We start from the raw sequence: 115,343 nt of genomic DNA on the forward strand, positions 1-115,343 counted from the left end.
AAGAAACTTAGCCCTACCCAAAGTACTAACCTCATGCTTAAAATGACCACGGTTGGTACTCTCCCGTTCCAACTTCAGAATGAGATTTCAACACGTCTCTTTGATAAGGCTATGGATCTTATTGAAGAAGAAAAAGAACAAAAGCTTGGAGCTGAGAATATTCTTCCTGTATTGGAAAAACTCCCTCTTAATGAACAACAGAAATATATTGACCAGCTTAAGGCTTCCAATGCTGCAGTTGGAGATATTATCGAAGGACAGTTTATCACTATTGACCAGGTAATCAATATTACTGATAACATTATCAAAGAAGCTCTGAAAGATTTAAACACTGCTACCTTATTAGACGCTATCGTTGATCTTGATCCAAAGCTGATTGATAAAATACTTTCTGTTCGAGCAAGAAGAGAACAACGACTTATAAGACTTGAACTAGACGAAATTAAAGGGAGACCATATAAAGATACCGAGGTTGTTAAAAAGCAGATGATGGAGCTTATTAGAAAGGAAGTGAGAAAAAGCCGTGAAGATTAGGCCGCTCTTCATATCACAAATAGCACGTCTATGTTTGATAGGCGGAATAGCATTCTCTTTAGTAGCCTGCTCAGGAAGCCGTCAAACTGTAAATACTGATCAACCAGTTGATACACCAAATGAACAACAAGCTGGGTTAATTTCTGAATCCCAGCCAACACCTCAACCGGATACCTTATCAACTGAAGAGCAACTCGCCCTGGATTTAAAAGAACTTTACAGAGAAGAACTTTTCGAAAAACATAACTCAGAAGCGAACCAACTCGTTAATTTCTATATCCTGGCTCAGCAAAAGCTTTTTACGGGAGAATATCCCGAGGCGCTTAGCTTAATTCAAAGAGCAGCTCAAATCAAAGAGAATGCAGATGTACTTGCCCTTAGAGGCAGTATCTACCTGGGATTAGGACAACCAGATGAGTTTGTATCTAATTGGAGAAGAGCTTTGGAATTAGATCCTGAGGTTCCCATTCTACCTTCTCCCTATGTAATTCAGCAACTCCAGCTTTATGGATTGATTGATGAAAATCTTCAAAAAAATTTTTAAGTGAGAACCTCCATACTTAACATATTAAGCTTTCTGGTTTCTTTAACCATTATGGTTTGGGGTTCTTTACTGGTAATGGGGTTTACTGAGTTTAATCTACTGCCCCCAGCCTATGAAATACTAAATATCCCGAGTCTTGCTATAGTTTTTGGAGGAATTTCGGCTAGCGTTTTTATCAGTTATCCTTTTAGAAAGGTTCTTCAAGCTCTTAAGGATAGTACTAAGCTTTTCTCTCACAGCACCATTACGGATGAGGTGCTCCAAAAGGACATCGATAATGTACTTGAATGGCAAAAAGTAATTAATGCGGACAAAGTTGCTGCCGTTTCTGAATTAAGCCGAACTTACAGCGACCAGTTTGAAGGCTACCTCTTTTCGGTGCTGGATACCAACTATAGCACTGAAGAACTCAGAGAACTTGGAGAAACAAATATCATTGAAAATTATACACGCCAACAACAAATCAATCAGATAATTGGAAGTATGGGTAGAACTTCTCCAGTATTTGGTATGTTAGGCACCCTATTTGGTTTAATCGTGATTCTTTCAGGTTTTAGTGAAGTTGAATCTTTGCTCTCTGGTTTGGGAGCTGCCCTTATGACAACACTTTATGGGATTATTGTTGGTAATTTCATATTTACCCCAATGGCAAAAAAGCTCAATAATATTGCTTCATTGCAATATTTTCGTGAAAAATTAATACTTGAGGGTATCATTTTAATTGAAGAACAAAAGACTTCCCTTCAAATTTATGATCGCCTACAGGCGCATATGAAACGCGGAAAAAGTTCGCTTTAACTCGGGGTGATTTTTCTTGAATCCGGATTCCTTAAATATGACTGGAAACTCGCTCTTCCCTCAAGAACCATTCGACCCGGAGGAAGAAAATAGCTGGCAGGTAAGTTACCTGGACATTATTACCATCGTACTTGGCTTTTTAATTATTCTCCTTTCCGTTTCCCAGATTGCTAAAGAAGAGTTCTCTTCACTTTCTACTTTATTTAGAGAACTAGCTGATCAAACCGAGTTTATAACTACTCCGATTGAGGATATCCAGGAAGAACTCGAAGAATTACTACAGCCACAAATAGAACAAGGAAGACTTGAACTTCTTCGGGATTTAAATGATTTGGTTATCCGTTTTCGGGGAGACGATTTCTACCAATCCGGAAACGCAACCATACAATTGGACGGAATGGACTTATTAAATCACGTGATAAGGGCATTCCAACAAACTTCTCATGATGATTTTAATATTGATGTAGAAGGCCATACGGATAATGTTCCTATATCATCAGATATATACCCATCCAATTGGGAGCTATCGACTGCCAGAGCATCAAATGTGGTGAAGTATTTTGATTACATGGGAATAGAAACTTCCCGGCTAAAGGCTTCAGGTTATGCTGATTCAAGACCTTTAATCCAATTCGACTCTTTTGGAAACCCATTTCTTGCAAGTAATGAACTCAATCGAAGAATCGTGTTGAGGTTATATTATACCACCGAAGCTTTAGAGCGAAAAGCAAATCAGGAACAGTTCGCTTCATCTGAAGAAGAAACTATAGAAACTTCGGAGATAGAGAATCAAGAAGAAGAGCCCAGTGTTACTGAGTTAATACAATCTCTGACAGCGAATCAATCTGAGGAGCCTGAACAAGAACAAGAAACCACTGAATCTCCTACTTCTTCTTCTACTGCTGAAGCTGTACCTGAACAGCAAGAAGAAACCCCAACAACACCGCTAAGAGTTCAGGAACCAGGACCAGAAACCGTACAAGAGACACCTGGAAATCATACAGTTAATTTAGCGGCCATTCCGGTTTTTACCGATAGAACAATTTCATGTTCTTTTTCTGTAAATGCCGGGAGCTTCCAATCTCTATCATCTGGTTTTCAGGTAGCATCTAATGCTCAATCCAAAACCAATTACAGCTTTGAAGTTTCTTACAATAACCGATCCTACTCAATTCGGTCTAATGAATTTGCTTCGCTAGGTCAGGCAATGTTAGCGCAGCGTGAAATTTCAGAGGCATTAAATGATGAATCCCTAGGTATAATCCATCAGTGTTACACTCCTGGGGTTACTTCACCATCACCTTTGCAGTACCAGATTCAATTTGGAGCGTTCCAAAACCAGCAAAATGCACTCGATTATTCCGTGAATGTACTGGATGAGTTTGGAATACAAACTTTTATGACCCGAAGAGCCTCTACTTATAATGTAGTAGCGGGGCCGTTCCTTACCAGGGAAAATGTACTTTCACAATTAAGCTCATTTCGGGAAAAAGGTGTTCGAGAAAACATCTTTATCAAACCTATGACAGAAGATGTAGCTGAATATGACTATGCTTACCAAATTCATTTAGAGTCTTTTGAGACAAGGGATGCTGCTGATATCCTGGCTAGCCGTCTTCAGTCTGCTCTTGGCGTGAGTACTATTATTGAGCGTTCTACGGATGGAAACTACTATCTCATGACAGAACGATTCGAAAACTATAATGACGCGTCTTCACTTTTCAACCGGATTCAAAATAGAATCCCTGCAATGAATCCGGTAATATTCTTCCTGGAGTACTTATAAAGAAGGGCTTTTTATTTCTTTGATAGTCATCCCGGACTTGATCCGGGATCTGTAGTGACTGATTCGTTGATAAACAAAGTTTTTCTATCAACGGCTTATTAACCCCAATAGATCCTGAAACAAGTTCAGGATGACACAGGGGTATATTTTAGCAAAGAGATTTTATCACGAACTAATTTGAGTCCAAAGAAAAGTACGGTTAAAGAAGCATGGAAAGAGGATTTTCAATCAATTGCTTCACAGTATTTAAGAACTGGGCAGCTTTAGCTCCATCAACAACTCTGTGATCGCTTGACAGGGTAACTTTCATTCTTTTTCCGGGAACAATTTCGCCATCCTCAACCACAGGCACATCACGAATCGCACCTACTGCTAAAATACAGGCGTCCGGAGGATTAATAATAGCGGTGAATTCTTCAATACCGAACATACCAAGGTTACTAATGGTAAATGTACTTCCCTCCATTTGATCAGGCTGAAGCTTTCGATCTCTTGCTAAACCAGCCAGCTCACGAGTTTCTGCAGAAATCTGAGCTAATCCCTTTTTATCTGCATGATTGATGACTGGTGTCATTAACCCTTCATCAATAGCTACAGCAACCGCTACATTTACATCGCCATGTTCCATAATGATATCGCCATGCCATGAGCTATTAATTGCCTGATGTCTCGTTAATGCAATTGCACAGGCTTTAACAACAATATCATTGAAGCTTATTTTAACATCATTAGCTGCGTTCATTGATGCTCGTGCAGCTACTGCAGCCTTCATATCGATATCAATAGTCTCGTAAAAATGAGGATTGGTAAACTTGCTTTCCGATAACCTTCGAGCAATTGTTTTCCGCATCTGAGAAACCTTTACTTCCTTGCTTTCCAGACTGTCAAATACTGGAGCAGGAGCAGCAGAAGGAGCAGGTTTTGTAAGCCCACCACTTTCTTTAAATCCTTCTACATCTTTTTTGATAATCCTTCCTTCAGGACCCGAACCACTTACCCCTGAAAGGTCGATACCCTTATCTGCAGCAATCTTTTTTGCTAATGGAGATGCTTTAACCCTTCCATTGTCCGATCCGGAAGCTTGTGGAGCAGAAGTGGTAGCTTCTGCTTTTTCCTCTACAACAGCTTCTTGCTTTTCTTCCTTTTTGGGTGTTTCAGAAGCTCCACCTTCAAGTAGATCGCTAATATCCTCACCAGCTTCTCCAATTACTGCAATTATACCACCCAATGGTACCGCATCTCCCTCTCCGGGAACAATTTTCAGAATAGTACCGGCATCGAATACTTCTACATCCATTGTTGCCTTATCGGTCTCAACCTCAGCAATAATGTCGCCTGCTTCTACAGTATCCCCTTCCTTTACATTCCATTTTGCGATTACCCCTTCTTCCATGGTATCGCTGAGTTTGGGCATTTCGATCTTAATGGCCATAGCTTCTTTTATTGAGTGATTTTAAGTTCTGTATGTAACCTGATTTACTGCATCAATTACCTGTTTCGGACTTGGGAACCAGGCATCAAATAGCTTTTTAGAGAATGGTGCATTCACATCTGGTAATGTAACTCTTTGAACAGGAGCATCCAGGTAGTCAAATGCTTCTCTTTGAAGAGAAAATCCTATTTCAGCAGCAAGACCTGCAAATGGATGTGCTTCATCAACCACCACACATCTGTTTGTCTTTTTGATAGATTCAATGATTAAAGGAAGATCTAAAGGTTTTACCGTTCTTGGATCAATGATCTCACACTCTACACCATCTTTTGCAAGTTGAGCCGCAGCCTGTACAGCTACATGGTACATCTTACCGTGAGCTACTATGGTAACATCGCTTCCTTTACGTTTGATCTTTCCTTTACCAATTGGAATGATATAGTCTTCGACATCAGAAACCTCTCCTTTCATTCCGTACATTTGTTCGGATTCCATGAATAATACAGGATTATCATCTCTAACAGCCGATTTCATCAATCCTTTTGCATCATCAGGTTCTGAAACATAAATCACTTTCAATCCTGGGAAATGAGCATACATGGAATCGAATGCTACCGAATGAGTTGCTCCTAACTGTCCAGCCGATGCATTAGGCCCTCTGAATACGATAGGACAATCTGCCTGACCGCCGGTCATGTACTTCACCTTGGTTGCATGGTTAATAATCTGGTCAGCGGCTAATACGGCGAAGTTGAAGGTCATAAACTCAACGATTGGACGAAGACCATGCATTGCAGCACCAACGCCAATCCCTGCAAAGCCAAGCTCCGAAATGGGGGTATCGATAACCCTTCTGAACCCATATTTATCAAGTAAGCCCTCGGTAACTTTATAAGCTCCGTTATATTCTGCTACTTCCTCGCCCATGATGAATACTCTTTCATCGCGATCCATTTCTTCATCAATAGCGTGCTTTATTGCTTCTCTGAATTGTAATTCTGCCATTATCTAATTCAACTAAATTTTAAACGTGGAAGTAAGGTTCGTCTTCAACAAACATGTCATCATACATTTCCTCTATTTCAGGGAAAGGAGACTCATCAGCGAAGGTTACTGCATCAAGCACTACCTGCTCTATTCTATCTTCTATTTCTTTCAATACCGCTTCTTCGGCAAGCTTATTCGATAATATGTAATCTTTCAATCGAAGAATCGGATCGATTTTTTGATACTGTTCAAGCTCTTCTTTGGTACGGTACTTTTGAGGATCTGACATGGAATGACCTCGATATCGATAGGTGCGAATCTCCACAAAATAAGGTTCAGAGTTTTCGCGCACATCATCCGCTATTTCTTTCATTTTCTCATAAACGGAGAATACATCCATACCATTAATAACTGCGCTTTTCATGCCATATCCTTTAGCGCGGTCAACGATTTCTGCAACAGTATGACGTTTTGCAGCTGTACCCATGGAATACCCATTGTTTTCAACTACAAAAAGAACTGGTAGCTTCCAGAGTTGAGCCATATTCATGGATTCATGTAGTGCACCTTGGTCTACTGCTCCATCTCCAAAGAAAGTTGCCGATATATTTCCTGTACCTTTGTATTTGTTTGCAAATGCAAAGCCTGCACCGATGGGGATGTGCCCCCCTACAATACCATAACCACCCCAAAAGTGCTCTTTTGAGTTAGCAAAGTGCATTGAGCCCCCTTTACCCTTGGAACAGCCTGTAGCCTTACCAAAAAGTTCTGCCATTCCCTCGTTAGCAGAAATTCCACGGCATAAGCCCCATCCATGATCCCTATAACCGGTAATAATATCATCTTTATCATCAAACGCGAATACCGTACCAGTAGAAATAGCTTCCTGACCAATATAAAGATGCAAGAAACCACCAAACTTACCTTTTTGATACTGTTGCATTGCTCGTTCCTCAAATCGTCGCTGCAAGTACATCTGTTCGTACATTGCTAACAAATCAGCTTCTGAAAGGCCAAGCTCTTTATGCTTTTTCTTTGTTGCAGGAGGAAGGTCTACACCTTTTTGAACAACTCCATCATTTGAATCGCCTATGCCCCGAGGTGCAAAAACGATGTCGTCTTTTTTCTTTTTTGCCATAGTAAGTTTTTTATCGGTCTCCCTAGAAAAGGGGTCGAAATATATCCAATTTTTTGAAAGTTTTCGCCGTCTGCTTTGCCTGCCTATCCAATGGATTCTGAAAGGATTTCATTCACTTTTTCAAGGGCTTCGTCTAGTTTTTCGGGATTACGTCCGCCAGCAGTTGCAAGATTTGGCTGTCCACCACCTCCGCCTCCTACAAGTCGGCCTAATTGCCCTACAAGAGCACCGGCTTTAAGCCCTTTTTCTTTTATGAGATCTTCGGTAACAGCTACCATTAAAAATACTTTTCCCTCATCATTTCTTGATGCCAGAACCGTAACCGTATTTTTGGGAGCTTTTTGAAGCGCATCGTAGCCAAGTTGCTTTAACACTCCCATATCAGCGCCAGTTACTTCTCCTTTAACCAATGAAATGCCATTTAAGCTATCAGCAGAATCAAGCAATTCATCAAGTTTGGCACCAGTATTTTGCAGGTTTATTTTTTCAAGTGCTTTTTCAAGTGCTTTTTTCTCTTCCTGTAGCTTAATCACATTAAGAACAGGGTCTTCGTGATGCCCGACCGCTTTCCTAAACTTTATGATCAGCTTCTTCTCTTCTCTGAGAAGTCGATCTGATGCCTTTCCGACGAATGCCTCAATCCTTCTGATCCCCGCAGCAACAGAACTTTCGGTAAATATTCTAAAATGTCCAAGTTCTCCGGTAGCACCTGCATGAGTTCCCCCGCATAATTCCACTGAATAGTCTTCTCCAAACGTAATTACCCGAACATTATCTCCATACTTTTCTCCAAAGAGCATGGTAGCTCCTCTTTGTTTGGCCTCATCAATAGGAACATTTCTTTCTTCCATTAGAGGAATATTCTCCTGGATTTTTGCATTTACTTCTGCTTCAATCTCATCAATTTGCTCGTCGGTAACCGCTTCATAGTGGGAAAAATCGAAACGCAAATGATAATCATTAACCAATGACCCTTTCTGAGCTACATGATCTCCAAGAATATTCCTTAAAGCAGCATGAGCAAGATGAGTTGCGGAATGGTGCTTCTGAATTTCAACACGTCGTTCGAGATCAATGCTGGCTGTCCAGTTTCCGGTTAGATCTTCTGGTAAAGATTCAGTGTAATGAATGAAGTTACCTTGCGATTTCTGAACATCAATAATGTGTATGAACTCTTCTCCATTAGACAGCATCCCAGTATCCGCAACCTGCCCACCACTTTCAGCATAAAATGGAGTCTTATTTAACTGAATTGCATAACGATCTTTTTCTTTTCTGTAAGCAGTGATAGTAACCTCAGCTTCAAAATCATCATATCCAATAAATTCAAAGCTTGAAGCTTTGGTAACAGGTACCCATTCACCCGTTTGGCTTTGGTCGATCGTGAATTTCCCTGCAGCACGAGCTCTTTCCTTCTGCGCCTGCATATTCTTATTAAAACCTTCCTCATCTACCTCAATCCCTTTCTCACGAGCCATCAACTGTGTTAAGTCGATTGGGAAACCATAGGTATCATGTAGTTTAAAAGCATCAGCACCTGAGAGTAGTTCTTTCCCTTCTATCATTTCATTGAAGATATCGATACCCTGACCGAGGGTTTTCAAAAAACTCTTTTCTTCTGCTCTTACTACATTAGTGATGTATTCTTGTTGAGCAACAATTTCGGGAAATACTTCTTCGAATTGGTCAGCAAGTGTTTGAACCAACTTGTACATGAAAGGCTCTTTAAAACCAAGCTTATCCCAACCGTATCGTATTGCTCTTCGCTGTATACGCCGGATTACATACCCTCTCCCATCATTTCCTGGCGATGCTCCGTCTGCGATTGAGAATACCACCGCCCGAATGTGATCAGCGATAACCCTCATAGCAATATCTTTTTCTTCATTCTGACCATATTTCGACCCGGCTAGTCCGGAAATTTGATCCAGAAGCGGAGTGAATACATCAGAGTCATAGTTTGAGAATTTATCCTGGAGTACCGCACATACTCTTTCAAAACCCATTCCTGTATCAACGTGTTTTGCTGGAAGCGTTTTAAGGGTATCATCTGGTAACCGATTGAACTGAATGAAAACGAGATTCCAAATTTCCATCACCCTTGGATCATCCATGTTCACCAATTCGGCACCATTTTGCTGTTGCCTTTCTTCCTCAGATCTTAGATCAATATGGATTTCAGAACAGGGACCACAAGGGCCAGTGTCCCCCATCTCCCAAAAATTATCTTTCTTCCCAAACTTTAAGATATGATCGTGAGCGATGTTGGTTTGGCTTTTCCATAATTCAATAGCTTCTTCATCAACTGGGAGGCCATCTTCTTCATCTCCCCCAAACACAGTTGCATACAATCTCCCGGGATCCATTCCCCATCGATCTACAAGTAGCTCCCAAGCCCATAAAATTGCATCTTTCTTAAAATAATCTCCGAACGACCAGTTCCCCAACATCTCAAAGAGAGTATGGTGATAGGTATCGTGCCCTACTTCTTCCAGGTCATTATGCTTTCCACTTACCCGAATACATTTTTGGGTATCAGCTGCGCGGCTCCAGTTTTTTCCATCATGTGTAAGAAACTCCTCTTCACCCAAAAAAATAGGTTTAAACTGATTCATTCCTGCATTTGTAAATAACAACGTGGGATCTTCTTTAGGAACAACAGGAGCACTTGAAACAATTGCGTGCTCTTTCTCTGCAAAGAATTCCAAAAATTCGTTTCTGATTTGGGATGAAGTCTTCCTGGACATTAACTTTCTACTAGGATATTTCGATTTACGAAGGCTGGGAAGATAGAAAAAATCCAGTTCTTACTCATTGAATACCTTCTATAAAAACCATGAGAATCCAATAAAGCTGATACTATGAAACTGATATTGAATTACTTTTTAAGAGGAATGCTTATTGTTTTCCCGGTTGGCGCTACCATATATCTGGTTAGCATCACTATAAACTGGGTAAATGCTACTTTTAATAATCTTTTCTTTGGCTGGTTTGAATGGAACATCCCAGGCCTTGGAATCTTAACTGGCTTCGTACTTATCTCGCTGGTAGGGTTTATTTTTTCCAGGGCTTTTATAAAACCAATCATACAATGGTTTGAGAATATCCTTACCCGTACCCCATTGGTAAGTATCATTTATACTTCTTTAAAGGATTTAACTGAAGCATTTGTAGGAGAGAAAAAGAAATTCACTAAACCTGTAAAAATCCAATTTGGAGAAATGGATCTTGCTCGTTTTGGTTTTATTACCCAGGAATCCCTTTCCAACCTTGGTCTTGAGCAAGAAGTAGCTGTCTACTGCCCTCATTCTTACAACTTTTCCGGTAACCTGTATATCGTACCAAAGGAAAGCATTACACCGATTGAAGCCGATTCAACCGACTTTATGCGATTTATTGTCTCAGGAGGCGTAACCGGGTTCGGTAAATGATATTAGCAAGAAGCAGAGACATTATATCTCCTTCCAAATCTACAATTACGCCAGTACCAATTTTCGTCGACCTGAGTGAGTTCAAGTCGTTTTATTTTTCTTTCCCAGTCGTGATCAGGTTCTTGTATTAGATAGAAATACCGGTAGTTCCTGGGGAAACCGGTCATATAAAACACTATAGAACTTGTATCTGGAGATACATGAGCACCATAAGCCCCGAGTTCTTTCAATTCTTGCCAGATATCAGAATTAGTCGAATCCCTCCTAAGAACAAAACCTGGCTCAACTTTAGCCTCAATTTTCCTGGCTAAAATCTCTAAATCTTTAGGATTTTTTGGAGGTTTAGGCTTATTAGTACAATTCATAAACCCTAAGAAAAGTACCAAAATAGCTGGTAGCATTTTCTTTTGGACATTAGACATTTTCTAGTAAACCTCTTCAAATGTTCTTGGACTTGGCTTAATTTGGGTTTTCACTTCTTCCCATGACCAGTCTTTAGGATCTCTCTCTGCTAAATCTCCCTTTAAAACCAGGTAATCTAAATATCCTCTCTTAGCGAGGTTATGATAGATACCTGATTCCATCCCTTTCATCCCACAGAGATAAATCAAAGTATTCTCTTTCGAAAGGATAGGGTCAAGAGTCTCAGTTTCACCATCAATTGCTGTCTGAACATAATATTTACTCCCATCTTCTCTGCGGTCCTCACGAGAAATCATCTTTATGTAATGAAAATTCTCATTCTCTTGAGCCATTTCACTAAAGAATTTAGGATAAAGCACATCTGTCCTATAAGGACATCCAAATACAAGGGCAACCTCACCTTTAAAACCCGCTTCAAATAATTCAATAATCATACCTCGAAAAGGAGCAATGCCTGTTCCTGTTGCAAAAAACACGTAGTTGAAATCATGGATATTTTCCGGAAGCAGATACCTTTTTCCGCTTGGGCCTGTTACTTTTACTTTATCACCAATCTTAAGATTGCAGAGGTAGTTAGAACATATGCCCATATAAAAAGTCCCATCAACCTCATCCATCGCGCGTTTAACTGTTGTTGAAACTAAATGCCTTTCACCGCCTTCTCCTTTTGATGGCGAAGATACCGAATACAGTCTAAGTTTATGAGGTCTTCCTTTTTCGTTTTCACCTGGTGGTAGAACCCCTATAGATTGACCTACTCTGAATTTCCCTTCTAAATCGGTTCCTGAAATATCGAAAGTCATGTGACGAACTATGTTCGGGCTACTTTCCGCTGTACATACGTAGTTCTCAACAACCATTGCCTCAGTAGGATTTTTCGGAGTATGAATATTGAGTTCAACTTCAGGTAAAACAATTTCTGGCATGTCTAAGTGTTTGGTGCATAAAAAATCCCGATCTAAGAGATCAGGATTCTAAAGTAATTAGTATGAACCTTGTTTAGAAATAAAAAATGATGCAGCTACTTATTGGTTACTGATTTTATACCGTATAAGTTCGTCCACTGTTGGCCGTTCCCCTCGTTCTGCAATGAGTTGTGCAGCAAGATTATCCGTGACATCTAAGTTTCTCATTCGGATCAAATTTTCCTTGGTCAATTCCTCAAAGGTATACCCTAAATCCATCATCCTACTTGTAAAGTTAGCGGTAACTCCGTTTCGTCTTGTTGTAGTTAAGTCATCTACAGTAAAAGAATATCCCAATTCTTTCATCATAGAAGCATAGGTTGCGCTAACGTTTGCATTTTCTAAATCGATAAGTTGGTCAACGGTTAGATTATTATATCCTACATCGAAGAATTCCTGAGTTTCAGAAGCAGAAACTCCAGCGTTCCTAAGTTCCACCACTTCTTCAAGGGTGAGATCAGTATAGCCTAAATCGTGAAATCTTTTAGTTTCGGTAGCAGTTACCCCTTCATCTCTTAATGCAGAAAGTTCCGCGTCAGAGAGCACTCCGTATCCCATGTCTTCCATCATTTCCCCCATTCCTGCTAATAATTCAGGGTCGTATTCATTAAATGATTCAATAGCCTCAGAGATGGGATTACCTATATCGGTAAAAAAATTAGTCACTCTGCTACCAGCGTAGAATAAAAGAGTAACAACAAAAGCAATTACAAGGATATAATTCGCCGTTTTAGATCCCCCGCCTCCTGTTTTTGGAGAGATTCCTATACCTGATTCTGAGGAATCATTCTCCAGGTCTTGAAGATCGTTCTTTAAATTCCTGAATTTTGTACTCATAATGCGCCCATAATTTGCGAGATGACTACGCAATTATAAGTCCAAAGATGCACAAATGGAATTTTTTTTCTAAATCAGGGCAAGTGATTTTGTAAGATCTGCAAGCGTAAACGGTTTGGTAATTAAATCTGCAAATTCTGTAGCCTTAGCACGATCATAATTTACACGATCGGAATTACCAGTAAGATAAATGACCGAAGTAGTAATTTTTTCTTTGATCGCAATTACTGCTTCAATCCCATCCATATCACCTTTTAGTCGAATATCCATCAAAATGATGTCCGGTTTATTCTCTGTTGCCAAGTTAATTGCTTCTTCACCTGAAATAGCTTTTCCAACTACTTCATGGCCGAGCTCTTTTACCATATTTTCTATCACAAGCGAGATGATCATATCATCTTCAACAATTAATATTCGCTTTTTTTTTCCTAATAATTCAGACAATTTCCTGCTTATTTTTTTACTAATTATCGGGCTTGTCCTTTTCAGGGCAAAGGAGAAATGAAAGGTAAAAATGTTACCATCTTCTCTTTTTACATTAAAAATGAACTATTCCCAACCGTTTAAAATTCAGATTCTGCATTAACGGGTTCAATCGCTAAAAACAGACCATCTATTACATCTATATTCGCATACCATCCCTCAAAAGTATCGTCATTAAACTGAATAAAAACTTTCCAGGTTTTTCTTAGCTCAAGCACTCCTTCATTGTTATATGGATAGAATTCGAATTCCGGAAGTGTTTGCACGTGCTCCTCTTGCACAGTAAAAACTGTGTCGCCCCCAGTAAAGGGTTCCATATCAATATCCCAACCAAGAAGCATATCTTGAGCCTCTTCATAGCCAATATTTATGAAATCAGGGTTTACAAATTCAGGAAACCAATTCCCCCAAATTCTATTCACCCCTATTGAATCGACAAATACAGTAATCCTGGAGTCGTTAACTTTTACCCCTTCAAATATCTGAGGCTTAAACGATATTTTATATTCAATGGGTACACTATTTATATCAGGTCCTTCACAAATTGTACAACCATAAAGCGGAATTACCTCATCTAGAATCAATGCCGTAGTATCAGTTACAAGGGTATATTCCGAATTCATGAGCAGTGACTTTTTAGCCAATGGGATAAGTGTATCAGCTCTTGTCAACTCGACACGTACTTGTGTGCGATCCAGGCATGGATTTACGTCATCAATAAATAAAACTCTACTAAAACCACTAAACCCAAATTCATTTAGCGTAGAACAAATGTGCCCCTCATTTTCTTGTTGATATCTTGTATTTAGTGTTACAAGATCTGCTATGAGGTAGGGTTCGATGCTGGTAGGGTAATCTGTAAAATCGGCAACCTCAATACTATCACATTGTGATAATATTACTATAAGTAGAAGTGAGAGAATAGAGAGATGTCTCAATATCAATATCCTATTTAAGTTTGATGAAGATAGAAATTTAATTTTAGAGACTCTGTTAATAAGAATTCATATATGTTAATTTATTCTCATATAAATGCGTATATCTAAGTCGATTTATATATGAAAATAGCTCATTCCCTTACTCCTCGTGTACCAACGAAATAAAAAAATCTCGATAATAGGCCGTGGTGTTTCAGGGTTAAGTTGCGCGCTCCTGTTACAGAGTTTGGGGTTCGATGTTACAGTGTACTATAAGATTCCTGATTCAAAAAAAGACCCAACAGAAGTAAGTGCTTTCCCCTCTGCTTCTGTAATTCCACATTCAATTGTACACCCGAAAGTGAAGAGTATTTTCCGGGATAGCCTTTTTTCATTTAAGTACTTGCATGGACTTAACTTCCCTGGACTAACTACACATCGCCATTTTGAGATTTTCGGTGATGAAACCGATATACCTGATTATGTTCACATAATGCCGGAGAATAAGGTGCTAAATCCAGGTGATATCATTCCGATAAAGTCTCAATATGAGTTGAAAACAGGCTGGGAGTATCGGTGCTTCTTTGCAGATTGGCCAATTTACTTTCCTGAATTATATCGTTTATTTCTAAAACAAGGAGGTACATTTGTTGAGAAGGAGATTACCAAGGAAACCATATCAGATCTTGATTCGGAGATTATTATAAACTGTTCTGAATTTGGGAGTCTTTGGCTCTTTGAAGATTCATTTGAACCTGTGATATATAGAGGTCATTTGCTCTTTATTAAAGACGCACCCCTTCTAAAAGATCAAAAAGGAAATACCATATCATATAATTTTTCTCCGGGTATCGAATATTACAGTACCAATAATGGAACCCTGCAAGATGTATATGTTTACCCAAGAAAAGACGGGTGGATTTTAGGGGGAAGCCGACAAAAAGGGTCTATTGACGAGAAGGGAAAATGGGTTGGTGAAGAGACTTCTTCTCCTTTAGCCGAACTAGATAACAAAACCTTTCCTCAACAAATCATCTCAATCAACCAGGAGTTAATAAGGAATAGTTTTGGAATAGACCTGAATAATTATTCCAATAGAGAGCTTCGTGTTGGCTATCGATTTATGGGTAATAGAAATGAAGAAATGAGACTGGAAGTAAAAACCAGTCAAGATCGATTAATTGTTCATAATTATGGTCACGGAGGAGCAGGTGTAACGATAAGCTGGGGTTGTGCACTCCATGTGGCATCGTTAACTTTAAAGGAACTTGGTGAGCCTATCCCAAATACTGATCAAATCCTTAATGGACTGATTACTTACTGAACCGAACTTCCTTTTTTGAGACGATAATTCAACCAATGTCCCCTTATTAGTAAAATGCTCCCTATGAGAGTCACTCCTGCTTCTCCTAGTTCTCCTAATGTTTCATTAAAGAGCCAGGCCAAAAAAATTATCAACACCCCTGAGATCAGATAAAATGTAATTGATAACGATTCATGTCTATTTCGCAATGAAAGTATAACTACTGGAGCTATTGCCAGGAAAAAAAAGAGATGTGTATATCCATGCAACTCCTCAAAAGCGGGCCACAAAGGAATCAAAGAAATGATAAAAGGAACGAGCAAACAATGAATAGCACATACTCCTGAAATGCCTATTCCTACTCTATCCCAAAAACCCGGTTTTGTTGATTTATTCTCTTCCATGAAAATTTTATGATACCGATAATTGACTTGAGTTCAATGGATTGAATTAAAATTTTGCCTAGTCTATGAGAGTATTTAATTCGACTTCAAATTCTTTCCACTCTGGCATGTAAATGTCCATAAGTTTATAAAATCTTTTGTTATGGAGTCGCTCTAATAAATGGGTCATTTCGTGTACAATAACCATTTCAAGGCATTCAACTCTCTTTTTTGCTAGCTCAAGGCTTAACCAGATTCTTTTATCTCTAATATTACAAGAGCCCCATCTGGTTCTCATCTTCCTTACTCGATACTCATTCACCTTTACGTTCATTTTTGATTCATAGTGTTGAACCAGTTGAGGTATCCTCTCTTTCAACTCACTTCTATACCAGGCCTCGAGTATTCTTTTCCTTTGCTCGATCGAGGAGGCCTCAGAAATTTCGATCACAAGCTCATTTCCTGATATATATACTCTCTTTCTCGATCCGGGAGTTCTATCAATTTGTTTTAGTTGAAATTGCTTCCCAAAAAAATAATGTACTTCCCCATTTTCGTAAGTTAAAAAAGGGTTAGCAGAAACATTATTAACCGAGTGTAACTGATGTCTTTTAATCCATGAGAATTTAGAATCAAGAAAACCTTCGATCGCTTTTTCAGAGATGTGAATAGGAGCAGAAACACGAACCAGTCCTGTTCTTCTATTTACCCGGACGTATAGATTTTTAATCCTTTTCCGAGTTATTTCGACCGAAATCCCTCTCCAGGTTTTTTGATACTTTTTTTCTGATCTAAAAAAATTCACGCGCTAAAGTACCATTAAATACACTCCGAAAAGTATTGTAATTGAATTTATTTAACGATTTAATGATGCTTTTTTGACTTCTTAATAGTAGAATCTCATAAAAACTTTTGAAGATTTTAAAACGAGTTCTAATTGGAGTAGCTATTCTGGCAGTAACTGGAATTGTCATATTCCTTAATACCATGGATTTTACAGTTTCCCAAGAACAAATTGATTCTGCTTTTTCCGGGTTAAACTATCAACCAGAATTTAAGGAGCTTGATAATCGTGGTAGAAATTTACACTACATCACTATCGGGGATACAAGTAAACCATCTTTTCTTTTTGTACATGGATCTCCAGGAACATGGGATAATTTTCTGGGATTCTTATCGGATGAAAAACTATTGGAGAAATACCACCTTATAGCAGTAGACCGACCTGGATTTGGAAAAAGCGATTATGGCAAACCTGAGCGATCTCTTAAAAAACAATCCGAAGATATCCTTGCTGTGTTGATCGAGGAACAAACGACAGCCACACTTATTGGTCATTCCTATGGAGGACCAGTAATTATGCGCATGGCTATTGATGCCCCAGAGTTGGTTGATGGATTAATCAGTGTGGCAGGATCGGTTGATCCAGAACTCGAAAAAACCAAGTGGTATCAAATTCCGGTACACTATAAAGTTTTGTCATGGATACTTCCTGGATTTTTATACTCAACTAATGAAGAGATCTTAGCCTTAAAAAAAGAGCTTGAAGAAATGATTCCATGTTGGAAAAATATTACTCAGCCTGTCTCAGTAATTCAGGGGGGTAAAGACAATTTAGTCCCCGAGGGTAATGCATATTTCATTGAGAATATGCTCCCACACAATAATCCCAACATGGTCATTATCCCAGAAATGAATCACTTTGTCCCATGGACTAATCCTGATTTAATTAGGGATGAAATGGAATACATAACCAGGAAAATCGGAAACTAGAATTACGATTAGTATCATTTTCATTTCCTGATGTAACATTTTCCTTCTTGATTGTTCTTTGAATTGATACGTTAGCTTTTCAGTTCATGGACGATAAAAAATTTCTATTTAATAATGACGATGCCTATAAACTGCTTGTCAAAGCAAGGGTTCATTTGCTCCTTATACCCTACTTGATATTTATTGGGATGTGTATCCTATCCATTATCCTCGCACTTCATTTTCACGATTATAAATTCATTCTTTCTATCAATTTTGCTGGAATTATGCTCAGTCAAATTTACTGGTCAAGAATGATTGTAGTATGGAAGGTAAAAGTTTTTCAGCATCAATTATTTCGTGAGGTATACAGAGAAGCTATTCGAGAAGGGTTAATTTATCACGATTCTAACTGGTTCAGTAACCTCATCATAGCTACAAAAAAGGAACGAATACTCATTAAGTCGAGAAGCATACCTACTCTGTGAGATTTTTTATCTGAGATTCTATTAATTCAATTTGATTAACTTTACCTGTTGAACGATGATTTGAATCTTTTTGAATGGCAGTAAAAGCTAATCCTGAAAAAACTGAAGAACACATAGATATTGCTTCGGCTGTTAATGATCTCCTATCTAAGATGACCTTAGAAGAGAAAATTGGCCAAATGAACCAATATTCAAGTACCTGGGACATTACTGGTCCTATGCCAGAGGGAGTAGACGAACAGGAGCGCTACCAAAAAATTACCGAGGGTAAAGTAGGTTCAATGCTCAATGTTGTTGGTGTTGATGCTACACGAAAAGCTCAAAGACTGGCTATAGAACACTCCAGATTAGGTATCCCTTTGATTTTTGGGTATGATGTGATCCATGGGTACAAAACGATGTTCCCTATTCCACTGGCAGAATCTTGTAGTTGGGATCTAGAATTGATTGAAAAATCTGCCCGAATCGCTGCTACAGAATCTGCAGCCTCAGGAGTGCACTGGACTTTTGCTCCCATGATGGATATAGGCAGGGATGCCCGCTGGGGAAGAGTCATAGAAGGAGGCGGTGAGGATACACACCTAGGGACAAAAATTGCAGTTGCCCGAGTAAAAGGATTTCAGGGAAATGATCTTTCAAGAAAGGATACGATAGCTGCTACCGCCAAACATTTTGCTGGGTACGGATTTATAGTTGGTGGCAGAGATTATAATACCACTGAATTAAACACCAATACTCTTTATAACCACGTATTACCTCCTTTTAAAGCTTCAGTAGAGGCCGGAGTAGCTACCGTAATGAATTCTTTTAATGATATTGATGGGATTCCTGTGACAGGTAATACCCATCTACAGCGAAGAATTTTGAAGGAAGACTGGGGTTTTGAAGGTTTCATCATTACCGATTGGAATACCATTGGGGAAATGAAAAAACATCAGTACGCAAAAGATCTGCGGGAAGCCTCTAAAAGAGCGATCCTGGCTGGTGCTGATATGGACATGGAATCTCAGGGCTTTGAGTTTTTCCTTAAAGAAATTGTTGAATCGGGCGAAGTAGATGAGTCCTTTGTTGATGAAGCTGTGCGAAGAATACTCACTTTAAAGTTCAAACTAGGTTTGTTTGATGATCCATATAAGTATTGCGATGAGCACCTGGAAAAAACTAAAGTATTCTGTAAAGAGCACCGGGACGCGTCAAAAGAAGCTGCTTTAAAATCTATTGTTCTACTTAAGAATGAAAAGAATCAACTCCCTCTTTCGAAAGAAGCTAAATCGATTGCAGTAATAGGATCACTTGCTGATGATAAGGATACTCCAATAGGTACCTGGAGAGCTCAAGCGATTCCATTTAGCGCTGTATCCTTACTAGAAGGAATTCAAAATAAAGTTTCTGATGATGTAGAAGTCCGTTTTTCTAAGGGGTATACCCTTTCAACTGGGATTCCTGAATTCACTCAAACCCTCGATTTATCTAATGCTGATGACAGGTCTGGCTTTGATGATGCCATTGAACTTGCTGCTGCTTCTGATATGGTAATCTTGGCCCTTGGAGAAGAATGTTTTCAATCTGGTGAAGGTAGAAGCCAAACTGAAATCGGTTTAAAAGGTTCACAGCTTGATTTATTGAAAGAGATCAACAAAGTGAACAAGAATGTGATTGTAGTTCTGATTAACGGCCGACCGATTGCTGAACCCTGGTTATATGAGAACATGTCAACAATCCTTGAATGTTGGCAACTAGGTTCGGAATCAGGAAATGCAATAGCCGATGTATTATTTGGAGACTTCAACCCTTCAGGTAAACTCGCGATCTCGATTCCAAGAAATGTTGGGCAAGTACCTATTTATTATAACAGAAATAATACGGGGCGACCAATAAATGACGACATCGATCCTTTATATGTGTTTTGGTCACACTATATCGACTCCGAAAAAACACCTCAGTATTCTTTTGGGCATGGTTTGAGCTATACCACTTTTGAGTATTCGAATTTGGAACTTAGTTCTCAGACAATGAAGATGGATGAACGTATTTTTGTTTCTGTGGAAGTGAAGAATATTGGTAATATGAAAGGAACCGAAACAGTTCAGTTCTATATCAATGACCTTTATTCTTCCACTATTCGACCTATCAAAGAGCTTAAAGGTTTTACTAAAATTGAACTCGAACCCGGAAAATCAAACCGGGTAGTATTTGAAATCACCTGGGAAACACTAGCTTTTTATGGTCCGGATCGTACACTTGCTGCTGAGCCTGGTGAATTCGAAATCATGATAGGAGGTAACTCGGAAGAGTTATTGACTCAAAAAATCGAATTGATATAAAAAAAGCAGCACACTTGTGCTGCTTTAAACTTCTGTAATATCAGATCTTATCTTCTATCCCCAAATATTCTGAGGAGTAAGATGAACAGGTTAATAAAGTCGAGATAAAGAGTAAGTGCGCCCATAATGGCCCCTTTCCTTCCAGCTTCACTTTCTATGTCCACTTCAAGACTCATTCGTTTAAGTTTCTGAGTGTCGTAGGCAGTTAGACCTACAAATACTAACACTCCGATGTAAGTAATGATCCAATAGAGCCCTGTACTTTGTAAGAAGAAATTGACCACACTTGCAATGATAACTCCGATTAGCCCCATAACTAGGATATTACCCCAAGAAGAAAGATCTGATTTTGTAAAGAATCCATAGATGCTCATCACACCAAATGTACCTGCCGTAATAAAGAATGTAGAAGCAACAGAAGCCTGAGTATAGGCCAAAAGTATGACAGATAGCGTGAGCCCATTCAAGGCGGAATACAACAAGAATAATCCAATAGCCATATTTGAAGATATCTTATTAATAATGGCTACCATCCCGAATACAATGCCTAATTCTACAATAATCAGTCCAATAAGTACGAAAGGAGTATTAATGATGAAGCTCATCAATGCATCTGATGAGACGGTTCTAAGTGCAATAAATCCAGTTAAAGCGAGTGCCAAACACATCCAGGCGTATACTTTATTCATAAAAGTAACCTGAATGCTCCTGACTTGTTCAGCTGTAAGTTGTTGTGTATACATGATAAATAGGTCTTTAAGTTGTCTTTTGCCGGAAGATAATGAACCGACGTATTAGTATCGCAATTCGTGTGCCAAATTACGAACCAAACCAATAACTAAATTTTAGAAGGAACACATTGGTAGGTTCATTGTCAAAAATATCACGTGTTCCTCCGAATAGGTCAAACATGTCATTATTAAGCACTCCCTCTCTCTCCTGCTGCCACACAAAAAAGAAAGTTGAACCCGGTCGATATTCCCACCTTAGTACCGCATTCCCCTGAAGTGCTTTGTAGTTGAAGTCTAAGTCTTCATTAAAAGAGTCAACAACATCAGGTGTTGTAATAGTGCTTATCGGTATAAAATCGTAGGTCTTACGTTCTTCGAAATATTTGAAATTCTGAAAATCCGCAGTATATAAAAGAGGTCTCAGATAAGTTTGAAGACTTAATTTTGAAGTAAAAGTCCAGTCTACTCTGATTTCTGTATAAAATATATCCAGAAATGAATCAGAGAATAGGTATTCATCAGCTATATCAGCATCATAATTCCCAAAATCATGATATTGATCTGTGTTTTTTTCTTTTATATATGTTGGTGAAAATTGTATTTGAATAAAACTTGTGGGTCTGTAGTTAAGAGAAGCATAAAGTGTTGTAGTGTATTCTCCTGAAGCATCTTTTCTATACCTATTCCCAATTGTTGCATAGAAATTTTCTGTTTGATCTGATCTAAGCTCCAAGCTTGTATTCCAGTCCTTTGGACGCCTCATTACGGGGCCACCCCTTGTAATTCTATCGTTATAGAATTTACCAGTAAAGCCTGCTGTTCCTATTATACTCCACAAGTTATTTAGCTGGAAATATGCCCCGGAAGAATAAAAGTTCATGATCATATCACCGTCAAAATTCCATGCATAACCTCCGAATCCCCAAAGCAAATAGAAGCGGAATAGCTCAGAATCAAGGTTCAAATATTCTGCATAAAAGTGTGGAGCTCGATAATCGGCTCTTTCTAGGAAACCAATATCATTCACTTCGTAGCCAGGACTCATTTCTGAATAAGTGAAGGAATATAAAAGGCCAGCTCCCCCATATTTACCTACGCTAAATTCCCCATAGTACCCATCCAAACTTGTTTTTGAAGGATCAACGGACAATTTCTTAGAGTCTGTTCTATTATAATATCTTGCAGAAGTAGTTTGAGTGAATAGCAAGGCATTTTGTGTCCCATTCACCTGACTCGCAGCTAATACTCCACTTGCTCCCCAACTTCGGTTAGCCCAAAAATACTGTCCATCCAGACCAACTTGATAAGCTGATTTATGTAAATAGTCTTGGAGGTATGACCCGCCTAAAGATCGGTTCACAGCACTTGCAAAACCACCTATTTGGAGATCACCTCCTTTTAAATCCTGCTCAATTCGTGCCACCATAAAATTAGTAGCAGGTTCAACCTGGAAATTTCCTCTGGTTGAATCTCCTGAAAAGAAAAAACTGGCATTCTCTTCCAATGTATATGCATCTAAAAAGCCAATGGAAAGTCCTTTATCCGTTTTACCACTTACCTTTACTGCACCAGCAATTGTTGTCTCTTGCGGTCGATCTTCAAAATCTGCTGTAATTCCGGCTAGAAAAACATCACCGGTAGGACTTTTACCAATTCTGCGACTATAGAAATTAGAATGGGTACTGAATGTATTTTGGGAAGCAGTATTTCCATACGAAAAGATATCCCCTCCTTCCAGGAAGAAAGGACGCTGTTCATCAAAAAAGATTTCAAAATTGGTTAGGTTAATTGTTGCCGGATCAGCTTCTACCTGACCAAAATCCGGGTTTATCGTACCTGTTAGTGTAAAATCAGAAGTAATTCCATACTTAAAATCTCCACCGATTTTGTACCCTAGGTCATTTTCTTCAAAAAAAGGATCGCTATTATCTAAATCCGGCTCCCGGGTTAATTCTGCTGATATGTAAGGAAGAGCTTCAAGACGTATTGGGCGGGATAAATCCATAACTCCTTCCAAAGTACCATACCAGGAAACTTCGCCATATTCTTCTCTCGGAACACGAGACCAATAATTATACTCTTCGTGTCGTGCTATTTGTCGTTCGAAGTTTATTCCCCAGTTTTGAACATTTTTTGATGAAGTAAAACGAAGTTGAGAAAGTGGAATTCGGAACTCCGCAATCCAACCATCAGAATTAATGCTGGTTTCTGCTTCCCAAACAGCATCCCATAATACATCTTCTTCAATATCATTGAATTGCATGATGTCTTTCTGAACTCCAACAGGATTAACTCCAAAAGTAAATGCAGTTAAGTTGTCATCATAGCTATCTATACTTACAAATATCCAATCGCTTAACTCATCGCCGTCTCTTCTGAATAATGTGGCAGCAATTGAATCCGGAGCAGAGTCATAATTATATGCTCCTACATATAGATATTGATTTGAATAAAGTACTTTGACTTCAGTTCTCTGACTCGGTTTACCACCATCACTCGGAAAATTCTGCACAAAATCAGTTGCGGTAGATGCAGCAGCCCAGATCAACTCATCTAATAAGCCATCAATCCTAATTTCAGAATCTGAAACAACTCTTTCGGCCTTAAGACTTGGTTTATCAGACGCAACGTTTTGAGCATAACTAAAAGATGAACCAAAAAGTAGCACCCATACTATTGCACAAAGCCAAACACATAACGTGCTTTTCATAAAAAACCTATCGCTGATTATCACTGATATTTTGAGAGCCCCAACGTACCAAGAGGGAATAATGCCCTATCGAACCTAAGAGAATATAAATCAGAGGATGTTACAAATAAAAAAAAGGGATGCTTTTGCATCCCTTTTTCTAATCAGCGTTTTGCTTTAGCTACCAAACCAATAGCTAAACTTGACCAGAAATACATTTACAGGCTCCGGATCAAAAATGTCAATGAAGTCTCTACTAAAATTGAACTCTCCATCACTAATGGAACCGTCGCGTTGTTGCTGCCATACCAGGAAGAAAGTCGAACCTGGCTTGTATTCCCATCGGAAAACTGCATTACCCTGAATTGAGCGGAAGGTAAAATCAGAACGATGAAACGTGAAGTCATCATCTCCATTTCTGTCGATATCTACCGAATAAGAACCATCACCATTATCGGTCAGATCTCCTTCATCGGTTCCATACCGGTCAAATCCAAAGCCTCCGGGATCATTGAATTCGCCAAAATTGGAGAATCGAGACGATGCAATAAACGGACGCACAAATGTTTGAAGACTCATTTTAGGATTGAAAGTCCAGTTTAACCGAATCTCCGTAGATATTCGTGTACTTCTGGCATCCGAAAAGATATATCTGTTACCAAAAGTTTGATCCTCATCAAACACACCTGCTTCTCTGGCAATAGTAGCTACGTATTGGTCTTCATCCAGCTCAAATCCTATCTCTGGTTCAACCGATACTTGTATAAAAGTAGTTGGACGATAAGTTACACCAAACCAATAGTAATCATCATACTCATTCTCTACATCTCTTCGGTGGAATTGACCGGTGTATACAAATACTTGTTTAGCCCTGTCGGTTCCCATATTGAAGTTGAAATTATAATCACTATTGTAATTCATGATTGGTCCACCTCTTGTCAAGCGATCAGATACTCTGCCAAAAGAGGTATTAATGTTGGCGTTTAGATACCATTGATTTTTGAATCTTGTGAAACCACCGATATTATAGTTTTGCCAGATTCTATCTCCATCATAATTCCAACCGTGGAGATGATAACTCCAAAGCTCCCAGTACTGTACTTTTTTAGGTGAAGTTTCCTGGTATTGGAAAGCAAAAGCCAAAGCTCTGTAGTCTGCCCGGTTTTGAAATCCCAGGTCATTGGTTTCATATCCTGGGCTTACCTCCGAATAAGTAACTGAGCCCGTGAAATGATCCCCTGATGACTTTCTTAAACTTAATTCTGTAGCGAACCCTTCAAGACTTGTTTTAGAGCTATCAATACTTAGCTCATCAGAATCCACGCGTTGATAGTAGCGTTGAGGTGCCAACTGAGCAACCCTAATAGTTTCAGTATTACCATTTATTTGGCTCCGAGAGATGGTTCCACTTACAACATATTCTCTGTCATTCCAGTTATGCTCAAAATCTGCCCCAGTAACATAGGCCGACTCTCTAAGGAGGTCTTCGAAATATGTACCTCCAATATTCCTGTTTACAGCACTTAAAAATCCTCCTGCTACTGTATTCCCTTCATTAATATCTTTTTTAACTCGAGCTACTAGGTAATTTGTAGCAGGTTCAACAGCATAAGAGCCAGTACTTTGGCCAAGGACGTTACCTTGATTAACCGTGAAATTCGCCGTCTCCTCCAGCGTATATGCATTAAGCAAGCCAATAGACCAACCGGATTTAGTTTTACCGCTTATCTTAGCTGCTGCTGCGATATTCGTTTGATCGGGTACATCTTCATATAAAGATTGTAGGCTATCTGAAATAAAGGCAGATTCATTATTAAACATGTTGAAATCATCAATATTACCCTGAGGAGACCTACCAATTCTTCTTGAATAGAAAGTATTTGGATTACCTGCTGTATTGTAGGTTCTGGTACGACCAAATCTGAAAATCTCGTTTCCTTCAAGAAAAAATGGCCTTCTTTCTGAGAAGAAAATTTCAAACTGAGAAAGGTTAATCGTAGAGGGGTCTGCCTCTACCTGACCAAAGTCTGGATTAATAGTAGCAGTTAATGTTAGATCAGAAGTTAAACCGTATTTAACGTCTCCACCTAATCCAAAATTAAACGCATTTTCATCATAATAAGGATCATCAGGATCTTGTTCTGGCTCTCTGGTTAACCTCGAGGATACATAGGGAGCTATCTCAAGTCTACGAGGTTCCTTCAAATCTGAAATACCGTTCAGTCTTCCAAAAAGGGATACCATTCCAGCCTCTGTTTGAGATGTAGGAGCCCAATAATTGAACTCGTTATGTCTGGCTATACGTCGTTGAAAGTTTACACCCCAACTCTGATTCACATCTTTTGAACTAAACCGCAATTGAGATAGTGGGATCTTCATTTCTACCGACCAACCATTTGCATGAGTAACTGCCTCGGCTTCCCAAACGGCATCCCACAGAACATCTTCTCCATTATCATCAAAATATAAAATGTCTTTTTGTACCCCTCTTGGATTTACAGCAAATGTAAATGCTGTTCTTTTATCATTGTAGCTATCAAAACTTACATAAACCCAGTCACTTGTTTCACTTCCATCCCTACGAAAAAGCGGGCTTGTCGTAGAATCAATTGCTGTTTCATAAGCCATTACACCAACATAGATATACTTGTCAGTATATAAGATTTGAGCCTCTGTTTGTTGAGAAGGAGTTCCACCGTCAACAGGGAAACGTTGGGTAAAACCTGTTGCAACTGGGGCATTTCTCCAGGCGTTTTCATCAAGTAGTCCATCCAGAATTATAAGACCACTTGTGATTCGAACAGCATCCATTGTTGGTGCGTCTTCTGATCCTACTCGGTAATCAGTTTTATCAGATGGGTTCGCCAAATTGGCTACATTTTGTCCTTTAGGAACAGAGTTTTGGGCTACTGTAGTACCTCCGAAACATAAACACAGTAATAGCAGGGTAGTGATTTTTTTCATGGTATAGAGCTGGCTATGCTAGCTTCAGTGGTTCGACTTTTCCGCCAAGTCGAATCACTAAATTAGCGAAGTTAATTATCTCGTAAGTGTTACGTGCAGAAACAGTTAGCGTTTCTGTGATTTACTAATTTTTACTTATTTCTATATCGCCGTGGAGTGTTTTGAAGAGGAATTCCGGACCACCGCCATTTACTTCACCGGTGATCCATTTATTTATGGTAACAGTGTATTTACCATCTCCACTACTTATTTCTGATGCGCTTGACGATCGGTCTAACTCGATATCAAAATTTGTGTAGACATCTCCGTAATCGGTCTTCATTTTGCCTGTAAATTTTGTGTTTGAAGGAAATGAAACTTCGATATCTCCATTTAATCCTGTAAAAGACATTGGAGTATTCGGAGTAACCGAAGACATGGTAACTTCGATATCTCCATTCACACTATTTACAACAACGGAACCACCAATATCATACATCTCAATATCACCATTGGTTGCTCTCACTTCATGTTCACCATCTACTCCCTCTACCATTACATCACCATGAGTTACCTGAAGATTGAGTGAAAAATTCTTAGGAACCCATATCTCTAAATCGAGATCATGACTGTTGGGAGCAGTTTTGATGCGAACATTATTATTGTCTTCGGTCACTTCTAAACCGACACCACTATTGGATATTTTTTTGAGGCCGTTACGACTATAATTGTTGTATCGATCATCATCTTCGCCATCAAACTTGACGATTATTTCATCTCCACTGTGTGCCTTAACTACAACTTCATCTGCATAAACTGCATTGATACTGAGTTTTCCAGGTTTACCTGGATTGGTTAATGGAACTTTTAGATCATTCTGCCCTAATACAGAACCTGAGCTAAGCATAATAAAGCCAATCAGGTAGATAATAGTTCTTGATGTTTTCATGGTTTTCTTCTTTGTATTATGATTTTCTTACTCGGATGTAGGCATCACCGTTTACCATCTCAAAAGCCATTTCTATTTCACCATCTCCAATCTGGATAGGTGAACTTTGGCTAATCTTGTATCGATACCCACTTCCCTTTTTTTCCTTGTTCAATCTGTTTGGGAGTCTTTTCACATCCTCAAAATCTGTATAGAGTTCTCCATGAAGACTTTCGAATGTAATAACTGCTGATAAATCTTCCGGTGAATACACTTCAATTTTTCCATTTACTGTATGGAAATCTAAATCTTCGGTTGGGCTTTCAGAGAACCATACTTCAATATCTCCATTTACGGTATTTGCATCCGCGGCCCCTAATGCATCTTTAATTACAACATTTCCATTTACATTGCTGGCTCGAACTCGTCCCGTCATTTCTTCTACTACAACATCTCCACTGTTTACTGTGGAAGCTTTTAGGTCCAAATTATTTGGAACTTTGATAACCAGATCAAAATGTGCATTTATATCATCCCAGTCTCTGTCATCCCAATGCCAATGATAATCTATTTTTCCTCTTCTGAATTCGACATGAGCATTTGGGGCTTCTACATATACATAAAATTTACCCTCATACATCCTGGTTTCAAGATAATATTCATCCGCTTCTTCCTGGGAAATATCACCGCGCTTCTTCCAAAGTTCTTTCCGCCCTTCAATTACGATTTCATCACCATCATATCCGGTAACAAGTACTTCTCCATTTATATTTTTAATCACAACCTCTTCAGCGGCAGAAAAATCACTGCTTTTAATGTTGAGGTCAAAATTTTCAACCCTGTCCTGTGCAGCAACATCAGCTATTGATACTAATAGTCCTAGAAGTGAAACAAGTAATAATTTTAGTATGAAGTTTAGTAGAGATTCCATAGATATAGCTCCTGTTAAGGTCATAGTAGTACCGCAATGGTATTTTCGACTTTTCTTTTAGTGGCACCTGCCAGTTCTTTCTCATCAATCAGGCGCTGAAATTCGTTCGCAGAATTTTTCACGCCTAGTTCAACCATCGCATCTGCCATCTCAATGATCACGATATCAGATTCCTGGTTAGCAATAGATCGGACTAAGCCTTCTCTAACAAGTTCATTATCTCCCCATCTGCCTAACGCTTCGATAGTCTGAACTCGAACATTTATGCTTTCATCGTTATTAAGGGTAAATAGCAACGCACTTATCGCTTTCTCATCAACCGTAGGTAATTGGGTACTTATGTTTACAGCCCTAAGTCTATCCGTCGTTGATGGTCCTTCAAGCATACTTACCATCATTATTTCACGCATGGTTTGCATTTCAGAAGTAAGTTGCTCGATCTGAGAGTCATTATTTCCTACTAGATTCCCAACAAAGCCTCCCATAATCAATAGAACGAATGCATAAGCAAGTTTTGGCATAGTTAACTGACTCAGAAAGTTTGAAAATTTCTCTTTCAGAGATGTCATTACTGAAGAACCTTCACCCTTTTCATTTTCCAGCATGGTATAGAACCGTGAACTCATTTCTGAAGAAGGTTCGGGAACCTGAACCATCTCCAATTCATCATGAAGCTGTTCCATTGCCCGGAAATCAATAAAATCTATGGTGCCTTTTGTCAGTAGTTCCTGAAGTTCAGCTTTGGCTGCGTCATCAAGATTACCGGACAGATAATCGGCAATTAATTGTTCGTACTTCTCATTCATTGCTAAATGCCTCACTAAGTGTGGTTACAATCTGTTTTAATTCTTTCATAGCCCTAAACATTCTTACTTTAACGGCACTTTCCGATACTCCCTGTATCTCAGCAATTTCGTGGTATCTCAATCCTTCATATCGGCTCAAAATCACCACTTCTTTTTTTTCATCATCCAATTGCTCAAGTGCTTTTTCCAGTAACAGTTTTCGTCTGTTTCTCTCGTCCAATTCATGGTACCCGTCGGGCGCTTCACCTTCGATTCGTTCTTCGTCAAGTATCTCATCTTCCTGCCGCCTTTTTTCCTTACGGAAATGGTCGATGTGCGCATTTCGCGCTATGCTGAACATCCAGGTGGTGAAGGCACCCGAACCGGAGTACGTTGTCCGATATTTAAGCATACGCTCAAATACCGATTGAACAAGATCCTCGCTTAACTGGGGCTCAAAAGTCTTGCGATAAAAAAAGCTATATAAAGGGCGATTATATCGCTCAAACAGTAGACCTAGTTTATCCAGATCACCATTCTTTACCTTCATCATTAAAGCTTTATCCGTCGTCGAATCCAATTAATCCTCAGGCCCCGAGTTAATGTTCAACCAAGTACACTTTTCTTCCATTGAAAGGTTACATGTTTTTTTCTGCCCTTTATCCTGCTAATTGCCCTTCTTCAAAATGGGCTCTTAGTACTCCTTCAAGAAACGTTCTAATTGATTTATTTCCTGCTATAATCCTTTTTCCAAATAGCTGGTTCTGCTCGCCCAACCAGTCGCACGTTCCTCCCCCCGCTTCTTTAATAATCAACATTCCCGCTGCGATGTCCCATGGATTAAGTCCATATTCATAAAATCCCTCAAACCTGCCTGAAGCCACGCAACATAAATCATAGGAAGCCGAGCCTGCCCTTCTTATGCCGTGTGTTTTCTGCATCAAATCTTTCAAAACCTCCAGATATGGATCTACAAGATCAAATTGACTATATGGAAAACCAGTCCCAATCAAGGCTTTTGATGGATCAGTAATTTTTGAGATAGAAAGCTTCTCTCCATTTAAATATGCTCCATTGCCTTCTACTGCATAGAAACATTCGGAATTAGCAATCTCCAAAACCAATCCCACTTTTGGCACCCCATCTTCCCATAGTGCAATTGAAACACAATAGGGTGCAAATCCATGCGAGAAGTTTGTGGTACCGTCGATCGGGTCAATAATCCATACTCTTCCATTTGGAAGTTCTAAATGCGTATTAGACTCTTCGGCTAAAAATTCATCTCCAGGAAATGACGATTTTATTACTTCAATGATTTTCTTTTCAGAGGCAAGATCTGCATCAGTGACCAAGTCATTCTTTCTTTTCAACTCAATATTGAAGGATCTTTCACTGGCAAATTTCTTTATAATAATTGATGCTTCTCTTGCTGCATTTTTTGTAGTTTCCAGTTCTTGATCATACATAATTACTTACAATTAATGAGTGAAGGTTGAATAAATGAATCTTTAAACTAAGCTAAAATTTAGTGATATTTGACCACCAATCATTCACCTCAACTTTTGATTAATGATCATCCCAATTTCGAGCGATCACGCAGGGTATAAAGCCAAGCAAATCACAAAAAAAATCCTTGAAAACCTTGGACATACCCCGGTAGATTTCGGTACTCATAATGATGAATCTGTCGATTATCCGGATTTTGCTGTTCAAGTATCGGAACGAGTTGATTCAGGGGAATATTCACAAGGCATCATTTTATGCGGCAGTGGCCAGGGAGTTTGTATGACCGCAAACAAATATCCTGAAATAAGAGCTGCATTAGTTTATAACCATAAAGTTGCTGAGATGACCCGCTTCCATAACAATGCTAATATCCTGTGCCTCCCGGGACGTGAATTGGAAGAAGATGAAGCCGAATTAGAAGCTATACTAAAGGCCTGGTTTAGCACCGAATTTGAAGGAGGCAGGCATTCTCGAAGAATTGAAAAAATTAAATCTTTAACACAAAAGGACGCTGATTAATGAAATCGATCCAGGAACAAGATCCTACCGTTTTTGAACTGATAGAAAAAGAAACGGTACGACAGAACAATAACCTTGAGCTCATTGCATCTGAAAATTTTGTTTCAAGAGCTGTGCTCCAGGCTAATGGAAGCAACCTTACCAATAAGTATGCGGAAGGCTATCCTGGAAAACGATACTATGGCGGATGCGAATACGCAGATATGATTGAAGATATTGCACGTGATCGTGCAAAGCAGTTGTTTGGAGCTGATTGGGTTAATGTTCAACCTCATTCGGGAGCTACCGCTAATGCAGCTGTTTACCTTGCTCTGATTAAGCCGGGTGACACCTTACTAGGATTTGATCTCTCCCATGGAGGTCACCTAACTCATGGTTCGCCTGTTAACTTTTCAGGTATTTACTTCAAACCTGAATTCTACGGAGTTGAAAAGGAAACTGGCCGTCTCGATATGGACAAAATTAGAGACAAGGCCAAAGCAGTAAATCCAAAAATGATTTCTATTGGCGCCTCTGCTTATTCCAGAGATTATGATTATGAGGCGTTTAGAAGTATTGCTGATGAAGTAGGCGCATTATTATGGATGGATATGGCACATACTGCAGGCTTAATTGCTACCAAGCTGCTAAATGATCCCTTACCTCATTCTCATGTTGTAACTACAACAACGCATAAAACGCTTCGAGGCCCAAGAGGTGGAATGATCCTGGTTGGTAAAGATGGAGAAAACACACTTGGAGTTGTCGCTCCTAAATCGGGTAGAACCAAAAACTGGAGTGAAGTATTAGACTCTGCTGTTTTCCCAGGCACACAAGGTGGCCCGCTCATGCATGTGGTTGCAGCTAAAGCTGTAGCGTACGGTGAAGCTTTAGATCCATCATTTAAGGATTATCAAATTCAGGTACAAAAAAATGCTAAAGCCTTGGCAGCAAAGTTCATTGATTTAGGATATGATATTGTTAGTAACGGAACTGATAATCATCTCATCCTAATCGATCTACGAAATAAAGGTGTAACCGGAAAAGTTGCTGAAGAAGCCCTTGGTAAAGCTGCAATTACGGTGAATAAGAATATGGTTCCTTTCGATACTGAAAGCCCATTTGTAACTTCTGGTATTCGTATTGGAGCGCCGGCTATGACCACTCGAGGTCTGGGAGAATCTGAATTCGAGTACATTGCTGCACTAATCGACAAAGTGATCCAGAAACCCGGAGATGAAGATGTTCACAAACATGTTACTAACGAAGTAGAAGCCCTCTGTGAACGATTCCCTCTTTACGATTTCGTAACCGCCTAAACAATTAGCTTGAGCAGTACCGAACGACAGATTATGGGAGACCCCCCCCCAAAGGTAGTTCCTCCTCCTGATAGAACTGATCAAATGTCTTTTCTTGAACATCTCGAAGAATTGAGATGGAGAATCATTAAGGGCTGTATCGGTGTTATAGTTGGTGTTGTTGTGGCCTTCATCTTTTCTGATTTCGTAATTGATGAGGTATTGCTTGGCCCTTCAAAAGCAGATTTCTTCATGTACAAATTCATTGGAGTTGATGCTATCGATCTTACATTACAAAGCAGGAAATTACCGGGGCAGTTCTTCACGTACTGGGGAATGCTATTCGTGACCGGCTTTTTAATTGGTTCTCCCGTGTTCTTTTACCAAATGTGGGCTTTTATTGAGCCTGCCCTTGAATCAAAGGAGAAATGGAAAACTATAATTAGTGCTCTTTTCATCACTATTTTCTTCTTAATTGGAGTGGCGTTCGGATACTTAATCCTTGTCCCGTTTGCACTTCAATTCTTCGGTACATTTAATATTTCTGACTCAGGCATCGTTAGGAATGATTTCGATATCAATGAGTATTTTGGCTCCCTGGCAATGTGGGTAGTAACCTGTGGGCTTATCTTTCAGATCCCAATAATAAGTTACGCTCTTTCCAAAATTGGAATTCTTACCCCTGCTTTTTTGCGAAAGTACCGAAGACATGCATTTATAGTTTGTCTGGTCATGGCAGCATTCCTTACCCCTCCTGAACCTATATCCCAGGTATTAATTGCAATGCCACTAGCAGTGCTTTATGAGTTTGCCATTTGGGTGAGCCATTTTGCTAATAAGATGAGAGATAGGGAGCTAAAAGAAGCGCTTGGAGAAGACTTTAATCAGCCTGCTTCTACTGAGTAAGTTTTTAATAGGTTGATGCCTTATCTTTAAAATAAAATTCTGTTTTACCTGTTTGTAAAGCGTTAAATCATAAAATCATTAATGCAGTTTATCAAAAACTTTCAATCACTTTTTGTTGTAGCCGGCCTCTCACTTATCCTTATTGCTTGCGGAGGTAATAATAACAGCTTCGAAAATGATTATTCTGACGCTCCTGCTCTAGCAGATACCAGCAATGCCCTTTCCAAAGTAATTACCGATTCAGGCGTTATTTACTATGTAATAAGCACCGGAGACTCAACCTCTTTTGAAGTAACAATCAGAGACAATATTTTTATTTATTACACTACCCGAACCCTTGATGGTGAAATTATTGCCAGTTCTTATGTAAATGGAAGTACCTCAGCAGTTTCAATTCTAAATATAGGTTCTCAAACTAGAATTAGTTTTGTGGGAGAAGGTTTAGCTCCGGGAGTTTTAGGAATGTTTGAAGGCGAACGAAGAGTGATATTCATCCCAGAAGACGTTAGCACGATTGATGAAGCAATTACTATTGATGTAGAGCTTGAACTTGTAGACGAATAGCTCCTCAAACGTATATTCGGGGAATCCTTTCCTTTAACCCCGTGGTTATTTCGTATGGAATAGTTAATGCATGTTTTGCCCATGCTTTTACAGATAACTCTTTTTGCCTCAGCAAATACACGGTTGTTCCAGAAGAGAACTTTCGATCCCTCAGAAAAACAATTGAGTAATCCATACTAATTATCCCTACCTGAGAGAAACGCTCTCCTTCAATTTCAAACTCAATTTTATTGGTAAGTATTCTGGGTATTCCATCGCTATAGCCAGTCGGAACTATACCGATATACCCATTTTCTGAAGAATGCCACTTGCTCCCGTAGCTTGCAGAATCTCCCTTTTTTATCTTCTTAACCTGCATCAAAAAAGAAGTGAAATCTAAAATGGGCTCTAAATCAGGTACATCTATCTCTCCTGCTCCATAACCATATAAACAAACACCGGGTCTTACTGCATCAAACTGTAGATCTAGATCCCTGTAGTGGAAAATTCCTCCGGTGTTCGCAGTGTGGGTCATCCACTCAGATGGAAACTCGGATCGTATTGACCTGAACAAAGCCAATTGGCGGCTTACCTCAGGGTTACCAGGATCATCAGCCTTATAATAATGTGTATATATGCCTGTACATTTTTTTCCGGGATACTTCTTCAATTCCATTTTAAGTTGCTGAATATCATCAGGTAGTATTCCAAGTCGATGCATTCCGGTATCAATATTGATATGAAACTTGGTATCGTTTTTAAGCAAACCAAGAACACTTATATCAGATAATGTCGCTGTTAAGTTGAAATCAACATACATCTGTGCAGTTTCTTCAGTGGGAGCTTCAAAAACTAAAATTGGATTCGTAATTCCCTGGTCTCTCAACAATTTACCTTCAGATGCCCTTGCAACGCAAAACCATTCGACCTTAGGAGCAATATGCATTGCAACTTCGACCATACCATGCCCATAAGCATTGTCCTTAATCACCGCCATCTTCTTTACTCCCGGCTTAAGCCGACGATTTATTGCTTCTAGATTTGAGTCTAGTTTAGATAAATGAATTACTATCCTTGAATTCAATTAAACCACTTTTTTCTTTTCTGTTTCTTCAGGATGACCTGAGCTGCATTATATCCGGCCGCACCAAAAACGCCACCACCTGGATGACAGGAAGCACTAGAGAGAAACAAGTTTTCAATCGGAGTTTCGTATCGGCTCATCTCTGGGATGGGGCGAAACATAAACATTTGATCGAAGCTCATCTCTACATGCATCACATTCCCTTTCAACAAACCATGTTTGCGTTCTATATCTAACGGGGACTGTATATACCAGTCGATGAGTTTTCCTTTCATGTTTGGAGCGTAATCTACAACAACATCATAAATTTTCTGCGCTTCTTCTTCTCTTATCGAGTCCCAGCTAAGCCCATTAGCAAGCTCATAAGGATGCCATTGTGCCCAAACAAACATAGTGTGTTTACCATCTTTTGCTACTTCAGGATCGATCTTAGAAAATGTCATTGCAAGAACGGCTGGCTTTTTCGGAGGTTCCTTTCTCATATAGTCGCCAATAGCATTATTCATATACTGCACCGAAGGTGCCATCAATTGAATTCCGTTATGTATATAAGGATCGTCCGGTGCAGCGGTGTATTGAGGAAGTTCCTCTACTGCACATCGAATTACCATACCAAAACCGTTTCCTACATGGATATTTTCCACTTTCTTAAACATCGATTCGGATAAATGTTCCCGTCCCACCATGTTTATCATTGTGGTTTGAACATGCGCATTTGAAACAATGATGGGAGCTCTGAATTCCTCTCCTTCTTCTGTTTCAACCCCGATTGCCTTACCATTCTCTATTAGTATTTTTAGGATTGGTTTATTGGCTTTGACCTCCCCCCCATGTGCCTCAATAAGATTTTTCATGGCTTGTGTAAGCATACCACTCCCTCCTTTCGGATGCTTGGCTCCACTCTCGTGTAGCATCGATTGCCAACCAGCAAAATCTCCTGTAGCTGAATGATCAGGAAGTGGCCCCGATTGTGCGGCAAACCAAAGGAGAGCAGCTCTCATATATGGATTATCAAATGCATCATTAACCACTTTCCCATAGCTTGAAAGCACTTTTTGAAGGCCGGCAGCTTGTTCCCCTTTTTTGAACATTGCCCCATCTTTTATCTGAGCCTTTGCCATTTCTGCCATAATCCCACCTGTAGTAGGCGGAGTCATAAAAGCCTTCAATACCCCTTTGTTAATCTTCCCCCAAAAATTAATGAACTCCTTGTAATTCTTAACATCCTCCGGTGCTACTTTAGAGATGGATTCCAGGGTTCTTTCAACATCTTTCCAGAAGTGAATAACCCCTTTCCCGGTCGGAACCGGATAAGACATGATAGGATCCATATCTATATACTCAAGCCCATAGTTTGTGAGTTCAAGCTCTTCTATAATCCCGGTTTGATGGATCATAATGTGAACTGAAGAACCTACATCCATCAAAAATCCATTTGGATTTTCCTCTGATTGAAACATACGCTCGGTACACACTGCTCCGCCTATGGTATCCCTCCTTTCAAGAACTAATACCTTAAATCCATTTTTTGAGAGATAGCATCCGGTTGTTAATCCATTATGCCCGGAGCCTATTATGATAGCATCGAAATTATTCATTCAGGTAAAGATAAAACGAATTGATTGAAAGAGAAGATTTATTAAGTTGTTGATCACCACTCGTTAACTAAATTTGATGAGGTAGCATTCTGAATATTGGGCAATTTGAAGTTGAACAATTAAGCGAAGGTATTTTTGAGGTTTATAATGATGGAACCTTCATTAAAGTGAACGCCGAGGATATCACTTCAAAAAAGAATCCCCATGAAATACCTACTTCTTCCACTACTATTGGTATTGATCCTATACTCATTAAATCCGGAAAACAGGTTATTCTACTTGATACCGGTCTTGGGTGGGGTCTTGATTCCAAAAGTAACTATGGAGACACCTCCAACCTAAAAACCAATCTTGATATTTTTGGGTTAACTCCTGAAGATGTAACTCATGTGGTACTCACTCACCTACATTTTGATCATGCGGCTGGTTCTACCTATGTTGATCATGAAGCCACTACCCGTCTTACCATGCCTAATGCTAATTACTTTGTACAGAAGCTAGAATGGCATTATGCGATACAACGCGTGGGAGAAGAAAATCCAGTAAAAGGTGGGGATTATATGATGGATGAACTCTACAAACTCCACGCCGAGGAAAAGCTTGTGTTAATTACAGACACCTATTTTGAACTGATTCCAGGAGTTACTTTGATTAAAACTGGCGGCCATACTCCCGGCCATCAAATTGTAAAGATTCAGAGTGAGGGAGATACCGCCTATTATTTAGGGGATTTGGTTCCTTCTGAATACCATCTGAATCATTATGCAATGAAGCAGATGGATATTGACCCTATTCAGTCAAAAAAGGCAAAAACCTTGATTCTTAGACAAGCGCTGAAAGAAAAAGCCACACTACTCTTCTATCACTCCATTCACACAAAATCAGGGAAATTGGTACAGGACGAAGATAAGAAGTATGCACTAATTGAGGCAACCTGATGAATACCAGATTCTTGATCCTTTCATGTATTATTATCGTTTCATGTGCTCCACCTTCTACAAAGGAATTTGCTCCTACTGATCCCTCTCTAGAATATCTCCCATACAAACCCACTGGAGCTGAATTCGTTGTTTCCAGAGCAGAGTATGAGGACAAACTTTATGGGTTTTGGCTTGGGCAATGCATTGCCAACTGGACCGGCCTTGTTACCGAAATGGACAAAATTGGAAGTATCGGTGATATAAGAACCGGTGATTTTTATACCCGCGAGGATTGGGGTAAACCCGATCAACCTAATATATGGTCAGAAGGAGAATCCAGTCCCCTATCTCCAACCATTGATTTTGTATTTGAAGACTCTTCAGGAGTATGGGGAGCAGATGACGATACTGATATTGAGTATATGTACCAGCATCTTCTGTTTGAAAACCAGACCAGCCTTTTAACAGGAGAACAGATACGAGATGGGTGGCTTAATCATATACATGAGGAAGAGGAAAATTATCTGTGGGTTTCAAATCAAACTGCTTTCGACTTAATGGGAGAAGGAACAACACCACCTGAAACGAGTAATCCGGATTTAAATCCTCACTATGAAATGATTGATGCCCAACTTACTACTGAGATCTTTGGGCTCTTCTCACCTGCAAGACCGGATTTTGCGAGAGAAATGGCAACACTTCCTATTCAAACGACAGCCAGAGAAGAAGCAGAATGGATTTCAATGTTTTATGTGAATATGTATGCTCAAGCGATTCATATTGATTCCATCAATCAAATTAAGCAGAAACTTTTCCGAAATGCTGAATATGCGAAAAGTGCTTTCCCTGAAGACTCTTACCCTGCAAAGATGTATGATTTCGTTAAATCCCGATATGAAGCGGGAATTCCATGGGAACAAACGCGTGATGAAATCTACCAGCGCTATCAGGTTGAAGAACAGGATGGATATGATATCACTTCTCAAAATCTATATTGTAATGGTTGCTTTGCTGCAGGTATAAACTTTGCCGCCAGTTTAGTGAGTCTCTTTTATGGAGAAGGAGATTTGATAGAAACTATTAAAATCGGTGCACTCGCCGGTTGGGATTCGGATAATCCTACTGCCACCTGGGGTGGAATGCTGGGTTTTATCTATGGAAAGGAAGAAATCGAAAGGGCATTCAACCGCGAATTTTCGCAAACCTTTTATATACATCGAACCCGGAAAGGATTTCCAAATGATGGCTATGATTCTTTTTCTAATATGGCTAGAAAAGGACTATTTATTACTGATCGGGTTATCCAAGAGGATCTTGGTGGTGGTGTAGATTTAGAAAAGAATGTTTGGTATATCCCGGTCTCTAACTAGCCAAGTTCCAAGTATGAAGAAACTCATTCTAATAATCTTATTTGTCGCGATTATAACACCAGCTCTTGCAGCTCAAGAAAGTGACAAACCACTAAGAGTAGGTGTAGTTGGCCTCACCCACACTCATGTGCACTGGATTTTGGGTAGACCCAACCTTGGAGATATCGAAATTGTGGGAATTGTAGAGCCTAACAGGGATCTGGCTCAACGATATTCGGATCAACATGGCTACTCCATGGAGATAGTTTTTGACACCATGGAAGAAATGTTTGAGACTACTGCCCCTGAAGCAGTAACCGCATTTGGTACTATTTACGAACATCTGGAAGTAGTACAAGAGGCGGCTCCTCGAGGTATTCATGTTATGGTTGAAAAGCCCCTGGCAGTAAGCCTTGATCATGCTAAGCAAATGAAGGCTCTGGCAGATGAACATGACATCCATTTACTAACCAATTATGAGACTACCTGGTATCCTACCAATCATAAAGTCTTTGAAATGACGCAAAAAGGAGAGTTAGGAGATTTAAGGAAGGTAATTGTAAATGATGGGCATCAAGGTCCCGTTGAAATTGGCGTTAATGAGGAATTCCTCGAATGGCTCACCGATCCTATACAAAACGGAGCCGGAGCTTTGACTGATTTTGGATGCTACGGAGCTAATCTTATCACCTGGTTAAAAAAAGGTGAACGGCCTGAGTCGGTATTTGCAGTCACTCAAACCATCAAGCCAGATATTTACCCGAATGTGGATGATGAAGCTACAATCATACTTACTTACCCCGATATGCAGGGCATCATTCAGGCAAGCTGGAACTGGCCTGTATCAAGAAAGGATATGGAGGTGTATGGAAAAACTGGTTTCGCTATCGCGGAGAATAGAAATAATATGAGATACCAGTTTTCGGAAGATGATCCACTTGTAAGAGATCAGTTACCTGAACTTGAATATCCCTTTAATGATCCATTTGCGATTTTTGCAGCCGTAATACGAGGAGAATTAGAGCTCCCCTCCTACGATCTTTCCTCACTTGAAAACAATATGATTGTAATGGAAATTTTGGATGCTGCTATACGAAGTGCTGAGAGCGGAACTAGAATTTATTTGGATTAACGATCTATGAGTTCCTGAAAATGATAGATGAGAATAAATGCATACAGGAAATTTCTAAAGGGAATGAGAAAGCATTAAAAGACCTGTATGACCTTTATTCTCAAAAAGTATACAACACCATTTTAAGTTATACCAAGAACGAGGAAGATGCCCAGGAGCTTCTTCAGGATGTTTTTGTAACGGTGTATAATTCCGCTGGATCTTTCAAATTCAATTCTTCGGTGAGTACCTGGATTTACAGGATATCAATTAACAAGTCCATCGATTTTATCCGAAAAAAAGATACCAGGAATAGAAAAGGACTTTTATCTCTGTTTAAACCTGGTAGCACTCAAATTGAGCATGATGTTGAGGATTTTGCACATCCCGGAGTTCGAATGGAGCAGAAAGAAGACGCGAAACTTCTGTTTAAAGTAATTGATGAGCTATCCGAAAATCAGAAAACAGCATTTATTTTAACTCAGGTTGAAGGCTTATCTCAGCAGGAAACGGCTGATATTATGGAGATTACCAGAAAAGCAGTCGAGTCTTTAGTCCAACGAGCTAAAGCGAACTTGAGAAAAAGTTTAGAAAAATATTTTCCCAACCGAGGGGATTCACAAAAAAATACGACCAAATAGCTATGGAACAGTGGAAAGATAAAATCTTAGCAAGTGCCAACGGAATACAGAAAGCAACTCCACCTGAGGATGCGTTTAGTAAAATCCTCGATAAAATTGATCAGGATCGGGCTGAAGTCAGGATCTCGAAAGTTCAATTAGTTGCCGCTGCTGCAATACTTCTTATAACCATGTGTGTAAATATACTTTTGATTAGCAGTCAGTTTAATTCAGAAGAACCCACGGAATCTACGGCTGAATATTCCGAAATCATCTCTTCTTATAATCTTTACTAGCATGAAGAAAAGTACCTTTTTTATAATTGCAGCAATTATCCTTTTTATCCTCAATGGGATACTCATTGCCTTAGTCCTTCAGAAACCTGCATATCCCATCCCTCAAGAAGCTAAACAAGGAGAATTGAAACTCAGGATTGGTGAACAACTAAATTTATCCGAACAACAAGTTCAGGACCATCGACGCTTAGCTGATGAACATTTTAGGGGCATGAGAAGGCTCACAGAACAGCAAAAAAGATTAGCCCGAGATTATTTTTCATCACTCTCACGCATTGATGCAAACTCGTCAGATACGAGCGATGTATTAGATGAAATTAGTGAGCTTGAAGCTCAGAAAATCCAGCTAACCTATGAGCATTTAAATGATATCAAGTCACTGTTGGATGAGGATCAACTTCCTCTTTTCGATTCGATCCTTGATGAAATCCTTAAAGTAATGCTCAACGATCAAAAAAATGCCCCCCCTCCCCCTCGCCAGCCAAGGGATCGTTAAAAACATCTCGTCTATAGCAGTACACTACTTAATTAATCTGCTATAGGCATGAATATTTTTAAGATTTTCTTATCAACCCTCACAACAGTCGGATTGCTTTCATTCATATATGCTTCCAATTCGATCAATAAACTGGAGAGTGGCACAGATTCTGAACTCAGTCCTGCATTTTCAGAATTTGATTCAGAGAATATTTCCATTGTTTTAGATGGTAACCGTGTAATTATCGAAACCAATGGACTCCCCAATCATGCCTCTCCCTATTGGTCAAATTCAGAGGGAAGAACTGCTGTCGCTCCTGGTGGTAGAACATTAACAACACAAGCGTCAGAAGAAGATCATCCTCTGTTTGTAGAACCAACGGTAACTTCATTCCGAACGATGGCCCCAGGCAATATTGATGATTTTAATGGATCCTATACCCTGACAGTTTCAACTAATCCGGTAAAAGCTTCTAGATCTTCCGCTACTGGAATGGGACCAATCGGGATAGCTGTAAGCGGAGCTATGATTTATAATGATCGTGAGGGGCCTAATCGCCCGCTTGACCACGCTATCAATTCTCTGGATTTCAATGGTGCGCATACCGGACCTCAAAGTTATCATTACCACTTAGAGCCAAAAGCGTGGTCAGAAGATGATGAGAAACTAATTGGGATTATGGCTGATGGGTTCTTCTTATATGGTCGCAGAGACTATGATGGTACTTATCCCACTGATCTTGATGAATCAGGTGGTCATTTTGGACCAACTCCCCATAACCCTGATGGAGAATATCATTACCACATTCAAAATGAACTGTACCTAAATCAGTATCACATCTTATTTCCGGGAGTCTTCCAGGGAACGGCCAGCAGAATCCATTAAACTTTTCCCGAGGGATAACAAGAAAACCTTCGTCAATACAAGTGAACTCAGAATAAACCCAAAGAAAATGAAACGAAACAGAAATCTCTTTTTGGCTATTATGCTTCCAGGGATACTTCTAGTTGGATGCTCTACTGACTCTGATTCTGATGAGGAAATAGAGGATTCAATCACCTACGAATTACCAGCAGCATTCTCAGCATTCTCAACCGATAACGTAACTGCTATAATTGACGGTAGCGAGGTTGTCATCGAGACCAACGGGCTTCCAAATCATACTTCTCCATATTGGTCTCAGGATCATGAACTTTTTGTTGAGCCTACCGTTACCTCATTTGATCAAATGGCTCCTGGAACCATAGATCAATTCAATGGTAGTTATACACTTCGAGTACCTGTTAACCCAACCAAAGCAGCTAACTCTACATCTACAGGCCTGGGAGCAATTGGGATCGCAGTAAGTGGAGCAGTTATATATAACGATCAGGAAGGCCCTAATGTCCCACTAGATGATGCCGTGGTATCACTTGATTATACAGCCGCCCATACAGGACCTCAAAGTTACCACTATCATCTTGAACCTAAAGCGTGGTCGGATGATGATGACGAGCTTATTGGCATCATCGCTGACGGTTTCCTTTTATATGGTCGCATTTGCCCTTCTACAGAAACTTACCCAACTGACCTAGATGAATCTGGTGGGCATACAAGCATAACAAAATATGATTCTGAAAATGAATCTTACCATTACCATATTCTAAATGAGCTGTACTTAAATCAGTACTACATTTTATTCCCAGGAGACTATCAAGGAACCGCAAATGCAATCAACTAGTATATATATTATTCTCCTACTTTGTTCTTTACTTGCATCTTCGGATGCAGGTAAAGATTCCTTTACTATCGAAGTAGTGAAGGATCAGCTTACCCTGAACCCGAATGAAGGAATCTTCTATTATAATGAAGAACCTTATACAGGAGTGGCTGTCGAGTATTTTCCCAATACGCAAATTGCTGAATCGATAACCTATCAGGACGGCAAAAGGAATGGTCTTCGACAAAAATGGTATGAACATGGAGCTCTGAGTTTTGAAGCAAACTATATCGAGAATAAGCTGCACGGACAGATAAGCACCTGGTGGTCGAATGGTGTATTGCGCAGCCAGGCTAACTATGAGCTGGGTGTATTAAATGGCATTGCAGAACAATGGTATGAAAGTGGTGCCTTATTCAAAAGGATGAATCTAGTTAATGGAAAAGAAGAAGGTATGCAACAAGCCTGGAGAGAAAATGGGAAGCTTTATACAAACTATGAAGCAAAAAATGGGAGGATCTTTGGCTTAAAGCGCGCCAATCTTTGTTTTGAACTAGAAAATGAAATTGTACAGATCAATGAAGAACTTTAGCCTACTAGCTATACTCTTATTTCTTGTAGCATGTAAGTCAGAATACAAGCCAATGGATATCAAACAGGAAGAAGAAACAACTATTCTTCCCTACTACCAAGAAGCTTCCTTTACCCCAAGCTGGTTTGACGAAGAGAATGTGCTTCCCAGCGATTTTCATAAAATTCCTGAATTTTCACTTACTAATCATTTGGGAGAAACTATTACTGAAGAAACTGTTCAAGGAAAAATCTATGTGGTTGATTTCTTTTTTGCCAGCTGCTCAGGCATTTGCCCAAAACTAACTTCCAATATGGCTATCGTACAGGATGCCTTTTTAAAGGATGAAGATGTTCTTTTACTTTCCCACTCAGTAACTCCCACCCTGGATACTGTTCGGGCTCTTAAAGCCTTTTCTAAAACATATGGTGTAATTGATGGTAAATGGCATCTACTTACAGGAGATAGGGACCTTATTTATGATCTGGGAAGGAACTACTATTTCGTGGAAGAAGATTTAGGGTTAGAAAAGAATCCTGATGAGTTTATACACACTGAGAATATGGTACTTATCGATCAGGATGGATATATAAGAGGGATCTATAATGGATTGAATAAAACTTCCATAAACCAGCTTATTGAGGATATTAATACTCTTAAAAACAGTTCTGCTCACTCATAAAGCGAATCACCAAAAGCAATAATTCCCGCTCCGAAAATTGTTTTTTACTTTGATCTAAGTAGAGATTCCCTGACTTTTGTTTTGAGAAACAAAAAAAGTTAACACAATCAGGGAAGATGAATTCACACGAAATTGACTACACTATCCATGGAAATGACATGCAGGTCATTTCTATTGAATTAGATCCTCAGGAAACGGTAATCGCCGAAGCGGGTACGATGAACTGGATGGACAGGGGAATTAACTTTGAAGCCAAATTGGGAGATGGATCACAACCGGATAAGGGAATATTTGGAAAGCTTTTGGATGTAGGGAAAAGAGCCTTAACTGGAGAATCTATTTTTCTCACCCACTTTACAAACGTGGGTTCAGGGAAAAAGGAAGTGAGTTTCGCAGCTCCCTACCCTGGCACTATAATCCCGTTAAACTTGAAAACTATCGGTGGCGAAATCCTGTGTCAAAAAGATGCTTTTCTTTGTGCAGCTAAGGGTACTGAAATAAGTATCGCTTTCAATAAGCGATTAGGCAGTGGCTTTTTCGGGGGTGAAGGATTTATCCTCCAAAAGTTGCGAGGTGATGGACTCGCTTTTCTTCATGCAGGTGGTACGGTAATAGAGCGAGAGTTAAATAATGAGTCTTTGTTAATAGATACCGGTTGTATTGTAGCTTTTTCACCTGAACTGGAATACAACATTGAACGATCAGGCAATATGAAGTCCATGTTTTTTGGTGGAGAAGGATTATTCCTTGCTACTCTTCAAGGTACCGGAAAGGTTTATCTGCAAAGTTTACCCTTCTCTCGTTTGGCTGATCGAATTATCCAGCAAATTCCAAGAACTCCTGTTCATAGAGACGATAATTAATTGTATGCCGGAGTATTCAATTAAAGGTGGTGAACAAGGTGCTAAAAGACTGGATATTCTATTTAACACGCTTGAAGGAAGTACCAACGAGTTTCTTAATCGAGCTGAACTAAATCAAGGTATTCATTGCCTGGATTTAGGCTGTGGAAACGGCGGGGTATCTTTTCTTTTGGCAGACCTTACCGGATCAGAAGGCCAAGTTCTCGGATTAGATATTGATCAAAAAAACATTCAAATCGCTAATGAAACAGCCAGTAAAAAAAATATTGAGAATATATCCTTTCAACGTTTTGATGCATATGAATTAGATAATAACAACGAATATGATCTTGTCTATAGTCGCTTTCTACTGTCCCACCTCGCCTCACCGGAAACTGTTCTAAACCGCATCTTCGACTCACTCAAAACAGGCGGTACCATATTAGTTGAAGACACAGATTTTACCGGGCATTTTTGCTATCCAAATTCTGCTCACTTTGATCAATATGTTTCCCTATATCAAAAACTGCTTAAGATAAGAGGTGGCAATGCCAACCGAGGTCAGGAACTTGTTGGCATGCTAGAAAAAGCTGGGTTTACCGATATAGAATTCACAATATCACAACCTGCTCATACATCAGGTAATGGCAAGCTAATGGCTGAAATTACTTTTGAAGCTGTATTTCAGTCGCTTATAGATGAACAACTCATAGACAAGAAAGAGTTCTCAGAGATTCATAAAGGACTCATTGAATTCCGAAAACGCGAGGATACCTTAATGAGCCTTCCCCGAATCTTTCAGGTAAAAGCTCGTCGGGAATAATGAATTACTGATTCATTGAGATCAGGAACTCTTCATTATTTTTAGTTCCCTTTACTTTCTCAATTAAGAACTCAGCCGCTTCGAACGAATTCATCTTGGTCATATAACGTCGAAGCAATACTACCTTTTCTCGTTCGGCATCGCTTACAAGTAGTTCTTCCCTTCTGGTTCCGCTTCTAAACACATCAATAGCTGGATAGATTCTACGGTCAGAAATTCTTCTATCGAGGACAATCTCACTGTTACCAGTACCTTTAAATTCCTCGAAAATTACATCATCCATCCTGGAGCCAGTATCAACAAGAGCAGTAGCAATAATGGTTAAGGAACCGCCGCCTTCTATATTTCGGGCAGAACTGAATAACTGACGAGGTACTTTCAGTGCTTCTGAATCCACACCTCCTGTCATTGTACGTCCTTTATTACCTGCTCCTACATTATACGCTCTTGCAAGGCGGGTTATTGAGTCGAGAAGTAATAGTACATCATGCCCGCTTTCAACAAGACGTTTTGCTTTTTCAAAAACAATCTCAGAAAGCCCAATATGGTTTTCCGGCTTCTCATCAAAGGTAGAAGCTACAACTTCTGCTCCATCAACCGTACGTTCCATTTCGGTTACTTCTTCGGGGCGCTCGTCTACTAGTAAAATCAGGATCTTTGCTTCCGGGTGGTTCTTAGATACCGCATTTGCAATATTTCGAAGAATTGTAGTTTTACCCGTTTTTGGTTGAGCCACAATCAACTGACGCTGTCCTTTACCAACCGGAGCAAATAAATCGATAAATCGGGTGGTATACTCACCATGATCATACTCCAGGGTATATCTTTCCTCCGGGTGTATAGGAAGCAATTCATCAAAATTACCCCGGTTATCCATGTCTGTTGGAATTCGGCCATTTACTCCTTCCACCCTAAGTAATGCAAAATATCGCTCCCCTACTTTTGGAGGTCTGATAATCCCAATTACACAATCTCCTTGTCGTAGTCTAAATCTTTTTATTTGAGAGGGAGATACATAAATATCGTCGGGACTGGCTTTGTAGTTATAATTCACTGATCGAAGAAAGCCATACCCATCAGGCAATATCTCTAATGTCCCCTCATTGATCAGGTAAGGCCCAAGTTGATCAGTTATCTCGGCAATACGTTCAAGCAAAGTAGGAGCATCAGATACCGGAAGTTGATCATGCTCATGATTTCTATTCCTATTGTTTCTGTTTCTCTGATTATTTCTCCTATCGTTTCGCTTGTTCTCTTTTAGATCTTCTTGTTTGTCTTCCTGGTTATTCGTTTTATAAGAAACGATGTGTGACTGCGAACCGTAAGTTTTGAGTTCTTCCTCTTTTTGTGAAGTTGCCGGAACTGGCACAACTTCTTTTTTACCTGCAATTGCTGTTATTTGATCGATGAGCTCCGCTTTTCTAACCCCCGTAACTTTGCCAACTCCAACCGACTTGGCTATATCTTTTAGCTCTGGTAATTTTTTTGACGCAAGAGCATCTAACTCTTCCTGTGAAAGTTTAGTCATCCGATTATCTGACATAAAATATGTGTACGATTACAAAATTTACTTACTTAATTGGGGTGAGTGCTATTTATCTACTTTTTTGGATAATACAGTTAAGCACTCAATCTGGTAAGGATACAATGAGAAGGTGGTTAAAAGTTATTTTGAACTATCCACCGTTTAACTACCGGGTAAAAGTAAAAACTTCCTGCAAAAATTACTACTTCCGTATCGATTTCCTTCAATATAGTATGATATGATTGTTCCGTGATCGGTTTACAGCTTAAGATTTGATTTATGTCCTCATAACTAGCTGCCCTTTCGGAATCCATCTTGTAAAAAAATACCTGCTCAAAATCTTCAAAAAGGGAGAGTAATTCTACGTTCACTTTATCATTCAATAGAGACAGAATAAGTGTTTTACTTCCTGCTATCTGCTTCAATCCATCGAGCATAGACCGAATAGCATCAATATTGTGTGAGCCCGAGAAATACCAATTGTTATCTATGGTTAATTTCTCAAACCTGGCTGGAACACCACTAAAAGAAGAAATGGAGTGTACAAAAGAACTATCCTCAACCGGATAATTTGGTTTAAGCGTATCGATAACCATATATACTATTGCAGTATTCCATGCATTTACCGGTTCCAGGAAATTTGTACCTATGGGATTAGCAAGGGTATTCAGACCGATGGTTTTATCTTTGAATACAGGGTCTAAATCACTGCTAAGCAGCAATATAGTCCCCACTCCTTCCACAACTTCTTCAATAGCTTCTAGCGCTTCTCCCTTTATATTTCCAATTACTACCGGAACTCCTTCCTTAATAATGCCTGCCTTTTCAAGAGCAATTTCTTTTAGAGAACTCCCCAGGATTTGTTCGTGATCTCTTGAAATACTCGTTATCACACTTATAAGAGGAGATATAATATTGGTAGCATCAAGCCTCCCTCCCAGCCCGGTTTCTATAATTGCTATATCTACCTTCTTTTCACTAAACAACCAAAAAGCGAGTGCGGTAGAAATTTCAAAATAAGAAAGTCGAGTTTCCTTAATAAGAGACCCATAACTATTAAAGAATCTCAGAATCGTTTCATCTTCAATATCCTTTCCATTTATTTTGAAACGCTCGTTATACCTCAGCAAATGTGGAGAGGTAAACAATCCGGTTTTGAACCCTGAATTTCTGTATACATGCTCTAATAAATAGCAGGTAGATCCTTTTCCGTTTGTCCCTGCCACATGAATGGATCTGAAGTTATGCTGTGGATTACCAATCTTATCACAAAACAGACTAATGTTTTCCAGACCAAGATTAATAGCTGTTATACCTGACTTGCTGAACATTGGGATTTCATTCAAAAACTGAAATACTTCTTCAATTGTATTGAATGATGCCATTACCCCAGGTTTTGATCTCTATAGTTGGAAAAGATCTCTTTTATAGCCTCAAAAGCAGGCGTTGTAGTTAGGAATTCCTGACTGTCTATTCTAGAAACAGGTAGTAATTCTCTTATAGAGTTAGTAACAAATACACAATCCGAATCTAGTAACGCATCCCATCTGAATTTGCCCTGAACTACTTCAAACTCCGTACTTTGCTCTAGCAATTCAATAATTATCCTTCTGGTAATTCCGGGATAAAGATCTGCTTCAATAGATGGAGTGTATATGGTTTCCCCTTTCACCCAAAACAGATTAGCTATGGTTGTTTCACTAATCAGTCCTTCACTTGTAGTCATTAGTGCATCATCTGCTCCCCGGCTTTTAGCCTCTTTAGCTGCGAGAATATAATTAAGGCCGTTGGAGAGTTTAATATGCCTTGCTAAGGCTTCTGAGGATATCGATTTAATGGATACCGTAGAAAGTGATACTGAATCCTTCAATTCTTTAAGAGCACTTGAAGAGCTTAACCATTCACCTCTTTTCGAATCGGTTGAATATCCTCTTTCACCTTCTCTCCAGCATTGAACACGAATGATAGAGTCGATATCTGTTTCATTATTAGCTTTTAAAAGCTCGCTTAGCTTGAGTCTGAAATCCTCGAATCCAAATGGAACGTCTATTCCAAGATAATTAGCTCCTTCTTTAAGCCTATTGAAATGAGCGTCCAGTTCAAGAAACTTCATCTTATATGACCTGAACGTGGCAAAAAAACCATCTCCATACATCATTCCCCGATTGATCGGCGAAATGAGCACTTCGGATTCTGGCAGTACTTCTCCGTTAAGAACTACAAAATTACTCATCAACAAAAGGGGCTAATTGGTCTGATAATTGGTTCTCTTTATAGCCTACCTGAATGTTTACAGGCTTTCCATTCTCATCCAGAATCAGGTAGCTGGGTATACCTGGCACTCTAAGTTCATTATTCAATACTGTCCCGTCGATATAATGAAAGTCATATTGGTTAGATGGAACTTCCAATTCCTCTGTAGCATCTCTTACAAGTGCAGCAACTACATTTATCTTTGTTGATCCATGGCTTATTACATCCAACTCGGCCATAATATCAGAAGACTTTTCAGACCAGGATGCCCAAAATAAAACAAGGGTCTTTTCTCCTGAGAATTCTCCCAGGCGCAAGCTATCACTTTTGTAGATATATGGGTGTGGCTTAGTTAATAATGAATCGTACGACTGCGCATAACTCAGAAACTGATCAGTTCTTCTTTCCGAGAAATTGAAAGATGAAACAGCAATAAATATCATTGATATTGCTCCACATACCAACATAAATGGAACAAAGTATTTCTGGTCTAATTTCATGCAACTAAAGATAAAGATTCGAGCCTGGACTCATATCTAGATTCTATTAATTTTCTATCCTAAGTATGGTGATATGAGTCTAAGTGGTTTTCCTTTTGAATCTCTGTAAACTAAGAAATCCGAATCAGTAGTGAGTATTTCCGAATTATTATTTTGATTATAAAGCTGTACTAAACTTATATCCGCAAAAGATGTTCCTATATCCTGGTATTTCCTTATTTGCTTAAAAAAGTCAACCGGAGACAAAGACAAACCTGACTCAACAAAAAGTAACCCATCCTTAATCAAACCTGAAATTGCATAAATAACTTTATCTGAGTTTCTGGTTAAAAAGAAGAGTTCAGTTAATACTGGTTCACAAGTTACAAGCCTTAGCTGATCAAAATTTAATTCCGTTGAAGCCCAATGATGAAACTGATCTCTTCTACTAAATAAAGCAACAAGAGGACCTGTATCAAGAAATACTGTCTTCACCTAAGCCTTCCAAATATTTGGGGTTAGTAGAAAGATCAGATGGAGCATCATTAATTATGCCCACATACTTTTGCATTTTTTCCAACATGGAACCAGGCTTAGGGGTTACCTCATATTCCACTATTTCTTCATTCACAAGGTTCATAATTACTTCTTTCTGAGAAACTCCTTTTTTCTCGGCAAGTAATTTTATTTTCTGTTTTTCTTCGGGAGTAACCTTCATCCCAAACCAGACTATTTCTTTTTTCGACTTTTTCAACACTCAAAATTTGTTGCAACAATTTTATAAAATTGTTGCAACATTTTCAATTTTAGATTACACCTTTTTCATTAACATGCTAAAAGGAAGACAGGATATCCAATTACCATTTTGTATGTTTTCGACGCACTATGAAAAACTACTCTTTACAAATCTAAGACAGATTTAGTGAATAGCACCTAATAGGAATTTTTCAGTATCCAAAATTTATGGTTTATCCGCGGCAGTTGAGTTGGATAATCATTGCAGATAGAGAAGAAACAGATATTTGTTCTTGTTGGATTTCGTCGCCACTTAATAAATCAGTTGCTGGACACGCAGGTAAGGATATAGACTTAACGGAATCACTCCAGTTAATAGAAACAATGACCGTTGGTTCTGAATCAAGCACTCGTTCAAATGAAATAAACTCCTTTTCAAGAACTGTGAACCTGGCACTTCCTCGTTTAAGTGCTTCCGAAATATTCCTGATTTCACCTAGTTTTTTATAATAGCCGAATAAGGCTTCATCAAAGTTATTCGAATCCACAGGACGTTCCCATCCATAAGGATGATATGTTTCATCCTCATACACAAGATCTGGCCATACCATTGGTTTTCTATCGTCCGGGTCGTCGGCACCCCACATACCTGATTCAGTTCCATAATAAATCATTGGAGCTCCTTTCCAGGTGTATTGAAATAAAGCCGCTAATTTCTGAATTGATCGTTCTCTGGAGTTAGGCTTCCTAACCTCATAGTCTTCATTTGGATAAGCGTCAGGATTATAGGCCTGTCCCTTATTAACTACAGAAGTAGCTAGGCGTGAAGTATCATGAGAATCCATCAGGTTTTGGAGTACATCTAAACTAGCTTCCGGGTAATCACTTTCAATTTGTACTAATCGATCCCTGAATGCCTCTTCTGATATGGCCTGATCGATCATAAAAAGCTTTACAGCGTCTGTAAATCGATAATTCATTACAGAGGTAAACATATCTGCGGTTATGAACTCTTTGGCTTCATCGGTCCAAATTTCAGCAACTGTAATGGCTTCAGAATTAATGCTTCGTACATACGCATGCCAATCTCTCCAAAAGTTTTTCCCCACTTCTGAAGCAACATCTAACCTCCACCCATCTACGCCATCACTGGGGTCTCCATCTCCATTAGGATCCATCCATCTTTTGGTTACTTCAAAGATGTGTTGCTTGACAGGATCAGTTAGGTTCTCATTTTCTTCCCGGTATACCGGAAGCCCTTTAAAGCCCCACCATCCTTCATAATCAAATTCGTTTTCCGGGGTATTGGGATCATCATAAGAAGTAACGATGTACCAATCCTTATAAGGTGAGTTTTCCTGATTCTTTATTAAATCTTGAAAAGCCCAGAATTCGGTACCGGTATGATTGAAGACCCCATCGATTACAATTTTCATTCCCCTTTTATGTGCTTCATTTATAAGCTGAAGGAAAAGCTTATCTCCTTCCGTCCACCCCCAGGTTTCGGGATTGCCGGGATCTTCACTCAGAATTTGTTGTACATCTCCCTCCGGATCGGGTCCAAAATTACGATCAATATGATGGTAATAACTTGCATCATATTTGTGCATGCTTTGAGCATCAAACACAGGATTAAAATAAATAACACCAACACCTAATTCGTGCAAATAATCCAGTTTATCAATCACTCCCTGAAGATCTCCCCCATATCTTCTCTCTCTAACTATCGAATAGAAGTCATCAGAGTGATTCACCTCCCAGGCATCTCTTTTATACCAGTCTTGAGTCCAGGAAGTGATCTCCCAACCTTCGGGACCCCTAGCCCTTTCACGGTTAGGCTGGTTAGTTGGATCACCATCTCTAAATCGCTCGGGAAATATTTGGTACCAGACTACCCCTTCCGCCCATTCAGGAGCATGAAATTCTTTGGTCTTTTCAGGTACACAGGAACCTATCACTAATACTAAAAGGAGTAATAAAGATAGATTCCTGATCATAACAACTATTGGTTAGGTTGAAGCTACACTTACTTCGTCGTCTATTCTTAAACAAAGAAGTCCTGCTACGATCATGGAGACACCGCCAGTCAGCAATATCATCACAGTTTGGCCACCAAAAAAAGTAGTGAGTATAAATCCTAACAGCGATGCAGCCAATATTTGAGGAATTACAATAAAGAAATTGAATACCCCCATGTAGTATCCCATCTTATCTGGTGGGATAGAACCGGAAAGGATTGCATAAGGCATGGAAAGAATACTTGCCCAGGCAATACCAACACCGATCATACTTAACCAAAGCAAATTAGGCTCGGATATGAAGTAAATGGATATCAGTCCTGCCCCACCAAAGAATAAGGCTATCATATGGGTGGCCTTCCTGCTTGTTTTTCTAGCTACCCAGGGTAGTAGGATCGCAGCAAGTGCAGCAATACCGTTATATCCTCCAAACAAATTACTCACCATATCAGCTCCCTGGTTGTAGAGCAATGACGTTGTATCATCCGTACCATAGATATGGGAAGTAACTGCTGAAGTTGTATAAATCCACATTGAGAATAACGCAAACCAGGTAAAGAACTGAACGACAGCCAGCTGTACCATAGTTTTGGGCATGGAATTGAAATCCTTAACAATATGCACCAATGCTGATTTTGTTTGTCCGTTCTTTGTTAAGGCCGAACCAATCAGGTGTACCAAACCAAAGAATATTAACCCACCTCCCAATACATGAAGCTGTTGATCAATTCCTGAGAGGGCAACATACAATGAAAAGACTGCACCGATTAGAATTGAAATGATTCCAATCTTGGTAAACTTTTTTGTGAAGAATTCCTCTTCACCTGAGGCCATAGCCGGCTCATCATGATTCTCATCTTCCTCAGGCGGATATTCCTTAGTCGAAAAGACCGTCCACATAACGGTAATGAAGTACATAGCCGCACCGATGTAGAATGAGTATTTCACCGATGGGGGTATCACTCCCTCAGGAGCAGTATTAGGAATGTTTAGCCAGTTTGCAAAAATCCACGGCAAGAATGAAGCTACAAGAGCACCAATCCCAATAAAGAAACTCTGCATCGCAAACCCAGAAGTTCTTTGTTCATCTGGCAATAAATCACCCACAAATGCTCTGAATGGTTCCATTGTGATGTTGATAGAAGCATCCATAATCCAAAGTACACCTACAGCAATCCAAAGTGCTGCAGAGTTTGGCATAGCTACCAACGCAATTGCCCCGGTAATTGCGCCCAATGCAAAATAAGGGCGCCTCCTCCCCCATTTAGGTAACCAGGTTCTGTCTGAATAATATCCAATGATTGGTTGTACAATGAGTCCTGTAACCGGAGCAGCAAGCCAATATATGGCAAGGCTTGAAGTGTCAGCTCCAAGAGTTTCGAAGATTCTACTGGTGTTTGCGTTTTGAAGCGCAAATCCCATCTGAATTCCAAGGAATCCAAAACTCATATTCCAGATTTGCCAAAAATTGAGCCTCGGTCTTTGTGTGACTTTATCAGACATCCTATTCGTTGTTTGTGTTAAGGTTATTTTGTGGCCAGTATAAACCACTTATTTGGAGGGAGCTCAAGATCATAGGTATTAGCACCTTCCGAATTGAACTCTCCTTCGGTTACCCCATATTTAGCATACACACTTGAAGACCACACTGGCACTGAGATTTGCTGGGGTTCTTCTGAATTATTAATCGCTACGATCACCTGATGCTCATCTTTCTTTCTGGTAAAAGCAAAGGTATTGGCAGGTGATTCAATTCGGGTAAAATCTCCTCCGTAGCTACCATTCCATAATGCTTCATTTTCAGTATTCAACTGAAGCAGGAAGCGGTAGAAATCTTCATATGCATACTCTTTCCACTCGATTTCGTCCTTTTCAAAAAACTCTAACTGCTTATCAAGAATCGACTCCTGACCATTATAGATAAGGGGCATACCCGCTACTGTTGCTGATAATACCGCAAAGTTCTCAAAGTTCGCTCCGTACATGCCCGGATCTGTTCCATTCCATGAATTTTCATCGTGATTGCTGGTGAAGTACATGCGATAGCCATTCGAAGGGAAACGTTCTGCATCCTCAGCGAAGAGCGCATCCAAATCCTCAAAGGTTTGTTCTCCTTTTGCAATTTCGCGGATTATATGAGCATACTGCCACGCATAGTTCATATCAAATACTTCGATAAGTAACTCTGGCTCTCCATCTTCAGCAAGCATGAACACATCTTTTACTTTATCCAATTCAGCAATAGCATCTACCCAAAAATCCATAGGAACCATACCAGCTACATCACATCGGTATCCATCAATATCGAATTCTCGCACCCAGTACACCAAAGCGTCAATCATTGCAGCTCGCATATCTTCATTACCGTAATTAAGATCAATTACATCGCTCCAGTCGTCTACTGGTGGCTGGAAGTTCCCTTCTTCATCTAATGTATACCAATCTTTATTCTCAGTCCATGCATTATCCCAGGATGAGTGGTTGGCTACCCAGTCTATAATTACCTTGAATCCCATTTCATGAGCCTCATCAACCAGCGCTCTGAAGTCTTCCTCAGTACCAAACTCCGGGTTAATACCTTTGTAATCTTTAATGGAATAATAGCTACCTAAGGTTCCTTTTCTATTCAACTCACCGATTGGCTGAATGGGCATTAACCAGAGAATCTTTACTCCCATATCTTTGAGCCTTGGGAGATCTTCCCTGAATGCATTGAATGTTCCTTCAGGACTGTACTGTCGAATATTTACTTCATAAATATTCGCATTCTTACTCCATTCGGGGTGTTCAACTTTACTTAGAATAGGCCCGGTTTCTGGCTGTGGCTGTTGACAGCCCACGAAAAGAATACCCAGGAGTGCGAGTAGAGAAAGGGAACGAGTAAAAGACTTCATGATTTATTTCTAGAGAGTTAGAATTTCAAAACTGTTGGTTGGTAAAGTGATAGTAAGGGTCTGATCTGAAATTGAGAAATCGTTACCGAAATGAGATTTAAGTCCTGTATAGTCATAGTCATCCCGTAATGGAACTTCGAAGGTCTGAGTGCTTCCTGCTTTATTAAATACAACTACGACCTGTTGATTGAAGTAAGCTCGGGAATAAGCGAGTTGATGTTCATCTACTTTATGGAACTTGAAATCACCATATGTAAGAGATAATGTATTGTTTCTAAGCTTTGTGAGCTGACTAAATGTATTCCTGGTTTTCAATTCGAGTTCATTCAATTCCTCGTCTTCGAATTGCATCCATCTCCTGTTATCAGGATCATTAGCGCCGGGCTGGCCAAATTCATCTGCCTGATAGGTAACAGGAATACCAGGAATGGTAAGGTTCCATGCATGGAGCATAGCTAGTCTATCGTAGGCAAAGGCCTGGGGATCACCAATTTCACGTGTCCATCCTGCCAGCTTAGCATCTTCTGACCACAATACTTCACCGCTTGTATAAGTGATAAACCTTGCCTTATCGTGATTTCCGGAAATGTAGCCCATCAGGTTGTGATTACCGTAGTAATTAAAACTTTGCTGTAATTGAGTACTTAAGCCTTCAAAAGAATTATCCTGACCAAAAGCGTTAACGGCTGCATCATACATACCAAAATCGAACTGAGAATCCAGCATACCGGAATTGATGTAACTTGCTATCAATTCCCTGCTTCCATAGGTCTCACCTACCTGGTATACCTGCTTCCCGGTTTCCATGGTCACTTCTTCTTTGATTTTCCTGGTAAGCGTTCTCCAAAACTCTAACTGAATATGTTTGGTGGCATCATGTCTGAATCCATCCAGATCAAATTCCTTCACCCAATAAAGAGCTGAGTCTGTCATTGTTTCGATGATCTCAGGATTGGAAAAATCAAGCGATGGCATAAATACATCAAACCAGGTAGTAAGGCGTTGCTCATCCCATAGTTCTGTATTTAACCGACCGTCAGGTAAGTATAAATCCGTCGCCCAATCAGGATTGTTTTGATAGACCGGGTGCAGTTCGTGTACATGATTTGCAACATAATCGAGAATCACATTCATGCCATTTTCATGAGCTACATCAAGAAGTTCTCTAAACTCTTCTTCCGTACCATAGCGATGATCGGTTTTGGAAGATGAAACGGGCCAGTATCCGTGATAACCCGAAAACTTGGTTTCAACACCTCCCTTATCCCACAAGCCATAAGCTGTTTCAGGGTTTTGTGTGATGGGGGAAAGCCATAATGTGTTTACCCCTATTTTATCGAAATACCCACTTTGAATGGTTTGTGTGATGCCGGCAAAATCTCCACCGTAGTAATTTGCTTTTGGATGGATATCTGGATCATCTACTTTCTTTGTATTCGCTTCATTTCCGTCCTTAAATCGATCAATTAGCACGAAATACATATTCCAGGTGTGATAGTCATGACGGGTAAGTTGATCTGCGCTCTGAACTACCTCTCCATTTTGAATAGGGACTAATACATCGTTGGATATTCCATTAGAATTATATGCCCACGCCCTTAAATAGCTTCTGTCTTTTCTTACAGCTTCTTCGGGTAAGTTAACGGTAAAGAGTTCTCCGCTTCGGGTAGCATCCAGCTCTTTATTTTGCCATAGTATTACAATATCGTCCCCTTCTTGAACTCTAAGGCTGACTTCGCTTCCATCAAAAGAACTGGTAGAGAGGATGGGTTTGGCAGCGTCCTGATTTCCAACAGTTAGCAATGAGTTCCTTCCTCCAAGTCCGTTTGAAACACTATTGGGGTTAGAACTATCGATTACTTCATTGCCATCCACAACAAATAGATATTGATAGATGCCTTTATTGATAAGCATGCTGGTTTTCCAAACATCTCCATCTTTTTCGAGTACTGTTGAAGCGGGATTCCAGTTATTCATTTCCCCTTTTAATTGAACGAGCTCGTACTGCTGTCCTTTAGGGTCAAAGACCAATTCTACTTCTTCTTTTTCAGATTTTTTTAGAAGAATAGTATACAGCTCATTATTCGCATTGATCTTGAGTACATCAATGGGGTTCTCAAGAGAACCTGAAAGCGTAACTATTCCATCATTTATCGCTCCTGCTTTTAAACCTTCAGGAGCTATGATTTCTGTTACTAATGAAGCGTCTATAAAGAAATCCTCGAGAATTAACTCTGTTTCTTCATAGCCCAGATTGATCGGGCTCGCCAGTCCTACTATTTCAGAATCAAGATTATTCTTAGGATTACATGCAAAAAGAAGGAATGTTAATAGTACAAAACCCAGGCTTTTTTTCATCTTATTTCAACAGAGTCATTTTTTGAGTTTGAACAACATTTCCTGCCTGAAGCCTGATGAAATACATACCGCTACTTAGTGATGAAGCATTAAAAGTAACAGTATATAATCCAGATGTTTTCACTTCGTTTACAAGTTCGGCTACTTTTCGTCCTGTAATGTCAAAAACATCTAACTGAACAGAACCAGAGCTTGCTACATCGTACCTGATATTGGTAGATGGGTTAAAAGGATTCGGATAGTTTTGATACAACCTGAAATCTGATGGGGTATCTCCTTCTGAAAACTCTTCCTCATTAGAAGTAGACATATTGAATTGCTTGGTCGTAAAGATCTTAAACTCACCAGGTCCCAGGCTTACTTGAGATTGTCCTCCACTTACACCAATAGAAGTAGCTCCAAAAAAGTCATACCAGGTTCCATCTTGAGTGAAATCAACATCCTGAACCGTAGAGCTCACTCCGAAATTTCCGATAATTACAACATCAGAATCAGAGTGGAACATTCTTAGGTACTTAATATCACCGGAAAGGGCATAAAATGTATCGTCTGGATTAGTAAATACCGGACTACTTCTTCTTAGGTTTATAATCTCAGACCAAGCATCGTATAAGTCCTTCCTATCACTATCTTCGTAATAATCCCATCTTACTGGTTTATTATCTGTTCTTCCGGGAGCAAAATCGGGACAGTCAGCAGAATCATTTAGGCATTGTTCACCGTTGTCGCCATATCCATAACCTAATTCTCCAAACTGCCAGATCATTTTCGGGCCAGGCAGGGTAAAAAAGAAGGCACCGGCCAATTCTAACCGATCAAATGCCGTAGGGAAATCTCTGACATTGTAATCACCTGGATCAGTAGCACATATATCTCCTCCACTTGGAGCATTTGCGCATGCTCCAAAACTAATATTCTTGAACATTAACCATTGCTCATCGTGACTTTCCATAAACCCAACCAGGTGCCTGTCATTAAACCCCCTTGATTCAGAAAGTACTCCAAATAGATTTGAGCTATACCCCATTGTAGCTTCGTTATACTCATGATTGGAATTCCCCCAAAGCATCATACCTGCATTGGCCAACACTGTTTCTTCACTGTTATCCGCAAAATGTTCAAGGATTATATAGGCATCGGGATCAATGCTCCAGATATAGGAAGAATAGTCTAACCAGATGTCTACTCTGGACTGATCATATTGCCCCCAGGCTCCAACATCATCTGGGTTATTCGTTTGAGTGAAGCCTTTACTTAAGTCAAATCGAAATCCATCAACTTTGTATTCTTCTATCCAGTATTCCATCATTCTCTTGGAATAGTACCTGGTAGATGGACTCTCATGATTCATATCATAACCCACATTAAATGGATGTCTTGCAGCAGTATTGAAGTATGGGTTCTCAGAAGTTGGGTTCCCAAATTCTCCTTCATTCCATAGTCTAACGATCGGGTTTTGACCAAATGAATGATTAAGAACTACATCCAAAATGATAGCAATTCCACGTTTATGTGCTTCATCAACAAAGCGTTTAAAGTCTTCCGGAGTACCGTAATATTTGTCCAAAGCACCATGCAAAGCAGGGTTATATCCCCAACTCTCATTACCATCAAATTCATTAACAGGCATAAATTCGATCGCGTTAACACCAAGATTTGATATATAATCCAGAGTGTCTAATAGGGTTTTATAATTCCTCGCGGCAATGAAATCCCGAACTAACAGCTCATAAATAACTAATTCGTCGTTTGCTGGTTTTTCGAAATCAGTTACTTCCCATTGGAACTCTTCTTTGCCTGGTGTCAAAACGCCAACTAACTGGGATGTTTTACCCGTTGGGTATTCTTTTAAATTCGGGAAGGTTTCCTCGGATATGAATTGATCGTTGAATTCATCCAAAATCAGTTCTGAATAAGGATCAGTGATCCTGATTTCACCGTCTATCAAATATTGGAAACCATATTCTTCACCCGGAGTAAGTCCCGTTATTTCTTTCCAGAAGTAAATGTTATCTGCATCAATAGAATCTCTATTCATTTGAAAATCGAGGTCTACTGTCCAGTCGTTAAAATCACCAATTACGAATGCATTGTCTTTATAAGGAGCAAAAAGTGAAAGAGTCACAGAGGTACCATCTTCTCCATAGGTTATACCATCTCTAAGGCCGTCCGGTCTTGCCATATCTACAGACTGCGGCTCACCGATAAAGGTAAATTGTGTAGAATCTGTTATTGAATCTCCGTTATCGGAAACAGCCTCAATTCGTACTACGTTGGTTCCTTCCAATAGCTCAATTCCTAAATCCTCCAGATCTGTCACGGTCAGGATTTGCAATGAAGTATCAAAATATCCTTCAAAACTACTTGCTTCCTCTCCATTAACATAAATTTTTGAGTTGGCTTCGTTAATTGGATCATCTGTTTTCCCGGCAACTGTTGCTGAAAAACCTGGTGCAGTTAGTTGAAAAATCTCATTGTTTACTGGCTGCATCTGAAAGATGAGCGGATGTGTTATTTCCAACCAGGAATCACCAAATCCTTCCACAGCTATATCAGGATTAAGTGGATCAGCTATCCAGTTAAACGATGATCCTGAGGCATTAAGGTGCTCGTGAAATTTATACCGGTAGCCTAGTACACCGTCGTTCGTGGAAGCGCCACCCCCTACTTCGAGACGGATAGTTTTGTACCAGTAATTTTCCGGGAAATTGAGATTCATCAAGGACACCGCAGTGGGTGAAATCACACCGTCTGTGTTAGGGCCAAAATCATTGAATTCGCCTGGTAATAACACCCTTTGCACACCATCTGGTGGGTAATATCGAAATGTTACATCTACCGAATCCTGAGCTAATGCAGGTAGTGATGCTATTACAATTACTGAAAATAAAATTGCTAATTGTTTAAGAGATCTCATGATGAAATTATTCAAATAGTTGAAGATCGATGGATAAGTTCTGGTGAATAGATGGTTTGAGAAATGGCTTTATCTTTGTTTTTCATTCTCTCGATGAGATTTTGAGTAGCATAGAAACCCATATCTCTCATTGGCTGACGTATGGTAGATAACCCTATGTATTCTGAAAGCTCAATATCATCATACCCTATTATGGGGATACTTTTGCCTGTATCCTTCATGGCTTTAAGGGCGCCAACTGCCTGGATATCCGAAGCACAAAAACATGCATCTGGCATATTATCCATTGCCAGCATTTTCGTCATAGCTTCATATCCACCACGTTCTGTAAAACCATCCCGGTATGTTGAATCTCCCGAGATGACAAGTTCTTCACAAAATTCTAAACCACGTTCTGTTAATGCTTTACTATAACCTAGCAATCTGTCTCGAATTGGTTTTGAGGACTTTAAAGCTGAAAGCATTGCTACTCTACGAAAGCCTTTATCCAGTAAGCATTTTGTAGCTCTGTAAGCACCCTGAACATTATCGACACTAACAGAATCAAATCCTTCAAAATGTTCATCAACCAGGGTAATAGGCACATTATATTTCGTAAGCTGCTTCCATTGATCATCATTTAAATGAATGGATATAAACAAGTAACCTTCGGCCCAACGGCGTTTTAAGACATGCTCAACCTGATCAAATAGATGATCATCAGCAGTTACATTAAAAATGTTGAGTTCGTAGCCTAATTCGCCAAGCTTATCCTGAATCCCCCCCAACACTTCCATAAAAAAGTAGTTTGAGATAACAGGAACCACCACCATAATGGTGTTGCTTTTTTTACTGGCTAAACCCTGTGCATAAGCTTGTGGGTGATACCCAACTTTTTCGGCAACGGCCATCACTTTTTGCCGGGTAGATTCAGATACATTACTACTATGGTTAAATACCCTGGACACAGTAGCTATGCTAACTCCGGCTTGTTCTGCAATATCATATATAGTTGATGCCACTGAAAATATAAAAGAGTGAATACGCAGGTGTCGGTCAAGACACCTGCGAGAAAAGACTTATTAAGTATTTAATTATTTGATAAGTGTCATTCTCTTGTTGCTTACAAAGCTTCCAGCTTCAAGGCGATAAATGTATACACCTGAAGAAAGAGCCTGAGCATCAAAAGCAACGGTATGAACACCGCTGGTCATTGATCTACCATCAATGAGCGTAGCCACTCTCTGGCCTAATAGGTTGTAAACAGTAAGGTTTACATCAGCTGCATTAGGCAGGTTGAAACTAATATTAGTAGTTGGGTTGAATGGATTCGGATAGTTTTGCTCTAATCTGAATGTAGCAACCGACTCTTCAGTTTCGTTGTTTGTAGAGATCTCAGAGTAATCTGGTGGAAGATCCCAAGGCAGATCACTTTCAGTCCAGGTAAGTTGTGGCATTGCATATGTTGCAGGCCAGCTTACATCTGGAAGGTCATCGAAATCATCTCCATCTTCAACCACGATTGGCTGTACGTACTGGTAATATCTTCTACCAGCATCGAAGCCACCACCGTTAGCAAATAAGCTTCCAGTCTCGGAAGTAGGCTCACCATAGGCGATTCTAAATCCAATGTGGTTTAACGTTGGAAGAACAAGAGTAAGGTCTAGTTCATAAACCATATCTCCATCTTCGTCAGTAAATCTTAGTCTTTCTCTTTCTTCATCACTAGCAGTGATAAAGTTCTCGCCGTTATCACCAGGAACAGTAATGTCGTTGGTTAGGGCAAAGAAAGGAGTATCAACAAATAGGAATACTGAATCAGACTCAGGTAGGAATGGTTGTGCAACATTTTCAGTAGCAGCACTCATGTCCACACTGAAAGTCACAGTAATTGAACCACCGTCAACATTATTAGCAGTCATTAGTGCCTGAGCAGCAACACCGTTGTATGATTCAACTCTGTTTTCTTGCTCAGTAGCATTAACAATGTTAAATGCACGGTCAGCACCACCTGTTACACCAGGCTCTTCCCAACCAGACTGATCATGAGTTATACCTGGCAAATACAAGTCACTTTCTTCGTCATCTCTGGCTGCGTCCCATTTGATATAGTACTTGTATTTTACTTCGGCCCCATCAGCACCTGTAAATGGAATGTTTTGTCCTTCATAGTTACCAGATACATCGCTAAATGACATCTGATTGTCTTCACTCCATCCATTAAAAGTACCACGTACAAACACGGTATCGAATGAAGCATTGAAGAATCCAAGACCTTCAAGAATACCAACGTTAACTTCGAAGTTAAGTTCGGTATTAACAATTACAGCGTTAGTTGGAGGTATACCACTAAAGAACTTCCAGAAAGTAGTAGAATCGCTACTTGGAGGAGCAATAACAGTATTGTTACCATCTTCCCAGGTAACTGTTCCATCTTCAGCTTCCAATACAAATTTGTATTCGATGTTTCCATCAAGATTAGCAAGGGAATCTTTTTGCATTCTGTGGTATCCACCATAGAATAAATTGTCTCCTGCACCACCTAGATTTTCAAGGTAAGTTCCTGAAGAACTCCAGTCATCTGGGTTATCGAAGAAGTTAGGAGTACCACGCATTCCAACCTGATCGGTTTCAGGATCGAAATCTCCGGTTTGAACCTGTGCACCAACATTTACACGGAAGTAGATAGTTACACTATCGTCATCAGAAGTAAATGGAGCTTCACGAGTTTCATACCACTGCATAGGTACCACAGTATCGGCTGCAGCATTCCAGGGAAGTTCGAAGTTGTTATTATCTCCGCTTTCCCATCCTTGCTCGCTTCCGTTAATTAATGGAGTACTTCCATCAACTCCGGCCCAGAATTTGTAATTGATTCCGTCACCAGCTGCCATATCGAAACTTACTGTCCAATAGTCGCCACCATCGTTATCAGCAACCAAGTCAGTGCTGTTGTTCCAGTCGATTGTTTGTCCAAGGTATGGGTTTCCAGCACCTGTAGGACCATAAGTTCCACCGAACACTCCTATGTAACCATCTTCCATCAGGGTATCCTGAAGCGTAGAGGTATTCACATTAAATGTAACCTGTACAATATTTGCTACATCGGTACTGTCGAAAGGCCAGATTTGAACATCATCGTTATTTCGAGCCATTACACCAATCAGGTTGAATCTTTCGGTTGGTGCAGGAGCTCCATCAAAGTATGATTCATCTCTGTCGATTCTTAGTACAAAAGCACTATCACCAACAACAACGTCTACATTTACTCCAGAGCTTGTTTGTGCATCTTCAGGCCATTCTTCGCCATCAGCTAAGGTTACATCTGAAATTTTAACAATCATACCTTGATACTCTGAACCAGTTAATAGGTCTTCAGGAGCAATCCATACTGGTGCGGGACGAGTTGTACCTGCACCTAAAATGATTACGGTATCTGGTAAGATTTGGATTTGATCGCTGAAAGAGTCAATCGTACCTGTGATAGATACGGTATCCCCTTGCGACCATCCTGTGAATGAAGCGTGATCCATAGCTTGAGATCCACCTACATCATCATAGAATACGTTAATCCCTGCCGTAGAATCTTGTAGAAAGAATTGTCCGTTGCTGAATCCATAGTCGGGTGTGTTGATCACACCTTCGATGGTAACGGTATCTCCTTCCATAACTCTAGCGTCACGAATTTTCGTTACATCTTGTGCCGATGCTGCTGAAGCAAATAGAAAACTAAATACTGCTAGCGACATCAACAACTTTGTAGCTTTAGTCATGTTTAATACACCTTTTGATTAAAGGTTATGGTTTAGGTTAAAAGAAAATTTGAACACTTAGTTTGTTTACATCCCCAAGGTATCGGTAACCATGGTAGGTATAATTAAAGCCAAGTTTTAGTGATTCACTTACTTCGTATTTGAATCCAAGACCTGCGTTAAATTTCTCCGTTGCATCATCTTGACCCAAATATGGAAGGCCTCCGCGTAGTTGGATTTGATCTTTCATCAAACCAAGTTCTCCACCTACACTTAAACTTTGAACATTATTTGTTGGATTGTTTCCATCAACTGAAAGTGTGAGCCTTAAATCCTCTGAAGTTACTGCATCCCACGCTAATCCTACTTTAAGCATCAACGGGAGGTCAAATGAATCGGTTGATAAATTTGCATCTGGCTCATAATTCCCATCCTGAGTCTCGTCAGGATCAGAACTAATAATAAGGTCGTTGCCCTGCATCTGAAGCTTTGATCCAAAATTTGTAATACTAACACCAAGTCTTACTCCGTAAAAGGGTGTATCGTACATAGTCCCAACATCAAATGCGACTGTTGAAGCGGTGCTATTCGCAATTTTTTCATACACAACTTTTGCTGTTCCACCTATTGTAAATTGAGGTAGCAAATATTGAGCATAAGAAACACCGAAAGAAACGGAATAAGCGTCAAAGGTTCTTCCTGTAAGGCCTTGAGCTTCGGCAGTGGTTTCCTCGAATTCCCCATAATTCATTGCAAGAACATGCACTCCGGCAACCCCCGCATTTTTGGTAGGAATCGCTACTCCCAAATAAGTATGGTTGATATCAAGGTACCAGTCAGTGAATTCAACCAATACCTCATTTCCATCAACATCAGCGAGCCCAGCCGGATTTAAGACCATGGAAGATGGATCATTTACGGTTGAAGCATATGCACTCATTGCAGATGCTCTAGCCCCTACTGGAACTCTAAGAAATTCAGCTGCCGTGGTACCAACTTTACTTAGTTGTGCCTCTACATCTGCACTTATTAGCAGACTGACAATTGAAAAAAGAAGTATCGATGTTCTTTTCATATTCATAATCATTTTATAACCGCAAATTTTCCAACCTTTTCACCTATTCCCGGAGCTTCGATATGATATAAATAGATACCATAAGAGATTTCCAGGTTGTCTTTGGTAAGCATGTTCCAGATATATGATCCACCATACTGGCTGGTTAAATCACTTTCTTGTATATCAATTTCTCTGACAAGAACTCCCGATGCTGTAAAAATTCGAAGCTTAGAAGGCGCCGGTATTCCTGTAAAATGCAGCTCCCTGTTTTGCTGTAGATTTGTTGGAGTAGTAGAAGCTTCAAATACATTAGTGACTTTGTACGGATTAGGAATCACTAAAATATCATCCAACTCAGATCGAGCAGTATCAGCATTTACCTGAGGAATATTATTTTCATCAAACCTAAACACAAAACGGTCGAATTGAGTAAATGGCTTGGTAGTAAATAGAGCTAGGGTATCTCCTGGTTGAGGATGAACAGAAACAAGTGCTCCATCTACATTCTGAGCAGACATACTGATTCTAAACGTTGTGGTATCTTCAATTCCACGGTAGTCCTCGATGAAATAAATTATATCTGAACACCTTCCGCTAAACCCTGAAACTGCGGATAATTGCCCCGGATCGGGGAAGGTATAGTTATCAGGTGGGAAAAATGTTGGATTACAACGTTGCTGTGCAGAAGCAGGATTATTTAGGTCAAAAAACGCGTAGTTAATCTCTTCTTCAGTAAAGGTATTGAACACCTTGAAGTTTGTTTGTATTGACGGCAGGAGCTCAAAAGTACCAGGTGATACCTCAATATTCGCTTCAATAGACTGACCAAAACCAACATTATCTCCTATAATGATCTCATAATCCGAAACTTTTGGAGCTCCCTGTATTCCAAATACAAATGGGTGAGGAGGTAAGGCATGATCAAATGACCAGCCAGATAGGTCCTCATTCAACTGGAATTCATCGATGTTTTCAACCGTAATCGTGAAGCCTTCTGTATTTGGATTGTTTTGACCGTTGAAATCTGTTGATCTGGAAATCAATGTATCGGGAGTACCAGAGGTAATATTTCTTAGAGAGAAGTTCTTTGTCTTGATCGTGTCAGGATCGCTACCACCACTTACCAATGTATCCTCGAAAACAACGTCATAGAGGTTATCTGCTAGTAATGCTCCTGGATCAATAATCTCTACTTGCACAGTACCACCTGGTGCCCCAGAAGCGAGACCTGCCAGCGGATTTTCAGGGCTGATGTAACCTGCAACTTCTCTGGAAGGACGTACTTCAACAACGTTTTGTCCAAAAGTAACAGAACCGTCAGGATTCAATGAAATTTGTACCGGAGATTCAGAAGGACTGATACCTGCACTTTCAAAACCTCTATCATAAGCTGTAACCGCGTAATAATACTTACGACCGTTAATTACCTCAGTGTCTTCGAAAAAGCGGGTTAAGCCGGTATCACTTCCAAGATTAAACTGAGTTCCATTTTCAGAAACCGGATGGAAACCTGAGATACCATTATTTTTATCAATAATAGCTATTGGTTGAAGATAAAGAGGAGCTCCAAGTCCATCGGTAATAGTGAAAATATCCTGGAAGGAAACATCCGTAGTTCTGTAAATCTTATAGCCTTCGAAGTCAAAACCATCTCCTGTTTGCAGATTGATATATCTGTCGAAAGACTGTTCAGAACTTGCATCCCAGTATAGTGTCACTTTACCATCAGAAGGTACTGCAGATAAAATTGGTGGAGTTGGTGCTACTGCAAACTGGTAATCCGCTTCATAAGCAGTAGTTGCATTTTCGAGATTAAGATTTACTCGATCTCTGTCAGCCTGAGCACTTTGATTAAGCTGAGCTGCTGTAATTGCTACCGCAAATCGCTCTGTTGCACCTTGCGCCAATGGGAATAAACCTGAAGAAACAAAAATATCCGAATCAGTTCCTACATCTTCCTGGAAAGTGCCCGGAATCAGATAGGAAAGCCAGATATTAGCGTCTTGATCAACCTGTAAAGCCCCAGCATCAAAAATAGTAACCCTGGATACTCCAAGGAGATCTGTTTCACTTACATCTGTTTTATCTATGCTGGATTCACCTGGGAATGAAGTACCGGCACCAGATGTAGGGAAGCCATCACCCTGTCCTACGCTAAATGTCTCAGGATCACCCTGAATACCAACGTCATCAATTAGCTCATTCCAGTCGTTATCATTATCGAAGAAATCGTCTCTTGCTTCATCAATCATAGGAGCACTAGTAGCAAAGTTTTGCAGACGTCCTCCATATTGATCATTAACGATGCTAGCAAAAGGAGCGTCATTGAGTACTCGATCTCTTATGGTTTGACTAGGTACAATCAATCCGCTCTGTAAGGTATCCCCTACTTCGAAATACATATAATTGATAAAGCGAACTGCTTTAGTTACCGACACATTATTGATGAAGGTTGTCTTCGTAAGGTGATTCGGAACGTTCTCATCAATTAGTCCATCGAAGTCATTATCAAGTCCATCAATATGGATACCAAAATTTTCATCCGTTTGGGGTAAGATATCCTCAAGAACATCAAAACTGGCTGCCCCTTCGAAATCGTATGTTATACCCTGAGTTACAAATGGACTTCCATCATAGGTTGCAACAACGCGGCTGTTATCATCCTGAATCAGTACAATCTTATCACCAATATTAATCGTTCTTGGATCAAAATCGGTTGCCTGGAATGGAGGTATAACTGAATCTCTTAAAGCCTCATAAGCATAAAAGCCTCCTGAAGAGGTCAGAAGAGGAGTAAATAAATCCTGATTATCAGAATCGTAAAAACTTTGTTGCGGAGCTGGTACAGGTAGCGGATTATAGAAATCACTGTCCCCATCATTATCAATACCATCGATGGCGTTTCCTGGAGTTTCAAGGAATTTTAGACCCATCTCTCCAATTAATCCACCATCAAAAGCATTACCTCCACTTTCTCTGTCTGTATCTGTGAGGTAGGCGATGGAACGTATATTATCAAAGATCGGCTCATCCGTCGGCCCACCTCCTGCAACGAAATCGGCAATCCAAAGGCCAAAGGCCATTCTTGGGTAATCGAAGCTACCATCGTTTTTAATTTCAAAAAGATTAAAGTGAGTAGCATTTACCAGTGTTTGAGACCAAGCCAAAATTCTTGTATCAAGAATAATTCCCAAACCTCCACGAGTTGGATCTGTCTCATCTGGTTGAAATCTGCTTAGGTAACGAACATAGGTATCATCGCCTGCTTTGTAATAAAACTCCACGTCGGCGTTAAACTGATCTCGCCCGAAAAATCCATTCCAGGAACCAGCCCATCCATCACCACCATCTTCAAACTTATCCGGCCAGCTATCAGGCCATGTATTTCCTAATGGAGAGGTAGGACCACGGTCACTTCGTGCAATTTCATCCGAATCGTCTCTAACATATCCTACAATTGGGTTTAAAGACCAGTTGGTTCTACCATCACGGCTGGTTTTATACGCAGCTACATCCACTATCGGAAAAACATCGTCTTCATCAGCAGTAGATTGATCTGGTACTTCTGTACCAAACATTACACTCATGAAATACATGTACTCACGATTCGTATTTCTTGGGTACTCGAACAGAAGCTCATCAAGACTTGTGTTGTTTCTTCTTCCTGCGTGCCCTGTGTTGTGATAGGTAGCTCTTAATAAGTTCCCATCCATAATGGATGTTTTACGTCTCTCGAATGACGAACGCTCTTCACTAGGCACATAGTCCTGAGCGGTTAGTTGATGGGCTCCTAAAAGAAGAACAAATACGGTTAAAAAACTTTTTCTCATAAATTTATTATTCATGGCTTAAAAAGATAGCTGTAGTCCAAATTGAACTCTTCTCGGTTCAGCATAGAAAGTTGGGTCGTTATAAAAATCAGGGTGCGCATCTTCAATGATACTTGCCGGAAGTGGCCTTGTAGGCAGACCGGAATCGGCATATACACCATTCACAATTTTTGTATCAAGCAGGTTATATACATTTAGGAAAACCTGCATTGTGTTATTCCCGATCTGGAAATTCTTGTACGCATTCAAGTCAATAGTAAACCTGGATGGTAGACGAGCAGTATTTCTAAGATTTCTGTTCGAAGCAACCTCACCAACAGTAACACCCGGGATGTTTGTTGCGGGTGTATAAGGCGTTCCTGAATTAAATCTGGCTAACAGGTTTGCTCCCCAATTATTCCCGGTATAAAACATAGAACCATTTAAGATATGCGTTCTATCCCAATCAAGCGGTTGTACAATCTTTGTGAGTGACACTTCTTGGCTTGTTGAATCAATAACTCCACCCTGTCCTCTAATGTTAAAGTATTCAGCGTTAGGGTCAGAGTTACTACCCTCCACTACCCCAAAAGTATAATCTAAACCAAAGTTAAATCGTGAACTTACGAATTGATTGAAAGCGAAAGTCATACCGAGAGACTTGGAATAATCACGGTTGAAGTAAATACCATAATTAATGGATTCACTTCCTGTAACCTGAGGGCGACTGGAAACATAGTCCCGAGTATCTTTATAGTATCCTGTCCATTCAATAGCTGTTCCCTCAAAGATTTCTTGTTTAAGACCTAATTCGTACTGAATCGAACGTTCTGGTTTAAGATCCGGATTACCAAAAAGTCCTTGATCTCCCCCACCCTGAGTAAGGAAAATCTGGCTATTCGTATATAATCTTTCATAGGAAGGCATCTGAAAGAAATAACCATAGGAGAAGTAGATTACCCCTCCATCATTAATAGGATAAGCCACACCAATACGCGGACTAAGCTGATATTTAACAGAAGCGTCTTTCCACCAATATTGAGCTCTGTCTTCAACTGTTAGAGAAGGCTCATTATCATCTTGCTGTCCGTTTCCGTTTAAATCTGTGTACTGATTTTCTGTTTTAGTAGGGAAAAAGATATCTGGATCTTCCGGGTCAGCAGGAATCTCTGTATTTGGATCGAAGTAATCGAATCGCAAACCAACATTAATGATGAGGTTATCATATTCGATCTTATCCTGGATGTATGCACTGAGGTTAATCGGGTTTTCAGAATACTTCTGATAGCCAGGTGTATTGACCTCTGGGAAGCCAAGTTCAAGGCAAGGATATTGATTATCTACATCGGCACAAACCACTCTTAATTCATCCGGGGTGCCTTCAGGAAAGTTTACTCCTTCATCAATTAATGGAATCAAGCTTACGCTTTCAAATTTGATCTCATCAAACTGAGCACTTACACCCGCCTTGATAAAGTGGTGGTTATTTAGCTGGCTTGATAGTTCTGCCTTTGCAATATAGCTATTGGTAGATCTGAAGAACCGACTATTATTAGTTCCATATGTAGCAAATTGCCCAGCATTAGGAATTTGGTTCCCGTATAAAATATTTGGTGTACCAAAAAGAGGATCTGAAAGGTTATCATAGTTGAAATACCTTGGATCCCAGGGATCTTCATACAAATAACTATTGAACTCATTATAGCGGTTTGCAATGTTAACAGTAAGGAAGGTATAAGCAGATGGAGTTATAGTCGTCTTAAAGTTTATCGAATAGTTATCTCTGAAATTATTGTTCTGACCAGTAGGAACAAACCTGCTGTTATACCCATACCCACCACTTTCTTCAGTAGCAATAGACCCGATCAGGTTGAACTTTAGCGTGTTCGAAAATTTGTATTCGAGATTACCCTGAAAACTCAATGTTTCAAATTTAGTCATATCAACTAATGAGCTATCTCGTGTTCCATCATCACGGATTTCAAGGAGATCAACCCCCTCAACAGTAACTGTATCAATTGAATACCAGGGCAGGTTAAGATCTACTCTTTCATTATATAATGTTCGGTAAGTATCCAGATCCGTATCTAAAGGTACACGATCAACATATTTACCATGTGATGAATACAGGTTTCGTCCTGTTAGGTACCCTTCATTCAGGAAACTTCGCGTAGTTGCAAAGAAGGTAAGCTTGTCTTTTATAATAGGTCCTGATACAGAAGCACTGAAATTATACATTCGTAAAGGATTGAAACTGTCTAGGCTAGTACCAATACCATCGTATAGTTCAGGTTTGTTAGTAGCTAAATATCCACCACTCCAGGCACGAACAGAAGCATCGTACTTATTACCTCCGGATTTGGTAACAACATTCACAACACCAGAGAGAGCCTGTCCATGTTCTGCATTAAATGAACCTGAAATTACCTGAAGCTCCTGTATGGATTCGTTTTCAAGTCTGATACCATTGCTACCATCATAATCATCGGTAACCCTAATCCCATCAACGACATAAGAAACTTCTGATGTTCTTCCACCCCTTATATGAATCCCACCATCGTTGCCTACATTTACCCCAGCCTGAAGCTGAATTACATCGGTGACTTCCTGTACAGGTAATTTTTCAATTTCATCACTGCTTACCCGGGCTTCAGAACTGGTAATATCCTTAATTACAGTTTGACGTTCGGCTACAACAACCAGCTCTTCCCCTTCGAATGATTCAGGAGCTAGCTCAAAATCCTGTGTAGTTGTTAAATCAGTTCTTACAATTACTTCCTGTACAACCACTGTTGCGTAACCGATATATCTCGCTTCGATGATATATGTACCCGGAGCAACATTTAACATCAAATAATTACCATCAATATCAGTAATTGCCCCTTTTGTTGTACCCTGAATACCAACTGTTGCGCCAATAAGGGGTTCTTTTGTGTCTGCATCTATTAGTTTGCCCTGGATTTTTCCTGATTGGGCGTATGCATCAAAGCAAATTAACCCGAATATTAAAATGAACGCTGATTTAAGAATCTTCTTCATAAACGTTGATCAAATTTGGATAATAAGTTCTTCAAGTTTTTTTAAATCGATAAAAGCGTTGTGCTTTTTCTTTACGTCAGAAATGGTTTCAGACCTAAGCTCTTTTAGTTTCTTCTTTGTGAGGAAATCGTCAACATAAGATGACGCTTCAGAAAAAATCAGTGCTTTAGATTCTACCCTATAGAGGCATTTATAAATATGGAATTCATTTTCCTGGTACTGAATCACTTCCGAAATATCTCCTACTTCCAATTTAGAAAGTTGAAGCTCCAGGTAGCCAAACTCTTTGATACTAGCCAACCCAAGTTCACCATTAGTAAATCGATCTTCATTATTAACGGTGTATTTATCTACCACTTCTGAGAAATCTGTCCCTGAGAGAATCAAATTTCTGACTCGCTCAGCTTCTTCTTTGCTCCTTACAACTACCCTGGCAAAATTGGCTTCTAAAGGCTTTATGAAATTGCTTCGATTGGCTAAGAATTCATTATACAGCTCAGCAGGAGTATTTGAAATTTGATCACGAAGAGCGTTTTCAGCTTCCCTTGATAAATAATGATAATATGTCTCATTAATTGACTCTGAAACTAATTCTTGTTCTGCTAAACCGTTCGAAATTGATTCCTTATATAAATAGTTTCGGTAAGCAAGCCCCGTAAAAAACTCTTTGAAACTCGATTCATCTACTACGAATCCAACTACCTGGTCTGAACTTATAGTTAGCTCTTCAATAAAATCAGAGCTGGTAAATTCAATATCCCCATAAGTAGCCAATACCCTTGAACCCCTTGGTAAATTGCTAACAAACTCGATATCCCTATTTCTAAAGCCAATAAGATTTTGATTTACATTTTCCCATAATTCATCCACCTGTAAATCAAACTGTAAGCCATTAATAAATTGATCTAAATGCTCGCGGGTTTTGAGTTCTCTTTTCTTCTTGAGCACATAAGTACCCAGCTGGGCTCTCTTCTGGTTGAACTCATACTCAGTGATGATGGGTTTACTTACTCGATCGGTCACTTTAATTAAACTATAGCCCTGAACAGTTTTTACTGGTTCAGAAACCTCTCCGATTTGTAACCCGAATGCTGAGTTTTCAAAAGCTATATCTAACTCATCGGTTGTAAACCATCCAATATCTCCCCCGTTTTCAGAGAGATACTCATTCCTGAATGCTTCTTTGGCCAGATCATCAAAAGTTTCCCCATTATCCAATCTATCCTTGAATTCCAGAATCCCTGCTTCAGTCTGAGCATAAATATGAGACGCACGGATTTGCGTATTAAATCTCAAAAAATATTCTTGTAATTCCTGATCAGATACCTCGATTCCACTCAGAATTATCTGGTTAAGGTATTCTTCATTCAGAACACGTCGCTCAATTCTCTGCTTTTCGACAATAGCTTCATCAGACTTGTGGATTTCTAAATCCTCTGCATATGTTGCCAATACGTAGGTATCGAATTCCGCATCAAGAATTGCCTTTTTTGTTGAGATATCTGGATTAAGCACTTGACCTGTTCTGTAATAGTATTCTTTGTAAGCATTTTCAAAATGGTCAATATTGATATCTAACTCATTGATAGATGCTAACAGATCTTCTGTTTCCTGAACTTGAGATTGGCAATTAGCTAAATACAACAAGGCGACAATTAGGCATGTCGCTCGCAAGACTTTGTTAGTTTTGAAAAGCTGTATTTGCATAGTTTTTATTCCGCACACAAAAATAATGAAAGCGCTTACATTTTTTCAATGCTTTTCCGCTTTTTTTTTATAAAATCTTAATACTTTCAAAGCATATATAAAACAATTCTTTATAATTTATATTATTGTTATAAAATTATTTAATGTGCGAAAGGGCTTTTAAAGTGTACAAACGACCTCAAAAACTAGTTCATAAAATAAATGGAATAAATGTAAGGGGTTACATTTCTAATGTAAGAAGGGTCAAATTTTGCGCACGATTAAACCTAGTCGTTTTTTATTTTTTTGAATAGGTAGTCGAGATGTAGTCATTTAGTATTTTTCGGAATTCTCCTCCGATGTTATCCCCTTTCAAAGTAGTGGAATGTTCTCCATCTATATACACCGGAGCTTTCGGTTCTTCAAATGTTCCGGGCAGTGAAATTCCAATATTGGCAGCTCTTGATTCACCTGGGCCATTCACTACACATCCCATCACTGCAACGTCCATTTCTTCTACACCGGAATAAATGTCCTTCCACACAGGCATAGATTCTTTGATATAGTCTTGAATCTCTTCCGCCAATTCTTGGAAATAAGTACTCTTTGTTCTTCCACACCCTGGGCATGAAGTAACTTGAGGAAGGAAGCTTCTAATTTTTAGTGACTGAAGAATTTGTTGTGCTACCTGAACCTCCAAAGCTCGATCGGCACCTGGTTGAGGAGTAAGAGAAACCCGAATCGTATCACCAATGCCTTGCTGAAGAATTACGGATAAAGCGGCTGAACTTGCTACCATCCCCTTCATTCCCATTCCTGCTTCTGTAAGTCCAACATGAAGAGGATAAGGAACTACTTCAGACATTCGAGTATATACTTCAATTACATCCTGAACCCCGGACATTTTACAGCTAATGATAATCTTATTGGAAGCAAGGCCAACATCCTCTGCTATTTCTGAAGACCTTCTTGCACTTTCTATCATGGTATCGAACATCACCTCTTTTGCAGACTTTGGTAAAGAAAGCTGGTTATTCGCATCCATTTTTTCGGCAAGAAGCTGCTGGTCTAGTGACCCCCAGTTCACCCCAATCCGAACTGGCTTGTCATATTTAATTGCTTGCTCAACAATTGTCGCAAAGTTTTTATCCCTTGTCTTGGTACCAGTATTCCCTGGGTTAATCCGGTATTTAGCTAGAGATTCAGCCATCTCCGGATATTTTGTTAATAACACATGTCCGTTGTAGTGAAAATCTCCAATTAGGGGAACTGTAACCCCTCTGTTAATAAGCTTTTCTTTAATGTAAGGTACAGCTTTAGCTGCAGCGTCATTATTAACTGTAATACGAACCAGCTCAGAACCAGCAAGGTGTAGGTGATCAATTTGATCAACTGTTTCATCAACATCAGCGGTATCCGTATTAGTCATAGACTGAACAACAATTGGAGTTCCTCCTCCAATTGCGACATCCCCTACCATAACTTTAATGGTCTCTTTTCTTTCTATTCCAAACATTCTATCGCCCTAATCCTTTTTACTTAGTTCAAATAGTTTTCTTTTTTCTTCTTTTGTAAGTGAGTCATATCCCTTTTTTGAAATTTTTTCCAGTATCTCATCCAGCTCACTTTGGTCTATTTCCTCAACAATATTTGCATCGCTGACAATGCTCATTTTTTTGTTTCTTGTCTTTGGCTTTGACGCAGACGGTGTAGGTTTAATTTTTCGGAATAGATATTCGAAATATCGGGGAATAAGGCTTAAATCAAACCCATTTGCATGCGCTCTCATAAGTAAATAACCGCCTAATGCTCCCCCTAAATGCACAATTCTGGCAACTTGTCCTCCACTGTTCAAGAAAATAATATCCAGTGCTATTAATCCTCCTACTACAAAACGAGCTTCAATTGGTGGAAGAAGAAACAACATTATCGGGGTTCTTGGGAAAAGCATAGCGAAGGCAACCATAACTCCAAATACTGCTCCGGATGCTCCTATTACTAATGTTGATTCTGCGGCAAAACTGACTACTACATCAACTAAAGCGCCAGCTAGACCGGCTCCCAAATAAATAGTGAGAAAACTTCTGGAACCTAGCCTCTCTTCAACCGGGCGACCCATCCACCACAACCAGAGCATATTGAAGACAAAGTGGAACAGATTCTCCATTGAATGAAGAAACATATAAGTCAGTATTCTCCAAGGCTGCGTAATGGTAACTAAAGCATCTGTATTAAGCCCCAAATACTCTGCTAGGTCGACTCCAAATAAAGAGAATGTTGCTAACTGTGCAACAAGTACTCCAGCATTCAAAAGTATAATAACCCTCAATGCATCTGGCATTGCTGCAAAGCCCCTCTTAACACTATATCCAAACGAGTTATTAGCCATCTTTCTTCTTATCTATTTCACTCCTAGTAATGCATCGGTTTTTTAATTTTCCAAATTTTGATAAGGATAAATCCAATCACCAAACCACCCAGGTGAGCAAAATGAGCTACTCCACTTTCTACCCGAGACAATCCTGAGAACAACTCAATCACTCCATAAATTCCAACAAAATATTTTGCCTTAATCGGAATTGGAGGAAATAAAAGTATGATGTAGCGATCCGGAAACATCATACCAAAACCCAATAATATTCCAAATACTGCCCCAGAAGCTCCAATTGTAGCCGCTCCGGAAAAAATTAAATGTATAATTCCAGCTCCAATACCTGTTAGAAAATAGTACATCAAAAATCTTCTAGTACCCCATAAATTTTCAAGAGATTGGCCAAATATCCAGAGAGCAAAAAGATTAAAGAATATATGGCTCATATCGGCATGGAGAAACATATACGTAACAAGCTGCCAAGGCATGAAGCCATCACCAACAGGTTGGAGTACTAACAAATTAGAAAACATTGCTCCTATAGGAGTCCATCCACCATATATACTTGTAGTCGCAAAAAAGAAAATACCATTCCATATAAGAAGGTATTTTACTGCTGGTGGGAATACCGAAAACCGGGTATTAGGTTGAAACTGATCCAAGAAATTACTGTTTAGGAATAATTTTTTACAATGCGGGAATATACGTTTATACCACTTAAAGTTACGCCAGGAATTCCCTGCCCTGGATAGGTAGTGTCGCCAACCAAATACAATCCTTGAAAAGGAGTTTGGCTCGGTGACCACTTTAGCAAGCTCCGTGCCATGCTTTGAGGGATTCCCCCTACCCTGCCTTTTTTTCGGTATACCCAATTCTCCCAGGTTACCGGAGTAGCTGTATGAATTAATTTTAGTTCCGATTCCTTAAAACCCGGAAGTCTTTCTGAAAGTAACTGAAGAATAAACTTTTGTACTTCTTCTTTATTCAAATCATATGTTCCATTCATTGAAAACCAATACTCAGGATTAGCATGACAAGAGACATTAAGTGTTCGATTTCCATTTGGTGCTCTCTTTTCATCACCTTTTTGAGACATTGATACAAAGACAGATTCTGAGTTGGTAAATGGAACTGTCTCTTCATTTGAGAGGTGAATTTGATGATGCAGCTCCATGTTTTGAGGATAGGTATCAGTAGTTACGATACCTAGGGTAATTGCTCCCCATGCTTTATCATATTCTTGGGATTCTTTTTCGAAATAAGATTTCACCTCACCTAAACTAAGTTCAGACATATTCCAAATTGGAAGATTAGACACCACAATTGGGACTTTATAACTATTTCCTTTCTTGGTTTTAACGATATACTCTTCTCCTTCCTGTTCGATTCCAGTGACTGCTTCTTTAGTATGTAGCTTTCCACCTTTCTGTTCCACAAAATCACGAATTGAATAAATCATCTCTATTAATCCTCCTGGAACGTAGTAATTGGAATAATTCGTGTAAGTGAGTCCCGGAGCCCCGAACAAAAATGGGGTATCCATAGAATTAGCCTGGGCAGTAATCATCAGTTGCTCATCTAAAAAACGAAGAAATTTAGGAGTTGCTACCTCTAAGTGTTCTGCTAATTGATTTACAGATTTGAATGCATATTTGAGTACCCAAACATCTAATGGATTATTTGAAGTAAAAAGACTAATCCAATCACTTATACTTTTAGGGGGGAAGAAGGTGTTCTTTAACGAAACTCTCCAAACTATGTCAGATAAAGAAAATGCCAGCTCCCAAAATCTTCTTTGTCCATCTGGATTTCCAAATACTCGAATAGCTTCCTCAATCCATTTTTCCCGGTTTTTGAAACGAGTGATCCGCTCTCCATCTAAATTAATACTCATTGAGGGGCTTAACTCTTTTCGTGGGATCTTTAACCCCGTTTCTTTTTCCAAATACCAAAGCGGCTGATTTTCATCAAAGCCAATTAGTGTTGTCGCTCCTGATTCAAAGATATACCCCTTTCTCGGATAGGACGAACTACACCCTCCGGGATGGAGTGCTGCTTCCAGGATTAATATCTTATACCCTGCATTGGATAATAGCGCTGCTGCGCTCATCCCTCCCATTCCAGATCCAATAACTACAATATCATATTCTGTAGAAATCATGCTTACTGAACAACAGGAACTTTCCAGTCATTCCTCTGTTTAGTATACTCGATTATGATTGAGAACTACCTTGAAAGCGTCCGAAAACAATTCGAGTACTACAAGTTGCTTGGTGAACGAACTTTTGACCAATTAGAAGATGAAGACCTGTTCTGGGAGTATAACCCGGAAAGTAATTCCATTGCCATTATCGTGAAGCATTTATGGGGAAATATGCTTTCCCGTTGGACGGACTTCCTCACTACTGATGGTGAAAAAGAATGGAGAAACCGCGACACCGAGTTTGAGGCAGACATCACCACAAGAGGAGAAATGATGGAAAAATGGGATGAAGGCTGGACGTGTTTATTTGCTGCCATTAATTCTGTCCATGAAGAGCACTTTGATCAGCTCGTTTACATCCGGAATATGGGGCACACAATACCTGAGGCAATCAACCGGCAACTTGCTCACTATTCCTATCACATTGGTCAGATTGTATACATCGGGAGAATGAAAAAGGGAGATGCATGGAGAAGCCTATCCGTCCCAAAAGGCGGAACCGCTGCCTATAATGCTGAGAAGTTTAGTAAGGGAAAACGGAGAGCTCACTTTACGGATGAATTGATGGATAATGACAATAAAAACCAAGGATAAGTCATCCTGAACTTGATTCAGGATCTTTATAGAGCCCATTAAAGAGTGTTACCTATTAAGCAAATCAAAGCTAATTCATAAGATTCCGAAACAAGTTCGGAATGACTAAAGTCCTAATGCGCCTCTAACCAATTATCTCCAATCCCGGCTTCTACTTTTAGTGGCACATCCATTGCGAAAGCCCCTTCCATTAACGCTTCAATTTTAGCTGGCACCTCGTCCAGTTCGCTTTCATGGATTTCAAAAATCAATTCATCATGAACCTGTAAAAGCATCCGGCTTTTTTTGTTGTTGGATTGTAGCCAGTTATGAATATGAATCATCGCCAGCTTAATAATATCTGCCGCAGTTCCTTGAATAGGCATATTGATGGCAACTCGTTCTGCAAAACCTCTTTTCGTCCAGTTACTCGAATTGATATCCGGGATATATCTTCTTCTGCCAAGCAGAGTTTTTACATACCCATGCTCTTTTGCAAATACTTGGGTCTCTGTAATATAGTTCTGGATATTAGGAAAGCGATTAAAGTACTCATCAATCATCTCCTTACCCTCACTATTTTCGATTCCAAGATTTTGGGCAAGTCCATAGGCACTTAATCCATAAGGAATACCAAAATTTACTTCCTTAGCTTTGCGCCGGTGGTCTTGCGTCACTTCATCCAGTGAATCTAGATGAAAAATCTCCTTGGCTGTGCGAGCATGAATATCCTCTCCTTGCCGGAAGGCTTCGATCATCGCTTCATCTTTGGCGATATGGGCAATTACCCGAAGTTCTACTTGCGAATAATCAGCTGACATAATCTTAAATCCTTCCTCGGCAATAAATGCTTTTCGGATTTCCCTTCCTCTTGCTGTTCGGATTGGAATGTTCTGGAGATTGGGATTGGATGAAGCCAATCTACCAGTCGCTGCTACGCTTTGATTGAAGTCGGTATGTACACGGTTAGTGTCTACATTTATCATCGAAGGCAGAGCATCTACATAGGTAGATTTAAGCTTAGCCAGAGAGCGGTATTCCAGGATCAAGCTTGGAATCTCATATTTAACTGCAAGTTTTGTGAGCACAGCTTCATTGGTAGAGTATTTCCCGGTTTTAGTTTTCTTTCCTGCCGGCAATCCGAGTTTATCAAATAATATATCTCCTAACTGAGCAGGAGAATTGATATTGAACTCCTGCCCTGCTTTTTCGTAAATCTCAGCCTCTAGCTTTCGAATGTCTTGCTCCAATTCTCCAGAAAAGCTTACAAGCATATCCTCATCTAATCGAATCCCCTGGAATTCCATATCCCCCAACACTTCCATAAGTGGGAAATCAACCTGATCCGATACCTCGTTAAGTTCATCTTCTTTCATCTTCTTACTTAACACTTGATAAAGTTGGAGAGTAATATCTGCATCTTCACAAGCATAGAGATAAACTTCCTCAGGAGTTAAATCCGCCATCGACTTCTGAGCTTTTCCTGTCCCTATCAAATCAACAATTGGTACTGGTTCATAACCCAGGTACTTTTTTGAAAGCTCATCCATTTTGATTTTCTGGCTCGCATCTACCAGATAAGCAGCAACCATGGTATCAAAAGGTCTACCGTGTATACTTATACCATGCCTGGACAGAATGGTATAATCGAATTTATAATTATGGGCAACCTTCAGCGAGTCTTCATTTTCAAATAATGGCCTTACTAACTCTAATACTTCTTTCTCATTTAGACCTCCTGCAACATTAACCGGGATATAGTATCCAGTTCCGGGATTTAAGGAGAATGAAAGCCCCACCATACCAGCAGAAATTGGATCCGGAGAATCAGTCTCACTATCAAAACAAAGAACCTTTGCCTTCTCTAATTCTTTGACGAGTTCCTTAACCCGATCTATGGAATTTACAAGCTCATAGTTATTATTCTCAGTATCCAGCTTTTTCAGCTCTTCCTGCTCTCCAATTGAACCAAACAGATCTACTTGGTCACCTGACTTTTCAGCTACTGGCCCCTGCTCTCCTAAATACTTTCTGGTTAAGGTTCTAAACTCCATCTTTTTGAAGAATAGTCCGAGATCCTTTTTTTCAAAAGAACTCCATACCAGCTGCTCCCAATCAGCGGTATCTGGCACATCGGTTTTAATAGTAACCATAAACTTGGCATGCATTGCCTGATCAGCGAATTCTTGCAGCCCCTCACGTTGACGTTTGGCCGTTATGGCATCAGCCTGAACAATACATTCTTCCAATGATCCAAATCGTTCAATTAAGGCCGGAGCTCCCTTTTTCCCAATTCCCGGAACGCCAGGTATATTATCAACGGTATCTCCAAGAATGGCTAACACATCGATAACTTTCTCTGGATATACCCCGAAATACTCTTTCACCCCTTCTCTATCGACAATATCGAATCCCCCATCTTTATTATTTGGCTTCATCATTTTAATATGGTCATGAACCAACTGCATAAAGTCTTTATCAGGGGTAACTAGCATCACATCTACATCATCTGCATTCGCGTTCGAAGCAATAGTACCTATGATATCGTCGGCTTCAAATCCATCTTGTTCAATATTCTTTATTCCCCAGGCCTCCAACATCTCCTTAATAAGGGGAATACCAATCGTTAGTTCCTCAGGTTGAGGAGGTCGCTGAGCCTTATAAGATTCGTCCTTAATATGCCTAAAAGTTGGAGCATGGGTATCCCAAGCCACTGCAATATGAGTAGGTTTTTGCTCATCCAACATCTTCTCTAATGTATTAGCAAAACCAAGTACAGGACCTGTAGGAATCCCTTTACTGTTTTTAAGATTTGCATTTATGAATGCAAAATGAGCACGGTAAGCCAGTGCCATACCATCCAGTAGAAAGAGAAGTTTTTTGGACATAGACTGAGTGAATTTTCAAGTGAAGCTAATAGATTTGATGGACATTAACAGATCAAAATGAAGCAACTTTGGGCTTAAAAGCTTTCCCAATTGCAAAACTTTTTGCCTATTATTACGAACACTGCCCCCATTCAATTAACTGAGTCAGTACACATTGAGTTTAAAGAACGAAGCACAGTCGGGTTACGGAACCAAAAAATTCTATCAGGAATACGTATCAGGTATGAGCCGGGAGCGTATCTCCAAAGAACTCACCGCTGATTCGGAACGTCTCAAACTTCTCTACAAAGAAGCCGTTGAGGATATGGAACGTCAGCAGGGACAACAGCTCCCTGGTCATATAAAATTTATGAGGCTGTTTTCGGATTTGACTCAACGCCTTAATCCAACACGACGACTTGCTTTCGGGGTTGGTTCAGTAAGTTTTGTTGGACATTACATACTCAGCTTTTTCGGGCTTTCTGAGTTTGTATTCTTTACCCCTTTGATGTTACCTCTTGCTTTCTCTTCCATGTTCCTACTCTTACTTGTAGAATTACTGGAGAAATCGGATGTACAAAAAGAAATTGATTTAGCCAGAGACATCCAGCTAAGCTTACTTCCCGGCACTTCTTTAAATAAGGATAACCTGGAAGTTTATTCTTTTGCTCATACAGCAAAAGAAGTTGGTGGTGATTATCTGGATGTTATTGATACCGAATCGGGTACTTACGTTGTAATTGCTGATGTTTCGGGAAAAGGATTGAGTGCAGCTTTATATATGGTAAGGATGCAGGCCTTAGTAAACCTTCTGGTACAAAAAGAGCGTCCATCTCCAAAGGACCTTTTCTTGCAGCTGAACGATTTCGTCAAGAGCAATAGTAAGGATAAAACCTTTGTTACCGGTTGTGTGGCTTTCTTTCCAAATGACAAAGAAGAATTTGAGTACGTCCGTGCCGGACATAATATTCCCGTTTATTATAGTCGCGAACGTGATGCTACGTTTAACCTAAAGGCCAATGGATTTGCGCTTGGTATGACTTCTACAAATATGCTCAGTCAGCATTTAGAGGTAAAACGATTCCATTTTAAACCGGGAGATTCTGTGCTTCTTTATACTGATGGATTAAATGAAGCCCGCAATGAACGTAGCGAGGAATACGGAGAAGAGCGTATCGAATCATTAATGGAAATCTACGGTTCGCTTCACGCTAAAACAGTTGTACAAAAAATTCAGTCTTCACTCGAAGCTTTTATAGGCACCACTCAGCCTGCTGATGATATCACCTTTACGTGCATTCACCGTCCTGAAAATGTAAATACCCCAAAGCTAATTGAAGAAGCAAAAGAGATGAGCTAGCTTAGTACAGCTTTAACCATCTCTTCTGAAGTAATCCCAAAGTGCTGGTACAATTCTCCTGCGGGTCCCGATTCACCAAAAGTATCAATACCAACTGATTTACCTGCTGGACCAACATATTTTGACCATCCAAACGTAGTCCCCGCTTCTATTGATACTCGATTAGTCACTGAAGAAGGTAATACTTGCTCCTGATATTCAGCACTTTGTTGATCGAATAATTCCCAGGAAGGCATACTCACTACTCGAGCATCGATACCTTTTTCTTTTAAGGTTTCTTTTGCATTAACTGCTAGGTGTAATTCTGAGCCAGTTCCAATAAGGATAACATCAGGAGTCTCTTTTTCTGAATCAGCAAAAATATATCCTCCTTTTTCTACCATCGAAGCAGGATTCTTTTCATTACGATCGTAAGTTGGAATTCCTTGCCTTGTAAGCACAAGTACTGAAGGACCGGTTTTATGTTCGATGGCCTTTTTCCAGGAGTAAGCAACCTCATTAGCGTCACCAGGACGAAGTACTAACACATTTGGCATAGCTCTTAAACTTGCCAGGTGTTCAACGGGTTGATGAGTAGGTCCATCTTCTCCTAACCCGATACTGTCATGCGTCATCACAAAAATGGATGGAACCTTCATAAGTGCAGCTAATCGAATAGAAGGACGACAATAATCAGTAAACACAAAGAAAGTACCTCCAAAAGGGATTACACCTCCGTGTAAAGCCATTCCGTTTAATGCCGCTGCCATTCCATGTTCCCGGACACCATAATGAGTATTTCGGCCACCGTGATTTTCTGAGCTAAATATACCTTCACCATCAAGTTTAGTTTTTACACTTCCCTCTAAATCAGCAGACCCTCCTAACATGTTAGGAACTGTATCTTTAATTGCATTAAGGACTTTGCCTGAAGAAGCTCTAGTAGCCATTCCTTTTGAATCAGCTTCAAAAACAGGAAGGGCATTCTCCAATTCATCAGAAATCTCCCCATTTATCCATTGTGTAAATTGAGAAGCTTTTTCCGAATTATCAGTTGAGTATTCCTCAAATAGTTTATTCCATGAAGCTTCCGCTTCTCCGCCTTTCTCAATCTCATTTCTAAAAACCTCTAGTGCCTTTTCAGGAACGAAGAATGATTTTTCTGGATCCCATCCGTAACCTTCTTTAGTGAGTTTAATTTCATCTTCTCCTAACGGAGAACCATGCGAACCTGCCGTATCCTGTTTATTTGGACTCCCATAACCGATGTGGGTTGTACAAACAATCAAACTCGGTTGCTCGGTAGACTGAGCTTCCTTAATTGCAGTTTCAATCTCATTGTGATTATGGCCATCAATTTTTAGCACATGCCAGTTATATGCTTCAAATCGTTTGGCAACATCTTCTGTGAAAGCAAGATCGGTTGAACCATCAATAGAAATAGAATTTGAGTCATATAAATAGATCAATTTTCCCAACTGTTGGTGACCAGCAAAAGAAGCCGCTTCGTGCGAAATACCCTCCATCAGATCTCCATCGCTCACAATTGCGTATGTATAATGATCTACTAAAGTATGAGATACAGTATTAAACCTGGACGCTAAAAACCGTTCAGCCATCGCCATGCCTACACCAGTTGCAAAGCCCTGGCCTAGCGGACCTGTAGTTGTTTCTACTCCGGGAGTCATGCCGTATTCCGGGTGCCCAGGCGTCTTACTCCTTGTTTGTCTAAAATCTTTTAAATCATCCATACTTACATCATACCCAGTAAGATGAAGTAAACTATAAATCAACATTGAGCCATGGCCAGCAGAAAGTATAAATCGATCACGGTCAGCCCAATTTGGATTTTTTGGGTTATGTTTCAGGAATTTGGTCCAAAGTACGTAGGCCACATCGGCCATTCCCATTGGCATACCTGGATGACCTGAATTTGCTTTTTGTACCCCATCCATCGAAAGTGTTCTTATTGTGTCTGCACAGAGTTGACCAAGACTGGAATTGGACATAAGAAGAGAAGATTTTTAGTTAGTTTTTTGGTGTTGGAAGATAGGCATTTTTTATTGAGCAAAATACCGCAAATTTTAGGAGAATTTTGCGCATAAAAAAAGCCCTCAAGAAAATTGAGGGCTTAAATTCTTATTAGAATTTCAATTATCTAGCGCTTTCACACTTCAATTCAAATTCCATTTTATGCTCAGCTGGAGCTTTAAAAGATCCATAAGAAGCGCTCTTCAAAGCATCACAAGCCTGACCTTTATCATTCTTTGCTTGATAAGCCACTCCTAATTCAAAATAAATTTTAGCTTTATCAGTGTTACCACCTTGCTCAAAATTTAGAGCCTGGCTCGCATAAGAAATCGCGTTGTCCCGGTTACCTAGCTTGTTTGAAGCTTCCGATAATCGGTAATAAGAATCTGCAGAGGAGCTATTATAATCTAGTGATCTCGTAAGCATGTCAATAGCGCTGGTATTTTGACCCTGCTCAATTGCTTTAGAACCTCTGAAAAGTAATTCTGCATGTGCAGATTCAGTAGCTTGTCTAACTACTCCACCATCGTTTACTTGCTCACCTACAGCAATAGCGCGATCGAACCAGGAAATAATTCCTTCAAGATCATTTGCGTTAGTTTTCTTGTGAACAAGACCTTTCTGGTAGTATGCTTTGGCATAGTTAGCATTGGTCTCGATTGCTTTGTTTAGGGCTTCATCAGCACCAGCAAAATCTTCTCTTTTGAAAAGCATTGTTGCTTTTTGATAATGTAATTGAGCCAGAACTCCACGAGCTCTATCTCTGATTTCAGTATCTCCTGAATCATCACCTACAGTTCGGGCTTCATCAAATTCCGCTACAGCAGCGTCAAGACTTGGAATACTTGGTGAACCTTTAAATACATTATAAGCAGCTACTGCTTTAGAGAAATACAGTCTTGGGATAGCTTTTTCTGAACGTTGCTTAATATCATTTCCATCTGCACCCAAACCATCAGCAATAGTAATTGCTTCTTTGTATTTGTCAATTGCAGCTTGAAAATCTTTAGCTTGAGCTAATTCTAAAGCTTCATTATAAGCAGTGATCGCTTCAGAATTGTCTTGGGCTTGTACAGCAATTGAACCCAAAGTAAAAACAGTGATTAATAGTAGTCTCTTTAAATCCTTCATAATTGTTTTATTTTATTCAGTTCGGATAAGTAAGCAATTTAATAAAAAATGCTTTTTTAATTAAAACCTTTAACTCATTAAAATTTAAAATTATTGTTATCTAGTCCATTCATGCGATGCTAATCTCCCTGACTAGTAATGGAAATTAGGCATAGGCTCATGTTTTTGGTAATAATCACAAATGTGATCTACCCCTTCTTCACAACTATCTGTAACGAAAAAAAGATCCGTATCGTTTTCAGAAATTGTTCCCCATGATTTCATTGTGTCAGAAATCCAGTCAATTAGCCCTGACCAATACTCCTTGCCAAATAAAACCACGGGTATCTTTGAGATTTTTTTTGTTTGAATTAATGTGAGGCTTTCAAATAATTCATCTAATGTTCCAAAGCCTCCCGGAAATACAACCAGGGCTTGTGAATACTTCACGAACATGACCTTTCTCACAAAAAAATAATTGAAATAGATTGCATATTCGGAATCAACGTAGTCATTAATACCTTGCTCATGAGGTACAATGATACCCACTCCAACAGATTTCCCTTCACTTTCATGAGCTCCTTTATTAGCACCTTCCATAATACCAGGGCCACCACCTGTTATAACTCCAAAGCCTTTCTCTACCAGCTTAGATGCAAATTCTGATGAAAGCTTATAGTATTTGTCTTCGGGCTTAGTCCTCGCAGAACCAAATATAGTTACACATGGACCAATCTTAAAAAGCTTGTCATATCCTTCAACAAACTCTCCCATGATTTTGAATATACTCCATAAATCATTTGCAGATTCACCTCTGTAGTTCTCAGGAATTTTCTTAAAGCTACTTTTTTCCATAGTTGTATTAGAATGAGATCGATAAGGATAATGCAGGAATAGGTTGATCTGTAGAAGTCAAAATTATATCGGGCTTCATTTCAGGTCTAAGTGATAAGTCATCTGAAACATCAAATGATCTTAAATGGGCAAATACATAAGCATCTATGGCATTCAGCGCATAAGCCAATGCAATAGTCACATATATAAAATCCCTTCTGTTCCTTAAAAAATTCCGTTGAGATTTTAAACTTTGAGAAGTGATGCCATCTAAATAAGCAGGAGTTTGACCAAATCTAAAATCATCATTCGACAGATTATAAAAAGCAGCTCTATAATCATGGTAATCTTTGGTAAGACTAATACTGTAATAAGTCAGCCCACCTAAAAGACCGTAAACAATAGGAACCTTCCAAGCTTGTTTGTTTGTAATCTGTCCCCACCCTGGTACAATGAGTGATTTCCGCAATACACTTTTTGGATCTGGATATACATCAACAACCTCATCCTGAACGATGGTTATTGAATTTGGAAGAAAAGAAAGGTTGGAAGAAATCTCTTGTGCCATCGTAGCCGATGGGAATAAGAAAAATAACACTATTAGGAAGCTCTTAAATGGAGTCAAAAATAGCCAGGATTCGTTCGAGGTCGTCTTCTGAATAATACTCGATGTTGATTTCACCACCCTTTGCCTTAGGTTTGATTTTCACTTTTGTGCTAAAAGTACGTCTCAACCTGGCAGAAATTTCATCATAGAGAGGATCATTAGCAGGTTTGGTAGGTTTCTTCTTTTTCGTGGGTGCGCTTAAATTCCTGACTGCATCCTCTACCTGACGAACCGACCACCCTTGCTTTATTATTCTGGAAAGTAGCTTTTGTTGAACTTGAACATCATCTATAGTGATTAGTGCTCTGGCATGACCAGTAGTTATTTGGTTTAACACTAACGAAGCCTGAATAAAATCAGGGAGATTCAATAACCGCAACATATTGGTAACAGTGGTTCTGTTTTTCCCAACTTTCTCAGCTACTTCGGCCTGGGTATAGCTGAATTCTTCCAATAACCGTTTATATGCAAATGCTACTTCCAACGGATTCAACTCCTCTCGTTGAATATTTTCAACCAAAGCAAAGGCCATACTTTGCTCATCATCTGCTTCCCTTACGTAGGCGGGAATATCTTCCAAACCAGCCAACTTAGCTGCCCTAAGCCTTCGCTCACCGCTAATTAGCTCAAATCGTTTTTCCCCAATATATCTAACAGTTATCGGCTGAATTAGCCCATGTTTTTTTATGGAATCGGAAAGTTCATCCAGACGCTCTTCATCAAACTCTTTTCTTGGCTGATGAGGATTTGCTCTGATATGATCTACAGGCACATCAAGAACAATATTAATTCGTTCTTCAAGTGTGGTAAGGTTTTTTTCAACTCCTTGCTTCACTTTTTTAGGAGTTGATCCCTCTTTTTTCCCTTCCGCTTCATATTCAGGGAAAAAAGCGCCTAAACCTCTACCGAGTACTTTTTTACTCGCCATGCAAATTTAATTTAGAACAGGGCTGTTCTTGAACAGCTTTTTATTTTTCTTGATAATTTCTCGAGCAAGAGATAGATAATTCTTGGCGCCAACGCTAGTCGAATCATATAACAGTGCTGGTTTTCCAAAACTAGGAGCCTCAGCCAATCGAACATTTCGCGAAATCACAGACCTAAATACTCTATCATCAAAATATCGTTTCACTTCCTCAGCTACCTGGTTTGAAAGTCTGGTACGTGTGTCGTACATAGTCAGAAGTACACCTTCTATATCCAATTCCGGATTTAGATGCTGTCTTACAATCTTGATCGTATTTAGTAACTGACCCAAGCCTTCAAGAGCGAAATATTCACACTGAACAGGTATTACAATCGAATCTGATGCTGTTAATGCGTTTATTGTTAATAAGCCAAGAGAGGGTGGGCAATCAATGATAACAAAATCATAGCGCTCCCTTACATCAGCTATTGCCCGCTTAAGAATACGTTCCCTTTCTTCTCGATCAATCATTTCAATTTCCGCACCTACCAGGTTGATATGCGCTGGAATCAGATCAAGAAAATCGAGTTCTGTCTGTCTGATAGAATCACTTACTTCGGTACTACCGATCATAATCTCATAAATCGAGTTTGTAACCGTTTTCGCATCAATTCCTAATCCACTGGTAGTATTACTTTGTGGATCGATATCGATCACCAGAGTTGCATGTTCAATCGCAGCCAAGCTAGCTGCCAGGTTAATTGCCGTGGTGGTTTTTCCAACCCCACCTTTTTGATTAGCAATGGCAATAACTTTACCCATTAATGATTATCTCGCTTTATGAAATGACTATTTTTTTACAAAAATCCAATATAAAGCGAGCCTCTCTTGGTTACAAAAAAACTTATTAACACCTAGGCCAAAAGTTATCCACAAAAAAAGCCCCTCACATTTTAATATGAGGGGCTTTTAATACCTAATTCGATGAACTCGTGAGGATTATCGTCCTATTTGAGGACTCGAATCCGGTTTGTTCATTTACCAGCTTGAGCTTGGAATAGCTATCCTCCACCTCTTGCTGAATTGGTTCAGGATTATCCTGCTGGATTGAAGTTCCTGCAAAGTGAATCATATTACTACGATCGACCCAAGGCTCAACTTCTTCAACTCCGTTTACTATAGTAGGTGAGACTCCAGGTATATCTGAATCAGTCCCACCGAAAAAGTAAACTCCTGAAGAAACCATAAGGATCAATACAGCCGCTGCTGCTACCGAACGAGACAAATAAAACGTCCATTTCTTAGAACGATTTAGCATCTCTTGCTGAACCTGCGCAGCTTCGCTTACTATTTTATCTACTAAATGGGCTGGTGGTTCTTTAAGCGGCAACTTGCCAAGTTTTTGATAAGTTTTGCGAAGACTTTCTACCTCAATCAAAAGGTTTTCATCTTCCATCATCTCCCGCTCGAATTCGATCTCCTCTGAGGGATCCATTTCCCTCATCAGATATCGAATACAAACACTTTCAGTTTTTTGCATGTTTAAGCTCTAGTTGTCTTTCCTCTTCAAAGTACTTTCGAAGATTTATTAACGCATATCTCATTCGGCCTAGTGCCGTATTTATTGATACATTAGTTAATTCTGCGATTTCTTTAAAGGGCATTTCATAATAATGCCTCAAAAGTACAACGGATCTTTGTTCCTCAGGTAGTTTGGAAATATGTTTCATCAGGCTGGCTTTCATTTCTTTGTCCACCATCTGGTTATCCGCATCCACAACACTTTCATCTTCTAGTCGATCAAAGTAATCTGCCTTAGAATCTTCTTCGTCGTACCAAGAGTTAACGTCGATAAAACGTTTTTGTTTTCTAATATGATCAATTGTTGCATTATGAGCAATTCGCATTACCCATGCGATCCATTTACCTTGTTCGTTGTAAGTATCATCCATTTTGGTAACTACTTTGGTAAAGGTTTCCTGAAAAATATCGTTAGCTGTTTCAGTATTTGTTACCATGCTATATATATAGGAGTATACTTTAGCCTGGTGGCGATTCATTAATTCATTAAAAGCAGCTTCATCTGCTTTTCTTCGGAAAAGCTTAACCAATTCCTGGTCTTTTAAGCTTGAATAGTTTTGTTTGCCTGTATGTCTTTTAATTAGTTCCATAATGTTCACCCTTTAATTTGGGTTAGGCTCTTTGTTCAAGATAACCGAATCAAAACCTGTAACAGTTCGACTAAACAATCTTTAACAAAGAACGATTATACCTCAAATCAATGCTTTCTTTAGTTAGTATGAAGAGCAAAGCTTTTTGGCTTCGCTCATTTTACAATGTGAGACCCATGCTACATATCACATGATGATGTTAGTCCTCACATCATACTACACAAGCAGACGATTCAACCCCTAAAGTAGTTGTAGATTTTATCTCCGAGCTTTTTCCCGACAAGCTCTGTTAGTTTTTCTTTATCCGCCTTCTTGATTTCCTGAACAGAACCTAGCTCTTTAAGTAATAATTGAGAGGTTTTTTCTCCCACCCCTTCTATCTCGGTAAGCTCAGTAACGAATGTTCTCTTGGCTCTCTTTTTTCTGTGAAAAGTAATAGCAAAACGATGAGCCTCATCTCTTGCTTGTTGTAACAATTTTAATGCGGTTGATGTTTTAGGAATCATATATGCTTCCGACCGATTTGGAACAAATACTTCTTCTAGTCGCTTTGCCAAACCAATGATTTCACATTCTCCGTAGAAGCCGATCTCTTTCAAAGCCTCAACAGCCGAGCTCAACTGCCCTTTGCCACCATCAACAACAATCAGATCAGGGATTTGTAATCCGTCTTTCATTACTGCAGAGTAGCGCCGGGTTAGAATCTCTTTCATTGAAGCAAAGTCATCAGGTCCTTGCACTGTTTTGATATTGAATCTTTTATACTCACTCTTTCGAGGTTTTGCGTCTACAAAACTAACCATGGATGCCACGGCATCAGTCCCTTGAAAATTTGAGTTATCAAAACATTCGATTCTTCTTGGCAAACGTTTAAGCTTAAGATGCTCCTTAAGCTCTTTAACAGCATGCGGTATCCGATCCCTTTCTGCTTTTTCCTTCTCCAATTTTCTTTCATTAAGATGAAGGCGCGAGTTCGAAGTAGCCATCTTAATTAGTTGAGCCTTTTCCCCAATTTGAGGTACATGAACCGGTACTTTCTTCCCTCTTTCCTGATACAAGTAATCAATTAGAGGTTCATCGTCAGTTAATGTGTGGCTTAGATAAACCTCATCGGGAATGGCTGCTGTGTATTGCCCGGTATAATAATCCTCAACAAAAGACTGAAGCATATCACCTATAGTAAGTCCATCAATATTTTTAAGGAAACGGTGGAACTTCCCTATCATCTTGCCCTCTCTTACTTTGAAGAGTACTCCACAAGCTTCGCCTAGTTCAGGGTCTACTGCCAACGCAAATACATCCCTGTCTACCTTTTTATCGGCTACCATTTTCATTTTCTGGCTATACCGAGTCACAGCCTGTAGGCTATCTCTTAATTTTGCAGCTTCTTCAAATGCCATAGCATCAGATGCTATCTGCATCTCCTCTTTAATGTCTCTGATCAATGCTTCAGTCTGACCATTCAATAAGCGCTCTACTTTTTTTATGGAATCCTTGTATCGCTCTTCTTCCCAATCTCCTGAACAATTTTGCAGGTAATCATCAAAACAGGAATGCCATTTAGGAACACCTCTGGTCTTATCAATATTTTTTACAGATACCGCACAAGTGCACAAGTCGAATGCCTTTCGGATTGTATCCAGCATTCGCTTCATGGTGGTTACACTATCATAAGGACCGTAATATTTGCTTCCGTCTTTTATGATTGTCCGCGTTGGATATACCCTTGGCTTTGCATCATTTGTAATACAGATATATGGATAGGACTTATCATCCCGATACATGATGTTATACCGGGGCTGATACTGCTTAATAAAATTGTTCTCAAGAATAAGTGCTTCTGCCTCAGAATCAGTGACAACCACTTCCAGATCAACGATCTTGGAAACCATGGTTTTAATCCGCCCATCAGTAGGACGGGAATCCTGAAAATAAGAACGAACCCGATTTCTAAGCTTTTTTGCTTTGCCCACATACAGTACACTCCCACCCTTATCTCTATAAATATAGACTCCGGGAGACAGTGGCAGATTGGCTACTTTTTCTGAAAGAGGAATTGTGGAAGACTTGGTGCTGCTCATTAATGCAAAGATACAAAGAAAAGATATTCTGCTAAGGTCGTTTTCTTATGGCGATAAGGATATGATGAACTATTAGTTCATTAAATAGCCTTACTTATTTACTTTATTCTTAAGATTCTATGGCGTAGAATAAATTGAAGTTCGACTAAGTTTATTTTGACATCTTGTTATGTACAATAAAGACTAATAAAGCTTAAAATGAATATGGCTAGTTTTAATGAGAAAATTGATTCAACTTTTTTGGAATTACTAAAAGATTATAATTTCAAATATGCTCAGTCTAAAACTAAACCTGAAAATGGAGCTCTTGATATTCTCTATGATGATAAGCTTTCTATAAAAGTATATGACAAGTGCGGACATGGCTCAGGAATAACTATCAACTTGGCGGAGAATTATGATGAATCTATGTATAAAAATGACCTCTGTAATATCAATTGGGCTTTTCGATATTTCCAAATTGAACAAGCACCTATTTTTTTCGGAAGGGGTGAAACAGTTTATCAAAAAAACCTTCCAATAGTGACTGATAACATCAAACTCATTTTACCTCATTTAAGCAGACTAACCTTATCGGAATGGGGTGACTTGAAAGATTGGATAGAAAATGCATCAGAAGAAATACGAAAAAAGTACAGATCGAACCCTAGTAAATACTTTACCTAACAGGTGTCATAATATATTAGATAATGACTGAAGAGCACAGAATAATATTGATAGCAATTGAAAAAGAACTAAATCGAAATCCTGAGCTTCGATTTGGGCAAGCATTATTCAATCTGAGCATTAACGAATCTATAAATCCTGAAAACCTATCCAAGGCTGATTATAGAATGAGAGACATCCATGGAGATAAGGACTCGGAAATCATTACTCGAATTAGAAGACGGCAAGAATGGAGAGAACTTCAACAAAAAATCATGCGAGCACTTGAAAGACCAGAATTGAATGGAATTGTTGGTATGACAGTAAATGAACGGCTTTATGTTTCAGGGCTAATGGATGATTTCGACAAATACAAAAAGTCGAATCAGCAATTTGCCCGATTTATTCTAGAAAGACTGAAAGTTGATCCAAGCTCTATTGAGAAAATTTTGTAATGAAAACAAAGATTGGAATAGGAATTATAATTGCATCCTTCTTGATCTCCATAAACCCGTATCTACTCATTTTCGGAATTCCTTTATATATAATTGGCATTGTTATACTTCTTTTTTCCAACAGTAAGTTAAAGACAAAATTGATATGGATCTTTGCACCAATGATACTTTGGTATCCATTCACCCATTTGTTTTTCTATTTACTGGGAATAATTGGAACAGCAACTGCCCAGAAACTTGATTTAATATTTCCAGAGAACTTTGAAGGAAAAGTGATCGTAGTTTCAAATATGCCTTGTGGACAGGAAATCGATATCATTGATAATCGAGAACAATTACTAATTCCAGAAAACGGAGTTTTACTTTACAAAGGAAATCTCAAAAGCGGATATATTAACAATCGTTATTTCAAAATTGCCAATGACAGAAATAAAAGTGAAATCCCATTTCTAGCCAATCATATGTTTTGGGAAGATTCAAATAATAAGCCTAACGAGAGTATTGTCGGAATTTGGTTGGGGGGAGGAGGAACAAAATACAATCCGAATCCAAATGCCGGAATTAATTATTCATTCAGGGAATATTTGATTAGTTCAAAAGATAGTTTAAAAAAATGGGGTGAATTTAAATACTCGAGAGAACTAGAAAGATTAACTGATACCCTTGTAGCAAAATGTAAAAATGAAAACTAGCCGAATCGCTGAATATGATTTACTAAATCGAATCACGTGAAAAAACTATCACCAGAGTCTTTTCAAAGAGCTAAATCTTTCATCTTTAGCAAAGGCCGAATTCTTGACCAGCGGTTATTTGAATTCCATTTCGAGCATGGAAACAAGGACTCTGTTATTGAGGCTTTAGAAAAATTCCAAAATGAAGATGGAGGATTTGGAAATGCACTTGAACCCGATTTACGATCACCGCTATCTACTGTCTATACTACTTCTCAAGGCCTATTCCTTTTACGAAAAATTGGAGCCTCTTCAAAAGAAGCAATTGTTGCTAAAGCAATAGAATACCTGCTCAACTCCTACATTAAAGAGAGATCGATTTGGCCAATCATTCCTAGTGAAGCACTTAATTCCCCTCATGCCGGGCATTGGGATGAAATCATTGAAAAGGAGTTTGATAGCTTTTTCATCAACATGCGCGCCGGACTAGCTGGACATTTTTGGCACTATTCTGAACTTATACCAGATGGATTCGCTGAAAAGATTACTAAGAATGTCATGACTACTCTGCTTACTACACCGGATGAAAAACTCGGTTGGATATTTGATCTATGGAGTTATTTAGGGTTGATGGGTACAAAGAACCTCCCCGAAAACCACCGAAATGAAATCCTGAATAAACTGAGAAAAGTAATACCAGGTAAAGTTGAAAAGAATCCTGAGAAATGGACAATGATGAGTGTTTCCCCTTTAAATATGGCACCAACACCAGATTCACCTATAGTCTCGGTTATTGATCCTGAATTAATTCAACAAAATCTGGATTATGATATTGACCAACAGCTGGAGGATGGAATCTGGGCTCTTGATTGGTCATGGGAGCAGGATGATCCAGAAGCCTGGAAAGTTGCAGAGAAAGAATGGAAAGCTCATCTTGCCATCGGAAAACTGCAAACACTACAAGCCTATGAGCGGATTGTATGAATGCAATAAATTATTACACAATGGTTATTTGTTAATGGTTGTTTACCAATAACAAATAACCATTAACGAATAACAAAAACGCTGAGGTACTCTAAGTGAACAGAAAATGTGAACTATGTTTGATAATTTAATGTCATTTATACAATACCATGAATGCTGAATCCTTCGAACACATATTAAGAACCCAGATCCCAATCGCCTGGATTGCCGGGGTACGTTTTGAAAGTTATGATGGTGAAACTTTTAAAGTTTTTTTGGAGCATGACTTCCTAAATCAAAATCCATTTGGGAGTATATTTTGGGCCGTAGAAGGCATGGCCGCAGAGTTTGCAGGTGGAGTTATGCTATTGGATAAGATTGAAGCTACAGGGAAGAATATCTCTATGCTGGTAATTAATAACGAAGCCGTATTTAATAAAAAAGCGAAAGGGAAAATCATATTTACTTGTAACGAAGGGAAAAAGATTGAAGATGAGGTTCAAAAAACTATCGAATCTGGTACTCCTTCTGTATTTGAACTAACCAGCACGGGCACCGATGAATCTGGAGATGTGGTAGCTGAGTTTATATTCAACTGGAGTATTAAGGTGAGAGAACAATCTATAACTTAGTACTGGATACTCCTTTAGAAAGAAGAATCGCCTGAGATTAGTGATTCCTGGATAACGGAAAATAGAACCCCCCTTCATTTGCAAGCGTAGCGAAGCAATCTCAAAATGATTGCTCATAGGCTTACGATTGCTTCATTGCGAGCTCCTCACAAATGAAGAGCTTTAACATAATAGCTACCTGATAAACATTCAGTAGATATAACTCTTATTACAGTTTCAATATGAACTCATTTTGATTAATCTTAAGCCAGGTTTTTAAGAGCTGTTACTTAACATTATGAAGCAAAAGGATTAGTGATCGATAAGTATAGAAATATTAATTTATAGTTGATGTTGGATGAGCGAGAAAAATGACAGACTGGATCAACTTCAAAAAAAGCTTGAAGGTTTTCTTAACAGACAAGATGAAATGCGGAAAGAAGTACTTCTGCTCAGATCTGAAATAAGAGCTCTCAAACTAAAAGAGAAATTCAATACAGGAAAAACTGAGCTCCCTTCACCCGAAGCCGAAACTGTATCTATAGATCAAGAGAACATAAGTGAACAGGAATTAACGGAAATACCAAGCTATTCGACGGAATCAGCAGGACTAGAATCTATGGAAAGAGAAGCTGAATCTATGATTCCCTCTAAGAATCAATTCATAGATTCATTGGAAAAACCATCGGTAAACAGGTTATCTATTGAAAGACTGATTGGTGAAAATATCATCAATAAGATTGGGATTATTATAACAGTAATTGGCGTAGGTATCGGAACGAATTACGTGATTGAAAATGATCTCATTAGCCCCATTGCACGTATCATTCTGGGATATATATTTAGCTTTGGTTTATTAGGGGTTGCTTACCGGCTAAAGAATAAATATCTAAATTATAGCGCGGTACTAACGGGGGGTGCAATGGCATCCATTTACCTTATCACCTTTACTGCGTACAGTTTTTATGCCCTAATACCTGAACTTTTGACCTTTATTTTGCTGGTTATTATTACGGCAATAACTGTAGGAATAGCTCTTGGTTACAACAGAGAATGGATTTCAGTACTTGGATTAGTGGGAGGCTATGCTGTTCCATTCTTATTAGGAGATGAAACCGGAAGTACCCTTGTGTTATTCAGCTATGTCTTACTTATTAATCTTGGGGTTCTTTTGGTGGCTTTACAAAGGTATTGGCGGTTATTGTACTACTCAGCCTTCCTATTTACCTGGTCGATCTTTTTGTTTTGGTTCAACAATGGTTTTTCAGCAGAGACGGATATTACCTTAAGCCTAATATTTTCAGGGTTATACTTTCTGATTTTCTACCTATCAAATGTAGCCTATAAGATTCGTAGTAAGGAAGATTTTTCTTCTGTTGATATATCCAGCCTCCTTCTTAATAGTTTCCTTTTCTTCGGTGTTGGCTATGTAACATTGGATTCAAATCTCGAACATTTTCAGGGTTTATTTGCGGTAAGTCTAGCCTTAATACATTTCGTTGCCGGGCAAATTGTCAAGAGATTTGATCTTCCATCTGCTTCTTTGTTGAGTTTTATTAACGGACTTGTACTTGTATTTCTCACACTTGCCGTTCCAATCCAGCTTTCGGATGAATGGGTAACCATGGCGTGGAGCCTGGAGGCTTTGTTGTTAATTTGGTTAGGAAGAGTTAAGGGAATGAAGGTGTATGAAGCATTAGCATACCCTGTGATTTTTCTAAGTACAGGTTCCCTTATGTGGTACTGGATTGAGTTTCAGTTAATCGATTCCCCTCCTACAAGTACGCTTCCTTTTTTTAACTCTCTTTTTATCACCTTCCTAATTTTCTGGGCTGCTTTTATTGGTATACAAATTATCATTAATCAGAACCGTGAAAATACAGTGCTGGAATCCGGCAGATTATGGACTTCATTAATAGGTATCTGTATTCCGGTTATACTAATTGGTACTCTTTATCTGGACTTACGATTTGAAATATCCAGGATATTTACTTTTTGGGAGTCAAAAGTAGCACTTCAAAATGTAGGTTCAGAGTTTACAAGCAGTACGTACAACCCTTCCCATTCCTACTTCAGATCCTTATGGCTATTAAATTTCAACTTCGCCTTTCTAGCAATCGGTAATTGGGTAAATAATCGTTGGTTTAATAATAAAAGGGCTGAAAGAGTAACTCTCTTTTTCCTAGGATTATGCTTGATATTATTCTTCTTTGCCTTCTTTGACGAAGTGAAGTCACTTCGTCGATTATATATTTACAGCGGAGCACAAGATGCAGGAGGATTTGAACAGGGGATTGTAAATATCCTAAACCGATATGTGTTAATAGCTTTTGGAGCCTGGGGAGTTTTAAACCTTAAGGAACTGGTGCAAAAGCAGTTTAAGAAAACCACCTCCACCCTCTTTCTGGATCTCTTTATAAGTTTCACCATAATTTTTCTATTGAGTTCAGAGTTAATCCAGTGGTTAGACCTTTCCGGCTTTGAAAATTCTTACAAACTAGGGCTTAGCATCTTATGGGGTATTTCTTCAATGGGTCTAATTTTCTACGGCATCATCCATAAAAAAGAACACTTGAGAATATTTGCAATGGCGGTTTTTTCAATAACGTTAATCAAATTGTTCTTTTACGATATCAGCCATCTATCTACCATTTCAAAGACCATCGTATTTATAGCACTGGGAGTTTTATTATTGGTTATTTCTTACATGTATAATAGATTTAAAGATCATATCTCAAATGGTTTCCAAGAATAGATTCCAAAGATCTATTAGATCAGAAAATCAAACACCAATTGAGTCCCCCCTTCCATTGGGTCTTTTAAAGACAACAAAAAAATTCTGCTGTAACTGGAACCTTTTCGAAAATTGAAGTTTAGATGGTCTTATGAATTAGAAATTAAATTTATGAAGCAAGGTTTTTTAAAAAACTCATTCTTGATAGTGTCTATTATACTTTCTCTTTTTGTTCTATTCTCGAGTAATTTTTTTTATTTACAGTATTCAATAATAGTTGGGCCATTCATTGATATTCTTCTCTTATCATTTGTTGGTACTCTTTCTTTTGTTCTTGCAATAATAATCTTGCTAGTAACAAGATTTAGAGATTTGAAATCCTATATCCCAATAACCATTCTAACTTGTTCGCTCATAATTCCTACAGTACCAGTTGGACATCACATCCATTTCTTTCTTAATAAAAATGATCTAGGGGAGATTATTAGTCTTGGTAGAGAAAGTAATATCTATCATTTAAGTGATTTAAGAAGATACATCAAGAACGTTAATGAATATCAAGTTTCTAATTCTATTAAACTCAGCAATATTAATGAAATAGAATTCTATTTTGGCTCTTATATTCGTGAATCTGGACTAAACATTGCTTCAATTAATGAATTGAGACAATTACTTATTTCCACAGATATTATTTCCTTTCAAACGAAAGACGATATCAACATTTTTATAGTTGATGGATTTATTGACAACGAGTATGGTTATATAAAAACTCAACAGCCTTTAAATGAAGGAAATCCAGTTCCAATTTTGGGGTTCGTAATTATAAACCTAATTGAACTGGATGATGGCTGGTATTTCTTTTATTCTACATAACGAAAATAGAAATCTTTTTAGGCCAAATAGATGTCTTTTAAATCTCCTATATCTCTCTCTTTCTCTAAAAAGAGAAAGAAACGAGCCCTTACTTTAGTTACGGTTCTTTTCTTCCTTCAACTCTGTTTGATCTGGCCAATCTATCCTCTGTTCTCATCCCCTACCCCTCAAATATTGGGCTTCCCATTATCGATCATCTGGGTAATCCTAATTCTTGTTTGTTCTTTCTCGGCTGTTTTAATCTTTTTTTTAAAAGACACTAACGAGGAGTACTGATCTTGGAAAGCTGGATGATCATTCTCGGAATTTGTGGGATTTACCTCATCATTACCTTGGTAATGGGCATTATCCCGGGACTTAAAGTCACAAGCAGTACAGATGGCTATGTAGCAGGCGACCGCTCTATGAATGTGTTCATTCTATACTTCGTGCTTGGAGCTTCAATCTTTTCCTCCTTCGCTTTTTTAGGAGGTCCGGGCTGGGCCTATTCACGGGGAGCTGCTGCATTGTATATCATTGCTTATGGAGCAATGGGTATGGTCCCCTTCTATTTCTTCGGGCCTAAAGCCAGAGCTATTGGTGCAAAGCACGGATTTGTTACTCAAGCCGAGCTATTAGAAGATCGCTATAACAGTAAGCTTCTTTCGATGATTTTGGCTGTTCTCACCATAGTGGTTTTAATTCCATACCTCACTCTGCAAATGAAAGGAGCAGGAATCGTGCTCAATACCATTAGTGAAGGAGTTATTCCTATTTGGCTTGGTGCAGGGATCGCTTATTTCGTAGTGCTCATTTATGTGTTCTTCAGTGGTGTGATGGGAGTTGGATGGACAAATACCTTCCAGGGTATTTTTATGCTGGTGATTGCCTGGTTCCTGGGTATCTATCTCCCCAAGAAAATGTATGGAGGTATTGGCCCCATGTTCGAACAGCTTATCAATTCGGAGTTTAAACAAGCATTAACTGCACCAGGTCTTACTTCCGGAGGCGAAGCCTGGGATTGGTGGGGATTTAGTTCAGCTGTAATTGTATCAGCGATTGGCTTTTCGATGTGGCCTCATTTCTTCATGAAGGCCTTTGCTGCAAAAAGTGACCGAACCATAAAACTCACTGTAGTTTTGTATCCAACATTTCAGCTTTTCCTGGTCCCTATTTTAATCATTGGTTTCTCTGCCGTCCTGGCTTTCCCTGGTGTAACCCCTGCTGATTCTATTCTGCCCCATGTACTACTTCAGATGGATTTACCTGTCGTACTAATTGGGCTGGTTTGTGCGGGAACACTAGCTGCATCCATGAGTTCAGGGGATGCCATTGTTCATGCTGCCGCCTCGGTTGGAGTTAGAGATGGCCTTTCAAAAATCCCTTCACTGAAAGACTGGGTTTTTAGGGGCACGAATGAGCGAACATTGATTCGCATATTAGTAGTCATTATCAGCTTGATTGCCTACTACTTTGCCGTGTTCTCTGAAACTGATATTGTCTCTCTCCTTCTGGGAGCCTATGGCGGCATTGCTCAAATGTTTCCACTTATGTTTGCCATGTTCTATTGGCCAAGAGCTACAGGAAAAGGAGCACTTGCAGGATTGATTAGTGGGATTTTAGTCACGTTATTCTTCTTGTATAATCCCGAGTTCAAACCTCTCCCCATGCATGAAGGTATTTATGGATTGATTGTAAATCTCATTCTTTTGATTGGGGTAAGTCTTAGAACAAAGCCTGAAGAAATAGAAAGAATTGCGAGGTACACAAACCTCAAAGAATCAGAATACTAACTCCTCTCATCATCCACTGGGTTTTCCCCATAGATAGCCTCAATCCATCGTTGATTTGAAATAGGTGGACGTTTGTAGTTTGGATCCTTTTTTACAGGAGGCAATTCGATAGGATCCGGAGTTAGATCGTTATAGTCTATTTTCGATAATAGATGATGAATACAATTTAATCGAGCGTGTCTTTTGATATCTGCGTTTACCACATACCAGGGTGATTCGTCTCTGTCAGTATGCTCGAACATAACATCCTTGGCTCTGGAATAATCTACCCATCGAGTCCGTGCTTCCAAATCCATCGGGCTTAACTTCCAGCGTTTCATTGGATCTTCGTTTCGTGCTTCAAATCGCCTTTTCTGCTCTTTGTCCGAAATAGAAAACCAATATTTGATAAGAATAATACCAGAGCGAATAAGCATATTTTCAAAGTCAGGGCAGGTTCTTAGAAACTCCCGATATTCTTCTTCTGTACAGAAACCCATTACCTTTTCTACCCCAGCCCGGTTGTACCAGCTTCGATCAAATAAAACCATTTCCCCTGATGAGGGAAGTTGATTCACATATCGTTGGAAGTACCACTGATTTCGTTCTTTTTCGGTGGGCTTAGTTAGAGCTACTATGCGAGTTACCCTTGGGCTCATCACTTGTGCTATTGTCTTTATAGCCCCACCTTTTCCCGCGGCGTCCCTCCCCTCAAAAACCACACACACTTTTAAACCCTGCTCTTTAATCCAGTATTGAAGCTTTACCAATTCTGCCTGGAGCTTATCCAACTCCTGATTGTATACTTCCCGATCCAGTTTTCCATTTGCTGAATAGATACAGCCTCCTTCCTATACGTTGATATACTGAGAAAAAAGCTCTAAAGGAAATGAGATGCAAGTACTTAAAAAGTGACTTTCAAAACTATTTCCCTAACCATTAAGTCGGTATCTTTATCGAAATGAGTTCATCTACTAAAACCACCCCAAATATCCCCATTATCTATGAAGACAATCATCTATTAGTCATAGATAAACCCGCTGGTGTATTATCACAGGAAGACCGAACCGGAGCACCGGATGTATTAACTCTCTGCAAGAAGTACATCAAAAAGGAATACAAGAAACCAGGCAATGTGTGGCTGGGACTTGTTCACCGTTTAGATCGGCCTGTCAGCGGGCTGATGGTGCTTGCTAAAACCTCCAAGGCGGCATCCCGACTTTCGGAAGAAGTACGGAAGAACAACATGAGTAAGACCTATTGGGCGCTAGTATATGGTATGGCTCCTATGGAGCAACAGCTTACACACTTTTTAGAAAAAGATAGAAGAACTAATCTTGTAAAAGCTTATAACTCTAAAAAGAAAGGTGGAAAAGAAGCACGTTTGAGTTTCTCGACGATCAAACAGAGCAAGGATTATAGTGTTGTAGAAGTGAATTTAGAAACAGGTCGACCTCACCAGATTCGAGTTCAGCTCGCAAAAATTGGACATCCTATTTTTGGAGACTATAAATATGGAGAACAAGGAACTGGTCCAGGAAAACAATTGGCTCTTCGCTCCATGAAGCTTTCGTTTAAACATCCGACTAAGGATGAAATGCTCTCATTTGAAGCACCGGCACCCAAAAAGCAACCCTGGGATATCTTTCAGTATTGAGGTTGAAATTAAGTGAAAAGAACTTTGTCATTTCGATTGATTCTGATGAAATCAGAAGATTGAGAAATCTAAAAATTGGGTTAACAAAAATGTATTCTTTAGATGTCTCACATCTGTTCGACATGACAATATGATATTTAAAAGAGATCAATGGCTAAAATCTCCCACACTGCTGCTTTTATCGGAATTAAGTTTTATGGGTTAACCAAAGATGCCAGGATTTCCCAACACTTTGATCCCTTCCTCCCTTCCTTCTATCAAAACCTGGTAAGTCACCTTCCTAGTCATCTTAGCTGGTACCAAAGCTTTCTGAACTCACAATGGATGAGAAGATTTTTTATGTGGACTGAGGAGCTTCTCCTTCCCGGGGATATCATGCACATCATTTGCAGGAAATATTACCTAGATAAAATGATAAAGGAATCGCTTGAATCCGGAGTCGAACAACTGGTCATCCTGGGTAGTGGTTTTGATCATATCGGAGCTTACTTTTCTTCCAAAGGAACCCCTTGTTTTGAATTGGATCGTGAGTTAATGACTAAAGAGAAACAGTTTTTTCTTGAAAAATTTGAATATCAAAAAACAAACCTTGTGCTTATTCCTGGGGATTTTGAAAAAGGAAGATTGTGTGAATTTCTATCTTCTGCTGCTACTTTCGATACCTCTAAAACCACGCTTTTTATTGCTGAAGGGTTTTTCGATTACCTGTCTGTGCAAAGCTCCAGAGAAATTCTTGAAGACATCAGGGAGCTAAATCCTCAAAACAAATTACTCACCACTTTTTTCTCTCTGGATGAACTAAATAGCTTCCATCGATTCTCCTTTACTTCCGGAGTAAGCATGGTTGGAGAATCATTGAAGCTCCCTTTGAACCTTAGTTCTTTTACAACACTTCTTCAGAAATATGGATTCATACCTGGAAAAAAAATAAGCTTCGTGGATATGGAAGAAGGTTTGGTAAAAGAAACCGGGTTAAATCTTCCGGTTTTGAATGGGTTTTATATACTTAAGACTGGTAATTAATCTTCCTCTTCCAAAAAAGAATCTGGTAACGCCTTCGTAGCCTTGGCTCCTAATTTTTTGAGCTTTTCTGCTTGACCGAGGAGATTTCCAGAACCGGTAGATAACCTCTTCATTGCAGTATCATAACTGTCCTGAGTTTGTCGGATTCGTTGACCAATGTCATTCATGCTTTCCACAAAACCTACGAACTTATCATAAAGTGCTCCTCCACGGTCCGCTATTTCTAGGGCGTGTTTATTTTGTCGGTCTCGCTTCCAAATAGTGTTAATAGTGAATAATGTAGCCAATAGTGTGGAAGGACTCACAATCACGATGTTCTTCTCAAAGCTCTCGTTATATAAATTCGGCTCACTTTGAAGTGCAGCCGCAAAAGCCGGTTCTACCGGAATAAAGAGCAAGACAAAATCCGGAGTTTTATTGTCATAAATCTGAGGGTAGTTCTTCTCGCTTAAGCCTTTTACATGAGTTCGAATTGAAAGCACATGCTCTTTAATGGCTTTGAGCTGATCGTCTTCATTCTCTGCCGTTGTAAATCGCTCGAATGCAGTTAACGAAACCTTTGAGTCAACAATCAGGAACTTCTCATCAGGGAGTTTAACTACCACATCTGGTTGGAGTCGTCGGCCATCTTCGAGCGTCTCGCTTTGCTGAGTAAAATACTCCTCGTCTTTCCTGAGTCCGGATTTCTCGAGAATACTCGCCAGTACCACTTCCCCCCAATTCCCTTGGGCTTTGCTATCTCCTTTTAACGCTTTGGTAAGGTTTTTGGCATCCTCACTCATTTGATTATTCAGCTCCATAAGCTGCTTGAGCTCTTGCTTCAAGGAGCCACGAGCTTCTACCTGATCTTTATGAGTCTCCTCAACCTTCTTCTTAAACTCTTCCAGTTTCAATCCCAATGGGTTGAGAAGCTGATCAAGGCTTTCTTTGTTCTGTTTTGTGAACTTCTCGGCTTTTTCGTCCAGGATTTTATTGGCAAGATTTTCAAACTGGGTCTTCAACTGCTCCTGCATAGCAGCCAGTTCTTCCTTTTGCTCAGATAGTTTTACCTGTAGGTTTCGATAATCGGCATTCAGCTCAGCTAATTGCTTATCCAGCTGGTTTGCACGATCCCTTTCTTGCTTTATCTCTACCTCTTTTTCCCTTAAGAACTGTTCATGCTTTTCCTCAACTTCTTTTTGCTGAGTCTCAAGATTTGCATTTCGCTCTTCCAGTCGGGAAGTCTCGGATTTTGATTTGAAGTAAATAATCAAAAAGCCAACAAGACCCCCAACTAGTAATCCTCCAATGAGGTAAACAATCTCCATTTACCCTCTCGCTAAAATTTCTTTCATCTTTTCTTGTAGTACTGGATTATGAAAAACCCCATTATGACCCTGGCCTTCAAGCATGATATATTCATCATTATCATCCAAATACTTGTTGAGTTTTACACCTCTTTCAACAGGAAGACGAGTATCTTCTCCTGCATAAAAGATAGTGATTGGTTCATCAATCCTGGGTAAAGCCAAATCTGTTCTAAGCGGGTACCTCACAAGAAACGAGGGTAAAAATGGGTAAGACATATTCTTCATATCCACCATGCTATAATAAGGCGTCCAAATAATTAGTTCTTTTGGATCGTTTTCCGCTGCTACCAATGCTGCCACTCCTGAACCAAGAGAATATCCAAGTACAATAATCTGATTTTCTGAATACTCTTTCTTCATTTCATCATAAACAATCTTCATATCACCGACAAGGTCGTCCTCGTCCTTGAGCTTCCCTGTACTTAATCCATATTCCCGGTAGTCGGGATATAGAATGTCATAGTTATTATCCAGAAATAGAGTGAATTTTTCCGGGTTTGTATCTGTACTTCCCCCATTACCATGGTAATAAATCACCAGACCTTTAGAAGAATCCGATTTAGCGAGAATACCATGTATCCTTGCTCCATCTGTTACATCGAAATATCGCTCTTCAAACTCAAAGGGGTAGTTGAATATATGCCCTTCTTCTAACTTAGTTGGATTGAATAAAATCGCATTCTGGATACTGTAGAAATAAATACATACCCCAATATATAGAAGGCAAATGGTAACAAATGTGCCAAGCGCTGATTTCCTAAGCATGCAATAGTTTTTTGGAGGAAGATAGCCTATTGAGGGCTTTAAATCTCATCAATTCGAAACTGGAAAAAGATCAATTTTTTATCTAAAATGTAAGCGCTTTCATAATTATATTTTTATGCAAAAATACTTCCTCCTCATCGTTTGTATTTTCCTTCTTTCATCTGGCTTAAAAGCCCAGGAACAAGAAAAAGAAGCTAGTAATCCTCCTATCTACATCGCCTTCCTCTGGCATATGCATCAGCCTTTATACTGGCCGGGAGAAACCATTCTGGAAACCCAGGCAGCCAACTATTATCCCTATTCTGTTTTTGACATCCATAATTTGCGAATTGGTCCTTATACTACCTGGCCAAAAATTGCTGTTCAAAAAGGAATTGATGCCGAGCTCCCTCACCTCGGAGCATCAGTAAGCTTTTCAGGTACACTCATCGAAAATCTGAATCACCTTGAGGATAATGGAAACGGAAATTTTTCAAACTGGACTTCGCATTGGAACTCAGTAATTAACCAGACTACAACTCTTGGTAACCCAAGAATGGATATGATAGGCTTTGGGTATTACCATCCGTTAATGGGACTGATAGAGTATGATGACATTCGAGCCCAGATACAAAAGCATAAACAAATTATGGGAGATACATTTGACGGTTCCTATTCAAAAGGAATATTTCCTCCTGAAAATGCTTTTTCCACTGATATGATCCCAGCACTTGTTGACGAAGGCCTGGAATGGGTATTGGTGGATAATATCCACTTTGAAAGAGCTTCTGAAGGATACCCTTACAATACAGGAGGGAACTTATATGAGCCCAATCAGGCCGATGTGAGAAACCCAAATCCTGGAGATTGGGTTCAATTAAACAACCTGTGGGCCCCAACTATGATCTCCGCACAATGGGGGCACCAGCCTCATTACGTGGAGTACACGAATCCAGAAACTGGAGAGACTTCAAAGATCATTGCTGTACCAACTGAGCGATATATGGGAAATGAAGATGGACGTGGTGGATTCGGTGCATTACAGTATGAATCAGTAATGAGCCAGATAGAAAGCTATAACACCGATCCTGACCACCCTATTCTAATTGTTCTTCATCATGACGGTGATAATTTCGGAGGAGGTTCGGAAGGCTATTATAATGGTAATTTCCAAGCTTTTGTGGATTGGGCTAAAGGTCAACCGGATCGTTTTGTACCTACCACCATTCAGGACTATCTGGACATGTTCCCACCGGATGAGAATGATGTAATACATATCGAAAGTGGGAGTTGGGCAGGAGCCGATAATGGAGACCCCGAATTTAAGAAATGGTTGGGCGATCCCGGAGCAGATGGATATAGTCCGGACAGAAATAGTTGGGGAGTAATCACAGCAGCCAAAAACTTTGTTGATCATGCAGGTACCGTTGATGAACTAAGCGCTAATTACCTGGAGGCTCAGACTTTCCTCCTAAATGCTGAAGGAAGTGATTACTGGTATTGGGATAACTCAATCGATGGGATTTGGGATACACACCCAACTACGGCTTCTAACCTTGCAATTGCAAAAGCTGAACTTGTAATCAATGATGGAGCCGATACAACCCCTCCTACTATATTTAAACCACAGAGAGAACCCTACAATCCCGGAGGATTTGAATGGGAAGTAGCTCAGGATAACGATTTTGAGATCTGGACTTATGTTTTCGACGTTTCAGGATTGAGCACCGTCAATCTCAGATACAGAGCAGTTTCAGAAATTGATTTTTCCACAAACCGGACTCAGAGCTTCTCACAGATATCAGAAAGTGATACTTCATGGAAAAATATTGAAATGGGTGGTATTGATATCACACCGAAAACAAATGTTAATCCCAACTATAAGGCGAAAGAATATTCAGCTTCATTGGAGGGATACAATAATATGTATATCGAGTATTTTGTAGAATCAACAGATGCAGAAGGCAATACATCCAGATCTATGATCCAATATGTATGGGTTGGAGCGAATACCTCATCAGGCGGAGGCGGAGGTGGTGTTACTCCGGTGAATGCATCTATTTCCATTCTGCCTGAAAACCCAACCCAGGAAGATACAATTAACGTGGTAATTTCAGGTGCCACTCAAGAAGCCATGCTGCATTGGGGTACCAATAATTCCGGTAATGTTTGGGAAACGCCAAATGAAGTCTATTGGCCAGAAAATACCACTCTTTTTAACGGATCAGGTCCAGCCGTGGAATCTCCGTTTAGTTTTAATGCGGATAGTGCTACCCTAACCATCAAGCTTGGGCCTTTTAATGATGATGCCCAACAAGTAGATCGGGTGAATTTTGTAATTCACTATGCTGATGACAGCTGGGATAACAACTCTGGTAATGACTACCTGATCAACTTTGGCACTGATTCCGGGGAAGGAAATGGTGGCAACGGAGGCGGAGAAGGTGAGTCTCACAATTTCGTTATGGATGGAAATCTTGATGATGGTGCCGTAAACCTTGTCTCCAATGATGACCTGAATCTTTACCTCAATTGGGAAGAACCATTCCTTTATGTTGCGACAGAGTCAGCGAACGGAGGAGCTTACGACAAGTTTATTTTTGTTGCGGATGGAAGCGAAACACTAACGGGCAGCCCATGGGCAAAATCAGGTCAGATTGCAGAATGGAAAGCCTTTCTGGCCAATGAACAGGGAAATAATTATCAGTCCTGGTATGATCAAACCGGAACGGTATCCAGTAACGCAGGATCTTACCTTGAAGGAGTTATTGATATAGAAGAAGAATTCGGCTCAATTCCAGAAAGTATTTCTTTAGCAATTGGAGCCTATGGAACCAATGATGCCGGAAGCCTGATGCTGCAAGCTCCATCAGGAGATGGAAACGAAAACATTGAAGCGGATGAGTTTTTTGAGTTCAATTATGTACTCACTTCAAATGGAGAATCTGAGTATGTACCATCAGAAATCGAGCTCCTTCAAAATTACCCAAACCCGTTCAATCCTTCGACTGAGATAGCTTTTAGATTATCAGAATCAGCAAGGGTAAAACTCACTGTATATGATGCATTGGGAAGGGAGATATCGATTCTTGTTGATGGAATGAGAAATGCAGGCTTTCATATAAGTAGCTTTGATGCTTCTCAGCTTTCAAGTGGAATTTATTTTTATAGACTGGAAGTTGGTTCACAGATCATTGCTACTAAAAAGATGCTACTACTGAAATAGAGTTTAATACTCTACGCTTAATTTCTTTTCGATTAGGTCAAAAACCCATTGTACTAATAAAGCTAGTAGTGCTGCAGGGATTGCTCCCTGTAGTATTAGGGCTGTGTCATCAAGCCGGATACCCGTAAGGATTGGCTGCCCGTACCCACCCGCTCCGATTAAAGCTCCTAATGTGGCAGTTCCCACATTAATTACTGCAGAAGTTTTAATTCCCGCAAGGATGGTTGGAATCGCCAGTGGTAATTCGATTTTTTGAAGAATGACCTTAGCCGGTAGGCCTAATGCATTTGCAGATTCGATAATGGGCTGAGGAATGTTGGTAATTCCTGCATGTGTATTTCTCACTATTGGCAGTAAACTATAAAGAAATAAAGCTGCCATAGCAGGTAAAGCCCCAATTCCTAATAGAGGGATCATGAATACTAATAATGCCAGCGATGGAATGGTTTGTAGGATTCCAACCAGCCCAAGTAGAGTACTTTCGAGCCTGGAAAACTTTGAAGCCATTACTCCAAGTGGTATTGCAAATAAAATAGCCAGTCCTAAGGATATGCCTACAAGGTATAAATGATCCAAAGTATGCTTCCAAAGATCTTTCCACATAGATTCCCTGAAAACTTCTGACTGGATATTAAAAGTAGTTTGCAGATAAGCAGCAGCCACTTCTGAATCACTTTGCCCATCAATCTTAACAGCGGCATTCATCGAACTCATCTTTGACTCTTCAATAGTCCCTGAGGCTAATTTTAGTTTATCTACTAACTCTGGATAGTCATTTTCTAGTTCTTTTCGATACAGGAATACTGCCTCATAAACCGGAAAGAACTTCTGATCATCTTCTAAAGAGATTAGTTCATAGTACTCTATTTCAGCATCTGTTGAATACAAGTCTATTACATCAATATTTCCAGCTTCTAACCCTCGATAAGCCAGATCATGATCCAATCCTGTAAGGTTTATTTCATCAAAGCTGTACCAGGTCTTTAAGCCCTTCCAGCCATCAGTTCTGTCAATGAATTCGTTTGTAAAACCGAATCTAAGAGAGGGATGATTTCTCAGATCTGAGATGGTTTTTATACCAAGCTCATCGGCTAATTCTTTTTTCATGCCCAGTGCATAGGTATTATTAAAGCCTATGGGTTTAGTAGTAGTTATTCCATACTTAGCTAACTCCGTTTCTATTTCTTCCAGATTGTCTATGTCCTGGTTTTGCAGAATTTCCTGGATTAGAGTTCCGGTATACTCAGGATATATGTCTATCTCCCCTTCAACAAGGGCGTTCCAAACAACTCGTGTTCCTCCTAGTTGTCGGTAGAATTCAGTCTCAATTCCTTCGCTTTCGGCAAGCTGTTTTGCTACCTCACCAAGAATTACGGATTCAGTGAATAGCTTACTTCCAATCTTAACCAGCTCTTGGGAAAGAACACTTTCATTTACAGGAAAAATAAGTATCAAGATCAGAAGTCTTTTCATCCTACCCCACCCTTATTGATCGCTGTGAATTCACAAACTTTTGAACAAAGGAATCAGCAGGGTGTTCGATCAGGTTATCAATTGTTCCTCTCTGAATTATTTTTCCTTTGTTCATAAGAACTATGTCATCACCAAGATAGGCTGCTTCGTTCAAATCATGGGTAACCAATAGCACCGTTTTCCCAAGAGAGGTAAAAATCTCTTTTAAATCCGTTTGTAGTTCATACCTAACCATTGGATCTATCGAACCAAGTGGCTCATCCAGGAGCAATATATTTGGATCAAGCATCAGCGCTCTTATCAAGCTAATCCGCTGTTGCTGGCCACCCGATAGCTTAGATGGCAATCGATCTATGATTTCATGATCTATTTTTACTAAATCGGCTAATTCCTGAATTCTACTATCAATTCTTTTAGAATCCCACCCCAAAAACTTTGCTGTAATCGCGCAATTTTCTCTTGCAGTTAAATGAGGGAAAAGCCCACCCTTTTGTATTACGTATCCAATCTTTCTTCGTATCTCAAGACTATTTTGACTGGTAATTTCTTCATCATCAATAAATACATTTCCGGTATCTTGTTTTATTAGGGCCATTATAATTCTAAGCAACGTGGATTTACCACACCCACTCGGCCCAATTAAAGACACTACCTTTGCACTTTTAATTTCGAGAGTTATCTGATCAAGTACCTGCTTTGATGAGTAGTTTTTGGAAACACGTTGAACTGAAATCATACCATGAAGAAACGCAATGCAAATGGTATTCGAAAGAGGAATGAATAGAAACACCATTTCACCAGACAAAAACCGGTGAATATTGAATTAGATATCACCACATTTGCAAGAGATTCAGCGAGCACTGAGAGCTCGTCTCGAAGCAATCTCAGAAGCATTGCTTATATACCTAAGATTGCTTTGTCGCAAGCTCCTCGCAAATGAAAATTATGTTTCGAGACATAAAAAGAGTCTCTAAAACTATAGCGTGAGGGCTCAAGATTAGCTAATCAGAAAGCCAGTGTTAGATATCGTTTTCTTCGTTCTCTTTACGCTTGTCACGCAGCTTCTTGATGGCATAAGCACCTCCAGCTGCTGCCAACAGTCCAAGGCCTCCATCGATCGGAGCTTGGCTGGGTCCTCCTGGTAAAGAAGGCTGAGCCATCGCTAATTCAGTAACAAATACTGCAAGCGCAGCTAGAGTAAATAAAATTCGTGTTTGCATATTCTAATACTTATTTGATGAGTGTCATTTTGCGAGTTAAGGTCTGTCCACCCGCTTCTAAGCGGTAGATGTACATGCCACTAGCAGCTCCCGAAGCATCCCAGCTTACATTATAGCTTCCTGCGGCCTTGGTTGCATTAACCAGCTCCGCTACTTTCTGTCCCATAAGGTTATATACATTCAAGGTTACTTTGCCCGTAGAGGCTACCGTATAATTAATCGTAGTAGATGGGTTGAATGGGTTTGGGTAGTTTTGTTCGAGTTCGAAAGTGATAGGGTCATCACCGGTCTCATTACTTACCGAAGCCGTATTCGGAGTTATGGTAATCGCAAACCTGATACCATCTTCTGATTTAGACTTTTGAGTAACTGCCTGTACTCCAGTGATAATACTTAGTGGGTTTATTTGCTTAGAGTTCGGAGCATCAGAATTGAATACATATTCTGTCTCTTCACGCATATCTATGTTAACCTCTTCCTGGTAGTCATGGAGGGTAAGCTGCCATTCATCAGGAATAGTTTCGAGACCTTTCCAGTCGAAAGTAAAGCCTCCGTCAACTCCAACCTGTTGTAATTCAAGCTCTATCGTGACTTCTTCCGTCAAATCCCATGGAAGAGATTCTACTGATTTTAAACCCGTTTCAGACTTAAAAGCCATAGTAGCATAGGTAGGACTTAATGGAACCAGCTTAGAAGCATCCGCCCGATCAAATCCTTCCGTTGCATATTCTCTGAAGGCCATACGAATGGCTTCATCATAGCTGTCATCAGAAGAAAGGGTGAAAGAGATATCTCCTCTTTGTTCGGAAGCTTTAGAGAAGTGCGTTGCTGTTGTATCGGAAGAGGTTTTCCCAGATGTTGGAAATGCTAAAGCAGTAGTACTTTGAGCGCTGGAGACTTCTACAAAAAATCCCTGCCAAGGTGCTACAATATAGGCAGAAGATTTATCGCCCGTAGTGTAAGAACCATTTTTCCAAAAATGAACATTATCTTGAGTACCATCCCCAGTAAAAGTCATTTGGTTTAAATCGTAATTCGATGCAAATGGATTCCCGACAAGAGTATACTTACTAGTTGCTGCACCAGAACCGTCAGTACTTCCAGCAGCAGTTGTATTTAATGTAACATCCACCTGTGAACTTGGTGGAGAGCCTGGCACATCCAGAGTAATTGGAAGTTCAGAACTACTTGCATCAGTATTATCAAAGAAATAAACAGCAAGTCCATATCCGTCTGTTAAAGTTGTTGCATCAGAGGAAACAGCCTCAAAAGAACCTGTATCATCATAAGTATAAATGGTAGCACTGTCTGTATTAGAAGTAAATTGTGCTCCAATTCCATCATCAGAAATATCAGCTCCGGTTGCTCCTGTTATAGGAAAAGAAAGTAACCTCCACCCCGCATCACCAGTAACTTCAACACTGTGTTGCATCGATTGAGCCTCAGTAAAGAAATCCCCTGATAATGATCCTAAATCTGGATCAGTTCCAAGGTTACCGCCTGTATATCCCTCATTCGGTAATAATACATCAGACCAAAAACCATCACCAGAAATTATGGCAGCGAATAATCGAACGGTTTGAGTACTATCAATACCAGGTATTTCAGATATCTTAATTCTGAATTCTAAACCTTCATCTGTACCACCACTATTTTCATAAGCAACATCAAGTGAACCTGCATTATAAATGGAAGCATCGGATGACGGAAGAGACGTTGAAGTACCATCTTGACCGGTTGAGCCGAGATAATCCCATTGAAAGAGAGCCCCCGTAGATCCATACCGAACGGCATCTACATAAAAGTCTGTAGTAGTTGATCCCTCGTTCATTCCAAAAGCATAATCCACTTCAAAATCGAGCTTAGAACCATCAAAATTTTCATCATCAAAAAAACCAATCGTTGAAGATTCTCCCACTACATCTCCAGCTGGAGTACCATCATAGCCCGAGAAATCGAGAAAAATTGCGTAATTATTATTGGAATCTAGATCACCT

The 115,343-nt window shown here is 39.5% G+C and carries 98 protein-coding genes (2 of these 98 running past the window's edge); 39 read left to right on the forward strand and 59 right to left on the reverse strand.

Going from position 1 to position 115,343, the window contains the following annotated elements; all coding sequences use genetic code 11:
- The 4 genes in view from ED557_02825 to ED557_02840 are tightly spaced (at most 34 nt apart) and all read left to right on the forward strand, a layout consistent with a single transcriptional unit that may run on beyond the window.
- On the forward strand, window positions 1-534 hold the end of the coding sequence (locus tag ED557_02825) for a hypothetical protein (protein RNC85724.1). It extends 1,305 nt beyond the left edge of the window; the window shows 534 of its 1,839 coding nt (coding positions 1,306-1,839); the start codon falls outside the window, past its left edge; its stop codon occupies window positions 532-534.
- A 34-nt stretch (window positions 535-568) separates the two neighbouring features.
- Complete coding sequence (locus ED557_02830) at window positions 569-1,078, forward strand: hypothetical protein (protein RNC85725.1); 510 nt, start codon at window positions 569-571, stop codon at window positions 1,076-1,078.
- Entirely contained in the window at window positions 1,079-1,876 is a 798-nt protein-coding gene (locus ED557_02835) for a hypothetical protein (protein ID RNC85726.1), read from the forward strand.
- A 16-nt stretch (window positions 1,877-1,892) separates the two neighbouring features.
- Window positions 1,893-3,662 (forward strand): hypothetical protein, encoded by a 1,770-nt coding sequence (locus tag ED557_02840; GenBank protein ID RNC85727.1) that lies wholly within the window; start codon window positions 1,893-1,895, stop codon window positions 3,660-3,662.
- A gap of 199 nt (window positions 3,663-3,861) precedes the next feature.
- Here the strand turns inward: ED557_02840 and ED557_02845 are convergent, their stop codons facing one another.
- The 4 genes from ED557_02845 to ED557_02860 all read right to left on the reverse strand — a co-directional run bounded on the left by ED557_02845 (window position 3,862) and on the right by ED557_02860 (window position 9,966).
- Entirely contained in the window at window positions 3,862-5,094 is a 1,233-nt protein-coding gene (locus ED557_02845; GenBank protein ID RNC85728.1) for a pyruvate dehydrogenase complex dihydrolipoamide acetyltransferase, read from the reverse strand.
- A gap of 21 nt (window positions 5,095-5,115) precedes the next feature.
- Window positions 5,116-6,099 (reverse strand): pyruvate dehydrogenase complex E1 component subunit beta, encoded by a 984-nt coding sequence (locus ED557_02850; GenBank protein RNC85729.1) that lies wholly within the window; start codon window positions 6,097-6,099, stop codon window positions 5,116-5,118.
- 19 nt (window positions 6,100-6,118) lie between these two features.
- Window positions 6,119-7,219 (reverse strand): pyruvate dehydrogenase (acetyl-transferring) E1 component subunit alpha, encoded by a 1,101-nt coding sequence (gene pdhA, locus ED557_02855; GenBank protein ID RNC85730.1) that lies wholly within the window; start codon window positions 7,217-7,219, stop codon window positions 6,119-6,121.
- A gap of 83 nt (window positions 7,220-7,302) precedes the next feature.
- Window positions 7,303-9,966, reverse strand: a complete 2,664-nt coding sequence (locus ED557_02860) for an alanine--tRNA ligase (GenBank protein ID RNC85731.1) — start codon at window positions 9,964-9,966, stop codon at window positions 7,303-7,305.
- 114 nt (window positions 9,967-10,080) lie between these two features.
- Between ED557_02860 and ED557_02865 the strand changes: the two genes are divergently transcribed.
- The gene (locus ED557_02865; protein RNC85732.1) at window positions 10,081-10,650 is read left to right on the forward strand and encodes a DUF502 domain-containing protein; all 570 of its coding nucleotides are present in this window, start codon (window positions 10,081-10,083) and stop codon (window positions 10,648-10,650) included.
- A 2-nt stretch (window positions 10,651-10,652) separates the two neighbouring features.
- Here ED557_02865 and ED557_02870 read toward each other — a convergent pair whose 3' ends face one another.
- The 5 genes from ED557_02870 to ED557_02890 form a co-directional block, all read right to left on the reverse strand.
- The gene (locus ED557_02870; GenBank protein ID RNC85733.1) at window positions 10,653-11,072 is read right to left on the reverse strand and encodes a hypothetical protein; all 420 of its coding nucleotides are present in this window, start codon (window positions 11,070-11,072) and stop codon (window positions 10,653-10,655) included.
- 3 nt (window positions 11,073-11,075) lie between these two features.
- Window positions 11,076-11,999, reverse strand: a complete 924-nt coding sequence (locus ED557_02875; GenBank protein RNC85734.1) for a hypothetical protein — start codon at window positions 11,997-11,999, stop codon at window positions 11,076-11,078.
- Between the two features lie 99 nt (window positions 12,000-12,098).
- Window positions 12,099-12,875, reverse strand: a complete 777-nt coding sequence (locus tag ED557_02880) for a hypothetical protein (GenBank protein ID RNC85735.1) — start codon at window positions 12,873-12,875, stop codon at window positions 12,099-12,101.
- A 69-nt stretch (window positions 12,876-12,944) separates the two neighbouring features.
- On the reverse strand, window positions 12,945-13,268 hold the full coding sequence (locus tag ED557_02885; protein ID RNC86151.1) for a response regulator: 324 nt from the start codon (window positions 13,266-13,268) through the stop codon (window positions 12,945-12,947).
- Window positions 13,269-13,438: 170 nt separating this feature from the next.
- Window positions 13,439-14,296, reverse strand: coding sequence for a hypothetical protein (locus ED557_02890; GenBank protein RNC85736.1), 858 nt, complete (start codon window positions 14,294-14,296; stop codon window positions 13,439-13,441).
- Window positions 14,297-14,429: 133 nt separating this feature from the next.
- Here ED557_02890 and ED557_02895 point away from each other — a divergent pair, with 133 nt between their 5' ends.
- Window positions 14,430-15,599 (forward strand): FAD-binding oxidoreductase, encoded by a 1,170-nt coding sequence (locus ED557_02895; protein ID RNC85737.1) that lies wholly within the window; start codon window positions 14,430-14,432, stop codon window positions 15,597-15,599.
- On the opposite strand, the gene ED557_02900 is transcribed toward ED557_02895, so the two are convergent.
- Both ED557_02900 and ED557_02905 read right to left on the reverse strand, forming a co-directional pair.
- The gene (locus ED557_02900) at window positions 15,593-15,982 is read right to left on the reverse strand and encodes a MerC domain-containing protein (GenBank protein ID RNC85738.1); all 390 of its coding nucleotides are present in this window, start codon (window positions 15,980-15,982) and stop codon (window positions 15,593-15,595) included. The two genes, ED557_02895 and ED557_02900, sit on opposite strands and share 7 nt — an antisense overlap.
- 58 nt (window positions 15,983-16,040) lie before the next feature.
- On the reverse strand, window positions 16,041-16,766 hold the full coding sequence (locus ED557_02905; GenBank protein RNC85739.1) for a M48 family peptidase: 726 nt from the start codon (window positions 16,764-16,766) through the stop codon (window positions 16,041-16,043).
- A gap of 107 nt (window positions 16,767-16,873) precedes the next feature.
- Between ED557_02905 and ED557_02910 the strand changes: the two genes are divergently transcribed.
- The 3 genes from ED557_02910 to bglX all read left to right on the forward strand — a co-directional run bounded on the left by ED557_02910 (window position 16,874) and on the right by bglX (window position 20,525).
- A complete protein-coding gene (locus tag ED557_02910; GenBank protein ID RNC85740.1) occupies window positions 16,874-17,734 on the forward strand; it encodes an alpha/beta hydrolase in 861 nt (286 codons plus the stop codon).
- A gap of 86 nt (window positions 17,735-17,820) precedes the next feature.
- Complete coding sequence (locus ED557_02915) at window positions 17,821-18,201, forward strand: hypothetical protein (GenBank protein ID RNC85741.1); 381 nt, start codon at window positions 17,821-17,823, stop codon at window positions 18,199-18,201.
- Between the two features lie 74 nt (window positions 18,202-18,275).
- Complete coding sequence (gene bglX, locus ED557_02920; protein RNC85742.1) at window positions 18,276-20,525, forward strand: beta-glucosidase BglX; 2,250 nt, start codon at window positions 18,276-18,278, stop codon at window positions 20,523-20,525.
- 47 nt (window positions 20,526-20,572) lie between these two features.
- Here bglX and ED557_02925 read toward each other — a convergent pair whose 3' ends face one another.
- The 8 genes from ED557_02925 to ED557_02960 form a co-directional block, all read right to left on the reverse strand.
- A complete protein-coding gene (locus ED557_02925; protein RNC85743.1) occupies window positions 20,573-21,268 on the reverse strand; it encodes a Bax inhibitor-1/YccA family protein in 696 nt (231 codons plus the stop codon).
- Between the two features lie 76 nt (window positions 21,269-21,344).
- Window positions 21,345-23,924, reverse strand: a complete 2,580-nt coding sequence (locus ED557_02930) for a hypothetical protein (protein RNC85744.1) — start codon at window positions 23,922-23,924, stop codon at window positions 21,345-21,347.
- Between the two features lie 198 nt (window positions 23,925-24,122).
- Window positions 24,123-26,909 carry a hypothetical protein gene (locus ED557_02935; protein RNC85745.1) on the reverse strand — a complete coding sequence of 929 codons (2,787 nt, stop codon included), beginning with the start codon at window positions 26,907-26,909 and terminating at the stop codon, window positions 24,123-24,125.
- Between the two features lie 124 nt (window positions 26,910-27,033).
- Window positions 27,034-27,837, reverse strand: coding sequence for a hypothetical protein (locus ED557_02940; protein ID RNC85746.1), 804 nt, complete (start codon window positions 27,835-27,837; stop codon window positions 27,034-27,036).
- Window positions 27,838-27,853: 16 nt separating this feature from the next.
- Window positions 27,854-28,771 carry a hypothetical protein gene (locus ED557_02945; protein RNC85747.1) on the reverse strand — a complete coding sequence of 306 codons (918 nt, stop codon included), beginning with the start codon at window positions 28,769-28,771 and terminating at the stop codon, window positions 27,854-27,856.
- Window positions 28,768-29,553: a HEAT repeat domain-containing protein gene (locus ED557_02950; protein RNC85748.1), complete on the reverse strand. Its 786-nt coding sequence runs from the start codon at window positions 29,551-29,553 to the stop codon at window positions 28,768-28,770. Before ED557_02950 ends, ED557_02945 begins: the two co-directional genes overlap by 4 nt.
- Window positions 29,546-30,112, reverse strand: a complete 567-nt coding sequence (locus ED557_02955) for an RNA polymerase sigma factor (protein ID RNC85749.1) — start codon at window positions 30,110-30,112, stop codon at window positions 29,546-29,548. Before ED557_02955 ends, ED557_02950 begins: the two co-directional genes overlap by 8 nt.
- Window positions 30,113-30,191: 79 nt before the next feature.
- A complete protein-coding gene (locus ED557_02960; GenBank protein RNC85750.1) occupies window positions 30,192-31,001 on the reverse strand; it encodes an inositol monophosphatase in 810 nt (269 codons plus the stop codon).
- Between the two features lie 100 nt (window positions 31,002-31,101).
- Between ED557_02960 and rpiB the strand changes: the two genes are divergently transcribed.
- The 4 genes from rpiB (at window position 31,102) to ED557_02980 (ending at window position 34,304) form a co-directional block, all read left to right on the forward strand.
- Complete coding sequence (gene rpiB / locus ED557_02965) at window positions 31,102-31,557, forward strand: ribose 5-phosphate isomerase B (GenBank protein ID RNC85751.1); 456 nt, start codon at window positions 31,102-31,104, stop codon at window positions 31,555-31,557.
- Entirely contained in the window at window positions 31,557-32,855 is a 1,299-nt protein-coding gene (locus tag ED557_02970; GenBank protein ID RNC85752.1) for a serine hydroxymethyltransferase, read from the forward strand. The genes rpiB and ED557_02970 overlap by 1 nt, the downstream gene beginning before the upstream one ends.
- Before the next feature lie 33 nt (window positions 32,856-32,888).
- Entirely contained in the window at window positions 32,889-33,740 is an 852-nt protein-coding gene (tatC, locus tag ED557_02975) for a twin-arginine translocase subunit TatC (GenBank protein ID RNC85753.1), read from the forward strand.
- A gap of 81 nt (window positions 33,741-33,821) precedes the next feature.
- Window positions 33,822-34,304 (forward strand): hypothetical protein, encoded by a 483-nt coding sequence (locus tag ED557_02980; GenBank protein RNC85754.1) that lies wholly within the window; start codon window positions 33,822-33,824, stop codon window positions 34,302-34,304.
- A gap of 4 nt (window positions 34,305-34,308) precedes the next feature.
- Here ED557_02980 and alr read toward each other — a convergent pair whose 3' ends face one another.
- Window positions 34,309-35,367 (reverse strand): alanine racemase, encoded by a 1,059-nt coding sequence (gene alr / locus ED557_02985; protein RNC85755.1) that lies wholly within the window; start codon window positions 35,365-35,367, stop codon window positions 34,309-34,311.
- A complete protein-coding gene (locus tag ED557_02990; GenBank protein RNC85756.1) occupies window positions 35,364-36,965 on the reverse strand; it encodes an NAD(P)/FAD-dependent oxidoreductase in 1,602 nt (533 codons plus the stop codon). Before ED557_02990 ends, alr begins: the two co-directional genes overlap by 4 nt.
- Window positions 36,966-37,054: 89 nt before the next feature.
- On the opposite strand from ED557_02990, the gene ED557_02995 reads away from it, so the two are divergent.
- From ED557_02995 to ED557_03050, 12 genes are all read left to right on the forward strand, one after another.
- Window positions 37,055-37,903, forward strand: a complete 849-nt coding sequence (locus ED557_02995) for an MBL fold metallo-hydrolase (protein RNC85757.1) — start codon at window positions 37,055-37,057, stop codon at window positions 37,901-37,903.
- Window positions 37,903-39,255 (forward strand): ADP-ribosylglycohydrolase family protein, encoded by a 1,353-nt coding sequence (locus ED557_03000; GenBank protein RNC85758.1) that lies wholly within the window; start codon window positions 37,903-37,905, stop codon window positions 39,253-39,255. Before ED557_02995 ends, ED557_03000 begins: the two co-directional genes overlap by 1 nt.
- A gap of 13 nt (window positions 39,256-39,268) precedes the next feature.
- Window positions 39,269-40,366 carry a gfo/Idh/MocA family oxidoreductase gene (locus tag ED557_03005; protein ID RNC85759.1) on the forward strand — a complete coding sequence of 366 codons (1,098 nt, stop codon included), beginning with the start codon at window positions 39,269-39,271 and terminating at the stop codon, window positions 40,364-40,366.
- Between the two features lie 20 nt (window positions 40,367-40,386).
- A complete protein-coding gene (locus ED557_03010) occupies window positions 40,387-40,986 on the forward strand; it encodes an RNA polymerase sigma factor (protein RNC85760.1) in 600 nt (199 codons plus the stop codon).
- A gap of 2 nt (window positions 40,987-40,988) precedes the next feature.
- Window positions 40,989-41,261, forward strand: coding sequence for a hypothetical protein (locus tag ED557_03015; protein RNC85761.1), 273 nt, complete (start codon window positions 40,989-40,991; stop codon window positions 41,259-41,261).
- Between the two features lies 1 nt (window position 41,262).
- On the forward strand, window positions 41,263-41,757 hold the full coding sequence (locus ED557_03020) for a hypothetical protein (GenBank protein ID RNC85762.1): 495 nt from the start codon (window positions 41,263-41,265) through the stop codon (window positions 41,755-41,757).
- A gap of 48 nt (window positions 41,758-41,805) precedes the next feature.
- Window positions 41,806-42,624, forward strand: coding sequence for a YHYH protein (locus ED557_03025; GenBank protein ID RNC85763.1), 819 nt, complete (start codon window positions 41,806-41,808; stop codon window positions 42,622-42,624).
- A 67-nt stretch (window positions 42,625-42,691) separates the two neighbouring features.
- The gene (locus ED557_03030) at window positions 42,692-43,459 is read left to right on the forward strand and encodes a YHYH protein (protein ID RNC85764.1); all 768 of its coding nucleotides are present in this window, start codon (window positions 42,692-42,694) and stop codon (window positions 43,457-43,459) included.
- Window positions 43,446-44,030, forward strand: coding sequence for a toxin-antitoxin system YwqK family antitoxin (locus tag ED557_03035; protein ID RNC85765.1), 585 nt, complete (start codon window positions 43,446-43,448; stop codon window positions 44,028-44,030). The genes ED557_03030 and ED557_03035 overlap by 14 nt, the downstream gene beginning before the upstream one ends.
- Entirely contained in the window at window positions 43,999-44,691 is a 693-nt protein-coding gene (locus ED557_03040) for an SCO family protein (GenBank protein RNC85766.1), read from the forward strand. The genes ED557_03035 and ED557_03040 overlap by 32 nt, the downstream gene beginning before the upstream one ends.
- Before the next feature lie 116 nt (window positions 44,692-44,807).
- Window positions 44,808-45,554 carry a TIGR00266 family protein gene (locus ED557_03045; protein RNC85767.1) on the forward strand — a complete coding sequence of 249 codons (747 nt, stop codon included), beginning with the start codon at window positions 44,808-44,810 and terminating at the stop codon, window positions 45,552-45,554.
- 4 nt (window positions 45,555-45,558) lie between these two features.
- A complete protein-coding gene (locus ED557_03050; protein RNC85768.1) occupies window positions 45,559-46,356 on the forward strand; it encodes a class I SAM-dependent methyltransferase in 798 nt (265 codons plus the stop codon).
- 4 nt (window positions 46,357-46,360) lie between these two features.
- On the opposite strand, the gene ED557_03055 is transcribed toward ED557_03050, so the two are convergent.
- The 21 genes from ED557_03055 to ED557_03155 form a co-directional block, all read right to left on the reverse strand.
- A complete protein-coding gene (locus tag ED557_03055) occupies window positions 46,361-47,884 on the reverse strand; it encodes a transcription termination factor Rho (protein RNC86152.1) in 1,524 nt (507 codons plus the stop codon).
- 131 nt (window positions 47,885-48,015) lie between these two features.
- A complete protein-coding gene (locus ED557_03060) occupies window positions 48,016-49,266 on the reverse strand; it encodes a hypothetical protein (GenBank protein ID RNC85769.1) in 1,251 nt (416 codons plus the stop codon).
- Entirely contained in the window at window positions 49,266-50,114 is an 849-nt protein-coding gene (locus ED557_03065; GenBank protein RNC85770.1) for a hypothetical protein, read from the reverse strand. The genes ED557_03060 and ED557_03065 overlap by 1 nt, the downstream gene beginning before the upstream one ends.
- Window positions 50,107-50,601 (reverse strand): hypothetical protein, encoded by a 495-nt coding sequence (locus ED557_03070; GenBank protein ID RNC85771.1) that lies wholly within the window; start codon window positions 50,599-50,601, stop codon window positions 50,107-50,109. Before ED557_03070 ends, ED557_03065 begins: the two co-directional genes overlap by 8 nt.
- Before the next feature lie 87 nt (window positions 50,602-50,688).
- Window positions 50,689-51,108, reverse strand: coding sequence for a hypothetical protein (locus tag ED557_03075; protein ID RNC85772.1), 420 nt, complete (start codon window positions 51,106-51,108; stop codon window positions 50,689-50,691).
- Window positions 51,089-51,331 (reverse strand): hypothetical protein, encoded by a 243-nt coding sequence (locus ED557_03080; GenBank protein ID RNC85773.1) that lies wholly within the window; start codon window positions 51,329-51,331, stop codon window positions 51,089-51,091. The genes ED557_03075 and ED557_03080 overlap by 20 nt, the downstream gene beginning before the upstream one ends.
- A gap of 250 nt (window positions 51,332-51,581) precedes the next feature.
- Window positions 51,582-53,345, reverse strand: a complete 1,764-nt coding sequence (locus ED557_03085; protein ID RNC85774.1) for a glycoside hydrolase family 13 protein — start codon at window positions 53,343-53,345, stop codon at window positions 51,582-51,584.
- A gap of 12 nt (window positions 53,346-53,357) precedes the next feature.
- Window positions 53,358-54,869, reverse strand: a complete 1,512-nt coding sequence (locus ED557_03090; GenBank protein ID RNC85775.1) for an MFS transporter — start codon at window positions 54,867-54,869, stop codon at window positions 53,358-53,360.
- Window positions 54,870-54,892: 23 nt separating this feature from the next.
- Window positions 54,893-56,260, reverse strand: a complete 1,368-nt coding sequence (locus tag ED557_03095; protein ID RNC85776.1) for an alpha-amylase — start codon at window positions 56,258-56,260, stop codon at window positions 54,893-54,895.
- A gap of 9 nt (window positions 56,261-56,269) precedes the next feature.
- Window positions 56,270-58,618, reverse strand: coding sequence for an alpha-amlyase (locus tag ED557_03100; protein RNC85777.1), 2,349 nt, complete (start codon window positions 58,616-58,618; stop codon window positions 56,270-56,272).
- 1 nt (window position 58,619) lies between these two features.
- Window positions 58,620-61,535 (reverse strand): T9SS C-terminal target domain-containing protein, encoded by a 2,916-nt coding sequence (locus ED557_03105; GenBank protein ID RNC85778.1) that lies wholly within the window; start codon window positions 61,533-61,535, stop codon window positions 58,620-58,622.
- An 11-nt stretch (window positions 61,536-61,546) separates the two neighbouring features.
- Complete coding sequence (locus tag ED557_03110; GenBank protein ID RNC85779.1) at window positions 61,547-62,536, reverse strand: LacI family transcriptional regulator; 990 nt, start codon at window positions 62,534-62,536, stop codon at window positions 61,547-61,549.
- A 72-nt stretch (window positions 62,537-62,608) separates the two neighbouring features.
- Window positions 62,609-64,669 carry a T9SS C-terminal target domain-containing protein gene (locus ED557_03115; GenBank protein RNC86153.1) on the reverse strand — a complete coding sequence of 687 codons (2,061 nt, stop codon included), beginning with the start codon at window positions 64,667-64,669 and terminating at the stop codon, window positions 62,609-62,611.
- Between the two features lie 655 nt (window positions 64,670-65,324).
- A complete protein-coding gene (locus ED557_03120; protein RNC85780.1) occupies window positions 65,325-66,353 on the reverse strand; it encodes a hypothetical protein in 1,029 nt (342 codons plus the stop codon).
- Window positions 66,350-70,153 (reverse strand): hypothetical protein, encoded by a 3,804-nt coding sequence (locus ED557_03125; protein RNC85781.1) that lies wholly within the window; start codon window positions 70,151-70,153, stop codon window positions 66,350-66,352. Before ED557_03125 ends, ED557_03120 begins: the two co-directional genes overlap by 4 nt.
- An 18-nt stretch (window positions 70,154-70,171) precedes the next feature.
- Complete coding sequence (locus ED557_03130) at window positions 70,172-73,171, reverse strand: TonB-dependent receptor (GenBank protein ID RNC85782.1); 3,000 nt, start codon at window positions 73,169-73,171, stop codon at window positions 70,172-70,174.
- Window positions 73,172-73,180: 9 nt separating this feature from the next.
- Window positions 73,181-74,878 carry a hypothetical protein gene (locus tag ED557_03135; GenBank protein RNC85783.1) on the reverse strand — a complete coding sequence of 566 codons (1,698 nt, stop codon included), beginning with the start codon at window positions 74,876-74,878 and terminating at the stop codon, window positions 73,181-73,183.
- A gap of 277 nt (window positions 74,879-75,155) precedes the next feature.
- Complete coding sequence (locus ED557_03140; GenBank protein ID RNC85784.1) at window positions 75,156-76,373, reverse strand: flavodoxin-dependent (E)-4-hydroxy-3-methylbut-2-enyl-diphosphate synthase; 1,218 nt, start codon at window positions 76,371-76,373, stop codon at window positions 75,156-75,158.
- A 9-nt stretch (window positions 76,374-76,382) separates the two neighbouring features.
- Window positions 76,383-77,246, reverse strand: coding sequence for a rhomboid family intramembrane serine protease (locus ED557_03145; protein RNC85785.1), 864 nt, complete (start codon window positions 77,244-77,246; stop codon window positions 76,383-76,385).
- Between the two features lie 23 nt (window positions 77,247-77,269).
- Entirely contained in the window at window positions 77,270-77,890 is a 621-nt protein-coding gene (locus tag ED557_03150) for a rhomboid family intramembrane serine protease (protein RNC85786.1), read from the reverse strand.
- Window positions 77,891-77,901: 11 nt separating this feature from the next.
- Window positions 77,902-79,389, reverse strand: coding sequence for an FAD-binding protein (locus tag ED557_03155; GenBank protein RNC85787.1), 1,488 nt, complete (start codon window positions 79,387-79,389; stop codon window positions 77,902-77,904).
- Window positions 79,390-79,443: 54 nt separating this feature from the next.
- Between ED557_03155 and ED557_03160 the strand changes: the two genes are divergently transcribed.
- Complete coding sequence (locus ED557_03160) at window positions 79,444-80,025, forward strand: DUF1572 domain-containing protein (protein ID RNC85788.1); 582 nt, start codon at window positions 79,444-79,446, stop codon at window positions 80,023-80,025.
- A gap of 113 nt (window positions 80,026-80,138) precedes the next feature.
- Here ED557_03160 and polA read toward each other — a convergent pair whose 3' ends face one another.
- Entirely contained in the window at window positions 80,139-82,892 is a 2,754-nt protein-coding gene (polA, locus tag ED557_03165) for a DNA polymerase I (GenBank protein ID RNC85789.1), read from the reverse strand.
- A 154-nt stretch (window positions 82,893-83,046) separates the two neighbouring features.
- Here polA and ED557_03170 point away from each other — a divergent pair, with 154 nt between their 5' ends.
- A complete protein-coding gene (locus tag ED557_03170; protein ID RNC85790.1) occupies window positions 83,047-84,231 on the forward strand; it encodes a serine/threonine-protein phosphatase in 1,185 nt (394 codons plus the stop codon).
- Here ED557_03170 and tkt read toward each other — a convergent pair.
- From tkt to ED557_03215, 9 genes are all read right to left on the reverse strand, one after another.
- A complete protein-coding gene (gene tkt, locus ED557_03175) occupies window positions 84,228-86,219 on the reverse strand; it encodes a transketolase (GenBank protein RNC85791.1) in 1,992 nt (663 codons plus the stop codon). The two genes, ED557_03170 and tkt, sit on opposite strands and share 4 nt — an antisense overlap.
- A gap of 145 nt (window positions 86,220-86,364) precedes the next feature.
- Window positions 86,365-87,372, reverse strand: a complete 1,008-nt coding sequence (locus ED557_03180; GenBank protein ID RNC85792.1) for a hypothetical protein — start codon at window positions 87,370-87,372, stop codon at window positions 86,365-86,367.
- A 132-nt stretch (window positions 87,373-87,504) separates the two neighbouring features.
- Window positions 87,505-88,206 (reverse strand): TIGR00730 family Rossman fold protein, encoded by a 702-nt coding sequence (locus tag ED557_03185; protein ID RNC85793.1) that lies wholly within the window; start codon window positions 88,204-88,206, stop codon window positions 87,505-87,507.
- Between the two features lie 7 nt (window positions 88,207-88,213).
- Window positions 88,214-88,810 carry a hypothetical protein gene (locus tag ED557_03190; GenBank protein RNC85794.1) on the reverse strand — a complete coding sequence of 199 codons (597 nt, stop codon included), beginning with the start codon at window positions 88,808-88,810 and terminating at the stop codon, window positions 88,214-88,216.
- A complete protein-coding gene (locus ED557_03195; protein ID RNC85795.1) occupies window positions 88,797-89,720 on the reverse strand; it encodes a ParB/RepB/Spo0J family partition protein in 924 nt (307 codons plus the stop codon). Before ED557_03195 ends, ED557_03190 begins: the two co-directional genes overlap by 14 nt.
- Window positions 89,721-89,726: 6 nt before the next feature.
- Entirely contained in the window at window positions 89,727-90,521 is a 795-nt protein-coding gene (locus ED557_03200) for a ParA family protein (GenBank protein ID RNC85796.1), read from the reverse strand.
- Between the two features lie 154 nt (window positions 90,522-90,675).
- Window positions 90,676-91,239, reverse strand: a complete 564-nt coding sequence (locus ED557_03205; GenBank protein ID RNC85797.1) for a hypothetical protein — start codon at window positions 91,237-91,239, stop codon at window positions 90,676-90,678.
- Window positions 91,226-91,870 carry a sigma-70 family RNA polymerase sigma factor gene (locus ED557_03210; protein ID RNC85798.1) on the reverse strand — a complete coding sequence of 215 codons (645 nt, stop codon included), beginning with the start codon at window positions 91,868-91,870 and terminating at the stop codon, window positions 91,226-91,228. The genes ED557_03205 and ED557_03210 overlap by 14 nt, the downstream gene beginning before the upstream one ends.
- Window positions 91,871-92,103: 233 nt before the next feature.
- A complete protein-coding gene (locus ED557_03215; protein ID RNC85799.1) occupies window positions 92,104-93,951 on the reverse strand; it encodes an excinuclease ABC subunit C in 1,848 nt (615 codons plus the stop codon).
- Between the two features lie 198 nt (window positions 93,952-94,149).
- On the opposite strand from ED557_03215, the gene ED557_03220 reads away from it, so the two are divergent.
- The 9 genes from ED557_03220 (at window position 94,150) to ED557_03260 (ending at window position 102,675) form a co-directional block, all read left to right on the forward strand.
- Window positions 94,150-94,617, forward strand: a complete 468-nt coding sequence (locus tag ED557_03220; protein ID RNC85800.1) for a hypothetical protein — start codon at window positions 94,150-94,152, stop codon at window positions 94,615-94,617.
- A 254-nt stretch (window positions 94,618-94,871) separates the two neighbouring features.
- The gene (locus ED557_03225) at window positions 94,872-95,051 is read left to right on the forward strand and encodes a hypothetical protein (GenBank protein RNC86154.1); all 180 of its coding nucleotides are present in this window, start codon (window positions 94,872-94,874) and stop codon (window positions 95,049-95,051) included.
- Complete coding sequence (locus ED557_03230; protein ID RNC85801.1) at window positions 95,051-95,743, forward strand: hypothetical protein; 693 nt, start codon at window positions 95,051-95,053, stop codon at window positions 95,741-95,743. The genes ED557_03225 and ED557_03230 overlap by 1 nt, the downstream gene beginning before the upstream one ends.
- Window positions 95,744-95,779: 36 nt before the next feature.
- Window positions 95,780-96,706: a hypothetical protein gene (locus ED557_03235; protein ID RNC85802.1), complete on the forward strand. Its 927-nt coding sequence runs from the start codon at window positions 95,780-95,782 to the stop codon at window positions 96,704-96,706.
- Between the two features lie 149 nt (window positions 96,707-96,855).
- The gene (locus ED557_03240) at window positions 96,856-97,317 is read left to right on the forward strand and encodes a DUF4442 domain-containing protein (protein ID RNC85803.1); all 462 of its coding nucleotides are present in this window, start codon (window positions 96,856-96,858) and stop codon (window positions 97,315-97,317) included.
- A 337-nt stretch (window positions 97,318-97,654) separates the two neighbouring features.
- Window positions 97,655-100,051, forward strand: a complete 2,397-nt coding sequence (locus ED557_03245) for a DUF2339 domain-containing protein (GenBank protein ID RNC85804.1) — start codon at window positions 97,655-97,657, stop codon at window positions 100,049-100,051.
- A gap of 111 nt (window positions 100,052-100,162) precedes the next feature.
- Window positions 100,163-100,903 carry a hypothetical protein gene (locus tag ED557_03250; GenBank protein RNC85805.1) on the forward strand — a complete coding sequence of 247 codons (741 nt, stop codon included), beginning with the start codon at window positions 100,163-100,165 and terminating at the stop codon, window positions 100,901-100,903.
- A 30-nt stretch (window positions 100,904-100,933) separates the two neighbouring features.
- Window positions 100,934-101,179 (forward strand): hypothetical protein, encoded by a 246-nt coding sequence (locus ED557_03255; protein ID RNC85806.1) that lies wholly within the window; start codon window positions 100,934-100,936, stop codon window positions 101,177-101,179.
- Between the two features lie 2 nt (window positions 101,180-101,181).
- Window positions 101,182-102,675, forward strand: coding sequence for a sodium:solute symporter family protein (locus tag ED557_03260; protein ID RNC85807.1), 1,494 nt, complete (start codon window positions 101,182-101,184; stop codon window positions 102,673-102,675).
- Here ED557_03260 and ppk2 read toward each other — a convergent pair.
- On the reverse strand, window positions 102,672-103,493 hold the full coding sequence (gene ppk2, locus ED557_03265; protein ID RNC85808.1) for a polyphosphate kinase 2: 822 nt from the start codon (window positions 103,491-103,493) through the stop codon (window positions 102,672-102,674). The genes ED557_03260 and ppk2 overlap by 4 nt on opposite strands.
- Before the next feature lie 122 nt (window positions 103,494-103,615).
- On the opposite strand from ppk2, the gene ED557_03270 reads away from it, so the two are divergent.
- Window positions 103,616-104,311: an RNA pseudouridine synthase gene (locus ED557_03270; GenBank protein RNC85809.1), complete on the forward strand. Its 696-nt coding sequence runs from the start codon at window positions 103,616-103,618 to the stop codon at window positions 104,309-104,311.
- A 150-nt stretch (window positions 104,312-104,461) separates the two neighbouring features.
- Window positions 104,462-105,334, forward strand: coding sequence for a hypothetical protein (locus tag ED557_03275; GenBank protein RNC85810.1), 873 nt, complete (start codon window positions 104,462-104,464; stop codon window positions 105,332-105,334).
- Here ED557_03275 and ED557_03280 read toward each other — a convergent pair.
- Complete coding sequence (locus ED557_03280) at window positions 105,331-106,641, reverse strand: DNA recombination protein RmuC (GenBank protein ID RNC85811.1); 1,311 nt, start codon at window positions 106,639-106,641, stop codon at window positions 105,331-105,333. The two genes, ED557_03275 and ED557_03280, sit on opposite strands and share 4 nt — an antisense overlap.
- Window positions 106,642-107,448: an alpha/beta fold hydrolase gene (locus ED557_03285; GenBank protein ID RNC85812.1), complete on the reverse strand. Its 807-nt coding sequence runs from the start codon at window positions 107,446-107,448 to the stop codon at window positions 106,642-106,644. It lies immediately after the preceding gene.
- A 115-nt stretch (window positions 107,449-107,563) separates the two neighbouring features.
- Between ED557_03285 and ED557_03290 the strand changes: the two genes are divergently transcribed.
- A complete protein-coding gene (locus tag ED557_03290) occupies window positions 107,564-110,653 on the forward strand; it encodes a T9SS C-terminal target domain-containing protein (GenBank protein RNC85813.1) in 3,090 nt (1,029 codons plus the stop codon).
- A gap of 3 nt (window positions 110,654-110,656) precedes the next feature.
- Here the strand turns inward: ED557_03290 and ED557_03295 are convergent, their stop codons facing one another.
- The 4 genes from ED557_03295 to ED557_03310 form a co-directional block, all read right to left on the reverse strand.
- Window positions 110,657-112,126 carry an ABC transporter permease subunit gene (locus ED557_03295; protein ID RNC85814.1) on the reverse strand — a complete coding sequence of 490 codons (1,470 nt, stop codon included), beginning with the start codon at window positions 112,124-112,126 and terminating at the stop codon, window positions 110,657-110,659.
- 1 nt (window position 112,127) lies between these two features.
- Complete coding sequence (locus tag ED557_03300; GenBank protein ID RNC86155.1) at window positions 112,128-112,862, reverse strand: ABC transporter ATP-binding protein; 735 nt, start codon at window positions 112,860-112,862, stop codon at window positions 112,128-112,130.
- Window positions 112,863-113,145: 283 nt separating this feature from the next.
- Entirely contained in the window at window positions 113,146-113,346 is a 201-nt protein-coding gene (locus tag ED557_03305; GenBank protein RNC85815.1) for a hypothetical protein, read from the reverse strand.
- A gap of 10 nt (window positions 113,347-113,356) precedes the next feature.
- Window positions 113,357-115,343: the 3' portion of a T9SS C-terminal target domain-containing protein gene (locus ED557_03310; protein RNC85816.1), read on the reverse strand. The gene runs 212 nt beyond the window's last position; the window shows 1,987 of its 2,199 coding nt (coding positions 213-2,199); its start codon lies off the right edge, out of view — the gene reads right to left on this strand; it ends in the stop codon at window positions 113,357-113,359.

Source organism: Balneola sp. (assembly GCA_003712055.1).
Lineage (GTDB): Bacteria > Bacteroidota > Rhodothermia > Balneolales > Balneolaceae > RHLJ01.

Bases quoted from the DNA above. Each gene is read 5' to 3' on its own strand.
- ED557_03160 (RNC85788.1), top strand. From the start codon at position 79,444: ATGATTGAGAACTACCTTGAAAGCGTCCGAAAACAATTCGAGTACTAC.
- ED557_02940 (RNC85746.1), bottom strand. From the start codon at position 27,837: ATGAAAACATCAAGAACTATTATCTACCTGATTGGCTTTATTATGCTT.
- rpiB (RNC85751.1), top strand. From the start codon at position 31,102: ATGATCATCCCAATTTCGAGCGATCACGCAGGGTATAAAGCCAAGCAA.
- ED557_03085 (RNC85774.1), bottom strand. From the start codon at position 53,345: ATGATCAGGAATCTATCTTTATTACTCCTTTTAGTATTAGTGATAGGT.
- ED557_03025 (RNC85763.1), top strand. From the start codon at position 41,806: ATGAATATTTTTAAGATTTTCTTATCAACCCTCACAACAGTCGGATTG.
- ED557_02845 (RNC85728.1), bottom strand. From the start codon at position 5,094: ATGGCCATTAAGATCGAAATGCCCAAACTCAGCGATACCATGGAAGAA.
- ED557_02900 (RNC85738.1), bottom strand. From the start codon at position 15,982: ATGGAAGAGAATAAATCAACAAAACCGGGTTTTTGGGATAGAGTAGGA.
- ED557_03285 (RNC85812.1), bottom strand. From the start codon at position 107,448: ATGCTTAGGAAATCAGCGCTTGGCACATTTGTTACCATTTGCCTTCTA.
- ED557_03115 (RNC86153.1), bottom strand. From the start codon at position 64,669: ATGGCTCGAAATAACGATGATGTTCAAATCTGGCCTTTCGACAGTACC.
- ED557_03090 (RNC85775.1), bottom strand. From the start codon at position 54,869: ATGTCTGATAAAGTCACACAAAGACCGAGGCTCAATTTTTGGCAAATC.
- ED557_03200 (RNC85796.1), bottom strand. From the start codon at position 90,521: ATGGGTAAAGTTATTGCCATTGCTAATCAAAAAGGTGGGGTTGGAAAA.
- bglX (RNC85742.1), top strand. From the start codon at position 18,276: ATGGCAGTAAAAGCTAATCCTGAAAAAACTGAAGAACACATAGATATT.
- ED557_02885 (RNC86151.1), bottom strand. From the start codon at position 13,268: ATGATCATCTCGCTTGTGATAGAAAATATGGTAAAAGAGCTCGGCCAT.
- ED557_03015 (RNC85761.1), top strand. From the start codon at position 40,989: ATGGAACAGTGGAAAGATAAAATCTTAGCAAGTGCCAACGGAATACAG.
- tatC (RNC85753.1), top strand. From the start codon at position 32,889: ATGGGAGACCCCCCCCCAAAGGTAGTTCCTCCTCCTGATAGAACTGAT.
- ED557_02925 (RNC85743.1), bottom strand. From the start codon at position 21,268: ATGTATACACAACAACTTACAGCTGAACAAGTCAGGAGCATTCAGGTT.
- ED557_03005 (RNC85759.1), top strand. From the start codon at position 39,269: ATGAAGAAACTCATTCTAATAATCTTATTTGTCGCGATTATAACACCA.
- ED557_02950 (RNC85748.1), bottom strand. From the start codon at position 29,553: ATGAATGAGAAGTACGAACAATTAATTGCCGATTATCTGTCCGGTAAT.
- ED557_03145 (RNC85785.1), bottom strand. From the start codon at position 77,246: ATGGCTAATAACTCGTTTGGATATAGTGTTAAGAGGGGCTTTGCAGCA.
- ED557_03210 (RNC85798.1), bottom strand. From the start codon at position 91,870: ATGGAACTAATTAAAAGACATACAGGCAAACAAAACTATTCAAGCTTA.
- ED557_02880 (RNC85735.1), bottom strand. From the start codon at position 12,875: ATGAGTACAAAATTCAGGAATTTAAAGAACGATCTTCAAGACCTGGAG.
- ED557_02970 (RNC85752.1), top strand. From the start codon at position 31,557: ATGAAATCGATCCAGGAACAAGATCCTACCGTTTTTGAACTGATAGAA.
- ED557_03240 (RNC85803.1), top strand. From the start codon at position 96,856: ATGAATGCTGAATCCTTCGAACACATATTAAGAACCCAGATCCCAATC.
- ED557_03020 (RNC85762.1), top strand. From the start codon at position 41,263: ATGAAGAAAAGTACCTTTTTTATAATTGCAGCAATTATCCTTTTTATC.
- polA (RNC85789.1), bottom strand. From the start codon at position 82,892: ATGTCCAAAAAACTTCTCTTTCTACTGGATGGTATGGCACTGGCTTAC.
- ED557_03185 (RNC85793.1), bottom strand. From the start codon at position 88,206: ATGGAAAAAAGTAGCTTTAAGAAAATTCCTGAGAACTACAGAGGTGAA.
- ED557_03205 (RNC85797.1), bottom strand. From the start codon at position 91,239: ATGCAAAAAACTGAAAGTGTTTGTATTCGATATCTGATGAGGGAAATG.
- ED557_03080 (RNC85773.1), bottom strand. From the start codon at position 51,331: ATGAAGGTTACTCCCGAAGAAAAACAGAAAATAAAATTACTTGCCGAG.
- ED557_02860 (RNC85731.1), bottom strand. From the start codon at position 9,966: ATGTCCAGGAAGACTTCATCCCAAATCAGAAACGAATTTTTGGAATTC.
- ED557_03035 (RNC85765.1), top strand. From the start codon at position 43,446: ATGCAATCAACTAGTATATATATTATTCTCCTACTTTGTTCTTTACTT.
- ED557_03300 (RNC86155.1), bottom strand. From the start codon at position 112,862: ATGATTTCAGTTCAACGTGTTTCCAAAAACTACTCATCAAAGCAGGTA.
- ED557_03275 (RNC85810.1), top strand. From the start codon at position 104,462: ATGGCTAAAATCTCCCACACTGCTGCTTTTATCGGAATTAAGTTTTAT.
- ED557_03295 (RNC85814.1), bottom strand. From the start codon at position 112,126: ATGAAAAGACTTCTGATCTTGATACTTATTTTTCCTGTAAATGAAAGT.
- ED557_03000 (RNC85758.1), top strand. From the start codon at position 37,903: ATGAATACCAGATTCTTGATCCTTTCATGTATTATTATCGTTTCATGT.
- ED557_03055 (RNC86152.1), bottom strand. From the start codon at position 47,884: ATGACTAAACTTTCACAGGAAGAGTTAGATGCTCTTGCGTCAAAAAAA.
- ED557_03065 (RNC85770.1), bottom strand. From the start codon at position 50,114: ATGAGTAATTTTGTAGTTCTTAACGGAGAAGTACTGCCAGAATCCGAA.
- ED557_03140 (RNC85784.1), bottom strand. From the start codon at position 76,373: ATGTTTGGAATAGAAAGAAAAGAGACCATTAAAGTTATGGTAGGGGAT.
- ED557_03100 (RNC85777.1), bottom strand. From the start codon at position 58,618: ATGAAAAAAAGCCTGGGTTTTGTACTATTAACATTCCTTCTTTTTGCA.
- ED557_03195 (RNC85795.1), bottom strand. From the start codon at position 89,720: ATGGCGAGTAAAAAAGTACTCGGTAGAGGTTTAGGCGCTTTTTTCCCT.
- ED557_03060 (RNC85769.1), bottom strand. From the start codon at position 49,266: ATGGCATCATTCAATACAATTGAAGAAGTATTTCAGTTTTTGAATGAA.
- ED557_03290 (RNC85813.1), top strand. From the start codon at position 107,564: ATGCAAAAATACTTCCTCCTCATCGTTTGTATTTTCCTTCTTTCATCT.
- ED557_03125 (RNC85781.1), bottom strand. From the start codon at position 70,153: ATGAGAAAAAGTTTTTTAACCGTATTTGTTCTTCTTTTAGGAGCCCAT.
- ED557_03305 (RNC85815.1), bottom strand. From the start codon at position 113,346: ATGCAAACACGAATTTTATTTACTCTAGCTGCGCTTGCAGTATTTGTT.
- ED557_03105 (RNC85778.1), bottom strand. From the start codon at position 61,535: ATGAGATCTCTTAAACAATTAGCAATTTTATTTTCAGTAATTGTAATA.
- ED557_02850 (RNC85729.1), bottom strand. From the start codon at position 6,099: ATGGCAGAATTACAATTCAGAGAAGCAATAAAGCACGCTATTGATGAA.
- tkt (RNC85791.1), bottom strand. From the start codon at position 86,219: ATGTCCAATTCCAGTCTTGGTCAACTCTGTGCAGACACAATAAGAACA.
- ED557_03245 (RNC85804.1), top strand. From the start codon at position 97,655: ATGAGCGAGAAAAATGACAGACTGGATCAACTTCAAAAAAAGCTTGAA.
- ED557_03215 (RNC85799.1), bottom strand. From the start codon at position 93,951: ATGAGCAGCACCAAGTCTTCCACAATTCCTCTTTCAGAAAAAGTAGCC.
- ED557_02945 (RNC85747.1), bottom strand. From the start codon at position 28,771: ATGACCTTAACAGGAGCTATATCTATGGAATCTCTACTAAACTTCATA.
- ED557_03120 (RNC85780.1), bottom strand. From the start codon at position 66,353: ATGATTATGAATATGAAAAGAACATCGATACTTCTTTTTTCAATTGTC.
- ED557_02870 (RNC85733.1), bottom strand. From the start codon at position 11,072: ATGTCTAATGTCCAAAAGAAAATGCTACCAGCTATTTTGGTACTTTTC.
- ED557_03180 (RNC85792.1), bottom strand. From the start codon at position 87,372: ATGAAGGATTTAAAGAGACTACTATTAATCACTGTTTTTACTTTGGGT.
- ED557_03010 (RNC85760.1), top strand. From the start codon at position 40,387: ATGATAGATGAGAATAAATGCATACAGGAAATTTCTAAAGGGAATGAG.
- ED557_03155 (RNC85787.1), bottom strand. From the start codon at position 79,389: ATGATTTCTACAGAATATGATATTGTAGTTATTGGATCTGGAATGGGA.
- ED557_02935 (RNC85745.1), bottom strand. From the start codon at position 26,909: ATGAAAAAAATCACTACCCTGCTATTACTGTGTTTATGTTTCGGAGGT.
- ED557_03225 (RNC86154.1), top strand. From the start codon at position 94,872: ATGCGAGCACTTGAAAGACCAGAATTGAATGGAATTGTTGGTATGACA.
- ED557_03050 (RNC85768.1), top strand. From the start codon at position 45,559: ATGCCGGAGTATTCAATTAAAGGTGGTGAACAAGGTGCTAAAAGACTG.
- ED557_03220 (RNC85800.1), top strand. From the start codon at position 94,150: ATGAATATGGCTAGTTTTAATGAGAAAATTGATTCAACTTTTTTGGAA.
- ED557_03280 (RNC85811.1), bottom strand. From the start codon at position 106,641: ATGGAGATTGTTTACCTCATTGGAGGATTACTAGTTGGGGGTCTTGTT.
- ED557_02875 (RNC85734.1), bottom strand. From the start codon at position 11,999: ATGCCAGAAATTGTTTTACCTGAAGTTGAACTCAATATTCATACTCCG.
- ED557_02915 (RNC85741.1), top strand. From the start codon at position 17,821: ATGGACGATAAAAAATTTCTATTTAATAATGACGATGCCTATAAACTG.
- ED557_03030 (RNC85764.1), top strand. From the start codon at position 42,692: ATGAAACGAAACAGAAATCTCTTTTTGGCTATTATGCTTCCAGGGATA.
- ED557_03130 (RNC85782.1), bottom strand. From the start codon at position 73,171: ATGAAGAAGATTCTTAAATCAGCGTTCATTTTAATATTCGGGTTAATT.
- ED557_03040 (RNC85766.1), top strand. From the start codon at position 43,999: ATGAAATTGTACAGATCAATGAAGAACTTTAGCCTACTAGCTATACTC.
- ED557_03270 (RNC85809.1), top strand. From the start codon at position 103,616: ATGAGTTCATCTACTAAAACCACCCCAAATATCCCCATTATCTATGAA.
- ED557_02980 (RNC85754.1), top strand. From the start codon at position 33,822: ATGCAGTTTATCAAAAACTTTCAATCACTTTTTGTTGTAGCCGGCCTC.
- ED557_02865 (RNC85732.1), top strand. From the start codon at position 10,081: ATGAAACTGATATTGAATTACTTTTTAAGAGGAATGCTTATTGTTTTC.
- ED557_03095 (RNC85776.1), bottom strand. From the start codon at position 56,260: ATGAAGTCTTTTACTCGTTCCCTTTCTCTACTCGCACTCCTGGGTATT.
- pdhA (RNC85730.1), bottom strand. From the start codon at position 7,219: ATGGCAAAAAAGAAAAAAGACGACATCGTTTTTGCACCTCGGGGCATA.
- ED557_03135 (RNC85783.1), bottom strand. From the start codon at position 74,878: ATGCAAATACAGCTTTTCAAAACTAACAAAGTCTTGCGAGCGACATGC.
- ED557_03045 (RNC85767.1), top strand. From the start codon at position 44,808: ATGAATTCACACGAAATTGACTACACTATCCATGGAAATGACATGCAG.
- ED557_03070 (RNC85771.1), bottom strand. From the start codon at position 50,601: ATGTTGGTATGTGGAGCAATATCAATGATATTTATTGCTGTTTCATCT.
- ED557_03230 (RNC85801.1), top strand. From the start codon at position 95,051: ATGAAAACAAAGATTGGAATAGGAATTATAATTGCATCCTTCTTGATC.
- ED557_02990 (RNC85756.1), bottom strand. From the start codon at position 36,965: ATGAATAATTTCGATGCTATCATAATAGGCTCCGGGCATAATGGATTA.
- ED557_03255 (RNC85806.1), top strand. From the start codon at position 100,934: ATGTCTTTTAAATCTCCTATATCTCTCTCTTTCTCTAAAAAGAGAAAG.